Annotated in this window: 80 protein-coding genes and 1 pseudogene (1 of these 81 cut by a window edge); 45 read left to right on the top strand and 36 right to left on the bottom strand. The window is 68.4% G+C overall.

Going from position 1 to position 82,310, the window contains the following annotated elements; genetic code table 11:
* Both OQ789_RS05795 and OQ789_RS05800 read right to left on the bottom strand, forming a co-directional pair.
* Window positions 1-529: the 5' portion of a hypothetical protein gene (locus OQ789_RS05795; RefSeq protein WP_324684102.1), read on the bottom strand. 416 nt of this gene lie to the left of the window's left edge; only the first 529 of its 945 coding nucleotides appear in the window; the start codon lies at window positions 527-529; the stop codon falls past the left edge of the window.
* Between the two features lie 23 nt (window positions 530-552).
* Window positions 553-1,347 (bottom strand): hypothetical protein, encoded by a 795-nt coding sequence (locus OQ789_RS05800; protein WP_324684103.1) that lies wholly within the window; start codon window positions 1,345-1,347, stop codon window positions 553-555.
* A 119-nt stretch (window positions 1,348-1,466) separates the two neighbouring features.
* Here OQ789_RS05800 and OQ789_RS05805 point away from each other — a divergent pair, with 119 nt between their 5' ends.
* From OQ789_RS05805 to OQ789_RS05845, 9 genes are all read left to right on the top strand, one after another.
* On the top strand, window positions 1,467-2,483 hold the full coding sequence (locus tag OQ789_RS05805) for a Ppx/GppA phosphatase family protein (protein ID WP_324684104.1): 1,017 nt from the start codon (window positions 1,467-1,469) through the stop codon (window positions 2,481-2,483).
* Window positions 2,480-3,466, top strand: coding sequence for a hypothetical protein (locus OQ789_RS05810; protein ID WP_324684106.1), 987 nt, complete (start codon window positions 2,480-2,482; stop codon window positions 3,464-3,466). The genes OQ789_RS05805 and OQ789_RS05810 overlap by 4 nt, the downstream gene beginning before the upstream one ends.
* A gap of 15 nt (window positions 3,467-3,481) precedes the next feature.
* On the top strand, window positions 3,482-4,324 hold the full coding sequence (locus OQ789_RS05815; RefSeq protein WP_324684108.1) for a sugar phosphate isomerase/epimerase: 843 nt from the start codon (window positions 3,482-3,484) through the stop codon (window positions 4,322-4,324).
* 24 nt (window positions 4,325-4,348) lie between these two features.
* Entirely contained in the window at window positions 4,349-5,188 is an 840-nt protein-coding gene (locus OQ789_RS05820; protein WP_324684110.1) for a thioesterase family protein, read from the top strand.
* A gap of 27 nt (window positions 5,189-5,215) precedes the next feature.
* On the top strand, window positions 5,216-6,088 hold the full coding sequence (proC, locus tag OQ789_RS05825) for a pyrroline-5-carboxylate reductase (RefSeq protein ID WP_324684112.1): 873 nt from the start codon (window positions 5,216-5,218) through the stop codon (window positions 6,086-6,088).
* 138 nt (window positions 6,089-6,226) lie between these two features.
* Window positions 6,227-6,484, top strand: a complete 258-nt coding sequence (locus OQ789_RS05830) for a cell division/environmental response transcriptional regulator (protein WP_065028101.1) — start codon at window positions 6,227-6,229, stop codon at window positions 6,482-6,484.
* Between the two features lie 148 nt (window positions 6,485-6,632).
* Window positions 6,633-6,734 carry a 30S ribosomal protein bS22 gene (locus tag OQ789_RS05835; protein ID WP_003402602.1) on the top strand — a complete coding sequence of 34 codons (102 nt, stop codon included), beginning with the start codon at window positions 6,633-6,635 and terminating at the stop codon, window positions 6,732-6,734.
* 51 nt (window positions 6,735-6,785) lie between these two features.
* The gene (locus tag OQ789_RS05840) at window positions 6,786-7,913 is read left to right on the top strand and encodes an SDR family oxidoreductase (RefSeq protein ID WP_324684114.1); all 1,128 of its coding nucleotides are present in this window, start codon (window positions 6,786-6,788) and stop codon (window positions 7,911-7,913) included.
* Window positions 7,895-8,983, top strand: a complete 1,089-nt coding sequence (locus tag OQ789_RS05845; RefSeq protein WP_324684115.1) for a lysophospholipid acyltransferase family protein — start codon at window positions 7,895-7,897, stop codon at window positions 8,981-8,983. Before OQ789_RS05840 ends, OQ789_RS05845 begins: the two co-directional genes overlap by 19 nt.
* 99 nt (window positions 8,984-9,082) lie before the next feature.
* On the opposite strand, the gene OQ789_RS05850 is transcribed toward OQ789_RS05845, so the two are convergent.
* From OQ789_RS05850 to OQ789_RS05880, 7 genes are all read right to left on the bottom strand, one after another.
* Window positions 9,083-10,012 carry a cyclopropane mycolic acid synthase family methyltransferase gene (locus OQ789_RS05850; protein WP_324684117.1) on the bottom strand — a complete coding sequence of 310 codons (930 nt, stop codon included), beginning with the start codon at window positions 10,010-10,012 and terminating at the stop codon, window positions 9,083-9,085.
* Window positions 10,013-10,534: an FAS1-like dehydratase domain-containing protein gene (locus tag OQ789_RS05855; protein ID WP_324684118.1), complete on the bottom strand. Its 522-nt coding sequence runs from the start codon at window positions 10,532-10,534 to the stop codon at window positions 10,013-10,015.
* Window positions 10,535-10,578: 44 nt separating this feature from the next.
* Window positions 10,579-11,487 carry an HAD-IB family hydrolase gene (locus tag OQ789_RS05860; protein WP_324684120.1) on the bottom strand — a complete coding sequence of 303 codons (909 nt, stop codon included), beginning with the start codon at window positions 11,485-11,487 and terminating at the stop codon, window positions 10,579-10,581.
* A gap of 173 nt (window positions 11,488-11,660) precedes the next feature.
* Window positions 11,661-12,443, bottom strand: coding sequence for a hypothetical protein (locus OQ789_RS05865; RefSeq protein ID WP_324684250.1), 783 nt, complete (start codon window positions 12,441-12,443; stop codon window positions 11,661-11,663).
* A 2-nt stretch (window positions 12,444-12,445) separates the two neighbouring features.
* Window positions 12,446-14,905, bottom strand: a complete 2,460-nt coding sequence (locus tag OQ789_RS05870; RefSeq protein WP_324684122.1) for a putative adhesin — start codon at window positions 14,903-14,905, stop codon at window positions 12,446-12,448.
* A gap of 4 nt (window positions 14,906-14,909) precedes the next feature.
* Window positions 14,910-15,200 carry a WXG100 family type VII secretion target gene (locus OQ789_RS05875; protein WP_324684124.1) on the bottom strand — a complete coding sequence of 97 codons (291 nt, stop codon included), beginning with the start codon at window positions 15,198-15,200 and terminating at the stop codon, window positions 14,910-14,912.
* Window positions 15,193-15,501, bottom strand: a complete 309-nt coding sequence (locus OQ789_RS05880) for a WXG100 family type VII secretion target (protein ID WP_324684126.1) — start codon at window positions 15,499-15,501, stop codon at window positions 15,193-15,195. Before OQ789_RS05880 ends, OQ789_RS05875 begins: the two co-directional genes overlap by 8 nt.
* Window positions 15,502-15,561: 60 nt before the next feature.
* On the opposite strand from OQ789_RS05880, the gene OQ789_RS05885 reads away from it, so the two are divergent.
* From OQ789_RS05885 to OQ789_RS05915, 7 genes are all read left to right on the top strand, one after another.
* Window positions 15,562-15,831, top strand: coding sequence for a glutaredoxin family protein (locus OQ789_RS05885; protein ID WP_324684127.1), 270 nt, complete (start codon window positions 15,562-15,564; stop codon window positions 15,829-15,831).
* A gap of 125 nt (window positions 15,832-15,956) precedes the next feature.
* Window positions 15,957-17,327: a glutamyl-tRNA reductase gene (locus tag OQ789_RS05890; RefSeq protein ID WP_324684128.1), complete on the top strand. Its 1,371-nt coding sequence runs from the start codon at window positions 15,957-15,959 to the stop codon at window positions 17,325-17,327.
* A 13-nt stretch (window positions 17,328-17,340) separates the two neighbouring features.
* Window positions 17,341-18,288 carry a hydroxymethylbilane synthase gene (gene hemC, locus OQ789_RS05895; protein ID WP_324684253.1) on the top strand — a complete coding sequence of 316 codons (948 nt, stop codon included), beginning with the start codon at window positions 17,341-17,343 and terminating at the stop codon, window positions 18,286-18,288.
* A 23-nt stretch (window positions 18,289-18,311) separates the two neighbouring features.
* Window positions 18,312-19,973 carry a uroporphyrinogen-III synthase gene (locus tag OQ789_RS05900; protein ID WP_324684130.1) on the top strand — a complete coding sequence of 554 codons (1,662 nt, stop codon included), beginning with the start codon at window positions 18,312-18,314 and terminating at the stop codon, window positions 19,971-19,973.
* 68 nt (window positions 19,974-20,041) lie between these two features.
* Window positions 20,042-21,031: a porphobilinogen synthase gene (gene hemB, locus OQ789_RS05905; protein WP_324684132.1), complete on the top strand. Its 990-nt coding sequence runs from the start codon at window positions 20,042-20,044 to the stop codon at window positions 21,029-21,031.
* A 13-nt stretch (window positions 21,032-21,044) separates the two neighbouring features.
* Complete coding sequence (locus OQ789_RS05910) at window positions 21,045-21,596, top strand: DUF3093 family protein (RefSeq protein WP_324684133.1); 552 nt, start codon at window positions 21,045-21,047, stop codon at window positions 21,594-21,596.
* Window positions 21,593-21,853, top strand: a complete 261-nt coding sequence (locus OQ789_RS05915; protein WP_324684135.1) for a hypothetical protein — start codon at window positions 21,593-21,595, stop codon at window positions 21,851-21,853. Before OQ789_RS05910 ends, OQ789_RS05915 begins: the two co-directional genes overlap by 4 nt.
* On the opposite strand, the gene OQ789_RS05920 is transcribed toward OQ789_RS05915, so the two are convergent.
* Entirely contained in the window at window positions 21,847-22,290 is a 444-nt protein-coding gene (locus OQ789_RS05920; protein ID WP_324684137.1) for an STAS domain-containing protein, read from the bottom strand. The genes OQ789_RS05915 and OQ789_RS05920 overlap by 7 nt on opposite strands.
* Before the next feature lie 395 nt (window positions 22,291-22,685).
* Here OQ789_RS05920 and OQ789_RS05925 point away from each other — a divergent pair, with 395 nt between their 5' ends.
* Together OQ789_RS05925 and OQ789_RS05930 are read left to right on the top strand one after the other, a co-directional pair.
* Window positions 22,686-23,912 carry an acyltransferase gene (locus tag OQ789_RS05925; protein ID WP_324684140.1) on the top strand — a complete coding sequence of 409 codons (1,227 nt, stop codon included), beginning with the start codon at window positions 22,686-22,688 and terminating at the stop codon, window positions 23,910-23,912.
* A 90-nt stretch (window positions 23,913-24,002) separates the two neighbouring features.
* A complete protein-coding gene (locus OQ789_RS05930) occupies window positions 24,003-24,689 on the top strand; it encodes an Rv0518 family GDSL lipase (RefSeq protein ID WP_324684142.1) in 687 nt (228 codons plus the stop codon).
* Window positions 24,690-24,901: 212 nt separating this feature from the next.
* Here OQ789_RS05930 and OQ789_RS05935 read toward each other — a convergent pair whose 3' ends face one another.
* Complete coding sequence (locus tag OQ789_RS05935) at window positions 24,902-27,013, bottom strand: acyltransferase family protein (protein WP_324684144.1); 2,112 nt, start codon at window positions 27,011-27,013, stop codon at window positions 24,902-24,904.
* A gap of 51 nt (window positions 27,014-27,064) precedes the next feature.
* Window positions 27,065-27,928 (bottom strand): alpha/beta hydrolase, encoded by an 864-nt coding sequence (locus OQ789_RS05940; RefSeq protein WP_324684146.1) that lies wholly within the window; start codon window positions 27,926-27,928, stop codon window positions 27,065-27,067.
* A gap of 434 nt (window positions 27,929-28,362) precedes the next feature.
* On the opposite strand from OQ789_RS05940, the gene OQ789_RS05945 reads away from it, so the two are divergent.
* The 3 genes from OQ789_RS05945 (at window position 28,363) to OQ789_RS05955 (ending at window position 32,309) form a co-directional block, all read left to right on the top strand.
* Entirely contained in the window at window positions 28,363-29,508 is a 1,146-nt protein-coding gene (locus OQ789_RS05945) for an LLM class flavin-dependent oxidoreductase (protein WP_324684148.1), read from the top strand.
* Between the two features lie 5 nt (window positions 29,509-29,513).
* Window positions 29,514-30,860 carry an MFS transporter gene (locus OQ789_RS05950; protein WP_324684150.1) on the top strand — a complete coding sequence of 449 codons (1,347 nt, stop codon included), beginning with the start codon at window positions 29,514-29,516 and terminating at the stop codon, window positions 30,858-30,860.
* 81 nt (window positions 30,861-30,941) lie between these two features.
* Entirely contained in the window at window positions 30,942-32,309 is a 1,368-nt protein-coding gene (locus OQ789_RS05955; RefSeq protein ID WP_324684152.1) for an amino acid permease, read from the top strand.
* 7 nt (window positions 32,310-32,316) lie between these two features.
* On the opposite strand, the gene car is transcribed toward OQ789_RS05955, so the two are convergent.
* From car to OQ789_RS05970, 3 genes are read right to left on the bottom strand one after another with little or no spacing between them, the layout of a single operon-like run.
* Window positions 32,317-35,877, bottom strand: a complete 3,561-nt coding sequence (gene car, locus OQ789_RS05960; protein WP_324684154.1) for a carboxylic acid reductase — start codon at window positions 35,875-35,877, stop codon at window positions 32,317-32,319.
* A 60-nt stretch (window positions 35,878-35,937) separates the two neighbouring features.
* Window positions 35,938-36,855 (bottom strand): 2-dehydropantoate 2-reductase, encoded by a 918-nt coding sequence (locus OQ789_RS05965; protein ID WP_324684156.1) that lies wholly within the window; start codon window positions 36,853-36,855, stop codon window positions 35,938-35,940.
* Window positions 36,852-38,039, bottom strand: coding sequence for an enolase C-terminal domain-like protein (locus tag OQ789_RS05970; RefSeq protein WP_324684158.1), 1,188 nt, complete (start codon window positions 38,037-38,039; stop codon window positions 36,852-36,854). The genes OQ789_RS05965 and OQ789_RS05970 overlap by 4 nt, the downstream gene beginning before the upstream one ends.
* A 116-nt stretch (window positions 38,040-38,155) precedes the next feature.
* Here OQ789_RS05970 and OQ789_RS05975 point away from each other — a divergent pair, with 116 nt between their 5' ends.
* The 8 genes from OQ789_RS05975 to OQ789_RS06010 all read left to right on the top strand — a co-directional run bounded on the left by OQ789_RS05975 (window position 38,156) and on the right by OQ789_RS06010 (window position 46,043).
* Window positions 38,156-38,497 (top strand): hypothetical protein, encoded by a 342-nt coding sequence (locus OQ789_RS05975; RefSeq protein WP_324684159.1) that lies wholly within the window; start codon window positions 38,156-38,158, stop codon window positions 38,495-38,497.
* Window positions 38,498-38,566: 69 nt separating this feature from the next.
* Window positions 38,567-39,907: a glutamate-1-semialdehyde 2,1-aminomutase gene (gene hemL, locus OQ789_RS05980; RefSeq protein ID WP_324684161.1), complete on the top strand. Its 1,341-nt coding sequence runs from the start codon at window positions 38,567-38,569 to the stop codon at window positions 39,905-39,907.
* Window positions 39,907-40,515 carry a histidine phosphatase family protein gene (locus OQ789_RS05985; RefSeq protein WP_324684163.1) on the top strand — a complete coding sequence of 203 codons (609 nt, stop codon included), beginning with the start codon at window positions 39,907-39,909 and terminating at the stop codon, window positions 40,513-40,515. Before hemL ends, OQ789_RS05985 begins: the two co-directional genes overlap by 1 nt.
* 70 nt (window positions 40,516-40,585) lie before the next feature.
* Window positions 40,586-41,173, top strand: coding sequence for a TlpA disulfide reductase family protein (locus OQ789_RS05990; RefSeq protein WP_324684255.1), 588 nt, complete (start codon window positions 40,586-40,588; stop codon window positions 41,171-41,173).
* The gene (locus tag OQ789_RS05995) at window positions 41,170-41,949 is read left to right on the top strand and encodes a cytochrome c biogenesis CcdA family protein (RefSeq protein ID WP_324684164.1); all 780 of its coding nucleotides are present in this window, start codon (window positions 41,170-41,172) and stop codon (window positions 41,947-41,949) included. Before OQ789_RS05990 ends, OQ789_RS05995 begins: the two co-directional genes overlap by 4 nt.
* 47 nt (window positions 41,950-41,996) lie before the next feature.
* Window positions 41,997-43,628: a cytochrome c biogenesis protein ResB gene (locus tag OQ789_RS06000; protein WP_324684257.1), complete on the top strand. Its 1,632-nt coding sequence runs from the start codon at window positions 41,997-41,999 to the stop codon at window positions 43,626-43,628.
* Complete coding sequence (gene ccsB / locus OQ789_RS06005; protein WP_324684166.1) at window positions 43,625-44,608, top strand: c-type cytochrome biogenesis protein CcsB; 984 nt, start codon at window positions 43,625-43,627, stop codon at window positions 44,606-44,608. Before OQ789_RS06000 ends, ccsB begins: the two co-directional genes overlap by 4 nt.
* Window positions 44,609-44,672: 64 nt before the next feature.
* A complete protein-coding gene (locus OQ789_RS06010; RefSeq protein WP_324684167.1) occupies window positions 44,673-46,043 on the top strand; it encodes a MinD/ParA family protein in 1,371 nt (456 codons plus the stop codon).
* A 36-nt stretch (window positions 46,044-46,079) separates the two neighbouring features.
* Here OQ789_RS06010 and OQ789_RS06015 read toward each other — a convergent pair whose 3' ends face one another.
* A complete protein-coding gene (locus OQ789_RS06015; RefSeq protein ID WP_324684169.1) occupies window positions 46,080-46,241 on the bottom strand; it encodes a hypothetical protein in 162 nt (53 codons plus the stop codon).
* Window positions 46,242-46,287: 46 nt separating this feature from the next.
* Between OQ789_RS06015 and OQ789_RS06020 the strand changes: the two genes are divergently transcribed.
* Complete coding sequence (locus tag OQ789_RS06020) at window positions 46,288-46,677, top strand: DUF4229 domain-containing protein (RefSeq protein WP_420716045.1); 390 nt, start codon at window positions 46,288-46,290, stop codon at window positions 46,675-46,677.
* Here the strand turns inward: OQ789_RS06020 and OQ789_RS06025 are convergent.
* Window positions 46,674-47,681 carry a beta-ketoacyl-ACP synthase III gene (locus tag OQ789_RS06025; RefSeq protein WP_324684171.1) on the bottom strand — a complete coding sequence of 336 codons (1,008 nt, stop codon included), beginning with the start codon at window positions 47,679-47,681 and terminating at the stop codon, window positions 46,674-46,676. The genes OQ789_RS06020 and OQ789_RS06025 overlap by 4 nt on opposite strands.
* Window positions 47,682-47,745: 64 nt before the next feature.
* The gene (locus OQ789_RS06030) at window positions 47,746-48,618 is read right to left on the bottom strand and encodes a 1,4-dihydroxy-2-naphthoate polyprenyltransferase (RefSeq protein ID WP_324684172.1); all 873 of its coding nucleotides are present in this window, start codon (window positions 48,616-48,618) and stop codon (window positions 47,746-47,748) included.
* A gap of 84 nt (window positions 48,619-48,702) precedes the next feature.
* On the opposite strand from OQ789_RS06030, the gene OQ789_RS06035 reads away from it, so the two are divergent.
* Both OQ789_RS06035 and OQ789_RS06040 read left to right on the top strand, forming a co-directional pair.
* Complete coding sequence (locus tag OQ789_RS06035; RefSeq protein WP_324684173.1) at window positions 48,703-49,479, top strand: S-methyl-5'-thioadenosine phosphorylase; 777 nt, start codon at window positions 48,703-48,705, stop codon at window positions 49,477-49,479.
* Complete coding sequence (locus tag OQ789_RS06040; protein WP_324684175.1) at window positions 49,476-50,504, top strand: NAD-dependent epimerase/dehydratase family protein; 1,029 nt, start codon at window positions 49,476-49,478, stop codon at window positions 50,502-50,504. Before OQ789_RS06035 ends, OQ789_RS06040 begins: the two co-directional genes overlap by 4 nt.
* Before the next feature lie 3 nt (window positions 50,505-50,507).
* Here the strand turns inward: OQ789_RS06040 and OQ789_RS06045 are convergent, their stop codons facing one another.
* Window positions 50,508-52,130: a hypothetical protein gene (locus OQ789_RS06045; RefSeq protein ID WP_324684177.1), complete on the bottom strand. Its 1,623-nt coding sequence runs from the start codon at window positions 52,128-52,130 to the stop codon at window positions 50,508-50,510.
* A gap of 311 nt (window positions 52,131-52,441) precedes the next feature.
* Between OQ789_RS06045 and OQ789_RS06050 the strand changes: the two genes are divergently transcribed.
* Genes OQ789_RS06050 through OQ789_RS06060 form a run of 3 tightly spaced genes read left to right on the top strand, consistent with a single transcriptional unit; the run spans window position 52,442 to window position 55,445 of the window.
* The gene (locus tag OQ789_RS06050; protein ID WP_324684178.1) at window positions 52,442-54,121 is read left to right on the top strand and encodes a hypothetical protein; all 1,680 of its coding nucleotides are present in this window, start codon (window positions 52,442-52,444) and stop codon (window positions 54,119-54,121) included.
* Between the two features lie 2 nt (window positions 54,122-54,123).
* Window positions 54,124-54,786, top strand: coding sequence for a glycosyltransferase family 2 protein (locus tag OQ789_RS06055; protein ID WP_324684179.1), 663 nt, complete (start codon window positions 54,124-54,126; stop codon window positions 54,784-54,786).
* Window positions 54,783-55,445 (top strand): TIGR04282 family arsenosugar biosynthesis glycosyltransferase, encoded by a 663-nt coding sequence (locus OQ789_RS06060; protein WP_324684180.1) that lies wholly within the window; start codon window positions 54,783-54,785, stop codon window positions 55,443-55,445. The genes OQ789_RS06055 and OQ789_RS06060 overlap by 4 nt, the downstream gene beginning before the upstream one ends.
* Before the next feature lie 12 nt (window positions 55,446-55,457).
* On the opposite strand, the gene OQ789_RS06065 is transcribed toward OQ789_RS06060, so the two are convergent.
* The 10 genes from OQ789_RS06065 to fadD8 all read right to left on the bottom strand — a co-directional run bounded on the left by OQ789_RS06065 (window position 55,458) and on the right by fadD8 (window position 64,575).
* Entirely contained in the window at window positions 55,458-56,837 is a 1,380-nt protein-coding gene (locus OQ789_RS06065; protein WP_420716052.1) for a hypothetical protein, read from the bottom strand.
* A gap of 17 nt (window positions 56,838-56,854) precedes the next feature.
* Window positions 56,855-57,946, bottom strand: coding sequence for an o-succinylbenzoate--CoA ligase (gene menE / locus OQ789_RS06070; RefSeq protein ID WP_324684182.1), 1,092 nt, complete (start codon window positions 57,944-57,946; stop codon window positions 56,855-56,857).
* A gap of 68 nt (window positions 57,947-58,014) precedes the next feature.
* Window positions 58,015-58,311 carry a DUF3349 domain-containing protein gene (locus OQ789_RS06075; protein ID WP_324684183.1) on the bottom strand — a complete coding sequence of 99 codons (297 nt, stop codon included), beginning with the start codon at window positions 58,309-58,311 and terminating at the stop codon, window positions 58,015-58,017.
* Between the two features lie 56 nt (window positions 58,312-58,367).
* Window positions 58,368-58,667, bottom strand: a complete 300-nt coding sequence (locus OQ789_RS06080) for a hypothetical protein (RefSeq protein ID WP_324684185.1) — start codon at window positions 58,665-58,667, stop codon at window positions 58,368-58,370.
* Window positions 58,664-59,905 (bottom strand): inorganic phosphate transporter, encoded by a 1,242-nt coding sequence (locus OQ789_RS06085; protein ID WP_324684187.1) that lies wholly within the window; start codon window positions 59,903-59,905, stop codon window positions 58,664-58,666. The genes OQ789_RS06080 and OQ789_RS06085 overlap by 4 nt, the downstream gene beginning before the upstream one ends.
* Window positions 59,906-60,002: 97 nt before the next feature.
* The gene (locus tag OQ789_RS06090) at window positions 60,003-60,410 is read right to left on the bottom strand and encodes a VOC family protein (protein WP_324684189.1); all 408 of its coding nucleotides are present in this window, start codon (window positions 60,408-60,410) and stop codon (window positions 60,003-60,005) included.
* A gap of 40 nt (window positions 60,411-60,450) precedes the next feature.
* Window positions 60,451-61,347, bottom strand: a complete 897-nt coding sequence (locus tag OQ789_RS06095; protein ID WP_324684190.1) for an SDR family oxidoreductase — start codon at window positions 61,345-61,347, stop codon at window positions 60,451-60,453.
* 120 nt (window positions 61,348-61,467) lie between these two features.
* Window positions 61,468-62,370: a 1,4-dihydroxy-2-naphthoyl-CoA synthase gene (locus OQ789_RS06100; protein ID WP_324684192.1), complete on the bottom strand. Its 903-nt coding sequence runs from the start codon at window positions 62,368-62,370 to the stop codon at window positions 61,468-61,470.
* A gap of 13 nt (window positions 62,371-62,383) precedes the next feature.
* Window positions 62,384-62,839 (bottom strand): nitroreductase family deazaflavin-dependent oxidoreductase, encoded by a 456-nt coding sequence (locus OQ789_RS06105; protein WP_324684194.1) that lies wholly within the window; start codon window positions 62,837-62,839, stop codon window positions 62,384-62,386.
* A 101-nt stretch (window positions 62,840-62,940) separates the two neighbouring features.
* A complete protein-coding gene (gene fadD8, locus OQ789_RS06110; RefSeq protein ID WP_420716046.1) occupies window positions 62,941-64,575 on the bottom strand; it encodes a fatty-acid--CoA ligase FadD8 in 1,635 nt (544 codons plus the stop codon).
* Between the two features lie 111 nt (window positions 64,576-64,686).
* Between fadD8 and OQ789_RS06115 the strand changes: the two genes are divergently transcribed.
* The 6 genes from OQ789_RS06115 (at window position 64,687) to OQ789_RS06140 (ending at window position 71,600) form a co-directional block, all read left to right on the top strand.
* Window positions 64,687-66,291, top strand: a complete 1,605-nt coding sequence (locus OQ789_RS06115; protein WP_324684259.1) for an amidohydrolase — start codon at window positions 64,687-64,689, stop codon at window positions 66,289-66,291.
* Entirely contained in the window at window positions 66,291-67,280 is a 990-nt protein-coding gene (locus tag OQ789_RS06120; protein WP_324684261.1) for an o-succinylbenzoate synthase, read from the top strand. Before OQ789_RS06115 ends, OQ789_RS06120 begins: the two co-directional genes overlap by 1 nt.
* Window positions 67,277-68,065 carry an alpha/beta fold hydrolase gene (locus tag OQ789_RS06125; RefSeq protein WP_324684197.1) on the top strand — a complete coding sequence of 263 codons (789 nt, stop codon included), beginning with the start codon at window positions 67,277-67,279 and terminating at the stop codon, window positions 68,063-68,065. Before OQ789_RS06120 ends, OQ789_RS06125 begins: the two co-directional genes overlap by 4 nt.
* A gap of 110 nt (window positions 68,066-68,175) precedes the next feature.
* Complete coding sequence (gene menD, locus OQ789_RS06130; RefSeq protein WP_324684198.1) at window positions 68,176-69,825, top strand: 2-succinyl-5-enolpyruvyl-6-hydroxy-3-cyclohexene-1-carboxylic-acid synthase; 1,650 nt, start codon at window positions 68,176-68,178, stop codon at window positions 69,823-69,825.
* Between the two features lie 11 nt (window positions 69,826-69,836).
* Window positions 69,837-70,394, top strand: a complete 558-nt coding sequence (locus OQ789_RS06135) for a DUF3592 domain-containing protein (RefSeq protein WP_324684200.1) — start codon at window positions 69,837-69,839, stop codon at window positions 70,392-70,394.
* A 51-nt stretch (window positions 70,395-70,445) separates the two neighbouring features.
* The gene (locus OQ789_RS06140; RefSeq protein ID WP_324684203.1) at window positions 70,446-71,600 is read left to right on the top strand and encodes a glycosyltransferase family 1 protein; all 1,155 of its coding nucleotides are present in this window, start codon (window positions 70,446-70,448) and stop codon (window positions 71,598-71,600) included.
* A gap of 7 nt (window positions 71,601-71,607) precedes the next feature.
* Here the strand turns inward: OQ789_RS06140 and OQ789_RS06145 are convergent, their stop codons facing one another.
* Window positions 71,608-72,846, bottom strand: coding sequence for a cytochrome P450 (locus OQ789_RS06145; protein WP_324684205.1), 1,239 nt, complete (start codon window positions 72,844-72,846; stop codon window positions 71,608-71,610).
* Window positions 72,847-73,023: 177 nt separating this feature from the next.
* On the opposite strand from OQ789_RS06145, the gene OQ789_RS06150 reads away from it, so the two are divergent.
* Window positions 73,024-73,584, top strand: a complete 561-nt coding sequence (locus tag OQ789_RS06150) for a nuclear transport factor 2 family protein (RefSeq protein ID WP_324684207.1) — start codon at window positions 73,024-73,026, stop codon at window positions 73,582-73,584.
* A gap of 148 nt (window positions 73,585-73,732) precedes the next feature.
* On the opposite strand, the gene OQ789_RS06155 is transcribed toward OQ789_RS06150, so the two are convergent.
* Genes OQ789_RS06155 through OQ789_RS06170 form a run of 4 tightly spaced genes read right to left on the bottom strand, consistent with a single transcriptional unit; the run spans window position 73,733 to window position 78,193 of the window.
* Window positions 73,733-75,469, bottom strand: a complete 1,737-nt coding sequence (locus OQ789_RS06155) for an N-acyl-D-amino-acid deacylase family protein (RefSeq protein WP_324684209.1) — start codon at window positions 75,467-75,469, stop codon at window positions 73,733-73,735.
* Window positions 75,462-76,991 (bottom strand): NAD(P)/FAD-dependent oxidoreductase, encoded by a 1,530-nt coding sequence (locus tag OQ789_RS06160; RefSeq protein ID WP_324684211.1) that lies wholly within the window; start codon window positions 76,989-76,991, stop codon window positions 75,462-75,464. The genes OQ789_RS06155 and OQ789_RS06160 overlap by 8 nt, the downstream gene beginning before the upstream one ends.
* A complete protein-coding gene (locus OQ789_RS06165; RefSeq protein WP_324684213.1) occupies window positions 76,984-77,571 on the bottom strand; it encodes a TetR/AcrR family transcriptional regulator in 588 nt (195 codons plus the stop codon). The genes OQ789_RS06160 and OQ789_RS06165 overlap by 8 nt, the downstream gene beginning before the upstream one ends.
* Window positions 77,572-77,614: 43 nt before the next feature.
* Entirely contained in the window at window positions 77,615-78,193 is a 579-nt protein-coding gene (locus OQ789_RS06170; RefSeq protein ID WP_324684215.1) for a helix-turn-helix domain-containing protein, read from the bottom strand.
* Between the two features lie 195 nt (window positions 78,194-78,388).
* On the opposite strand from OQ789_RS06170, the gene OQ789_RS06175 reads away from it, so the two are divergent.
* From OQ789_RS06175 to OQ789_RS06185, 3 genes are all read left to right on the top strand, one after another.
* Complete coding sequence (locus OQ789_RS06175) at window positions 78,389-79,318, top strand: SDR family NAD(P)-dependent oxidoreductase (RefSeq protein WP_324684263.1); 930 nt, start codon at window positions 78,389-78,391, stop codon at window positions 79,316-79,318.
* Window positions 79,319-79,323: 5 nt separating this feature from the next.
* Window positions 79,324-80,214 carry an alpha/beta hydrolase gene (locus OQ789_RS06180; RefSeq protein WP_324684264.1) on the top strand — a complete coding sequence of 297 codons (891 nt, stop codon included), beginning with the start codon at window positions 79,324-79,326 and terminating at the stop codon, window positions 80,212-80,214.
* Window positions 80,215-80,413: 199 nt separating this feature from the next.
* Window positions 80,414-81,628 (top strand): cytochrome P450, encoded by a 1,215-nt coding sequence (locus OQ789_RS06185; protein ID WP_324684217.1) that lies wholly within the window; start codon window positions 80,414-80,416, stop codon window positions 81,626-81,628.
* 10 nt (window positions 81,629-81,638) lie between these two features.
* Here OQ789_RS06185 and OQ789_RS06190 read toward each other — a convergent pair whose 3' ends face one another.
* Together OQ789_RS06190 and OQ789_RS06195 are read right to left on the bottom strand one after the other, a co-directional pair.
* Window positions 81,639-82,052 carry a TetR/AcrR family transcriptional regulator C-terminal ligand-binding domain-containing protein gene (locus tag OQ789_RS06190; protein WP_324684266.1) on the bottom strand — a complete coding sequence of 138 codons (414 nt, stop codon included), beginning with the start codon at window positions 82,050-82,052 and terminating at the stop codon, window positions 81,639-81,641.
* A pseudogene (locus tag OQ789_RS06195) lies at window positions 82,053-82,232 on the bottom strand (TetR/AcrR family transcriptional regulator); the annotation flags it as partial.
* Window positions 82,233-82,310 lie beyond the last annotated feature (78 nt).

An 82,310-nucleotide genomic window follows, 5' to 3' on the forward strand; every position in this document is an offset into this window, starting at 1 on the left:
TCCATCCCCAGCGTCTGGCGTTGCCGTGTCCGTAGATGTGTGCGACGCCGCCGCGCCATCCCGCGATGGGCGTGGCGGTGCCTTCGTCGGTCAATGAGCCGGTGAAGTCGGCGGTGGGGGCGAGGACGACTTGCGCGCCGGGCAACAGCTCGCGCTCCCACGCCAGGCGGGGGAACGTCCACAGCGGACGGGCGGTGTCCGTCCAGGACAAATCCCAGGCCAGCGACCGCGCCTCGCCGGCCAGCCGCCCCTCGGTCACCCGAACGCCGGCGGCGTTGAACCAGTCGTCGCCGGCCGCGGGCTGGACGGGCTCGGGGCCGAACCGTTCGGTATGGGGTAACCCGTCGGGCGGAAACCGGGTGAGCCAGCCGTGCGCGTAAGGGGCGCCCTGCACCGGAGCCACTGTCTCGCAATGGATCCACAACCCCGCTCGTGTGCGTGGGTCGGACAGGGTGGCATACCAGACCTCGAGCCGCCCCGGCTTGCCGCGCCATCGTGGAGCCGCGGCCGATCGCCTTTCCTGGTCCACTGCCCGCGGCCCGAAGTGTGCGGCTACTCGGCTAACCGAGTCGCCGGATGCACCGCGATGAGCCCTAACTTGCTGCGGCGCTTGCACATTGCGGCCAGCTCCGAGTAGGCCTTCGCCCCCAGCAGCTCGGTGAGTTCGTCGGCCAGGCTTTCCCACACCTGCTTGGCGCCGACATGGGCGGCCGGATCGCCGGTGCAGTACCAGTGCAGGTCCGCGCCGCCGGAACCCCAACCGCGGCGGTCGTATTCGGTGACCCAGGTCTTGAGGATCTCGGTGCCGTCGGGCCGCGTCACCCACTCCTGGCTGCGACGGATCGGCAGCTGCCAGCAGACATCGGGCTTCATGGTCAGCGGCGGCACGCCCAGTTTGAGGGCCTTGCTGTGCAGCGCGCAGCCGACACCGCCCGCGAAACCCGGCCGGTTCAAGAAGATGCACGCGTCTTTGTGCTTGCGGGTGCGGTACTGGGGCTGGCCGTCGTGCTCGTCGAGCTCGAGATAACCCTTGCGGCCCAACCCTTTTTCGCGGAATTGCCAGTCGGCACCGGTCAGCTTCTGCACCGCGTCGTCCAGGCGGGCGCGGTCGTCGTCGTCGGACAGGAACGCACCGTGCGAGCAGCACCCGTCGTCGGGTCGGTCTTCGACCGTGCCGCGGCACGCCGGAGTGCCGAACACGCAGGTCCATCGGGAGAGCAGCCAGGTGAGGTCCGCGGCGATCAGGTGCTCGGCGTTGTCGGGGTCGTAGAACTCCACCCATTCGCGGGCGAAATCCAGCTCGACCTCTTGTCCCGGTTCCGGGTGCGAATTCGCCACGCAGTCCACGTTAGACCACTATTCGGCCCATCCGAGCCGCTGACACTCGAGGCCGGTATGGCCACCGTCACGGCGGGTTTACCGGGTCGCGCAAGGCGCCGCCCCCGGGGCTTCGTTAGTTTGTTCAGGTGCGATTGGGCGTTCTCGACGTGGGCAGCAACACGGTGCATCTGTTGGTGGTCGATGCCCACCGGGGCGGCCATCCGACGCCGATGAGTTCGACGAAAGCCACGCTGCGTCTCGCCGAGGCCACCGACAGCGCCGGCAAGATCACCAAGCGCGGTGCCGAGAAGCTGATCTCCACGATCGACGAATTCGCCAAGATCGCCGACAGTTCGGGGTGCAAGGAACTGATGGCCTTCGCCACGTCGGCGGTCCGGGACGCCGGCAACTCCGACGACGTGCTGGGCCGGGTGCGTAAAGAGACCGGCGTCGAGTTGCGGGTGCTGACCGGGGTCGACGAGTCGCGGCTGACGTTCCTGGCGGTGCGCCGGTGGTACGGGTGGAGCGCGGGCCGCATCATCAACCTCGACATCGGCGGCGGTTCGCTGGAGATGTCCAGTGGCGTGGACGAGGAGCCCGATGTGGCGTTGTCGCTGCCGCTGGGCGCCGGACGGCTGACCCGCGAGTGGTTGCCCGACGACCCCCCCGGCCGGCGCCGGGTGGCGATGCTGCGGGACTGGCTGGACGCCGAGCTCTCCGAAGCGAGTGTGACCATCCTCGACGCGGGTAGTCCCGACCTTGCGGTGGCGACTTCGAAGACGTTTCGCTCGCTGGCGCGGCTCACCGGAGCGGCGCCCTCGGGCGCCGGACCGCGGGTCAAGAGGACGCTGACAGCAAACGGCCTCAGGCAACTCATATCTTTCATCTCTAGGATGACGACCGCTGACCGGGCAGAACTGGAAGGAGTGAGCGCCGAGCGGGCACCGCAGATCGTTGCGGGTGCTCTGGTGGCGGAGGCAAGCATGCGAGCGCTGTCGATCGAATCGGTGGATATTTGCCCGTGGGCATTACGGGAAGGTCTCATCTTGCGCAAACTCGACAGCGAAGCCGACGGATCGGCCCTTATGGAGCCTTCGGTGCGCAATGCTGGAGGTCAGGTAGTTGATCGGAATCAGAACCGATCGAGAGGCGACAAACCATGACCGGACCGGACTCCGAGACCGAGAGCCCCGGCACTCGGCCCATATCGGTTGCCGAACTGCTGGCTAAAAACGGAACCATCGGCGCCCCGGCCGTCACCCGCCGTCGGCGACGCCGGCGCGGCGACAGCGACGCGGTCACCGTCGCCGAATTGACCGGCGACCTCCCGGTGATCGACGATGACGACGACGAACCCGCAAGCAACGCCGCCGAAGCCCCCGAGGCGACCGCCGCGGCGGCACCTGCCCCGCCCGGCGGACCCGCCGCCCAGGACGTCGCCGAACAGGTCACCACGGACGAGCTCAAGGCTCCCTACTGGTCGGAGCCCGAACCCCGCTGGCCCAAGTCGGCGCCGCAGCCCGTGCGGGCGTCGGGGCCCGAGCGCAGCGAATATCCCCGGCCGCTGCCCGAAGCCGGGCCCGAGCGCTCGCCCGTCGATGGGGGCGGGCAGCCGGGCTCCGGGGCTGAGGACATGAGCTTCGACCCCATGGACCACTACGCCGACGTCCCGGTGGACGTCATGGACTCCGAAGTGCGCGAGGCCGAACCGGCGCTGGAGGACTCCGCGTACGTGCGCTCCTTCCTGCGGTCGTCGGATTCGGACGATGACGAGGACGGATCCGGACCGCTGCCCGCCGGCGTGCTCGGCGACGAGCACCTCGATCACGGGGACGGGCACGCCGACCCGGACCAGGATGCCCACCTCGAGCAGGGCAGGTTCGACGCGTTGTGGCGCGGCGGTGTGGTGGTGCTGCAGTCGATGTTGGCCGTCGCGTTCGGCGGCGGGTTGTTCGTGGCCTTCGACCAGTTGTGGCGCTGGAACAGCCTGGTGGCGCTGGTGCTGTCGGTGCTGGTCATTCTGGGCCTGGTGGCCGGGGTCCGGGTGGTTCGCAAGACGGAGGACATCGCCAGCACGTTGATCGCGGTCGCGGTGGGTGCGCTGATCACCCTGGGGCCCTTGGCGCTGTCGTTGCAGTCGGGCTAGCGGCGCCGTAGGACAGTGCGCCCAGCCATCAAAGTCGGCCTTTCCACGGCTTCGGTGTACCCGTTGCGGGCCGAGGCCGCCTTCGAGTACGCGGCCCGGCTCGGCTACGACGGCGTCGAGCTGATGGTGTGGGCGGAGTCGGTGAGCCAGGACGTCGCCGCCGTGCAGAAGCTGTCGCGGCACTACCGCGTCCCGGTGTTGTCCGTGCACGCGCCCTGCCTGCTCATCTCGCAGCGGGTGTGGGGCGCAAACCCGGTGCCCAAGCTCGATCGCAGCGTGCGTGTCGCCGAAGAGCTGGGCGCGCAGACCGTGGTCGTGCACCCGCCGTTTCGCTGGCAGCGGCGCTACGCCGAGGGCTTCACCGAGCAGGTGGCGACGCTGGAGGCGTCGAGCGACGTGATGATCGCCGTGGAGAACATGTTCCCGTTCCGGGCGGACCGGTTGTTCGGGGCAGGCCAGTCGCTGGAGCGGATGCGCAAGCGCGGCGGCGGGCCCGGCGCGGCGATTTCGGCGTTTTCGCCCTCCTACGACCCGCTCGACGGCGACCACGCGCACTACACGCTGGACCTGTCGCACACCGCGACCGCCGGCACCGACTCGCTGGACATGGCCCGGCGGATGGGGGCGGGGCTGGTGCACCTGCATCTGTGCGACGGCAACGGTCTGCCCGCCGACGAGCACCTGGTGCCCGGGCGCGGCACGCAACCCACCGCGGAGGTGTGCCAGATGCTGGCCGCCGGCCATTTCGCCGGGCACGTCATCCTGGAGGTGTCGACGTCGAGCGCCCGTTCGGCCACCGAGCGCGAGGCCATGCTCGCCGAATCGCTGCAGTTCGCCCGCACGCATCTGCTGCGCTGACCAAGCCGGAGAAAACCCAGACACATGAGTGCGTTGTTCACCACCGCCATGACGCTGCGGGAGGTCGGTTCAGGCGTCTTCGACGGCGAGCTCGACAAGCGCTGGACAATCGGCCCCAAGGTGCACGGCGGCGCGATGCTGGCGCTGTGCGCCAACGCCGCCCGCTCCGCCTGCGGCGCGCAGCCCGAAGGGCTCGGATCGATGCAGCCGGTCGCGGTGTCGGCGAGCTTCCTGTGGGCGCCCGATCCCGGCCCCGTGCAGCTGGTGACCTCGATTCGCAAGCGGGGCCGGCGGATCAGCGTGGTCGACGTCGAGCTCAACCAGGGCGACCGCACGGCGGTGCACGCGGTGGTCAACCTCGGCGAGCCCGAGCACTTTCCGCCGGACGGTGCGGCCGCACCCCTGCTGTCGGCCAACCCGGTGCTGGACCTGATGGCGCCCGAGCCCCCCGACGACATCGAGCCGATCGGGCCGGGGCATCCGCTGGCGGGCCTGGTGCACCTGGGCGAGGGCTGCGACGTGCGGCCGGCGCTCTCGACGATGGCGCCCCGCGGCGACGGGCGCCCGCCGGTGATCCAGATGTGGGCGCGTCCCCGCGGTGTGGCCCCGGACGCGCTGTTTGCGCTCATGTGTGGCGACCTGTCGGCGCCGGTGACGTTCGCGGTGGACCGCACCGGCTGGGCGCCCACGATCCAGCTCACGGCGTTCTTGCGGGGTCTGCCGGCCGATGGCTGGCTGCGCATCATCGCGACCTGCACCGAAATCGGGCACGACTGGTTCGACGAGGACCACACCGTCGTCGACAGCCTGGGCCGCCTGGTGGTTCAGGCCCGTCAGCTGGCTTTGGTCCCTGCCGCTCGCTAGTGCGCGGTGTCTGCGATGCTGTCCGGCATGGCAAGAATCGCGATCATCGGTGGCGGCAGCATCGGGGAGGCACTGCTGTCGGGCCTGCTGCGGGCGGGCCGGCAGGTCAAGGACCTGGTGGTGGTCGAGCGAGTCCCCGAGCGCGCCGACTACCTGGCCGACACCTACTCGGTGCGGATCGGCACGGTGCCCGACGCCGTGGAGAACGCGTCGTTCGTCGTGGTCGCGGTCAAGCCCGCCGATGTCGAGTCGGTGATGGCCGAGATCGCCCGCGCGGCGGGCGCCGCGGAAAGCGATACCGCCGAGCAGGTCTTCGTCACGGTCGCGGCCGGGATCACCATCGGTTATTTCGAATCGAAGCTTCCGGCCGGGACGCCGGTGGTGCGGGCGATGCCGAACGCGGCGGCCCTGGTCGGCGCCGGCGTCACGGCGCTGGCCAAGGGGAGGTTTGTCACCGCGCCGCAGCTCGAGGGCGTCTCGGCCCTGTTCGACTCCGTCGGGGGCGTGCTGAGCGTTCCGGAAGGCCAGATGGACGCCGTCACCGCACTCTCGGGCTCCGGGCCGGCATACTTCTTCCTGCTGGTCGAAGCGCTGGTGGACGCCGGCGTCGGCGCGGGTCTCAGCCGTGAGGTGGCCACCGATTTGACCGCGCAGACCATGGCCGGCTCGGCCGCCATGCTGCTCGAGCGTATGGACAACGACCGGGAGCCGGGCGAGGCCGAGGCGCCCGGGCGGGTGGACGCCACGGCGACGCAGCTGAGGGCGACGGTGACCTCGCCCGGCGGTACCACCGCGGCCGCGCTTCGTGAGCTGGAGCGAGGCGGATTGCGAGCGGCGGTCGATGCGGCCGTCCAGGCCGCAAAAAGGCGCTCTGAGCAGCTAAGAATTACATCAGAGTAATCCAAGTTTTTTGAACTGATTGTCCCCCACCAGTACCAGTAACCCCACTAGTCCCGCTATTCTCCTCTTGTAAGCACGTGTGGGTGCCAGCGGAGGGGAAGCCGCTGGCATGCGCGTGCCTGACACGATTGGGTTGCGATGACGTCTAGTAACGGGCCATCAGCGCGGGATGCTGCAGGTAAGCCACGGGACGCCGGTTCCGTCGACAGCCAGCAGGGCAGGACGCAGTTTCTCACTGTCGCCGAGGTCGCGGCGTTGATGCGCGTCTCGAAGATGACGGTGTACCGGTTGGTGCACAACGGCGAGCTGCCCGCGGTCCGGGTGGGCCGGTCCTTCCGGGTGCACGCCAAGGCCGTCCACGACATGCTCGAGACGTCCTACTTCGACGCCGGCTGACCCCTGCCCGGTGCCGCCTGCGCGCGGCACCCAGGCTCTCCGCGGTGACGCGGCGATCGATCGATGCCGGTTTGGTGTTCGATGCGTTGCGCCGGGTAAAGTGTCCGGGTCCAAGCTTTGAAGCAGTCACGGTCAGATAGCGGAGTTCATGGGTTCTGTAATCAAGAAGCGGCGCAAGCGTATGTCGAAGAAGAAGCACCGCAAGCTGCTGCGTCGCACCCGGGTGCAGCGCAGAAAACTCGGCAAGTAACCCGCCCCGCGGCACTGTGCCGCGGTCTCTTTTGACCGCTAGGCTGTTCGGGTGGATGCGTCGAATGGGGACAGCGCCGGGCCCGGTGACACCTCAGACAACACAGTGCATTACCCCAAGATTGTGCTGGTCACCGGCGCGTGCCGGTTTCTGGGCGGCTACCTGACGGCCCGGCTCGCGCAGAACCCGATGATCAACGGGGTCATCGCGGTGGATGCGACCGCCCCGAGCAAGGACATGCTGCGCCGCATGGGGCGCGCGGAATTCGTCCGCGCCGACATTCGTAACCCCTTCATAGCCAAGGTGATTCGCAACGGCGACGTCGACACGGTGGTGCACGCGGCGGCGGCGTCGTACGCGCCGCGATCAGGCGGCACCGCGGCGCTCAAAGAAATCAACGTGATGGGCGCGATGCAGCTGTTCGCGGCCTGCCAGAAGGCGCCGTCCGTGCGCCGGGTGGTGCTCAAGTCGACGTCCGAGGTGTACGGCTCGAGCGCGCACGATCCGGTGATGTTCACCGAGGACAGCACCAGCCGTCGACCGTTCCGCGGCGGTTTCGCCAAGGACAGCCTCGACATCGAGGCCTACGCGCGCGGATTGGGACGGCGCAGGCCCGACATCGCCGTGACGATCCTGCGGCTGGCCAACATGATCGGCCCGGCGATGGACACGACGCTGTCGCGTTATCTGGCCGGGCCTTTGGTGCCGACCATGTTCGGCCGCGACGCGCGCCTGCAGCTGCTGCACGAGCAGGATGCCCTCGGTGCGCTGGAGCGTGCGGCGATGGCCGGTAAGGCGGGAACGTTCAACATTGGCGCCGAAGGCATCATCATGCTGTCGCAGGCGATCCGGCGCGCGGGCCGGATTCCCTTGCCAGTACCGGGATTCGGCGTCTGGGCGCTGGACTCGTTGCGCCGCGCCAACCGCTACAACGAGATCAGTCGCGATCAGTTCGATTATTTGAGCTACGGCCGCGTCATGGACACCACCCGGATGCGTACGGAGCTCGGCTACCAGCCGAAATGGTCGACGGCGGAAGCGTTTGACGCCTACGTCAGAGGTCGCAGCTTAACTCCCATTATCGACCCGCTTCGGGTACGCTCCTTGGAAAGTCGCGCCATATCCCTGGCTCAGCGCTGGGGTAGCCGCAATCCAATTCCGTGGGGTGGGGTCAGGTAGGAATCGTGGCGGGTGAAACCAGAGCGAATGTCATTCCACTGCACACGAATCGGGGTCGGGTAGCGGCGCGCCGGAGAGCCGATCAGCGTGCGGATGCTTCTCGCCAGCACCCTTCATTGCTGTCCGATCCGAACGACCGCGCGTCGGCCGAGCAGATCGCCGCGGTGGTCCGCGAAATCGACGAGCACCGCCGCGCCGCGGGGGCGCCGTCCGCCGATACGCCGCTCAATGACCTGGCGCAGCGCGTCGCCTCGGTTGCCGGTTTCCTGCGCCAGCGGATCACCGGCGATTACAGCGTCGACGAGTTCGGCTTCGACCCGCACTTCAACAGCGCGATCGTTCTTCCGGTGTTGCGGACGCTTTTCCGGTCCTGGTTCCGGGTCGAGGTGAGCGGCATCGAGAACCTGCCGGACGACGGCGCCGCGCTGGTGGTCGCCAACCACGCCGGTGTGTTGCCGCTCGACGGGCTGATGCTGTCGGTGGCCGTGCACGACGAGCACCCCGCGCATCGCGAACTGCGACTGCTGGCCGCCGACATGGTGTTCGACCTGCCGGTGGTGGGCGAGGCGGCCCGCAAGGCCGGGCACACCATGGCCTGCACGACGGACGCACACCGGTTGCTCGCCAGCGGCGAGCTCACCGCCGTGTTCCCGGAGGGCTATAAGGGCCTGGGCAAGCGATTCGAGGACCGTTACCGGCTGCAGCGGTTCGGTCGCGGTGGATTCGTAACGGCGGCGCTGCGGACCAAGGCGCCGATCGTTCCCTGTTCGATCATCGGGTCCGAAGAGATCTATCCGATGCTGACCGACGTCAAGCTGCTCGCGCGGCTGTTCGGGCTGCCGTACTTCCCGATCACGCCGCTGTTCCCGCTGGCCGGTCCCATGGGGCTGATGCCGCTGCCGTCGAAGTGGCACATCGCGTTCGGTGAGCCGATCTACACCGACGACTACGCCGCCTCCGACGCCGAAGACCCGATGGTCACCTTCGAGCTGACCGACCAGGTGCGCGAGACCATCCAGCAGACGCTGTACCGGCTGCTCGCCGGCCGCCGCAACATCTTCTTCGGCTGAGCGTTTTCCGGAGTCGACCCGCGCACATAACGCGGTGGCGATCCCGGACCCGGTTTCCCGCCATGGCGTTACGCCCGCGAGCCGTATCGCGCGAGGGCGCTACTTGACCATCGTGAACTGGCAGACGTTGGTGTAGCCGTCGCGGAACAGATCCGAGCAGCCCCGCAGGTACTTCAGGTAGATGTCGTAGGTCTCCTGCCCCTTCAGGGCAATCGCCTCATTCTTATGCGCCTCGAGGGCATCCCCCCACGCGGTCAGCGTCGGTACGTAGTTCTTGCCGATGAAGTGATGGCGGTCGATCTTGAAGCCGGCCTCGGTCGAGTACTTGTCGACCAGGTTGACCTGGGGCAGCTTTCCGCCGGGGTAGATCTCCTTCAGGATGAAACTGATGAACCGCAGCAGGGTCATGTTCACCTTCAACCCCATCGCGTTGCCCTCTTCGCGGGTGGGCACCACGATCGAGTGCAGCAGCATGCGGCCGTCGTCGGGCAGCAAGTCGTAGTACTTCTTGAAGAACGTCGCGTAGCGCTCGTACCCGGCATCACCCGCGCCGTCGGCGAAGTGCTCGAAGGCGCCCAGCGACACGATGCGGTCGATCGGTTCGTCGCTGGGGAATTCCTCCCAGCCCTGGATGCGCACGTCTTTGCGGCGCGGGCTGTCCATCTTGTCGAACTCCGCCACGCAGTGGGCGTACTGGTTCTCGCTCAGCGTGAGGCCGATGACGTTGACGTCGTATTCGGCCACCGCGTGACGCATCGTCGAGCCCCAGCCGCTGCCGATGTCCAGCAGCGTCATGCCGGGCTCGAGGTTGAGCTTGTCGAGAGCGAGCTTGCGCTTGGCGTACTGCGCCTCTTCGAGCGTCTTGGTCAGGTGCTGCGGGTCCGGATTTTCGTCGAAGTAACCGCAGCTGTACGTCATTGACGGGTCAAGCCAGAGCTTGAAGAACTCGTTCGATTTGTCGTAGTGCGACCGGACTTTCTCGACCGGCGGCTTGAGCTGTGTGTTTCCCACTTCCCCCTGTGCAGACATTTACAACGCCCCTGACTTTCCCGCGGATATGGCTGCCACTGCCGCGGCTGTGGCTTCGACGTCCTCCTGGTTTGAAGACTCTCCCAGCATCGTGACGACACTGGTCACAATTGCGTTTCCCTCGCCATCGGTCACTTCGCTGCGGATCTCAACAAGCACAGTGCCGTGGGACTGGATCACCGAGTCGAGATAGGTGTCGAAGTACAGCCTATCGTGCGCCAGGATCGGGCGATGGAACTTGAACTTCTGGTCCCGGTGGATCACCCGGGCGATGTTGATCGGGATGCTGAACTTGGTGAAGATCTCCAGCTGAACACGGCGCCCGGCGATCGCGAGGAACGTCAGCGGCGCCACCATCGCGGGGTACCCGGCTCTCGCTGATTCACTTTCGTCGAAGTGCGCCGGATGGTCGTCTTTGATGGCCATCGCAAACTCGCGGATCTTCTCGCGACCGACCTCGAAGTAATCCGGTGCGCGGTAATGGCTGCCGATGAGTCCTTCGGCTTCCTTGGGGACCGTCATGGCGCTATGCCCTCCGCTCGATTTTCTCTGCGCGGCGCAGCCTATCAGCGCGATTGCCGTCGGGAGGCCAGCGCGGCCAGCGCACCACCGGCTGCACCCAACGCCAGCGCCGACGGCACCCCGATCCGGGCCGCCTTGCGAGCGGTACGGAAATCACGAATCTCCCAGCCGCGCTCGCGGGCCAGGGCGCGCAGGCGGGCGTCGGGATTGATCGCGACCGCGGTGCCCACCAGCGATAGCATGGGCACGTCGTTGAAGCTGTCCGAGTAGGCCGTGCACCGCTTCAGGTTCAGGCCCTCGCGAATTGCCAGGGACCGCACGGCGTGGGCCTTGCCGGTGCCGTGCAGGATGTCACCGACCAGGCGGCCGGTGAAGACGCCGTCGACGGATTCCGCGACCGTGCCCAGAGCGCCGGTCAGGCCGAGCCGTCGCGCGATGGTTGCGGCGAGTTCGTATGGCGTGGCCGTGATCAGCCACACCTGCTGACCGGCGTCCAGGTGCATCTGGGTGAGCTCTCGGGTGCCGGGCCAGATCTTGTCGGCGATGATCTCGTCGTAGATGTCCTCGCCCAAAGTGATCAACTCTTCGACCGATCGGCCCTCGATGAAGGCGAGCGCCTTGCGCCGGCCGGCGGCGACGTCGTTGCTGTTTTCGGTCCCGAGGATCTGGAACTTGGCCTGCGCGTAGACGAATCCGAGCACATCGCGGTAGGTGAAGTAGTTACGCGTCGCCAGCCCGCGGCCGAAATGCACCGCGGAGGAGCCCTGCACGAGCGTGTTGTCCACGTCGAAGAACGCGGCGGCGGTCAGGTCGATCGGGGGCTGGGGACTGTGCTGTGAGGCGGCGACTTCCTGCATGCCCTCGATCGCGCGGGCGGCGCTGGCGTCCGCGGCCAGCGATTCCGCGTCAACGTGGCCGGGGCGGTCCGCGTCGACCGGGTCAAAGGAAGTCATCGCCAAACCTCCTAGATCGCTGTATTGCCTGGCGACCCAGCGGGTGCCCGGTCTCCAACCCTATCGGGCGGATGGCGTGAGGGCGTTGGACGCGTCCCGGGCTGCCGGTGATGCTCGCGGCCGACCACTCTTTGGTGGATGCCCTGCCCTGAAGCCGGGCCGCTTCTTCGCGCTTAGGAATCGCCGGTTCCGCCGGTAATCAGTGATTCACGATCGAAGATCACCCAGTCGTCCGCGTCGTTGACGATCTGCACTCCGTCCAGTTGCGTTGTCGTTCTGATCATATTTTTGAGCGCCTGCCACTGCATCCCGCCGTATCTGATCCCCTGACGCCTTCGCGTGGTGTAGGCGCGTATCACGCGGTGCATATTTTGGACCGTGAAAGTCTTCATGACCGGTTGCTCATCTTCACGCTGGCCTTCCGCCAGCTCGATGAATATTTGACGTCCACGCAGCACAGATCCGATCGGCGGCGAAAGTTCCTCGGGTGGCGTGTTGACGGCACGGGTTATCAATTCCTCGAGAATATTTCCGTCATTCTCGGGTGTCTGAGCGGAGGAATCCATGTGATCATCTCGAGGCTGCGGATCGTTGAGAACAACAGGTATGTTTCGCTTGTTGATTGCGACCCACTGTGATCCCCTGTTGCACACAATCACCCAATCGAGCTCTGGCATGGAGAGGGCGGCGGTAAGCGCATCTTCGAAAGCGCCACCGGCGAAGGTGTCCGGCAGATCTGGATGATCCTTGGACGTGTAGAGCATCATGGCGTTCGTTCCGTCAGACAAGCGGAGCAACGGCGTTGCATTCACCTGTCCTCCCTCGTGCTCAACCTTTGTCCGAGGAAAGAACAATTCGACACCGCGAAGCGCCGCAAAAAGCCGTCGATTCGTCTCCGTCGACTTCGTTTCTGAGGCGAGGCTGATGAGTTTGTCGATTTCAGAATAGTCGGGCACGGTCAATGTCTTGACCTCTCGTAGGCTGTAAATTTATCACTATATTTATCATAAATTCCACTCACGTGGTATACCTTGCCCGTCGGAGCAGTCGGATCAAATGTGCATACCGCGAGGTCGACCAAGCCCATATTCTCGTGAATAATTGCACTGATAAGAGTGGGGCTTGTTACCGTCAGGGGTGAACCTAGAATGTTCAAACCATCGGGAGGGTGAATTGTATAATTGGGGATAAGATCATCCGGTTTAAATGTTTTCGAATAAACCCCAGACGTGTCACCACCGGTTTCGATAAGGTTGCCAAGTGAGTCGGTAATAGTCGAGCCGTGCTCGGCAAAGGTCGTGATGCTGGAGCCGCTCGGCACGGTAAGGAAGCCATCGCTGGGGTCGTAGCTCCCGTGTCCGCTTATGGCGTGCCTCTTGCTGTGCGGGATTTCGTCCTCTGGTTCCGCCTCGCCGGTCGATTGTCCCTGGTTGTGGTCGCCGGGGTTGGATCGGGAGTCGTCTGGCGGCGGTGGCTCCTCTCGAGGGGTTTCGTTGCGGACGGATACCGAGGGCGGCGCGCCGTCGCCGTTGCCGAGCGGATGCGCCGCGCCTCCGTCGCCGGCCGGGTGGGGGCCCCCGCCGTGCGGCTCGCCGGGTGGGACGGGAGGTTGTCCGTCGTGGGGCACATCACCCAAGCCGGGAGGTACTTCGACAGGAGCGCCGCCGCCCATCGGGACTGAACGTGGCGGCAGATGCGGCGGCGAAGGAGCTGCGGCGGCGGGCGCCGACGGAAGTCCGGTGTTCGCAGACCCCGCAGCAGGCACCGCGGGCGCGGGCGGGGGGACCGGCTCCACAGGTTTCGGATGGGGTAGCAGCGCTTGCTCGGCCGGCACCGATACCGGCGGCTTTCCGCCGGGCGCGGCAGGCACCGCGGGCGGTTTCGGCTCGCCGGTGTGAGGCGGCGTCCCGCCAGCGGGCGGCTTGGATTCCGTCGGGCTGTGCGGCAGCGGATCTTCGCCCGGCGCCGGCTTGCCCGGGGACGCCGGCGGGCGCGGTTCCGCCGGCTTCGGTTGGCTCGGCCCCGGCGGCGTGGGTGCCGTCGGTGCCGGCTCCCGGGGCTCAAGCGAGGGGACCCTGGGGAATTCTGGCGGCTTCTCGAAGGCTTTCAGCGCGTCCGCTGCGGTGTGCCCTACTTTGCCCACCTTGGAAAGCGGTCCACCGGGCAAGACCAGAGTTGCCACGTCGAAGAGGCTCTTGCCGAGTGCTTCGGCGGGGTTGGAACTCCACTCGTCCCAATGAGTTACGTCCTTACCCAACGCTTTCCATGATTCGGCGACCCCGGGGCCACCGTCGGGCCCCAAGCCGACGAGCGTCCCAACGCCGGTAGCCATGCCCTTCAGGGTGTCGGCGTAACCCTCGGGGTCGAACATCGCGTGGAATTGGCTGATGTCGTACAGGCCTTTGACGAAATCCCAGCCCTCGACGCCGAAGCCTGTGAATGTCTGGCCCACCTGATTGAGCGCCCTGCCGACCGGCGTCCCGTGCAGGAAGTGGTCCCACTCTTTATCCGCCCACTGGGCCATATACTTTGCGGCGGTCGCGGCGTCGGCCATGGTGGCCTTGATTTGGCCGCGCAGCGTTTCGGCCTCCTGGGCGAAGTTGTCGAGCACCCTGCGGATGTCGTCGGCGATTCTCTTGATCTCGTCTTCGTCTTTGTCGGTCAGCAGATCCCAGACCTCTTTGATTCCGGTCATTGGATCGCAGATGCGCGACAGCAGATCCAAGATCGCCGCGTGGACCTTGTCGATCTTGGTCGCGTAGCTGTTGAGTAGCGCCGCGATCGGTTGGCATTGCCGCGCAACGCTGGCGGTGGCGTCCGACGCATCGGCCAACGCTTTGTTGATGGCCGCGCCCTCGGGAATCCGCTGCGCGGCAATGGCGGCCATCGTCGCACCGCCAGCCGCGATCTCCGTCGTCATGAAGGTGACGCCCGCAGTCGTCCACGCCGTCGCGGCGGCGCGCAACTTCGCCGAATCGCCTGTGGGCCAGATCATTCCGATATACGGCGCGACCCAGTCCCAGCCCGCGGGGGCGCTGCTGCCAGCGCCGACGGCCGACGGCGGCGACGTCCCGATGGGCAACGGCGCCGTCACGGGCGGTGTCGGCAGACCCCCGGCGCGGCCCGTGACATCCGACATCGCCTCGGCGAGCGCATAGTTGTGCGCCGACATCCGCGCGCCGTCCCCGATGCTGCACAGTCCATTGCGGGTGCTGGTCATCGCATCGATCACCGTAGTCGCCGCGCCGTTGTACGCGTGGCCCACCGCCGCGCCTACCGGATCGTTACCGGCCATGCCCGCGCTGCCCGCCAGCGCCGTGGTCAATGTCGAGATGACCGACCCCAGCGAAACGCCGGTGGCCACTACCGTGGCACCGGCGCGGTCTAGAGCAGTCGGGTCACACGCCAGTGGCGCCATGTCGTCACGACCACATACCGAGATTCGTCGATATCGCGCCGGTGTAGTTGTGATGCGCCATGCCGGCCACCTGCCCCAGCTGCGTCAGCGCTTCGCGCATCATCGCCTCGCCACGGACCCAGTGCTGATGCGCCTGGGCGTGAGCGGCCGCGGCACGGCCCGTCCACGATATGTGCAAACGCGTTACACGAGAATCGATTTCGGCAATGCTGTCTTCAACGTGGCGCTGAAATGCTGCCATTCGTTGCACCGCGTCCGTCAACGCCTGGGGATCAACCCGAAACGCCTCAGCCACCGCGCACCGCCAGTTCCGCCTGGGCGGACAAGGCCTCGTTGTCCTGATACGCCCTGCAGGCCTGGCCCACCAGCTGCGCCAGCATCGACAACCCGAGCTCTACCTCGCGGGCGCCCTTGTGCCACAGCTCCCACGCGGATCCGTACGCCGTGCCCGCCGCACCGTGCCAACCGGCGAGCAGCTGACCCACCTGATCGTCGAGATCGGCTAGCTGAGCCGAGAGATGCTCGGCCGCACCGCTGAGCGAGGCGGCAGTGCCTTGCATCACGACGGGATCGACCCGCAGCGTCTCGTCAGCCATGGCCGGGAACATAACGACTGGTGGGGAGCGTCACAAGTCAGCGATGCCAGACTGGTCCGCATGACGCACGCCCTCGGCCGCCCGCAGGTGGAGCTGCTGACCCGCGACGGGTGCGCCATCTGCGAGCGCGTTCATGCGCGGTTGGCCGAACTGGCCGATGAGCTGGGCTTCGACTTGTCGATGACCGACGTCGACACCGCGGCCGCGGCGGGCAACACCGCGCTGCGGGCCGAGTTCGGCGATCGGCTGCCGGTGATCCTGCTCGACGGCCGCGAGCACAGCTACTGGGAGATCGACGAACCCCGGCTGCGGGCCGATCTCGGCCGCTGACCCGCGCGCCCCTGTCCGGCCGGCCGGCGCCTGGCAATTATTTGGTAGCCCAGCTGATAAACGATTACCGTGGACAGCAGTTCATTTACTGGAGGAAGCAAGGGAGCTGGCCAGGTGATGCTGCCGTGAGCGTCTTGCTCTTCGGGGTTTCGCACCGCAGTGCGCCGGTCTCCGTCCTGGAACAACTCAGCATCGACGAGTCCGATCAGGGCAAGATTGTCGACCGGGTGTTGCAGTCACCGCTGGTGACCGAGGCGATGGTGCTGTCGACCTGTAACCGGGTCGAGGTCTACGCGGTGGTGGACGCGTTTCACGGCGGGTTAGCGGTGATCGGGCAGGTGCTGTCGGAGCAGTCCGGGATGTCGATGGCCGACCTCACCAAGTATGCGTACGTCCGCTACAGCGAGGCCGCCGTCGAGCATCTGTTCGCGGTGGCCAGCGGCCTGGATTCCGCGGTGATCGGCGAGCAGCAGGTGCTCGGCCAGGTCCGTCGGGCCTATGCCAGCGCCGAGACCAACCGCACCGTCGGCCGCGTCCTGCACGAGCTGGCCCAGCGGGCGTTGTCGGTGGGCAAGCGGGTGCATTCCGAAACCGCCATCGACGCCGCGGGTGCCTCGGTGGTATCCGTCGCGCTCAGCATGGCCGAACGCCGCCTGGGCGGGCTGTCGGGCAAGACCGCGGTCCTGGTCGGCGCCGGAGCGATGGGCGCGCTGGCCGCGGGCCACCTTTCTCGTGCCGGCATCGGGCAGGTTCACGTCGTCAACCGGTCGTTGTCCCGGGGTCAGCGCCTGGTCCGCAAGATCTGCGACGCCGGTGTGCGGGCCGACGCCCTGCCCTTGGAGCGCCTGGCCGACACCTTGGCGTGCGCCGACGTGGTCGTGAGCTGCACCGGGGCCGTGACCCCGGTGGTCTCGCTGGCCGACGTGCACCACGCGCTGGCCGCCGCGCGCCGCAACGAAGAGTTCAGGCCGCTGGTGATCTGCGACCTGGGCATGCCGCGTGACGTCGATCCGGCGGTGGCCGGGCTGCCCGGCGTCTGGGTGGTCGATGTGGACCGCGTGCAGCGCGAGCCGACGGCCCACGCCGCCGCGGCGGACGTCGACGCCGCCCGCACCATCGTCGCCACCGAAGTTGCTGCCTACCTGGCCGGGCAGCGAATGGCGGAGGTGACGCCGACCGTGACGGCGCTGCGCCAGCGCGCCGCCGATGTGGTCGAAGCGGAGCTGCTGCGCCTCGACAACCGGCTGCCCGGGCTCGAGAGCGGCGAGCGTGAAGAGGTGGCCCGCACCGTGCGACGGGTGGTGGACAAGCTGCTGCACGCGCCGACCGTGCGGATCAAACAGCTCGCCAGCGCGCCCGGCGGTGACAGCTACGCCGAGGCGCTACGCGAACTCTTCGAACTCGACCAGACTGCCGTCGATGCCGTGGCCGCGGGCGAATTGCCGGTCGTGGCAAACGGATTCGATGCGGGCACTCCTCCGCAAACCGCCGAGTAGGCAATTGGCGAACGTGATCCGGATAGGCACCCGGGGCAGCCTGCTGGCCACCACCCAGGCCGGGGTCGTCAGAGACGCTTTGATCGCGCTGGGCCACCCGGCGGAACTGGTCACGATCAGCACGGCCGGGGACCGCTCGTCGGCGCCCATCGAGTCGCTCGGGGTGGGTGTCTTCACCACCGCGCTGCGCGAGGCCATGGAGGAGGGCGGTGTCGACGCCGCGGTGCACTCCCATAAAGACCTGCCGACGGCCGACGATCCGAGGTTTGCTGTGGCGGCCATACCGGTGCGCAACGACCCGCGCGATGCGGTGGTGGCGCGGGATGGCCTGGTGCTCGCCGAGTTGCCTTCGGGTTCGCTGGTGGGCACCTCGTCGCCGCGGCGGGCCGCGCAGCTTAGAGCATTGGGTCTCGGTTTGGAAATCCGCCCCCTACGAGGCAACCTAGATACCAGGTTGAACAGGGTAAGCAGTGGTGATCTGGATGCGATCGTGGTAGCCCGGGCGGGACTGGCCCGGATCGGTCGCCTCGACGATGTCACCGAAACGCTAGAGCCGGTGCAGATGTTGCCCGCACCGGCTCAAGGTGCGCTCGCCGTCGAATGCCGTGCCGGTGACAGCCGGCTGGCGGCGGTGCTGGCGGAACTGGACGATGCCGACACGCGCGCGTCGGTCACCGCGGAGCGAGCCCTGCTGGCCGAACTGGAGGCCGGTTGCTCCGCACCGGTGGGCGCGATCGCCGAGGTGGTCGAGTCCATCGATGAGGACGGCCGGATCTTCGAAGAGCTGTCGCTGCGCGGTTGCGTGGCGGCGCTGGACGGGTCCGACGTGATCCGCGCGTCCGGTATCGGAAGTCCCGATCGGGCACGGGAGCTGGGGCTTTCGGTGGCCGCGGAGCTGTTCGAGCTGGGCGCCCGAGAGTTGATGAACGAAGCCCGGCAAGACCCGGCGCGAGGAAATTAAATGCGAGTTACGTGGGAGCGACAATGACGACGCGAGGCCGTAAGCCGACACCCGGCCGCATCACGTACGTGGGCTCCGGCCCGGGTGACCCGGGATTGCTGACGACCCGGGCCGCCGCGGTGCTGGCGAACGCCGCCCTGGTGTTCACAGACCCTGACGTGCCTGAGCCGGTGCTGGCCCTGATCGGCAAAGACCTGCCGCCGGTTTCGGGCCCGGCCCCGGCCGACCCGGCCGCCGGCAATGGCGGCAGCGGTTCCGAGCAGGGCAAGGCGCAGCCGGCGGTGATATCCGGTGGCCCCGATATCCGTCCGGCGCTGGGTGACCCCGCCGAGGTGGCCAAGACGCTGACCGCCGAGGCGCGCACGGGCGTCGACGTGGTGCGGCTGGTGGCCGGCGACCCGCTGACGGTCGACGCGGTCATCACCGAGGTCAACGCCATCGCGCGGAGCCATCTGCACATCGAGATCGTGCCCGGGCTGGCCCCCAGCGACGCGGTTCCGACGTACGCGGGGTTGCCGCTGGGCTCTTCGCACACGGTCGCCGACGTGCGCGACCCCCATGTGGACTGGGAGGCGCTGGCCGCGGCGCCCGGCCCGCTGATCCTGCAGGCCACGTCGTCGCATCTGGCGGACGCGGCGCGCACCCTGATCGAGCACGAGCTCGCCGAGAACACCCCGTGCGTGGTGACCGCGCACGGCACCACCTGTCAGCAGCGTTCCATCGAAACCACGCTGCACGGGTTGACCGACTCCGCCGTGCTGGGCGGTACCGACCCCGCCGGCCCGCTGACCGGCCCGCTGGTGGTGACGATCGGCAAGACGGTGGCCAGCCGGGCGAAGCTGAACTGGTGGGAAAGCCGTGCGCTGTACGGCTGGACCGTGTTGGTGCCGCGCACCAAAGACCAGGCCGGCGAGATGAGCGAGCGGCTGACGTCCTACGGCGCGCTGCCCATCGAGGTGCCGACCATCGCGGTCGAGCCGCCGCGAAGCCCGGCTCAAATGGAAAGGGCCGTCAAGGGATTGGTCGACGGCCGCTTCCAGTGGGTGGTGTTCACCTCGACAAACGCGGTGCGTGCGGTGTGGGAGAAGTTCGGTGAGTTCGGTCTGGACGCCCGCGCGTTCTCCGGAGTGAAGATCGCGTGTGTGGGCGAGTCGACCGCCGACCGGGTCCGCGCGTTCGGGATCAGCCCCGAACTGGTGCCAGCCGGTGAGCAGTCCTCGTTGGGTCTGCTCGACGACTTCCCGCCCTACGACAGCATTTTCGACCCGGTCAATCGGGTCCTGCTGCCGCGCGCCGACATTGCCACCGAGACGCTGGCCGAGGGTCTGCGCGAACGTGGCTGGGAGATCGAGGATGTCACCGCCTACCGGACCGTGCGGGCCGCCCCGCCGCCGGCCGAAACGCGGGAGATGATCAAGACCGGCGGCTTCGATGCGGTGTGCTTCACGTCCAGTTCCACGGTGCGCAACCTGGTCGGCATCGCCGGCAAGCCGCACGCACGGACGATCATCGCCTGCATCGGCCCCAAGACCGCCGAGACCGCCGCCGAATTCGGCCTGCGGGTTGATGTCCAGCCCGAGACCGCCGCCGTCGGTCCACTGGTCGACGCGCTCGCCGAACACGCCGCGCGGTTGCGCGCCGAGGGTGCGCTGCCGCCGCCGCGCAAGAAGAGCCGCAGGCGTTAGTGGCGATCGCCAGCGCGGCGGAGCCGGGCGCAGCGGGTCGCCACCATGGGCGTTAGCGGGTCGCCACCATGAGCGGTAGCGCCTACCCGCGGCACCGCCCGCGCCGGCTTCGCACCACCCCGGCGTTGCGTCGTCTGGTAGCGCAAACATCTTTGGAGCCAAGGCATTTGGTGCTGCCGATGTTCGTCGCCGACGGCATCGACGAACCACGGCCGATCAGTTCGATGCCCGGCGTGGTGCAGCACACCCGTGATTCGTTGCGCCACGCGGCCGCCGGCGCCGTCGCCGCGGGGGTGGGCGGGTTGATGCTGTTCGGTGTGCCCCGTGCGGAGGACAAGGATTCGATCGGGTCGGCCGGAACCGACCCCGACGGCATCCTGAATGTCGCGTTGCGGGACCTGGCCAAGGACCTCGGCGACGCGACCGTGTTGATGGCCGACACCTGTCTGGACGAGTTCACCGACCACGGGCACTGCGGCGTTCTCGACGACAGGGGCCGGGTCGACAACGACGCCACGGTGGCCCGGTACGTGGAACTCGCTGTGGCGCAAGCAGAATCGGGCGCTCAGGTGGTGGGGCCGAGCGGCATGATGGATGGTCAAGTGGGGGCGATTCGCGACGGCATGGACGCCGCGGCCTTCACCGATGTGGCGATTCTGGCCTACGCCGCCAAGTTCGCCTCGGTGTTCTACGGTCCCTTTCGCGAGGCGGTCGGTTCCAGCCTGTCCGGCGACCGGCGCACCTACCAGCAGGAGGCGGGTAACGCCCGGGAGGCGCTGCGCGAGGTCGCGCTCGACATCGACGAGGGCGCCGACATCGTGATGATCAAGCCGGCCCTGGGTTATCTCGACGTGGTCGCGGCCGCGGCGGACGTTTCGCCCGTTCCCGTCGCCGCCTATCAAGTGTCAGGGGAGTACGCGATGATCTGCGCTGCCGCCGCGAACAATTGGATCGACGAGCGCGCAGCGGCGCTGGAGTCACTGACCAGCATCCGGCGCGCCGGAGCGGATATCGTTCTCACGTATTGGGCCGCGAATGCGGCAGGCTGGCTCTCGTGAGACGGAGCTTGCGATGACGACCTACGGCGACACCGCACCCAAGCCGTTGTTCTACGAACCCGGCGCCAGCTGGTGGTGGCTGGCGTGCGGCCCGGCCGCGGCGGCGGCCATGGTCGCGATCGAAATCTGGAGCGGCGCCCCGGTATCGCTGGTGGTGCCCGCGATCTTCCTCGTGCTCGTGTCGGCGTTCCTGGGGCTGCAGGTGAAGGCCGCGCGTATCCACGTCTCTGTCGAGCTCACCCAAGACGCACTGCGCCAGGGCACCGAGACGATTCTGGTCCGCGAAATCCTGAAGGTGTATCCGGAGGCCGAGAACCACGAAGCCTCCGGCAAAGACCTGGCGAGGTGGCAGTCGGCCCGGGCGCTCGGCGAACTGGTCGGAGTGCCCCGCGGCCGCGTCGGCATCGGTCTCAAGCTCACCGGCGGACGCACGGCCCAGGCCTGGGCGCGTCGCCATCGCCAGCTACGGGCCGCGCTGACCCCGCTGGTCCAAGAGCGGGTGGACCCCCCCGGCTCCGACGTGGTTGAAAAGGACTGGGACGACGACGCGGGAGCGGCGCAGTGAACGCCCGCAACCGCGCGGTGCTCGAGCTCGCCCTGGCCTGCGCCGGGCTCGTGTGCGCGGGACTGAGCTGGTTGCACTCGCGTCATACCGTGACCGTGGCACCGATCGCGGACGGGCAGCCCTCCACGTCGTCGCTGGTTTACGACCCGCAGCTGCTTCTGCTGACGCTGGTGCTGTTGACCTGCGCCGGGGTGCTGGCGGTGGTCGGAATCGGTCGGCTGCGGCGCGCGCGCCCGGCAGCCAAACGGTCTTACTGAAGGGTCTTGCTGACCAGGGGTAACGCCATCCGGCGGCGGAGCACGATGGCGTCCGCCCGGTCCTTGAGCGCCTCGTGAACCGTGCGCATGATCGGGAAGCTGGCGTGGTGACCGGTGTCGTCCAGCACCTGGGTGACCGCTGAGCTGGCGACCAGGGTCCAATCCACCCCGGCTGCGCGACAATCGGCATCGAACGCGTACAGCAACGAAATGCCGGCTCCAGCAAATTCGCTGACGTCGGCGACGTCGAGCACCACGGGGTTTTCTCCGAGTGTGAAACGCGCAATATGACCACGAATCCGGTCAACGTTCTCATCGTTGATTTCGCCGCGGATGTGGACCACGGTGGCCAGGTGGCGATAGTGCGCCCGAACCTGTGCGCCTGCGCAATCAAACACGCAGTTGTCGTGGCCAGTCTGGCTGCCTGCGATCGTCATGCAGACCCCTCACTCTCCGTGGCGTTCGCGCTGTGACCGGGGGGCGCTTCCGCGCTCACCAAGCAACGCCTAGAACGCTAGTTCCCAAGCATAAGGGGACCGGAAGCCGCGTCTAACGCTTTGCTAAGAAACATTGGCGGGCCCGCTGCGATACTCCGCTGAGCAAACGTCCAGCGGAATATCAGGCGATCGGAATACCCCGGAACGTTCTGTGCCACACCCGTCACCGTCCACGCATCGCGACGGTTGCACTGCTAGGCTGCCAAGGCTGCCGGTTATTGGTCGGGGCGTTTGTGACGTGGCGAGATGTCCACCCTTTCGCGATAGTGGGGCCCGAAGTAGCACGGGCCGACCTAGCAGGACAACGAACAGCAGGATTCGACGGGAAGAGCAGCGTGCGGGGCGGAGAAATCCGAGGCGAGATCACGGCCCTGACGGGGCTCCGGATCGTCGCGGCGCTCTGGGTGGTGCTGTTCCACTTCCGGCCGATGCTCGGCGATCTGTCGCCCGATTTTCGTGACGCCCTGGCGCCGGTGCTCAATTGTGGCGCTCAGGGCGTCGACCTTTTCTTCATCCTCAGCGGGTTCGTGCTGACGTACAACTACCTCGACCGCATGGGCCGGTCCTGGTCGACCCGCGCGACCCTGCATTTCCTGTGGCTGCGACTGGCGCGGGTGTGGCCGGTCTACCTGGTCACCCTGCATCTGGCCGCCCTGTGGGTGATCTTCACCTTGCACGTCGGTCATGTGCCGTCGCCGGATGCCGCCCAGCTCACCGCGATCAGCTACGTGCGCCAAGTCCTGTTGGTGCAGTTATGGTTCGTGCCGTTCTTCGACGACTCGAGTTGGGACGGGCCGGCCTGGTCGATCAGCGCGGAATGGCTCGCCTATGTGCTCTTCGCTGTCGTGGTGCTGGTCCTGCTACGGATGAAACAAACCACCAGGGCGCGCAGCCTGATGGTGCTGGCGTTCGCGGCATCGCTGCCCCCCGTGCTGATGTTGCTCGCCAGCGGCCACTTCTACACGCCGTGGAGTTGGCTGCCGCGAATCGTCACGCAATTCACGGCGGGCGCATTGGCCTGTGTCGCGGTACGCAGGCTGCGGCTGGGCGACCGGGGCCGCCGCGTTGCCGGATACGTCTCCCTGCTTCTGCTGGCCGCCATGGTGGGCGTGCTGTATTGGTTTGGCGCGCACCCGATATCGGGCGTGGTGGAGAACGACAGTGGCGGCGTCGTCGACGTGTTGTTCGTGCCGCTGGTGATCTCGCTGTCCATCGGGCTCGGGAGCCTGCCGAGGGTCTTGTCGGCCCGCGTGATGGTCTACGGCGGCAAGATCTCGTTCTGCCTGTACATGGTGCACGAGCTGGTGCACACCGCCTGGGGCTGGGCCGTAGAGCAATTCGAGCTCGACACCCTGGACAACCCCTGGAAATGGAACGTCATCGGGCTGCTTGCGATCGCCCTGGTCGCCTCGGTGCTGCTGTATCACGGTGTCGAAGAGCCGGCCCGCCGTTGGATGCGCAAGATGGTCGACGTCAGAGCCGTGGACGCGAGAAGCGATTCGAACGGTAAGCTGCATCCGATAGACCGTCCGCTGGAAGCGGTTTCGGCCCGCGCGGTGTGATCACCGCCTCAACGGCCGGCCGCGATTCACCGGGAATACTTGATGAGGACGCGGTGGCACTTGACGATGCCCTAGACACAGGAGGTGAGAGTGAGTCGTCTGACCTCCTTTCTCATCGGGTTGAGTTTTCTGATCGGCGTCGGCTTGGTGTATCCGGCCCAATTGCGCACCTACGAGACGCTGACGCTGGACTTTCGCATGAATCACGTTGCAGTGGTGGGGGATTCGTATACCACCGGCACGGGCGAGGGCGGTGTGGGGCCGAGATCGTGGACGTCGCGCGCGTTCGGGGTTCTCAGGTCGCGGGGTTCGCGGATCTCGAGCAATGTGGCGGCGGAAGGCAGGGCCGGTTATGCCGCGCCGGGTGACCACGGCAGCATCTTCGAGGATCTGACCGCCCGGGCGGTCCAGCCCGACGACGCGCTGGTGGTGTTCTTCGGCTCCCGCAACGACCAGGGGATCGATCCCGCGACGCTGACCGTAAAGACCAACGCCGCTTTGGATTTGGCGCGCCGCACGGCACCGGCGGCGCGGCTGCTGGTGATCGGGCCGCCCTGGCCGACCGCCGACGTCCCGCCGTCGATGTTTCTGATCCGCGACGTCCTCGGTGGCGCGGCCCGGGCGGTAGGTGCGACGTTCATCGATCCGATCGCCGAACACTGGTTCGTCGGCCGGCCCGACCTGATCGGCGCCGATGGGGTGCATCCGAATGACGCGGGCCATCAGTACATGGCCGACAAGATCGCCCCGCTCATCGGCACGCAGCTGTCCATCTGACTCAGGTGTGACGGGCGGTAGCGGGGGTCAGTCGTCCGCGTGCCGCTGGTAGTCCCAGCGCTCCAGGCGGTCTTGCACGTGCAGGAAGGCGATTCCGGCGAACGGCGCGGTTACTGCGATGCAGACCAGCAACAGCGCGGACATGATGCTAGAACCTCCAAGAGCCTTTTACTGATCCGACGTTGGCCGGCCGCGAAAAGTTCATTCGCTACTCACCCCTTCGCCAGCACGCGGTCGGTGAGCGCACCCAGCAACGGTGCCACCAACTGCGCGTACTGGGTTGTCACGTGGTTGTCGTCGCGGAACACCAGGGTGTTGCCGACGATGACCGGGCAGCGCTCGGGGGTGCAGAACATGTCGGTCAGGTCGGCGTAGTGGCCGCCGCTACGGGCCGTCACCGCCTGCTCGGCGGCGATCCCGCCGCCATCGACTGCCTCGGGTTTTGTTGGCGTACAAGAACTTACATCGTCAAGATGACCGGACAGGCACGTCGGCACGGACGACTGCGGGTCCGGGGCCGGTCCCAGGACCAGCACGCTCGCGCCCGTGGCGCGCAACTGGGCCACCGTGTTACCGAGGGTGTCGATCCACGCCGGGTCATAGGAGGTGAAGCCGAAGTCGCCCCCGTAGCGCCGGCTCATGTCCAGCACGATCAGCCGGGGGTGCTCGGCGTTCATCCGGGCCATGATCTGGGCGCGCCACTGTTCGCATTCGATGTATTCGCGGCCCAGATACGGGCTGGTGATGTGCAGGTCCTGCAGCGGGCAGGTCACCTTGGCCAGCGTCTCCAGCCGCCAGTGCCGCTGCTCGGCGAGCCGCTCGAAGGAGGGGTTCCACATGGCGGCGTGCGAGTCGCCGATCAGGGCGACGGTGGTCGTCGAGGCGGTGTCGCCCGTCGCGCACTCGCTTTGTCCCACGTCGCGCCAGGAGCGGACGCAGCCGTTGACGAACACGGCGGCCTTGTCGGCGGGCGCCTTGGCCAGCGGCGGGTCCAGGTTCGACGGGACGGCCCGCAGGCCCACGGCCGCCGCGAGAGCGTCGCGCGCCTGACCGAACGCCTGACGAACCGCGGCTTCCTGGGGGCTGACGGCGGCGACGTTGGCCGGCGGTGTCGCGATGATGTTGGCGCGCGGAGCCGCCACCCCGTGGCCCACCGGCGCCGGAATCACGTTGAGCAGCACCATGCATGCGCACGCGGTGGCGGCACTCGCGCCACCGGTCACCACCAGGCTGACCTTCGCCGACCGGCGCAGCGCCGCGGCGAAACGTCCCGGATTCTCCACCAGGTGCAGGGTGATGACGGCGAGCCCGGCGGACACACCCGTCGCGCTCAGCCTGGCCGGCAACCCCGCGGGCTCGTCGAGCAGCGCGGGCAACAGCAGCAGCACCGGCCAGTGCCACAGGTACCACGAATAGGAGATCCGGCCGATCGCGCGCATCGACGGGCGAGACAGCAGGCGGCCGGGCCCGAGACCGCCGGTGACGGCGCCGCCGCCGACGATCAGCGCGGTACCCAGCACCGGCAGCAGCGCCTCGATACCGGGATAGGGGGTGTGGGAATTGAGTTGGGTGCAGGTCAACAGGATCAACGCCAGACCGCCCCACCCGGCGATCGACGCGGTCCGCAGCGACAGCCCGCGCCACTGCGGGATCGTCAGGGCCACCAGGCCACCTGCGGCCAACTCCCAGGCGCGGGTGGGCAGCGAGAAGAACGCCCACGACGGCGAGGTGCGGGTCCAGATAGTGCCCGCCGTCAACGATGCCCCCACGATCACCGCGAGGACCGCCGCGTATGGGGTCGCACCGCGAAGCCGCGGAATGCGCCGGACCGACCAGGCGACGGCGATGATCAGCACCGGCCATAGCAGATAGAACTGCTCTTCCACGCCCAGCGACCAGTAGTGCTGAAAGGGCGAGGGCGCCTCGGAGGCCAGGTAGTCGGTGCCACGCGCCGCGAACCGGTAGTTGCCGACGTACAAGGCGCTGGCGATGCCGTCGAGAAACACGCTGCGCGCCTGCAGGGGAGGTAACACCGCGGCCGCGCCGATTGCGGTGATGGCGCCGACGATGGCCGCCGCCGGCAGCAGCCGTCGCGCGCGCGCTCCGTAAAACCGGCCCAGCCGAACGGTATTGGTGGTGCTCGCCTCGCGGAAGAGCAGCCCGGTGATCAGGAAGCCGGAGATCACGAAGAAGACGTCCACGCCGACGTAGCCGCCGGTGAGCCCCGGGATGCCCGCGTGATAGAGCACGACCGCGATCACCGCGACGGCGCGCAGTCCCTCGATGTCGGGCCGGAATCCGCTTCGGGAAGTCTGCCTTCCCACGGAATGTGGGTTGCCTGCGACTGATTGCTCCCGAAGTGTCATCTGCGTGGGCTAGGTCGCCATCCAGGCCAGCTCGGCGGGCAGTTGGCTGCGCCAGTAGGCGACGTCGTGTCCGCCGAGGGAGAAACTGCCCGCGGGCGGAGTCTTCAGCTGATAGACGAATTGTTTTGTGGCGAAATAGAAACGGTCGAAATTGCCGCAGTCCACGCGCAGCGGGATCGAATTCAGCGCCGGCAGGCCCAGCACGCTGTTCTGCACGAAGTCATCGTTGCTGTCGAATGCCCCGGGCGCACTCAGCGGATACGAGGTGTACAAAGCGGGGCTGATCGCGCAGATGCCTGCGGTCCGCGCCGGGCCCAGCTTGGCGCCCAGCCGAAGCGCCCCGTAGCCGCCCATCGACCACCCCATGAAACCGACGCGGGAGGTGTCGAAGCCCATCGTGGACAGCATCGGCAGCAGCTCGTCGAGCACCATGGCGCCCGAGTCCTCGCCGGATTCCCTTTTGTGCCAGTAGCCGTTGCCGCCGTCGACGCCGACCACCGCGAACGGCGGCCTGCCCTCCTTGGCCAGCTGGGCCAGCCCGTCCGGGACGCCCATGTCGACCATCTGGTTGGCATCGCCGTCCACGCCGTGCAGGGCGATCACGGGCCGCAGCGACCCGGTCTGCCCCGGCGGCATGGCGATCACGTAGTTGGTCTTGATCCCCCCGCGGGCCGCCGACACGAACGACCCGGTGAGCCGGGTCGGCAGGGCCTTGCCCGCCGTCGGCGGCTCGAACGGCGCGGGAGCCTGCGGCAGTGTCGCGGCGCGCGACGCGGCCGGAGCCAGCAGGGAGCTGAAGGTGAGCACGCCGGTGGCCCCGAGTCCGGCACCGGCGCCCATCCGGAGCACCGCTCGGCGTGTGAGGTCAGGCATGATCGCAATAATGCCGCGCGAAGCGGGGATCACCCGCCGAGCCACGCCGTATTGGAAGCATTGTGTGATCTGGCGTGACTGATCGGTCACGGATCGGTGATCTTTGCGCCGTCGCCGCGGACATCCGGCGCGGGCAAACGAGCGCCGGGTTGCGCCGCCGTGCCGGACCGTAGTCATCGTAGCGGCGAATCCGCCGATCGGCGCCGGCGAAATCATTGCGATCGTATTGCCTTCTGGGACAGCGCTAGACGCGGCGCCGCCGGCGTGACGGCGGCGCCCCGCCGTGGACGGTTCGGGGTGCGCGGGCCGCGGCCGCCGCGGCGCGGCCGGTGGTGCGCCGGGGATGCAATCTCGCAGGTTTCAACCCTCGCCCGCCGACGCTGTCGTCAACAAGGATGAAGCCCGGCGTATGCGGAGTGAAAGAGGATTGTGACTTGAGTCTCGCGTTTCATTGGTTTCTGCCGACCTACGGCGATTCGCGGAATCTGGTTGCGGGTGGACACGGCACGGCGATGTCGGGCGACCGGCCTGCCACGCTGAAGTATCTGCGCCAGATCTGCACGGCCGCCGAAGACAACGGGTTCGAAGCCGTCCTGACGCCCACCGGATTGTGGTGTGAGGACGCGTGGTTGACGACGGCGATGCTGGTCGAATCGACCGAGACCCTGAAATTTCTGGTGGCGTTTCGCCCGGGGATGCTGAGTCCGACCCTGGCCACGCAGATGGCCGGCACCTTCCAGCGACACTCGCAGGGACGGCTGCTGCTCAACGTCGTCACCGGCGGCGAACCGCACGAGCAACGGGCCTACGGCGACTTCCTGGACAAGGAGGCGCGGTACGCGCGCACCGCAGAGTTCCTGCATGTGGTGCGTCGGCTGTGGACCGCCAAAGAGCCGGTGACCTTTACCGGGGAACACATCCGGGTCGAGGACGCACAGCTGAACAACGCGCCCGACCCGATACCGGCCGTGTTTTTCGGCGGGTCTTCGGCAGCCGCCGGGCCGGTGGCGGCCGAACACTCCGACGTGTATCTCACCTGGGGCGAGCCGCGGGCCGCGGTGGCCAAAAAGCTCGACTGGATTCGCGGCCTGGCGGTCGATGCCGGCCGAATCCTACGCTACGGCTTGCGAATTCACGTGATCAGCCGCGACACGTCCGCCCAGGCATGGGCCGAGGCCGACCGGTTGCTCGCCGCGATCGACCCGGCCGACGTCGCACGAGTGCAGGCCAGCCTGGCGCGCAGCGAATCCGAAGGCCAGCGCCGCATGCTGGATCTGCACGGCGGCGACAGCGGCAGATTGCTGATCGCGCCCAACCTGTGGGCCGGGGTGGGCCTGGTCCGCGGGGGAGCCGGCACCGCACTGGTCGGGTCGCACGCCGAGGTCGCCGAGCGACTGGCCGAATACGCCAAATTGGGTATCTCCCACTTCATCTTGTCCGGGTATCCGCATCTGGAAGAGGCCTACTGGTTCGGCGAAGGCGTGCTGCCGCTGCTCGAGCGGATGGGTTTGTGGCGACATCCCAACCGCAAGTCGCACCCGGCAACGGCGACGCCGTTCGCGGTCGCCTCGGCGCACTAGCGGCCATGGCGGCCACCCTGCCGGCGCCGGCACCCGACGCCGGAGTCGTCACCCCGGCACCCGAATCCTCCGAACAACAGCGCCGGCGGCTGCGCATCGTCGTCGCGGCCAGCCTGCTGGGCACCACCGTCGAGTGGTACGACTTCTTCCTGTATGCCACCGCGGCCGGCCTGGTGTTCAACAAGGTGTTTTTTCCCAGCGAAAGCTCTTTGGTGGGAACACTATTGGCGTTCGCAACCTTCGCCGTCGGGTTCGTCATGCGGCCCATCGGGGGCCTGGTGTTCGGCCACATCGGCGACCGGATCGGCCGCAAGCGCAGCCTGGCGCTCACCATGCTCATCATGGGCGCCGCCACGGCTCTGATCGGGGTGTTGCCGACGGCCGCGCAGATCGGCGCCTGGGCGCCGGTGCTGCTGCTGATCCTGCGCGTGCTACAGGGTTTCGCGCTCGGCGGCGAGTGGGGCGGGGCGGTGCTGCTGGCCGTCGAACACAGCCCCGGCGACCGGCGCGGCCGCTTCGGGGCGATCCCGCAGATCGGATTGGCGCTGGGCCTGGCCTTGGGCACCGGGATATTCGCTTTCCTGCAAGTCGCTTTGGGGCCCGCCCGGTTCCTCTCCTACGGCTGGCGCATCGGATTCCTGCTCAGCCTGCTGCTCGTCGTGATCGGTATCGTGGTCCGGTTACGGGTCGACGAGACACCGGAATTCCGTGCGCTGCAAGACCTGCGGGCCGCCTCCACCGTGCCGATCCGCGACATCATCCGCGAGCCGCGTTCGCGGCGCAACACCGTGCTGGGCCTGTTGTCGCGGTGGGGCGAGGGCTCGGCGTTCAACACGTGGGGCGTTTTCGCCATCAGCTACGCCACCGGCGCCCTGGGCCTGAATCGGGTGTCGGTGTTGGTGGTGGTGACCGTTGCCGCCCTGGTGATGGCGGTGCTGCTGCCGGTATCGGGGCGATTGACCGAGCGCTTCGGCGCGCGGCGGGTGTACCTGGCCGGCGTCGCCTGCTACGGGCTGGTGGCCTTTCCGGCCTTCGCCCTGTTCGGCACGAGGGACCTGGTGTGGTTCGGGCTGGCGATGATCGTCGTGTTCGGCGTGGTGCATGCGTTGTTCTACGGCGCGCAGGGCACCCTGTACTCCGCGCTGTATCCGACCGGCACGCGCTACACCGGGTTGTCGTTCGTCTACCAGGTCTCGGGCATCTACGCCTCGGGTGTCACCCCGATGATCCTGACCGCGCTGATCGCCGCGCTCGGCGGTGCGCCGTGGCTGGCGTGCGGGTATCTGGTTGCGACAGCGGTCATCAGCGTGGTCGCCACCGCGCTGATCCGCGATCGCGACCTGTATCTCTGACGGCCGCGACGAGGCGTTCGCCCCGGCTTGAATGCCGCCGAACCCCGCCCGGTTCCGCGGCCACCGGATATGTTGTGCTGCATGGCCGGCACGCCACGACTGCGTCAGGGGCTCTCGCAGCGCCAGCTCAGCATGATCGCGCTCGGCGGGGTGATCGGCGCGGGGTTGTTCGTCGGGTCCGGGGTGGTGATCAAAGACACCGGCCCGGCCGCGTTCCTCACCTATGCCCTGTGTGGTCTGCTCGTCGTTCTGGTGATGCGCATGCTCGGTGAGATGGCCGCGGCCAACCCGTCGACCGGATCGTTCGCCGACTACGCCGCCACCGCTCTGGGCGGCTGGGCGGGATTCTCGGTCGCCTGGCTGTATTGGTACTTCTGGGTGATCGTGGTCGGCTTCGAGGCGGTCGCCGGGGGCAAGGTCCTCAACTACTGGTTCCATGCGCCGCTCTGGCTGCTGTCGCTGTGCCTGATGGTGTTGATGACCGCGACCAACCTGTTCTCGGTGTCATCCTTCGGCGAATTCGAATTCTGGTTTGCCGGAATCAAAGTCGCGACCATCGTGGTCTTCCTGGTGGTGGGCACGGTGTACGTGCTGGGATTGGTGCCGCGCCATCCCGGCGGCCTGGCCAATCTGCACGCCCACGGCGGGTTCTTCCCACACGGCGTGGGGGCGGTGTTCGCCGCCGTCGTGGTGGTGATCTTCTCCATGGTGGGCGCCGAGATCGTCACCGTCGCTGCGGCGGAGAGCCGCGACCCCGAGCTCGCGGTGCGACGGGCGACGAGATCGGTCGTGGCCCGCATCGGAATCTTCTTCATCGGTTCGGTTTTCCTGCTGGTGGCGCTGTTGCCCTGGGATTCGGTGGAACTCGGCGCCTCACCGTATGTGGCAGCGCTCACACACATGGGGCTCTCGGGTGCGGATCAGGTGATGAACGCCGTGGTGCTGACCGCGGTGCTGTCCTGTCTGAACTCCGGTCTGTACACGGCGTCGCGCATGCTGTTCGTTCTCGCCGAACGGGGCGAGGCCCCAACGCAACTGGTCAGGCTGAGCGGGCGCGGCGTACCCCACGTCGCGATCTTGTGGTCGTCGGCCGTCGGGTTCGGTTGCGTCATCATGGCGCGGATCGCGCCGAACACGGTCTTCCTCTTCCTGCTCAACTCGTCGGGCGCCATCATCTTGTTCGTCTACTGGCTGATCGCGCTGTCGCAGATCATCCTGCGCCGCCGCGCGCCCGCGGAGAAGCTGACCGTGAAGATGTGGTTCTTTCCGGTGCTCTCGATTCTCACGCTGGCCGGAATCACCGCCGTGCTGGTGCAAATGGCGTTCGATCACACCGCGCGCAGCCAGCTGTGGCTCAGCCTGCTGTCGTGGGCGCTGGTGCTCGGGCTGTACGTCGTCGGGCGGGTCCGCGGCCGCATCGGCGAACCGAGCCCGGCTCGGAACCGCTAGGGCCAGCTCACCCCGCGCGTGCCTCCGTCCGCAGCAGCCCGAGCCGCTGCAGATCGCTTACGTATTTGTCGATCAAGGCCTCGGTCACGTGCGGCACATCCTTTTCGCTGCCGATCCCCGCCGATTGCACTGCGGCACGGAACTTTTCGGCAGGCATGCCGGTACCGTGCGTCGGCTGGCCGGGCTTGGCGTAGGCGTTCATCAGCGGCAGCAGCGAATTCTTGCGCTGGTTGTCGGGCAGCGCCTTCATCGCCTCGGTGAATCTGTCCAGCCACCGCTGGTAGTCGTCGATGCGCTCGATCTTGTGTCCGCCCGCGATCAGCCAGTCGACGAAGGTGTCCAGGGAGACGCCGTCGTCGTGGGTGTTGAGCACGTTGTAGGTGTGGTAGCCCTGCCGGGCGCGCGCGCCGAGGGTGGTGATGGCCCCGGCGGTGAAATCCGCGGGCAGCCCGTCGTAATGGGCGCGCTGCGGGTCGCCCGACGCATCGAGCTGATAGAACGACCGCGGTGCGATCCCGGTCGCCACCACGCTCAAGATCAGGCGGGTGAACATGTCGGGCACGTTGAGCTGGCCGGCGAAATCGCTGTGCGCCAGGATCATGTCGGACCGGAACACCGCGACCGGGACGCCGCACAGATCGTGGGCCTCCCGCAGCAGTACCTCGCCCGCCCACTTGCTGGTCGCGTAGCCGCCGGCGTACGACTCGTCGAGCGACCGCGACGGGCTCGCCGAACGCACATCGACATCCTCGCCGATGAAGCTCCCGTCCGGCAACGTGGTCACCGCCACGGTGGAGATGTAGTTGACCGGCTTGAGCCGCTTGGTGATTGCGAGTTTGATGATCTCCGCGGTGCCCACCACGTTGGGCCCGAAGAGCTGGCTGTAGGGCAGCACGTGGTTGACCAGTGCCGCCGAATGCACGATCAGGTCGACCGACTCGGCGAGCGCCTCGTAGGTGGGCGTGTCCAGGCCGAGATTGGGCGCGCCCACGTCACCGACCAGCACCCGCAACTGCTTGTCGGCCAATTCCCGGAAGCGCCGGGATAATTCGGCGTCGCCGCTGTCGATCGCGGCCTCGATGCGCTGGCGCCCGGCGATCGGGTCGGCGCCGCGGGCCAGGCAGATCACCGTGCCGCCGTCCTGGGCCAGCCGCTCGAGCCAATCCAGACACAGGAAGCGCCCGAGGTAGCCGTTGGCCCCGGTCAGCAGCACCGTGTCCACCGTGCCGGTCGCGGCGGGCAGCCGGGGAGCGGTGGCCAGCGTCTCGGCGTCGATGAAGCGGTCCAGCGTCAGGTCCGCGGCCCGGGCCTCCGTGGCGCCGCGGCCGTGCACCGATGCGAATGTCGGCCGCGTCGAGGCGGAGGTGCGTTCGCCGTCAACGAAATTCGCGACGGTGGTCAGGTTCGCGGTGGGGCTGACGATGGTCTGCACCGGCACGTCGATATTGAAGATCTCCGACAGCAGTGTGGCGAAAGAGAAAGCGGACAGCGAATCACCGCCCAGCTCAATGAATTTCGCATCGGCGCGCAGGGCGGTGTCCGCCGGCAGGCCCAGGGTGGCCGCGCCCGCGCGCCGCACGGTATCGATGGTGGGCAGCTCGCGACTGGCGGCACGCAGCTCGCCGAGCTGGTTGCCACCGCTGGCCTCGATGTCGTCGTACATGGCGTCGAGCCGTTCGCCGTAGTGGGCCTTGAGGGCCGGGCGCAGCAGCTTGCCGACCCCGGACAGCAGCCCGTTGTCCCGGGTGAAACGCTGTGATTCCAGCAGGAAGTCGCGCGGAATCTCATACGGGTGCAGGTGGGCGTCGGCGGCGATGCGTTGTAGCGAGTCGGCGATCAGGGCGCGCGCGTCCCCGTCGCCGACCGCGTCGCTGTTCGGCACGATCACGGCGAGCAGGAACGGCTGCTCACTGCTGCCGTAGAGAAAGATCTGCCGGATGTAGGGGCTGGCCGAGAACGTCGCCTCCAACTGGGACACCGCCACGAATTCGCCCTGCGACAGTTTGATCACGTTGTTGCTGCGATCCAGGTACACCAGGTGGTCGGGTTCCAGCTCGGCCATGATGTCGCCGGTCTTGTAGAAACCCTCGTCGTCGAAGATCTTTGCCGACAGCTCGGGGTGCTTGAAGTAGCCGGGAATCACGTTGCTGGCCTTGAGGTGCAGCTCGCCGCGCGGGTACGGCTGGTCGGAGGTGAGATAGCCCAGCTCGGGAACGTCGACCAGTTTGTAGTCGGTCACCGGTGGCCGCCGGATCCAGCCGCTGCGCATGATCCCGCCGCCGGTCTCGGTGGCCCCGTAGCCGTCGGCCACCGGGATGTCGAGCAGCGACTCCATGAAGGCGTGCATCTGCTTGGACAGCGGCGCGCTGCCGCACATCGCCGAGATCACGCGTCCGCCGAGGAAGTCTTGCCGCAGTTCGGTTTTCACCGCGTCATCGAGCTGCTCGCCGGAGAGCTCGCCGCCCTGGCGCTGGTCGAGCTCCTTGCGGTAGCGGCGAAAGAACATGTCGCACACCCGGGGAACCAGGTTCAGGGCGGTGGGCCGGACCAGGCCGATGTCGTCGAACAGGGTGGACATGTCGCTCCTGGCGGCGAAGTAGCCGATACCGCCGGAGGACAGGGTGGCGATCAGCCACTCCAATCCGTACACGTGCGACAGCGGCATGTACTGCAAGTGGATCGCCGGGATCAGCCGGCCGATGTCCACCGAGGGGCTGTGCGGCCGCTGCCAGATTCGGGTCATCATGTCGGAGGTGTACATGGCGCCCTTCGGGGCGCCGGTGCTACCTGAGGTGTAAATCAGCGTGGTCAACGGGTTTTCACCATCGGCCGGGATGAACGCCGGCGGCGGTGCAAGCCCGCGGCCCGTGTCGAGCTCGGCGGACAGCGACACCACCTCGGCGCGGTGCCCGGCGTCTGCCAGCCGCGCGCGGGCGTGGTCGAAGCGGCCGCGCTGGTCGTCGTCGGCGCCGGTGTAGTCGAACACCACCAGCCGCTGCACCGAGGGCGCGTCGGCCACGACATCTACTGCGGTGTCCAGGGATTCGACGCTCGCGGCGAGGACGCGCGGCTGGGTCTCGGCCACGATCGGGCCGAGCTGGGCCGCGGTGGAACTGGTCTGCAGCGGCACGAACACCGCGCCCAGCCGGATGCACGCCAGGTAATGCACCACGTAGTCGATGCTGGTGAAACCCAAGACGCCGACGAAGTCGCCCGGTCGCAGGCCGGCGGGCAGGCCGGATCGCCACGCGGCGGCCAGCGCCGCCATGCGGTCACCCAGCTCGCGGTAGGTGATGGTCTCGAATCCGGACAGCAGCGTGGTGGTCGCGCGGCCGGTCGCCGCATCGACGACCACCTCGCAGGCGCGCTGACCCAGCGCGGGCCGGTCCGCGTAACCACTCAGATAGGTGTCGACGACCTGGGCCAGTCGCAGTTCCGGGCGGTGCGCCGCGTCGGTCACCGCCGGCAACGCCGCGGCGGCCCGGAATTGGGGGTCGTTGGCGTACAGCTGCTCGACGCGTTCGGCTATCCGCCGGTCGCGGTCCGGGTCGGTGACGGTCTCTCTCATCGGCGGCTTCCTCCTATCGCGGCGTACGCCGGGGCCGTATGCCCTTCTGGTTGCGCCCAGTCAGTGCCAGTGCCTTTCGATCGACTTGACCAGCGCGGTCAGGGTCGAGTTGACCGGCGCCGCGACGCCGACCCGGGCGCCCTGGCGCGGGACCGCGCCGTTGATGACGTCGATCTCGCTGACGCGGTGCGCCTCGTGGTCCAGCAGCGCCGACGGCTTGGCGTCGGGCATCTGCGCGCCGAAGGCACGAACGTGTTCGACCGGATCGTTGACGGCGACCGCGATGCCCGACGCCCGCGCGACCGTCCACGCCTCCGTCGCCGCAGCCCGGCTGACCGGCCCCATCTCCGGGTCGTCCAGCACCTGGCCGACGGTCAAGCCGGTCAGCGCGCACGGCGCGCTGTAGGCGACATTGCAGATGAGCTTCTCCCACTGCATGGCGGCGATGTCGGTGACCGCCGCCGCGTCGAATCCGGCGTCGGCCCACGCCCGCGCGATCGCCTCGACCTCGGCGAGCGGCAGCGACGAGTAGGCGCCGAACCGCATCGCTTTCATCGCGTTGTGCCGGACATGCCCGGGAGCCACGGTCGCCGCGCCGAACCCGCTGGCGATGCCGACCGCGAGGCGGCCGTCGCCGACGATGCCGGCCACGGTATCGGCCGATCCCAGGCCGTTCTGGATGGTCAACACCGGCGTGGCCGGACCCAGCATCGGGAGAGATTGTCGCGCACCGTCTTTCACGTCGTCCGCCTTGACTGCGAGCACGATCAGGTCCATCGGCTCGGCCGGCGCGGCGGTGCTCGCCCGCAGCGGCACCACCTGGTCGTAGTCCGGGCCGGTGACGCGCAGCCCGTGTTCGGCGATCTGATCGATGCCGGCCCGGTAGCGGTCGATCGCCAGCACGTCGTTACCCGCGGCGGCCAATCTGGCCGCATAGATGGAGCCCATGGCACCGCAACCGATTACGGCGATCTTCATCCGCACATCCTCCCGTCGGTCAGCTCGGCGATCAGTTCGGCCAGGCCGGCCTTCTGCTCGAGCCCGAAGCCCGCGGCGTCGCTCGGCGAGATGCGGCCCCCCACCGGAGCGCAGGCGTCGGGATATCCGCCGAACGGACCGAACACCCCGGGGTAGGCCTCACATCCGCCCAGGCCCAGCCCGGCAGCCACGTGCAGGTTGATCAGATGGCCGCCGTGCGGGAACGCGAAACGGCGATCAAAGCCGTGCGCCGCCATCACGTCGAGCATCCGGATGTACTCGGTCAGCCCGTAACTCAGGCCCGGATCCATTTGGAAGACATCATGATCGGGCCGCATGCCGCCGTAGCGAACCAGGTTGGTCACGTCGGGCACCGAGAAGAGGTTTTCCCCGGTGGCCACCGCGCCGTCATGGCACCGCGTCACCGCCCGGTGCAGCGCATAATCCAGGGGATCGCCCGGCTCCTCGTACCAGCGCAGGCCGTAGGGGGCCAACGCGGCCGCCCAGCGGATGGCCTCGTCCCGGTCGAACCGGCCGTTCGCGTCGACCGCGACCCGTCCCGGCGCCCCGACCACGTCGACGACGGCCTCGATCCGTGCGAGGTCCGCACCGAGGGCGCCGCCCCCGATCTTCATCTTGACCGCCTCATAGCCCGCGTCGAGGTATCCGCGCATCTCCGCGCGCAGCCCCTCGACCCCGCCGTCGGCGTAGTAGTAGCCGCCGGCTGCGTACACCGGCACCGACGCTGCGGGCTCTCGTCCGGCGTGGCGGGCGATGGTCACGCAGGCCGGCTCGTCGCGCAGTTTGGCGTTCAGGTCCCAGCAGGCAAGTTCCAGCGCAGCCGCGGCGGCCGCCCGATCGCCGTGCCCGCCGGGCTTCTCGTCGGTGAGCGCACACGCCAAGACCGCCGCGGGATCGAGGTATCCCGACTGATCGAGCAGCGCGTCGGGGGATGCGGCCAGCACTCGCGGGATCATCCGGTCGCGCAGGATGCCGCTCTGCGCGAACCGGCCGATCGAATCGAAGGCCGCGCCCACCACCGGACGTCCGTGCCGGATCACATCGCTGATGACCGCCACCAGCGACACCGTGTGGTGCGAGAAGTCGACCATCGCGTTGGCGGGGCCGCCGTTGCGGCCGCTATCGAGGCCGACCGCCCGCTCGACGATCGCCGTGATCCGCATCACCCGGCGGTCGGGACGTCCGCGTGGGTGCCTGCGAGTCGCATATCGCTATCCAACTCGCAGACGCCGGTCGAGGACAACCGGCAAACTGCGCCCGACGGGTCTACTGTCTTGTCATGGGCGACAAAGCGGGCAAAGAGGCGGCCACCCGCGCCGAGGAGTTGCTGCGCCGGGGGCGCGAACTTGCCGACCGCAAGCCCGTCACCGCGGCCGACGCTCGGCGCGCCAGCGAGCGCGCCGAGCACGCCCACGCCCGCGACCAGGATGCCCGCGACCGGGAGCTGCAGCGCCAGTACGAAGCCGCCGCCGCCCACGAGCGGGCCGCCGAAGTCCACGAGCTCGCGGTCAAAGAGGGGCTCGGTGACGTCGCCGCCCATCGACGCGCCGCGGAGAAGGAGCGGGAATCGGCCCGTCGCGACTACCAGAAGGCGCAGGAAGCCGACCGGCAACAGGCCTGACCCGCTGACCGGCCGGTTCTGCTACACCCTGTAGTGGAATGGCCCGCGCGGGCTGGGACACTAGTCGTCATGGGAAGCAGTGATCAGGCGATCGCGCTCGCCACCGGAGCCAGGGCGGCGTCGGCCCGGCTGTTCGAGGATGCCTGCGCCGTCATTCCCGGCGGCGTGAACTCTCCGGTCCGCGCGTTCAGCGCCGTGGGGGGGACGCCGCCGTTCATCACCGGGGCGCACGGGTGCGAGCTGACCGACGCCGACGGCAACCGCTACGTGGACCTGGTGTGCTCGTGGGGCCCGATGATCCTGGGTCACGCGCACCCCGCCGTCGTCGAGGCCGTCGCCACGGCCGCCGCGTCGGGTTTGTCGTTCGGGGCGCCGACGCCTGCCGAGAGCGAGCTGGCCGCCGAGATGATCGGGCGGGTGGCGCCGGTCGAGCGCATCCGGTTGGTCAACTCCGGCACCGAGGCGACCATGAGCGCGGTGCGGTTGGCCCGCGGCTTCACCGGCCGGCCCAAGGTGGTCAAGTTCTCCGGCTGCTACCACGGCCACGTCGACGCGCTGCTTGCCGACGCGGGCTCCGGGGTGGCGACTCTGGGCCTGCCGTCCTCGCCGGGAGTCACCGGCGCGACGGCCGCCGACACGATCGTGTTGCCCTACAACGACATCGACGCCGTGCGAGAGGCCTTCGCCCGGTTCGGCGAACAGATCGCGGCGGTGATCACCGAGGCCAGCCCCGGCAACATGGGTGTGGTCCCGCCCGCGCCCGGCTACAACGCGGCCTTGCGCGCGATCACCGCCGAGCACGGCGCGCTGCTGATCGTCGACGAGGTGATGACGGGCTTCAGGGTGAGCCGAAGCGGTTGGTACGGAATCGATCCCGTCGAGGCCGACCTGTTCACCTTCGGCAAGGTGATGAGTGGCGGCCTGCCGGCCGCCGCGTTCGGCGGCCGGGCCCAGGTGATGGAACGGCTGGCCCCACTGGGCCCGGTGTATCAGGCCGGCACGCTCTCGGGTAACCCGGTGGCGATGGCCGCCGGGCTGGCCACCCTGCGCAATGCCGACGCCGCCGCCTACGCCGCGCTGGACGCCAACGCCGATCGCCTGGCCGCACTGTTCTCCGAGTCACTCACCAATGCCGGTGTGGCACACCAGATTCCGCGAGCGGGAAACATGCTCAGCTTGTTCTTCTCCGAAAAGCCGGTGACGGACTTCGCGTCCGCGCGGGCCACCCAGACCTGGCGCTACCCGCCGTTCTTCCATGCGCTGCTGGACGCGGGCGTGTACCCGCCGTGCAGCGCGTTCGAGGCGTGGTTCGTCTCAACCGCGTTGGACGACAACGCATTCGACCGGATCGCCGCCGCCCTGCCCGCCGCGGCCCGGGCCGCCGCCGACGCCGAGGAGGGCAAGTCCTGATGGCCGAGCGCACCCGGGTGCACGTCGTGCGCCACGGCGAGGTGTACAACCCGACCGGCATCCTCTACGGCCGGCTGCCCGGATTTCACCTCTCCGACAACGGCCGCGCACAAGCGGCCGCCGTGGCCGAAGCGCTGGCCGGCCGCGACGTCGTCGCGGTGATCGCCTCGCCGTTGCAGCGGGCCCAGGAAACCGCCGCACCGATCGCCGCCGCGCACAAACTGGCCGTGGACACCGACCCGGATCTGATCGAATCGGCCAACTTCTTCGAGGGCAAGCCGATGGGCCCGGGCGACGGCGCCTGGCGCGACCCGCGGTTCTGGTGGCAGCTGCGCAACCCCTTCCGGCCGTCCTGGGGTGAACCGTACGTCCAGATCGCGGCCCGGATGCAGACGGCGGCGGACAAGGCCCGCGCCCGCGCCGCCGGCCACGAGGTGGTGTGCGTCAGCCACCAGTTGCCGGTGTGGACGCTGCGGCTGCACGTGACCGGCCGGCGGCTGTGGCACAACCCCCGCCGCCGCGAATGCGGGCTCGCGTCGGTGACGACACTGGTCTACGACGGCGACAGGCTGCTCGACGTCGAGTACAGCGAACCGGCGGCGCGTTGATCACGCGCCGACGACGATGCAGAGCGCAGCGATGAGGAGGAGTGGCGCTTTGCCCACGCGCCGACGGGCGATGGCCGGGGCGGTGCTGATGGCGCTGCTCCCCGCTGTGCTCGTCGGCTGCTCCTCGGGGCGCGACGCCGTCGCCCAGGGCGGCACCTTCGAATTCGTCTCGCCCGGCGGCAAGACCGACATCTACTACGACCCGCCGTCCAGCCGCGGCCGCCCCGGCCCGCTGGCCGGGCCCGACCTGACCGACGCCGCGCACACGCTGTCGCTGGACGATCCGATCTTCGCGGGCCGGGTGGTGGTCATCAACGTCTGGGGGCAGTGGTGCGGGCCGTGCCGGGCCGAGGTCACCCAGCTGCAGCGGGTATACGACGCCACCCGCGACGCCGGGGTGTCCTTCCTGGGCATCGACGTCCGGGACAACAACCGGCAGGCCGCGCTGGACTTCGTCAACGACCGCCAGGTGACCTACCCGTCCATCTACGACCCGGCGATGCGCACGCTGATCGCGTTCGGCGGCAAGTACCCCACCACCGTGATCCCGTCCACGCTGGTCCTGGACCGCCAGCACCGCGTCGCGGCGGTCTTCCTACGAGAACTGCTGGGGACCGACCTGCAGCCCGTGGTGCAGCGGTTGGCGCGAGAACAGTGACCGGATTCACCCAGATCGCCGCCGCCGGACCGCTTCTGGTGGCCCTCGGCGTCTGCCTGCTGGCAGGCCTGGTGTCGTTCGCCTCGCCGTGCGTGGTGCCGCTGGTGCCCGGCTATCTGTCGTACCTGGCCGCGGTCGTCGGCGTGGACGAACAACCGCCGAACGGGGAGATCGCGGCGCCGCCGGGCGCCCGCTGGCGCGTCGCAGGATCCGCGGCCTTGTTCGTCGCCGGGTTCACCACCGTGTTCGTGCTGGGCACCGTCGCCGTCCTGGGCATGACGACCACACTGATCAGCAACCAACTGCTGCTGCAACGGGCCGGGGGAGTGCTGACCATCGTCATGGGGCTGGTGTTCGTCGGCCTCATCCCGGCCCTGCAGGGCCAGGCCCGGTTCAGCCCACGCCGGCTCACCACGGTCGTCGGGGCGCCGGTGCTGGGCGCGGTGTTCGCCCTGGGCTGGACGCCGTGCCTGGGCCCGACGCTGGCCGGCGTGATCACCGTCGCCTCGGCCACCGACGGTGCCAGCGTGGCGCGCGGGATCGTGTTGGTGATCGCCTACTGCCTGGGCCTGGGCGTCCCGTTCGTGCTGCTGGCATTCGGCTCGGCGGGCGCGGTGGGGGGCCTGGCCTGGCTGCGCCGCCACACCCGGGCCATTCAGATCTTCGGCGGCGTCCTGCTCATCACGGTCGGCGCGCTGCTGGTCACCGGGGTGTGGAACGACTTCATCGCGTGGCTGCGCGACGCGTTCGTCTCCGACGTGAGGTTGCCGATTTGAGGCAGGTACTCGCTTGGGCACGCAACACCTGGCGCGCGCTGACCTCGATGGGCACCGCGCTGGTACTGCTGTTTCTGCTCGCGCTCGGCGCGATACCGGGGGCGCTGCTGCCGCAGCGCAGCCTCAACGCCGGCAAGGTCGACGACTACCTGAAGGCCCACCCGGTGATCGGGCCGTGGCTGGACCGGTTGCAGGCGTTCAACGTGTTCTCCAGCTTCTGGTTCACCGCCGTCTATGTGCTGCTGTTCGTGTCGCTGGTCGGCTGCCTCACCCCGCGGATGATCGAGCACGTCCGCAGCCTGCGGTCCACCCCGGTGGCCGCGCCGCGCAACCTTGCCCGGTTGCCCAAGCACGCCAGTTACCAGGTCGAGGCGGACGCGGACGAACTCAACGCCCTGGCGAACACGCTGGCTCGACGGCTGCGCGGGTGGCGCACCGCCATCCGCCATCAGGACGGCGCCGAACCCGGCGCTGCCGACGTCGTCGAGATCTCCGCCGAGAAGGGCTACCTGCGCGAGTTCGGCAACATCGTCTTCCACTTCTCACTACTCGGACTGCTGGTCGCGGTGGCCGTCGGCAAGCTGTTCGGCTACGAGGGCAACGTCATCGTCATCGCCGACGGGGGCCCCGGCTTCTGTTCGGCGTCACCGGCCGCGTTCGACTCGTTCCGGGCAGGCAACACCGTCGACGGCACCTCGCTGCACCCGATGTGCATCCGGGTCGACGACTTCGCCGCGCACTACCTGCCGTCCGGGCAGGCCACGTCGTTCGCCGCGGACATCGACTACCAGTCCGGGCGGGACCTGACGGCGAACACCTGGCGGCACTACCGGCTGGAGGTCAATCACCCGCTGCGGCTCGGCGGTGACCGGGTCTACCTGCAGGGACACGGCTACGCGCCGACCTTCAGCGTCACCTTCCCGGACGGGCAGATCCGCACGGCGACCGTGCAGTGGCGGCCCGACAACCCGCAGACCCTGCTCTCGTCCGGCGTGGTCCGCATCGATCCGCCCGCCGGCAGCTACCCCAGCGCCGCGCAGCGCCGCGACCACCAGATCGCCATCCAGGGCCTGCTGGCCCCGACCGAGCAGCTCGACGGCGCGCTGTTGTCCTCGCGCTTCCCGGCGCTGGACGCCCCGGCGGTCGCCGTCGACATCTACCGGGGCGACACCGGGCTGGACACCGGGCGGCCGCAGTCGCTGTTCACCCTGGATCCCCGCCTGATCGAGCAGCACCGGCTGACCAGGGAGAAGCGGGTCAACCTGCGGGCGGGCCAGTCGGTCCGGATCGACCAGGGGCCGGCGGCGGGCACCGTGATCCGCTTCGACGGCGCCGTCCCGTTCGTCAACCTGCAGGTCTCGCACGATCCCGGCCAGACCTGGGTGCTCGTCTTCGCCATCACGATGATGGGCGGCCTGGTGGTCTCGTTGCTGGTGCGGCGTCGCCGGGTGTGGGTCCGTCTGGCGCCCGGCGCCGGCGGGTCGCCCGGTACGGTGAACGTCGAACTGGGCGGCCTCGCGCGCACCGACAACTCCGGTTGGGGCGACGAGTTCGAGCGGCTGTCCCAGCGGCTGGTCCTCGGCGAACCCGGCGCCGCCGGCCAAGCGACACCCACCGCGTCGCGCGGCGACGCGACACCCGCAGCGTCCAAGAGGAGTTCTGAGGTGGACGTCAAATGAACACGGTGCACGTCAACATCGAGCTGGCTCGCTATTCCGACTGGGCGTTCACGTCGGCGGTGGTGGCGCTGGTCATCGCGCTGCTCCTGCTGGCCTTCGAGCTGGCCTACGCGGGGTCGCGCCGCGCGGATGAGCGCGCCCGGGTGCCGGCGGGTGCCGTGAGCGCCGACTCCGTTGCCCCCGGCGTGGTGGACGAGGCGGCCGGACGCCCGATCGACGAGCGGGTCGGCCGCGCCGGGCTGTCCGTGGCGTACCTGGGCACCGGGTTGCTGCTGGCCTGCCTGGTGCTGCGCGGCCTGGCGACCCTGCGGGTGCCGTGGGGCAACATGTACGAATTCATCAACCTGACCTGCCTGTGCGGCCTGGTCGCCGGGGCGATCGTGCTGCGCCGCCCGCAATACCGCCCGCTGTGGGTGTTCCTGCTGCTGCCGGTGCTGATCCTGCTCACGGTTTCGGGGCGCTGGCTCTACACCAACGCCGCGCCGGTGATGCCCGCCCTGCAGTCCTACTGGCTGCCCATCCACGTGTCGGTGGTCAGCCTGGGGTCGGGGGTGTTCCTGGTCGCCGGCATCGCCAGCATCCTGTTTCTGTTGCGCACCTCGTCGCTGGCAGACCCCGACCGCGCCGAGCACAGCGCGCTCAGCCGGCTGGTGCAGCGGTTCCCCGATGCGCAGACGCTGGATCGCATCGCCTATCGCACGACGATCTTCGCTTTTCCGGTGTTCGGTTTCGGCGTGATTTTCGGCGCCATCTGGGCCGAGGAAGCCTGGGGCCGGTATTGGGGCTGGGATCCCAAAGAAACTGTGTCTTTTGTCGCCTGGGTGATTTACGCCGCGTATCTGCACGCCAGGTCGACGGCGGGATGGCGGGACAGGAGAGCCGCCTGGATCAACGTCGCCGGGTTTGTGGCCATGGTCTTCAACTTGTTCTTCGTTAACCTGGTCACCGTGGGCCTGCATTCTTATGCGGGCGTCGGGTAGACAGGGCAACGACCGCCCCGAATAACGCACGACACGGGAAATACGCGCAACAAAGGGGAGTGCAGTGACCGAGCATCCAACGGCGGGCGTGGGAGTGCCCGACCAACCGACGACGCAGATACCGCCGCAGGCAGCGTCGGTGGCGGACCCGCAGGAGGGCGTCGACCGGCCGACCGGAACGGCCGGCCCGGGTGGCTCGGCGGGTTCAGGTGGCTCGGCGGGTGCGGGCGGCTCGGTTGGCTCAGGTGGGGACGCCCCGACCCGAGCTTTCGCCGGCTTCCGCACCGAACGCCGCGTTCCCCAACCCGAGGGCCAGCATGCGGCGCCCCCCACCGCGCCCAGGCCGGGTGCAATGCCGCCCTGGGACTCCACGCCGGTGACCGGCATCCCGCGCGTCGACCCGACGGCGTACGGCGCCTACTACGCGGGTCCGGACGCGCCGCCCGCCCAGCCGCCCGCGCCCCCGCAGCGTCCCCAGCACCTGCCCCACACGCCGTACCCGGAACTGTCGACCGGCATGTTGCTGCGGCCGGTCGCCCCACCGCCCTCCGATGGGTGGCGGCTGCTGCTGTTCAAGCTGTCCGGCGGGCTGATCAACCTGGGCGAGAGCCCACGGGCCGCCAAGTACAACAACCTCGTCGCCCAGGTGAACCGGCCGCTGCGGGGTTCCTACCGGGTGGCCTTCCTGTCGTTGAAGGGCGGCGTCGGCAAGACCACGATCGCCGCGACGCTGGGCGCGACCTTCGCCTCCATCCGCGGTGACCGCGTGGTGGCGGTGGACGCCAACCCCGACCGCGGCACGCTGAGCCAGAAGATCCCGCTGGAGACGGCCGCGACGGTGCGCCAGCTGTTGCACGACGCCGGAACCATCGAGCGCTACAGCGATGTACGCCGCTACACGTCCAAGGGTCCGAGCGGCCTGGAGGTGCTGGCGTCCGAAACGGATCCCGGCATGTCAGAAGCGTTCAGCGCCAACGATTACGCGCGGATCCTGGACATCCTGGAACGGTTCTACGGCCTGGTGCTCACCGACTGCGGGCCCGGGCTGCTGCACTCGGTGATGAACTCGGTGCTGGACAAGTCCGACGCCCTCATCGTGGTCAGCTCGGCGTCCATCGACGGCGCGCGCAGCGCCTCGGCGACGCTGGACTGGCTGGACGCCCATGGCCACGAAGACCTGGTCCGCAATTCCATTGCCGTCATCAACGGGGTGAAGCCACGCGCGGGCAAGGTCGACATGAACAAGGTGATCGAGCACTTCTCTCGGCGCTGCCGGGCGGTGCAGCTGGTGCCGTTCGACCCGCACCTGGAAGAGGGCGCCGAGATCGACCTGGACCGGTTGCGGCGCCCGACGCGGGTGGCGCTCACCGAGTTGGCCGCCATCGTCGCCGACGGGTTCCCCGGCGACCAGCACAACCCGGGAGTGCTGGGCTAGCGACCGGCAGGCGGCCGCCGTCGATCTAACGCTGATCTAACGCGGGTTGTTGTCGCCGTGGCCCAACCGCCGCAAGAACTCTGGATCGTCGTCGGGCCCGATGACGCGCGTCTTCGGCCGGTGAGTCTGTGACCGCGCCGCACGCCAGCCGACGTAGACCAGCGTCCCCAGAATCATGACGAGCAGCAGGTAGAGCACGCAACACCTCCTTGGGGCGAATATACCCGCGTCGTAGGCTCTGCCTGTGTCACACGAAGCCGACGACGAAAGCTCCGGGAGCTCCGAGAACCACCCTGTGAGCGAGGACACCGCCCAACGCGGCAAGAACCGCGTCGCCGGCCCCGTGGCGGCGTACATGGCGGCGCGGGTGCTGCTGGCGGTCGTGCTCACCGGCGTGATCTACGGTGTCGCGCGTTTGGCGGGCATCACACAGTTCCCGATCGTGGTGGCCGTGCTGTTCGCCCTCATCATCGCGATGCCGCTGGGCATCTGGGTGTTCGCCCCGCTGCGCCTGCGGGCCACCGCCGCGCTCGCGATTGCCGGGGAACGACGCCGCCGCGAGCGTGAACTGCTGCAGGCCCGGCTGGACGGGGAGGCCCCGCCCGACGAGGGTGGCGAATCCGGGCGCGGTTAGCCGTGCGGTAGCCGCACCACCTGTACGGCATAGCTCAGGCCGGCGCCGTAGCCGAGGAGCAGGGCCAAGTCGCCTGCCTTGGCCGCGCCGGTCGCCAGCAGCTCGGCCATCGCCAGGGGGATCGACGCCGCCGAGGTGTTCCCCGTGTGCTCGATGTCGTTGGCCACCACCGCATCCGGACGCAGCTCGAGGCTCTTGACCAGCACCTCGTTGATCCGGCTGTTGGCCTGGTGCGGCAGAAACACGTCGATCTCCTCGGGCCGGACGCCCGCCGCGTCCATGGCCTGCCGGCCGACTTTGCCCATCTCGAACGCCGCCCACCGAAACACCGCGCTGCCTTCGAGGCGCAGGTATGGGCGCTCGCCCGTCGGGTTCTCGGTGTAGTCGATCCAGTCGATGTCCTGGCGGATGGCGGTGGCCTGTGCGCCGTCGCTACCCCAGATGGTGGGGCCGATGCCCTGCTCCGGCGTCTCGCCCACCACCACTCCGGCGGCACCGTCGGCGAAGATGAAGCAGTTGCTCCGGTCCCGCATGTCCACCGTGGGCGACAGCTTCTCCGAACCCAGCACCAGCACCTTGGCTGCCGTCCCGGCACGGACCATGTCGGCCGCCACGGCCAGCGCGTAGCCGAAGCCGGCGCACCCGGCCGAGATGTCGAAAGCGGGCACGCCGGTGGCGCCCACCTCCGTCGCGACCGCGGGCGCGCACGCGGGGGTCTGTAAGAAATGCGTGCTGGTGGCGACGATGACGCAGTCGATGTCGGACGGCTCGAGGCCGGCCTTGGCGATCGCCTCCCGCCCGGCCGCGACGGCCATGGAGCCCGCCGACTCGTCGCGCCGGGCGAACCGGCGGGTCTTGATTCCGGTTCGTGAGTAGATCCACTCGTCGGACGAGTCGATGTTCCGGCAGATCTCGTCGTTGGTGACCACCCGCTCGGGCCGGTACGACCCCACGCTGAGCAAGCCGACGTTGGTGGGCCCGCTGGTCGCGGCAATCTGCTTCATCGCGGTCCTTCGCTATCGCCCCAGCAAACGCAAAAGTACCCCACCGACAGCCTCGCCCGAACGCTCAGGTCGCCAGCGCCAGCGCCGCGGCCACCGCGATCGCCCACACCACCATCGCCAACCCGGTATCGCGCAGCACCGGGATCAGCTCCGGGCCGCCGCGGCCGGATCGCACCGGGGCCGCCGCGCGCAGGGCCAGCGGCGTCGCCACCAACCCGACGGCGCACCACGGTGTCGCCAGCATGAGCACCAGGGTCAGCATCCCGGCCGTCGCCAGCAGCGCCTGGTACAGGATGCGGGTGCGGGCATCGCCCAGCCGCACCGCCAGGGTGATCTTTCCCGACCGCGCATCCGTCGGGATGTCGCGCAGGTTGTTGGCCACCAGCACCGAGGAGGACAACGCCCCGACCGACACCGCCAGCACGACGCCCACCCAGTCCACCCGCAGCGCCTGGGTGTACTGGGTGCCCAGCACGGCGACGAGCCCGAAAAACAGGAACACCGCGATCTCGCCAAAACCGGCGTAGCCGTAAGGTTTCGACCCGCCGGTGTACAGCCACGCGCCGGCGATGCATGCCGCTCCGACCGCGATCAACCACGGCGCGCTGAACAGTGCCAGCGCAACCCCGGCGAGGGCCCCGACGGTGAGGCTGGCGACCGCGGCGGCCAGCACCGCCCGCGGCGCCGCCAGCCGCGAGCCGACCAGGCGCACCGGTCCGGCCCGGTCGTCATCGGTGCCCCGGATGCCGTCGGAGTAGTCGTTGGCGTAGTTGACGCCGACGGTCAGCGCGAGCGCGACGGCCAGCGCCAGCAGCGCCCTCCACCACACCGCGGAGTGCAGCCACGCCGCCGCGCCGGTTCCGGCGACAACCGGCGCCACCGCGTTGGGCAACGTCCGCGGCCGCGCGCCGGAAATCCACTGTCCCAGATTGGCCACACGAACATCCTGCCAGCATGCGGGCCGTCACTCCGCGGGCCCCGCACCCGCGATCGCTCCGGCGGGATAGACCACAATGGGCGGATGCTCGGAGTCATCGGCGGCAGCGGCTTTTACACCTTCTTCGAATCCGGCTCCCGCGATGTCACCGTCGACACCCCCTACGGCCCGCCCAGCGCCCCGATCACCGTCGGCGCTGTCGGCGAGCACGAGGTTGCGTTCCTGGCGCGCCACGGCGCCAAGCACGAATTCTCCGCGCACACCGTGCCGTACCGGGCCAACATGTGGGCCCTGCGCCGACTCGGCGTGCGCCGGGTGCTCGCGCCGTGCGCGGTCGGCAGCCTCAAACCCGAACTCGGCCCGGGCTCCGTCGTGGTGCCCGACCAGCTGGTCGACCGGACCGGCGGCCGCGCCGACACCTATTTCGACGCGGGCGGCATCCACGTCGACTTCGCCGACCCGTACTGCCCGTCGCTGCGCGACGCGGTGACCGGCCTGCCGGGGGTGACCGACGGCGGCACCATGGTGGTGATCCAGGGGCCGCGCTTTTCCACCCGCGCCGAAAGCCAGTGGTTCGCCTCCGCCGGGTTCTCGCTGGTCAACATGACCGGCTATCCGGAGTCGGTGCTCGCGCGTGAGCTCGAAATATGTTATGCGGCAATCGCTTTGGTGACCGACTTGGATGCCGGTGTGAGCGCCGGCGAGGGCGTGAAGGCCGTCGACGTGTTCGCCGAATTCACGAAGAACATCGAGGTGATCAAGACGCTGGTCCGCCGGGCCATCGGCCGGGTCGCTGCCGACCGCACGTGTACGCATTGCCTGCCGCACGCCGGAGTCACCCTGCCCATCGAGCTGCCGTGAGGGTGCTGCTGACGGGGGCCGCCGGCTTCATCGGTTCGCGGGTGTGGGCCGCGCTGCGGGAAGCGGGCCACGAGGTGGTCGCGCTCGACGCGCTGCTGCCCGCCGCGCACGGCCAAAACCCGGTGCTGCCAAAGGGATGTCACAACGTCGACGTGCGCGACCCCGACGCGCTGGCGCGGCTGCTGGCCGGCGTGGACCTGGTGTGCCATCAGGCGGCGATGGTGGGCGCGGGTGTGGACGCCGCCGACGCCCCGGCCTACGGCGGACACAACGACCTGGCCACCACCGTCCTGCTGGCGCAGATGTTCGCCGCCGGGGTCCGGCGTTTGGTGCTGGCCTCGTCGATGGTGGTGTACGGGCAGGGCAATTACCGCTGCCAACAACACGGACCCGTGGATCCGCTGCCGCGGCGCCGCGCGGACCTCGACGCCGGAATTTTCGAGCACCGTTGCCCGGTCGGCGGCGAGGAACTGCGCTGGCGCCTGGTCGACGAGGGCGCCTGCCTGCGGCCACGGAGCCTGTACGCCGCCAGCAAGACCGCACAGGAGCACTACGCGCTGGCGTGGTCGGAGGCCACGGGCGGTTCGGTGGTGGCGTTGCGCTACCACAATGTCTACGGCCCCGGCATGCCGCGCGACACCCCCTACTCCGGGGTGGCGGCGATCTTCCGGTCGGCTCTGGAAAAGGGCGATGCACCAAAGGTTTTCGAGGACGGTGGGCAGATGCGCGACTTCGTCCACGTCGACGACGTGGCCGCGGCCAACGTCGCCGCGACGCAGCAGCGCGAGGGTTTCACCGCACTCAATGTCTGCTCGGGGCAACCCATTTCGATCCTGGAAGTGGCCGGCGCGCTGTGCGACGCGCGCGGCGGCTCGCTGCCGCCGGTGGTCACCGGGCAGTATCGCAGCGGCGACGTGCGCCACATCGTCGCCGACCCGTCCCGGGCCGCCGAGGTGCTGGGTTTCCGTGCCGCCGTCGCACCGGGTGACGGGCTGCGCGAATTCGCGTTCGCGCCCCTGCGCTGAGGGTCAGACCTGCGGGGGCCGGTAGATCTGCGGCTTCTGCGCCGGCATCTGGCGCGTCGCGGAGTCGTCGCCGCGGAAGATCCGCGGCGCGTTGGCCGGCGACGGTATCCGGGTGGTCGGTGCCGCCGCGTTGGCGGCGGCCGCGCGCCTGCGGGCCGCGCGGCGAGCCAGCCGTCGACCGCTCAGCTGCCCGGTGACGATGGCCGCCCCCAGGATGCCCAGGGCCAGGCCGCACAGCGTCACGTCGAAAGTGCTGGTGATCTGCTGAGCCAGGTTGTTGCCGTAAACCGGGTGCAGCGCAGGCGAACTGGGTGAGTCCGCGAACCGCGGCGCCAGCACGACGCCGACCACGACGCGGGCAACGCTGAGCGTGACCACGAGTCCGCACAGCGATGTGATCGTTCTCGCCGAGAGGGTGGCCAGCCGGCGTCGCAGCCAGATCGTCAGGACCGCGGTGGCCAGATCGAACACGGCCAGCACGATGCTGTCGTAGCGGGAGAACGGGTAGTTCAGGGTCACGCCGACGAGCAGGTCGGTGATCCGCATCGCCATCGAGCCGATGCACCAAATGGCGATGAGCAGCAAGCCATTTCGGGTCACCGCGCGCCAGGCGGATTCTTCTTCGGGTGAAGCGGTCCGGCGACCGGGCAACGCCCGCGGCGCGAACAGTGCCGCGCCGGCCGCCCACGCCAGATAGCCCTCGAATCCGACGCCCGCCGTGGACGTGTTCTGCGCGATGCCGTGGAACGCGTCGATGTCACGACCGGCGGGCAAGAACCACACCAGGATTCCGGCGGCCAGGGCCGAGGCGCCGAGGGCGACCGTCGTGAGCCGGCCCGCCCGGTCGTCGCGCAGCAACCACCTCGAGGCGGCCAGCACCGCCACCAGTGCCACCACTCCGTACACCACCGCGGTCGCGATCACGGCGATGTTCTGCTTGCCGAATTCGGCGGCGCCGCCGGTGCTTTGCAGCGCGTAGCGCACCCGCCAGTACAGGTTGAAGCCGAAACTGAGCGCCGCCGCGAGCATCGACAGCACGCCGATGACCCGCGCCGCCCGGTGCCACCCGGTGGTCTGGTCGCCCGCCGGGACCGGTCCGGCGAGCGCGCCGGCCGGGACCGCCTGCGCGCTCAACAGCGAGCCGGCGACTCCGGCCCATGCCCCGGGCCCGACACCGCCCGGAACGTTGACCGTGCCGCCGAAACGGACGGTCTCGTACGCGTCGAACACCACGAAGGCGAGCACCAGCAACAGGTAGGGGACGTTGAGCGCGAGGCGCAGCCGGGCGGCCCGCACGGGGTTGAATTGCGCGTTTGCCGACCGCCGGGAACCGGCGACCGCGACGGCGCCGAGGGCCGGCACCGTCACCACGATCAGCACCCCGAACAGGGCGGCGCTGCTGCCCGGGATGCCCAGGCCGAAGTAGAGGTTCCACGGCAGGAACACCGCGAGGATCAGCAGTGCCACGGCGGTCAGGTCACCCACGGGCCGCTGCCCCTTCGTCCCCGCGGCTTCTGGCGCGCTGACGCCGGTGGCGTGCGGGCGGATGATGCGCGGCGCGGGCGCTTGCCGGGTCTGACCGCTGATGGGGCCGGTAGGCGTGTCGTCGCTGCTCTGGCTCACCATGCCTCCCGGGATGCTAGGACGGATTTTCGCGGCGCCGTTTCGGGTGTTCGGCGAGGAGTTACCCCGCCGGGCGAAGTGCAGTGCTCGCTTGCGAACATATTCTCCGATCGGATGCCTTGGCAGTGGCTGAGATTGGCTGCTGGAGCGGAGATCATCCTTCGGTGAGGCGTCCTGTCGTTCGAAAAGCTGGTTACGCTGCGCTGGTAGACGAAGCTCGTCGCCTGAACGATTGATACTGCCAACGGTATCGCAAGTGTAATGATGCTTCGACATTGCTGGTCGCGGGGTAGCCGGGGTGAAGGAGAACCGGGATGGACGTGGTTTTGGGGGTTGCGGTCACCGGACCCGTCGCGCGCTTGGCCCTCGTCGGGCCGGGCGCGCAGGGGGCCGACGTGATCGACCAATCCGTCGTCGATCTCGCTGACAATCCGATCGGAACGCTGACCGAAACGGTGGTCGGTACCAATCGGTTGCTGGCCGGCGAGAACCACCGGCTGGTCGGTACCCGGTTGTGCTGGACCGACCATCCCGCCGCCGACCAGCTGCGCCGGGCGCTGGAGGATTCCGGTGTGCACAACGTCGCAGTGCTCTCGGAGTCGCAGGCGGTGAACGCCCTGATGCGCGCCGCCGGCCTGCCGGGCGCCGCACTGGTGATGGATGATGCGACCGCGACGCTGTCGATGGTGGATCCGCCCGGCGGTGATCCGGATGCGCCGCCGACCCTGCTGGCCAGCCAGCCGCTGACGGGCGCCTCGGGCGACGACGCGACGGCCGCGTTGCACACGATGATGGCGAACCTGGGCGCCCACCCCGACGCCCCGCAGGACGTGTATCTGCTCGGCGCGTCGCCCGATCTGAACCGTGTCGCCGAGGAGCTTCGCGACGCGTCGACGATGCGGGTGCGGGTCGCCGAGGACCCTACCTTCGCGCTCGCCCGGGGCGCCGCGATAGCCGCCGCGTCGGCGGCGCCGCCACCCGGGGACGCGACCGCGATGGCGCCGGCGGTCGGCCTGACCGGCGATGCCACGGCGATGGCGCCGGTGGCGGGGCTCACCGGGGATGACACCGCGATGGCGTCGGCAGTCGGGCTCACCGGCGACGAGACAACCGTCATGCCGTCGCCCGAGGTCGCCGACCCGAACGCCGAAGAAAACCAGCTGGCCTATTCGATGGCCGATGAGGGCGAGCAGTACCCGGGCGAATTCGACGAGTACGACCCGGAATTCGACGACTACGAGTACGGGGATTTCGACGAGGACGCACCTGCGAAGCTGTCGCGGCGATCGCTGCTGATCGGCAACGCCGTCGTCGCCTTTGCGGTAGTCGGGTTGGCGTCGCTGGCCACCGCGATCGTGGTGGCCATTCGCCCGACGGCCAGTGCGCAGCCGGTGGTGGGCGTCCAGAATGGCACCCCGGGCAAGTTCATGCCGATCCTGCCGAGCCAGCAGCAGGCCCCGCTGCCGCCGCCCCCGGCCGATGCGCCCAACGCCGGATTCCAGGGCGGCACCGTCCCGGCGCCACAGCATGGCGCACCGCCGGCGGAAGGCGGCGCGCCCGCGGGCCCCGCTCCCGAGGCGCCGGTCAACCCCGGCGTCGTGCCGAATCCCGCACCGGGCTGGGCGCCGCGCCCCAATCCCATTGTGCCGATACCTATTCCGATTCCCATCCCGATTCCGGGATGGGGGCCCTACCACCCCACCTTCACGCCGCCGACCACGACGTATTCGCCTCCTACGACGACGTATTCGCCGCCGACCACCACGCATGAGCCGCCGACGACGACGTATTCGCCACCGACGACCACGCATGAGCCGCCGACGACGACGTATTCGCCTCCTACGACGACGTATTCGCCGCCGAGCACCACGCATGAGCCGCCGAGCACCAGGGCAACCACCCAGGCGCCGCCCACGCACACGCAGCAGACCCAGCCGCCGACGCATTCGCAGCCGCTGTTCCCGCAGGAGCCCCACTCCCACCACGGATTCTGAGCGTGACCGACACCCGCGGCCTGGTGACGGTGGTGCTGCCCTGCCTCGACGAAGAGGAATCGCTGCCCGCGGTGCTGGCCGCCATCCCCGCGGGCTATCGGGCGCTGGTGGTGGACAACAACAGCACCGACGACACCGCCGGGGTCGCGCGGCGGCACGGCGCTCAGGTCGTCGTCGAACCGCGGGCCGGATATGGCTCGGCAGTGCACGCGGGTGTGCTGGCCGCGACGACGCCGATCGTGGCGGTCATCGACGCCGACGGCTCGATGGATGGCGCCGATCTGCCCCGGCTGGTCGCCGAGCTCGAGCGCGGCGCCGACCTGGTGACCGGCCGCCGCCGGCCGGTGCCCGGGCTGCACTGGCCGTGGGTGGCCAGGGTGGGCACCGTGGTCATGAGCTGGCGACTGCGCACCCGCCACGGCCTGCCGGTGCATGACATCGCGCCGATGCGCGTGGCCCGGCGCGAGGCGCTGCTGCGGCTGGGCGTCGTTGATCGGCGCTCGGGTTATCCGCTGGAACTGCTGGTGCGTGCCGCGGCCGCCGGCTGGCGCGTCGTCGAACTCGACGTCAGCTACGGCCCGCGGACGGGCGGCAAGTCGAAGGTCAGCGGTTCGCTGCGAGGCAGCATCACCGCGATCCTCGACTTCTGGAAGGTAATTTCGTGAGCGTGCTTCCGGTGACCCTGCTGGTGGTCGCGAAGGCGCCCGAACCGGGGCGGGCCAAGACGCGGCTCGCGGCGACCGTCGGCGACCGGGTCGCCGCCGAAATCGCCGCCGCCGCACTGCTTGACACGCTCGATGCGGTGGCCGCCGCGCCGGCGGCGGCGCGGGTGGTGGCCCTCACCGGCGACCTGGATGCCGCGGCGAACTCCGCCGAAATCCGCCGGCGGCTCGCGTCGTTCACGGTGATCGGCCAGCGTGGTGCGGATTTCGCGGCCCGGCTCGTCAACGCGCACGCCGACGCGGCCGGCGGGCTTCCGGTGCTGCAGATCGGCATGGACACCCCCCAGGTGAGCGCGGATCTGTTGGCCGGTTGCGCGCGCCGGCTGCTCGAGGCGCCGGCCGTGCTCGGGCCGGCGCGTGACGGCGGTTGGTGGGTGCTCGGCGTCGCGGAGCCCGCGATGGCGCGGTGCCTGCGCACCGTGCCGATGTCCGCACCCGACACCGGGGATCTCACCCTGAAGGCATTGCGCGACAACGGAATCGACGTGGTCACCGTCGAAACGCTGGCCGACGTCGACTTCGTCGACGACGTCGCGGTGGTGCGCGACGCCTGTGGACCCACCAGCCGGTTCGCACGCGTCACCCGGCTGGCCGGCCTTTAGCCGGGCGGTTCGCTACCAGTGCGTCAGGATGATCGTGTTGATCGCCAGCGCACCGATAGCGTTGAGCGCCAACCAGATCCGGTGTGACCGTGCCGGCAGTAGTGCGGGTGCCGCGGTGAGCCACATGCTGAACGGCAGCCAGATGCGCTCCACCTCGGCCTTACTCAGCATGCTCAGGTCTGCGCACACGATCGCGGCCAGCACGCCCAACAACAACAGGTGGAAACCGGAGCGGCGGGTGATGGCGGGCCAGTCGAACACCCGGTTGATGCCGGCGACCCCACCCAATCCGATCGCGCACACGACGCTCGCCAGATTGGCCCAGCTCCAGTACTGAAACGGCCGCTGCTTGGCGATGCCCTGCCAATAGCGTTGCTGCACCAGGGTATAGCCGTCGAACCAATAGAATCCGGCGACCGCGAAGGCCACCGCCACCGCGATCGCGGCCAGCGCGGCCGGGCCCAGGGCCCGCAGGATCGGTCGCCACGCCGCCCAGCCGTTGCCCGGCCGCTGGGCGGAGGCCAGCACCGCCAACGCCGGCAACCCCATCAGCATCAGGCCGTAGTTGCAGAACACACCCCAGCCCAACAGCAGGCCCGCGCCCGCGGCCGTGAGCGCGGGAAAGCGGACCGGGCGGTGCACCGCCACCGCCAACAGCGCGATGCCCCATGCCGCCACCCCGGCGAAGTATCCGTCGGCGGAGACGGCCACCCAGATCGCCGTCGGCGCCAGGGCGACGAACGGCGCCGCGCGCCGCGCGGTCGGCTCGTCGGCCAGCGCGCGCACGGCGATCACCACCGCGGCCGCCGCGCTCGAGCCGGCCAGCAGGCACAGCAGCCCGGCCCAGGCGCCGCCGTGCAGGCCGAGCCGGTCGAGCCACACGAACGTCAGCAGCGCACCGGGCGGATGCCCCGACACGTGCGTCGTCCACGAGTTCGGCTGGTAGTCCAAGATCCGGCCGGCGAACGTGCGCAGCGTCGCCGGGATGTCGGTGATGCCGGGCACCTGCCACAGGTATTCGTCCCGGGTGGTCAACCGGCCGGCGAAACCGCGCTGCCAGCCGTCGATCATCGCCAGCGCGAACGCCCACCCGCACGCGGTGGCCCAACTGCCCAGCGTCACTGCCCGCCACGAAAGGCGTTGCGCCAGTGTTGGTCCCGCCGCGACGACGGCGATCGCGATAGCGATGGCCGGCCCGGTTCCCCAACCGGCGTGGATCAACCATTCGCCGAAGATCGGCGCGGCGTCGGCGTGGGTGGCGAACTTCTCGGCGCCGAGGTCAAGACGCGATCGTACGCCCAGGTTCATCCGCGGCAGCGCGAACGCGGCCGCCACCAGCACCACCCCGACCGTGACCGCCGCCGCTTCGCGTGCTGCCTCCCGCCGAGCGATCCTCACGGAGGAACAGCCTATTGATCGCTCGTGCCGGCGAACCGGCGCACCAACGCCGTCCGGTCGACCTTGCCGATGCCGCGGTGCGGCAGGGCGTCGACGATGTGCAACTCGCGCGGCGCGGCGGTGGCGTCCAGGGTGCGCGTCACCTGTGTGCGCAGCGCGTCCAGGGTCGGCGGGGCGGACCCGTCGCGCACCACGATCGCGGCGACCACCCGCTGGCCCAGCCGGTCGTCGGGCACTCCGAAGACCGCGCAATCGCTCACGGCCGGATGACCGCACAGCGCCGCCTCGACCGGCTGCGGCAGCACCGTCAGCCCGCCCGTGCTGATCGCGTCGTCGGCGCGGCCCACGACGGTCAGCACGCCCGCGGCGCTGAGGGTGCCGAGATCGTCGGTGCGAAACCAACCCGGCTTCGCGAACGGATCCGGGTCCACCGGGTTGCGGTAGCCCTTCGCCAGGGTCGCGCCACCGATGACGATGTGCCCGTCGTCAGTGCGCAGCCGCACTCCGTCCAGCGGGATGCCGTCGTAGACACACCCGCCGGCGGTCTCGCTCATCCCGTAGGTGCGGACCACCGCGATGCCCGCCGTGGCCGCGGCGTCGAGGACCGGTGGCGGCGCGGGTCCGCCGCCGAGCAGCACGGCGTCCAGTTCGGCGAGGGCGCCCGCGGCGGCCGGGTCGCCGAGCGCCTTGGCCAGCTGGGCGGCAACCAGTGAGGTGTAGCGGCGGCCCGGCCCCAACGCGCTTACGGCATCGGGCAATTCGGTGACATCGAATCCAGGGGACACATCCATCTCGACGGGCACCGTGCCCGCGAGCGCACTGCGCACCAGAACCTGCACGCCCGCGATGTGGTGGGGCGGCAGCGCGAGCAGCCAACTGCCCGGCCCGCCGAGGCGGGCATGGGTGGCCGTCGCGCCGGCCTTGAGGGCTTCGGCGGTCAGCAATGCACCCTTGGACGCCCCGGTGGTTCCCGACGTCGCCGCGACCAGGGCCACGTCGTCGTCGATGGCCTCCCCGACACGCAGACCCACCCGCAGCGTCTCCGCCTCGCGGCCGGCGCCGGTGGACAAGGCGACCAGCGCCGGGTCGCGCCCATCCAGCACCCGTTCCAGCGCGGGCAGCAGAGTCGAGGCCGCCGAGCCCGGCGCGACGTGCAGTGCGCGCAGTACGGCTATGCCGGGTCCTCGGCTTCGTCCTCGAATGGCCAGCCCCGGGCGGCCAACCGCACCCGTACCCGCTCGACGTCGGCCGGCGACGGCAGCTCATCGGTGATCTGGGTGATCAGCACGCCGATGTCGACGTCGTCGAAGTCACCGCGGCGAATGAGCTCCTGGGCCACCGCCTTGGCCTCGTCGTTGGACAGCCGGCGGGCCAGTAACGCAAGCACCGGGAAGGTGTCAGTCGCCGGGATGCCGTCGGGATATCCGGCGCGCAGCCAGGAGACGATGGAGTTCAGGAATCCGTTCACGCTGAGACGACTCCCCCCGGTGTCCGGTTCGGTAACTCGGTGGGCATTGACCGATGTTACTTGGCTTTCGCCCCGAGGAACGGGTAGCCGGTGTGATGGGCGATGAAGTCCCGCGAGATGTAGAGCAAAGCGAATGCGATGACCACGAGCACCAGCGCGTAGATCCCGAAGGCGACTGCCAAAAGGGCCGGGTTCTTCTGTGGCGCACCGCCCTCGGTGCCGGCCTGTCCGGCGCCGATCGCGTGGAATCGCAGCCCGAGGGCAAACAGTCCGGGCAGGGCGGCGCCGGCCAGCATCGCGAAGAGCAAAATCTTGAGCGAGGCCCCGTAGTTGAACCAGTCGCTGACGTGACTCATGAAGCGTTCGCCTTCATCGTCGGGTCGTCGGAATCGAATCGGGAAGCCCTGCCGCCGAGGGTGACGCCGCGGTTCGAGGGCGGGAGCTCTGCTTCGGGCTCGTCCAGGCCGGTGGTCAGGTCGCCCTTCCATTCGGCGTTGACGTTGTGGTGGTCGACCTTGACCTTGCGCGACCGGACGTAGATGGTGGCCGACACCGCGATCAGCAGCGCGAAGCCCACGATGGCGCCCGGGTAGCCGCCGATCAGGTGCACGATCCAGTAGGTGAGCGCGCCGACCAGCCCGGCCAGCGGCAGCGTGACCAGCCACGCGACGCCCATGCGACCGGCGACGCCCCAGCGCACCTCGCCGCCGGGCTTGCCCAGCCCGCTGCCCAGCACCGACCCGGTGCAGACCTGGGTGGTCGACAGCGCGTAGCCGAAGTGGGCGGACAGCAGAATGACCGCGGCCGAAGAGGATTCGGCTGCCATGCCCTGCGGCGACTGGATCTCGACCAATCCCTTGCCCAGGGTGCGGATGATCCGCCAGCCGCCAAGATAGGTGCCGAGCGCCATCGACACGGCGCAGCCGACGATGACCCACAGTGGCGGCATGGACGCGGACTTGGAGACCGAACCGTAGGACATCAGCGCCAGGAAGATGATGCCCATCGTCTTCTGCGCGTCATTGGTGCCGTGGGCCAGCGAGACCAGCGACGCCGAGCCCCACTGGCCGTACCGGAAGCCGGCTTCGGTGCGCTTGGTCGGGATGCCGCGGGTGATCCGGTAGACCAGCCAGGTCGCCACCGCCCCGATCACGATGGCCAGGATCGCCGACACGACGGCCGGGATAATCGCCTTGGACACCACGCCCTTCCAGATCACCCCGTGCGCGCCGACGGCCGCGATGGTGGCGCCGACGATGCCGCCGATCAGGGCGTGCGACGAACTCGAGGGGATACCCAGCAGCCAGGTCAGCAGGTTCCAGACGATGCCACCGACGAGGCCGGCGAAAACCAGTTCCAGCGTCACGATGTGCCCGTCGATCAAACCTTTGGCGATCGTCGCGGCGACGGCGGTGGACATGAAAGCACCCGCGAGGTTCAGCACCGCGGACAGCGCGACCGCGGTTTTGGGCTTGAGTGCACCACTGGCGATCGAGGTCGCCATCGCGTTGCCCGTGTCATGGAAGCCGTTGGTGAAATCGAAAGCTAATGCCGTGATTACGACGATGATCAAGAGGAACAATTGGATGTTCACAGCGCCTGATTCTGGTGGTTGGAGGTTTCCATTGTCGAATGCTGAGGCAGTCGAAACGCGGGTATACCTTGACTCGTCGCCAGATGTTACCTTTCAGTTAACCGGCGTTTCCCTGTTGTTCACCTCGGGTGTCACGCCGTAACGGGTGGTCGGGCGGGATTTCGAGGAAGATCAGCGTGATTCCGTCGGGGTCGATCACATGCATTTCGTGCAGGCCCCACGGTTCCCGGCGAGCCTCGCGCGCGATCGACACTCCGCGGCCGCGCAGCTCGGTCTGGGTTGCCTCGATGTTGCGGACCTGTAGCCACAGCGCGCCAGGGAAGGGGCCGCGGGAGTGGTCCGGGGAGCCGTAACCCGCGAGTTCAAGCAGCGACTGCCCCGCGAAAAACACTGTGCCTCCCCCGTATTCGCGGGCGATCGCCAGGCCGATCTGATCCCGGTAGAAGGTCAGCGACTGCTGATAGTCCGCCGGCCGGAGCAGCATCCGACTGGCCAGGATCTCCATAGCGTCGTGTCTATCACAGTGCGCATTCGGCGCGGCCCCGTCAGCCGTCGGTGTTGCGGTTGGGCTGGATGCTCTGGCGCTGCATGACGGCGTTGACCCAGCGCGGGCCCAGGATGTCCAGCGCCCGGCCGGCGATCGCGATCCGCGGTGCGATCCGCACCGGCCGGGTGCGCGCCGCGGTGAGCATCCACTCGCCGGCCTCCTCCGGCGTCAGTGCGGCGACTCCCTCGTAGGCCTTCGTCGGCGCGATCATCGGGGTGGCGACCAGCGGGTAGTACAGCGTGGTCGAATGCACCCCCTTGCTGCCCCATTCGGTTTCGATGACCCGGCTCACCGTCGACAGCGCGGCCTTCGACGCGTTGTACACCGAGAACAGCGGCGAGGCCTCCGACATCACCCCCCAGGTCGACACGTTGATGATGTGGCCGTCGCCACGCTCGAGCATTCCGGGCGCCAGCCCGCGGACCAGCCGCAGCGGCGCGTAGTAGTTGAGCACCATGGTCCGCTCGACGTCGTGCCAGCGTTCCAGCGATTCGGCCAGCGGCCGGCGGATGGACCGGCCGGCGTTGTTGATCAGGATGTCGATTCCGCCGAGACGCTTTTCGACGTCGGCGACCAGCGCGTCGACGGCGTCCATGTCCGAGACGTCGCACGGCAGCGACAGCGCGTCGCCGCCTGCGGCGGTGATCCGCTCGGCCAGCGCATCCAGCAGATCCTGGCGGCGGGCGACCACCGCCACCGTGGCGCCTGCGCGGGCGAACTGTTCGGCCGCGGCCTCGCCGATCCCCGACGATGCCCCGGTGAGCAGGATGCGCTTGCCGGCCAACTCGATCGGCTTGATCAGCGGACGGTTGACCAGTACTTGCGGCGCCATGGGAGGTCGCATGGTCGCCAGCACCAGCTGGTCGGCGATCCGGCGAAGGGGACTCTTGCTCACGTGACGCGAGTCTAGGCGTGGCGTCGACTGCCACGAGCGTCACGCCAGCGCGACGTTGGCCGCTGAGCGTCACGCCAGCGCGACGTTGGCCGCCGAGCGGCGCCCCCGGCGCGCCCGGCGCTAGAAGTAGCGGGGGAACCGGCTCCAGTCAGGATCTCGCTTTTCCAGGAAGGCGTCGCGGCCCTCGACCGCCTCGTCGGTCATATAGGCCAGCCGGGTGGCCTCGCCCGCGAACAGCTGCTGGCCCACCAGGCCGTCGTCGAGCAGGTTGAACGCGAACTTCAGCATGCGTTGTGCCTGCGGCGATTTGGCGTTGATCTCGCGCGCCCACTGGATGCCTTCCGATTCCAGGTCGGCGTGGTCGACGACGGCGTTCACGGCTCCCATGTGGTGCATCTGCTCGGCGGTGTAGGGGCGGCCCAGGAAGAAGATCTCGCGGGCGAATTTCTGGCCGACCTGTCGCGCCAGGTACGCGCTGCCGTAGCCGCCGTCGAAGCTGCCCACGTCGGCATCGGTCTGTTTGAAGCGGGCGTGTTCACGGCTGGCCAGGGTGAGGTCGCAGACCGCGTGCAGGCTGTGCCCCCCGCCGGCCGCCCAACCGTTGACCAGACAGATGACCACCTTGGGCATGAAGCGGATCAGCCGCTGGACCTCGAGGATGTGGAGCCGACCGGCGCGGGCGGTGTCGACGGTGTCGGAGGTGTCGCCGCTCGCGTACTGATAGCCGCTGCGGCCGCGGATGCGCTGATCCCCACCGGAGCAGAACGCCCAGCCGCCGTCCTTGGGCGATGGACCGTTGCCGGTCAGCAGCACCACGCCGACGTCGGGGGACATCCGGGCGTGGTCGAGCACCCGGTAGAGCTCGTCGACGGTGTGCGGGCGGAACGCGTTGCGCACCTCGGGCCGGTCGAACGCCACCCGTACCGTGGCTTCGTCGGCGTGCCGGTGATAGGTGATGTCGGTCAGGTCGCCGAACCCGTCCACGGGCCGCCAGGCCTGCGCATCAAAGGGGTTGTCACTCAATGTTTTCGAACTCCTATGCCGGGTCCAGCCGGAACACCGGACACACGCCGGCCAGCGCCTCGAACTCTTCGGGGCGTCCGTCCTTGACCAACCCCGAGCGTTTCATGAAGCCGACGCCGGTCGGCACCTCGGTTGGAAACGCCCGCAGGAACGGCCGCGCCGCGTCGGGGGGCAACTCCACCATCCGCACTCGCTCGGAGTGCCGGCCGCGGGTCAGGGTCACCTGCTCGGCGGCGCGGACGTTGCGGATCCAGTCCGCGCCCGGAAAGCCGCCCACCACATAGCGTTTGCCGTCCACCGTCATCGGTGTCACCGGCGTCGACCGCGGTGTGCCCGACTTGCGGCCCGGCACCGTCAACACAACCGGGCTCTCACCGCCGAAGCTCAGGCCGAGCCGCGACAGCTGGATGAACACTTTGTTCGCCGGCTTCAGCCACCAGGGCGGCTTGAGCCCGTCAGCATTTGCCATGCCTGCCACAGTAGTCAGGTCGTGGGCGCCGCCGAGCGTCACACCAGAGTGACGCTGGCCGCCGAGCGTCACATCAGAGTGGCGCTCGCGAACGGCAAACCTCAGCCCACCGAGCGGGCCGCACCCTCCCAGAACCGCGCCCGCACCGCCTTCTTGTCCGGCTTGCCCAGCCCGGTCAATGGCAGCGCGTCGACGATCTCGATCCGCTTGGGCGACTGCACGGAACCTTTGCGCTCCTTGACCGCGGCCTGGATCTCGGCGGTCATGGACTCGATCGCGGCGTCGTCACGCGGGGCGTCGGAGCGCAGGACCACCACAGCGGTGACGGCCTCGCCCCACTTGTCGTCCGGGGTGCCCACCACGCACACCTGCGCGACGGCCGCGTGCTCGGCGATGACGTCCTCGACCTCGCGCGGAAATACGTTGAAGCCACCGGTGACGATCATGTCCTTGACCCGGTCGACGATGAAGTAGAAGCCGTCTTCGTCCTCGCGGGCCATGTCTCCGGTGTGCAGCCAGCCGTCTTTAAACGTCTCGGCCGTCGCCTCCGGCAGATTCCAGTAGCCGCCGGCCAGCAGCGGCCCGCTGACGCAGATCTCGCCGGGCTCGCCCTGTGGCACCGGCTTGCCGTCCTCGCCCAGCAGCGCGACCCGCGCGAACAGCGTCGGGCGCCCGCACGAGGTCAACCGCTTCTCGTCGTGGTCGCCCTTCGCCAGGTAGGTGATCGCCATCGGCGCTTCAGACTGGCCGTAGTACTGGGCGAAAATCGGGCCGAAGCGGCGGATCGCCTCGGCCAGCCGCACCGGGTTCATCGCCGAGGCGCCGTAGTAGACGGTCTCCAGCGACGAGAGGTCGCGGGTGTGCGAATCGGGGTGGTCCATCAACGCGTAGAGCATCGACGGCACCAGCATGGTGGCCGTAATACGCTGCTCCTCAATGGTTTTCAGCACCTCGGCGGGGTCGAACTTGCTCAGCACCACCATCTCGCCGCCCTTCACTACCGTCGGCGTGAAGAACGCCGCGCCGGCGTGCGACAGCGGGGTGCACATCAAGAACCGCGGGCTCTCCGGCCACTCCCATTCGGCGAGCTGGATCTGGGTCATCGCAGCGATGTTGCCGGTGGTGCCCATCACGCCTTTGGGCTTGCCGGTGGTGCCGCCCGTGTAGGCCATGCCACCGATGTGGTCCGACGGCAGCTCGGCGACCACCAGCGGCTTGGGCTCGTATTTGGCCGCCTCGGCCGACAGGTCGACCGCCACACCGCGCAACGCCTCGGGCACCGGGCCGATGGTGAGGATCTGCTTGAGCGAGTCGACCTTCTCCAGCAGCCCCAGGGCGCGCTCGACGAACGCCGGGTTGGGGTCGACGATCAGCGAGCTGGCACCGCAGTCGGACAGCACGTAGGCGTGGTCGTCCAGCGAGCCCAGCGGGTGCAGGGCGGTGCGACGGTAGCCCTGCGTCTGGCTGGCCCCCAGGATCATCAGCACCTCGGGCCGGTTCAGCGACAGCAGCCCCACGGTGACGCCGGTGCCGGCGCCCAGCGCCTCGAATGCCTGGGTGTACTGGCTGATCCGTTCGGCAAGCTGACCACCGGTCAGCGTGGTGTCGCCGAGGAAGAGCACGGGCTTGTCCTTGTGGCGCTTGAGCGCGCCTACCAGGAGGTGCCCGTTGTGGGTCGGATGGCGCAGCAACTCGTCACTCATGTGGCCACTTCTCCTCATCTTTTCGCCCTGCATCGTTGCCGGCGTGACTCATCCGGCAAGACTAGAACGTGTTGCAATTCGGCTCGGGCGCGCCCTCGGCCACGGCGCTTATGGTGGCGCCGTTTGACGAGCTTGTAAGTTCGACTGATGGACGCTGCTCTCGTCGTGACCGGAACCGTCCTGACCGTCGACGAGGCCCGGCCCACCGCCGAGGCGCTCGCCGTGGCCGACGGCCGCATCGTCGCCGTCGGAACCCGTGCCGAGGTCGCCGGCTTCATCGGTCCAAAAACCCGGACCATCGACGTTGGTGACGGCTGCGTCATGCCGGGATTCGTTGAGGCGCACGGGCATCCGTTGATGGAGGCCGTCGCGCTGTCGGACCGCCTCGTCGATATCCGGCCGGTCACCATGCGCGGCGCCGACGACGTCGTCGCGGCGATCCACCGGGAGGTCGCCCGGCGGGGATCCGACGGCGCCTACCTCAACGGCTGGGATCCGCTGCTGCAGAACGGCCTTCCGGAACCCACGCTGAGCTGGCTCGACGGCATCGCACCCGACAGCCCGCTGGTGATCATCCACAACTCCGGGCATAAGGCGTACTTCAATTCGTGCGCCGCCACGTTGCATGGTCTGAACCGTGACACCCCGGATCCCAAGGGCGCCAAGTACGGTCGCGACGCCAGCGGTGAGCTCGACGGCACCGCCGAGGAGACCGGCGCGGTGTTTCCGCTGTTGGGTGGTGCCATCGACTTCGCCGATTACCCGCAGATGTTGCTCGCCGAATGCGCCCGGCTCAACCGCGCCGGCCTGACGACCTGCTCGGAAATGGCCTTCGATCCGAACTTCCGGCCGGTGGTCGAGCAACTGCGCGATCAGCTCACGGTCCGGCTGCGCACCTACGAGATCTCCAACCCGCAGATGTCCACCGCCGCCTCACCCGGGCAGGGCGACGACCTCCTGCGGCAGGTCGGCATCAAGATCTGGGTCGACGGTTCGCCCTGGATCGGCAACATCGACCTCTCCTTTCCGTATCTGGACACCGAGGCCACCCGGATCATCGGCGTCGTGCCGGGCTCCTGTGGCTGCGCCAACTACACCGCCGAGCAGCTGCACGAAATCGTCGGCGCGTACTTCCCGCAGGGCTGGCCGATGGCGTGCCACGTGCAGGGCGACGCGGGCGTGGACACCATCCTCGACGTGTACGAGGAGGCCCTGCGGCGCCACCCGCGGCCCGATCATCGCTTGAGGCTCGAGCACGTCGGCGCCATCCGGCCCGAGCAGCTGCGCCGCGCCCACGACCTCGGGGTGACGTGCAGCATCTTCGTCGACCAGATCCACTACTGGGGTGACGTCATCGTCGACGGCCTGTTCGGCGAGGAACGCGGAAGCCGTTGGATGCCGGCAGGTTCCGCCGTCAAGACCGGGATGCGCATCTCGCTGCACAACGACCCGCCCGTCACGCCCGAGGAACCGCTGCGCAACATCAGCGTGGCCGTGACCCGCACGGCGCCGAGCGGCCGGGTGCTCGGACCCGAGGAGCGCCTGACCGTCGAGCAGGCGATCCGCGCGCAGACCCTCGACGCGGCCTGGCAGCTGTTCTCCGACGACGTGGTCGGCTCGCTGGAGGTCGGCAAGTACGCCGACCTGGTGGTGCTCTCCGCCGATCCGCGAACCGTGCCGCCCGAAAAGATCGCCGACCTGCAGGTGCAGGCGACGTATCTGGCGGGCCGCCAGGTGCACGGCGCGTGATGCCGGCGCGCCTACCTCGACTGGAGGACCTGCTGGACCGGCTGTACGTGGTGGCGCTTCCGATGCGGGTGCGGTTCCGCGGCATCACCACCCGCGAGGTCGTGCTGATCGACGGGCCGGCCGGGTGGGGCGAATTCGGGGCCTTCGCCGAATACGGACCGCGCGAGGCGGCGCACTGGCTGGCGTCGGGCATCGAGGCCGCCTACCGGGAGCCACCGCCGGCGCGCCGCGACCGCGTCCCGATCAACGCGACCGTGCCGGCGGTGCCCGCCGCGCAGGTGGGCGAGGTGCTGGCCCGCTTCCCGGGGGCCGGCACGGCCAAGGTGAAGGTGGCCGAGCCGGGGCAGACGCTGGCCGATGACGTCGCACGGGTCAACGCCGTGCGCGAACTGGTTCCGGTCGTGCGCGTGGACGCCAACGGCGGCTGGAGCGTGGCGGAGGCCGTGCGGGCCGCGGCCGCCCTGACCGCCGACGGGCCGCTGGAGTACCTCGAGCAGCCCTGCGCAGGGGTCGACGAGCTCGCGCAGCTACGCCGCCACCCGGGCATGCCCGCCGTGCCGATCGCCGCCGACGAGAGCATCCGCAAGGCCGACGACCCGCTGGCCGTGGTCCGCGCGCGCGCGGCCGATATCGCGGTGCTCAAAGTGGCTCCGCTGGGCGGGATTTCGGCCATGCTCGAGATCGCCGCGCAGATCGACATCCCGGTGGTGGTCTCCAGCGCGCTGGATTCGGCGGTGGGCATCGCCGCCGGACTGACCGCCGCGGCCGCCCTGCCGGTGCTGCGGCACGCCTGCGGCCTGGGCACCGGCGGTCTGTTCCTGGAGGATGTGGCCGACGTCGCCGCGCCCGTCGACGGCGCCCTGGCGGTGGGACCGGTCACGCCCGACCCGGAGCGGCTGCACTCGCTGCGCGCCGCGCCGGAGCGGCGACAGTGGTGGATCGACCGGGTCAAGGCCTGTCATCGGTTGCTTGTACCGTCGTCCGGGTGATCAACCTGGCTTACGACGACCGCGGCTCCGGTGAGCCCGTGGTATTTATCGCCGGCCACGGCGGCGCGGGACGAACCTGGCACCCTTATCAAGTCCCCGCGTTCATGGCGGCCGGATACCGCGTCATCACCTTCGACAACCGGGGCATCGGTGCGACGGAGAACGCCGGGGGATTCTCGACGCAGACCATGGTCGCCGACACCGCGGCGCTGATCGAGGGCCTGGATGCGGCCCCGGCCCGCGTCGTCGGGATGTCGATGGGCGCGTTCATCGCCCAGGAACTGATGCTCGCCCGGCCCGAGCTGGTCAGCTCGGCGGTGCTGATGGGCACGCGGGGCAGGATGGACCGGGCGCGGGAGTTCTTCCGCGACGCCGAGGCCGAAATTGCCGACGCCGGCATCGTGCTGCCGGCCGCGTACGACGCCAAAATTCGCCTGCTGGAGAACTTTTCCCGCAAGACGCTCAACGATGACTCCGCGGTTGCCGACTGGATCGCGATGTTTTCCACCTGGCCGGTCAAGCCCACCCCGGGCATGCGCACGCAGCTCGATATCGCGCCCTACACAAGCCGGCTGACCGCCTACCGCAGCATCGCGACCCCCGTCCTGGTGCTCGGCTTCTCCGACGACGTGCTCACCCCGCCGCACTTGGGCCGCGAGGTTGCCGACGCGTTGCCCAATGGCCGTTACATGCAGATACCCGACGCCGGCCACCTCGGCTTCTTCGAACGACCAGACGCCGTCAACGCCGCCATGCTCAAGTTCTTCGCCGAGACCAAGGGCTGAGGGTCGCCGCTGCGCGGCGGGCATCGTCAGCGGGCTTGGCCGGATTGCCCGCTTCCTCCTCCCGCCGCTGCGCGGCGGGCATCGTCAGCGGGCTGTGACACCCTGTAGGAGTGAACCCCTCGACGACCCAGGCCCGCGTCGTCGTTGACGAGCTGATTCGCGGCGGCGTGCGCGACGTGGTGCTTTGCCCCGGTTCGCGGAACGCCCCGCTGGCCTTCGCCCTGCACGACGCCGACCGGACCGGCTGCATCCGCCTGCACGTTCGCATCGACGAGCGTACCGCCGGCTATCTGGCCATCGGCCTGGCCATCGCGGCCGGCGCGCCGGTCTGTGTCGCCATGACGTCGGGCACGGCCGTCGCCAACCTCGGCCCGGCGGTGATCGAGGCCAACTACGCCCGGGTGCCGCTGATCGTGCTGTCGGCGAATCGGCCCTACGAGCTGCTGGGCACCGGGGCCAACCAGACGATGGAGCAATTGGGTTACTTCGGCACGCAGGTGCGGGCCACCATCAGCCTTGGCCTGGCCGAGGACGCCCCCGAGCGGCTGGACTCCCTCAACGCGACCTGGCGATCGGCGACCTGCCGGGTGCTGGTGGCCGCCACCGGATCCCGAACCGCCAACGCCGGTCCCGTGCAATTCGACATCCCGCTGCGCGAACCCCTGGTGCCCGATCCCGAGCCGGACGGCCCGGTGACGCCGCAGGGCCGCGCGGGCGGGCGGCCGTGGACCTACACCCCGCCGGTCAGCTTCGACCAGCCGCTGGACATCGACCTGTCACCCGACACGGTCGTCATCGCGGGGCATGGCGCGGGTGTGCAGCCCAACCTGGCGCAGCTGCCGACCGTCGCCGAGCCGACGGCACCCGCCCCGGCCAATCCGCTGCACCCGCTGGCGCTGCCCATGCTGCGGCCCAATCAGGTGATCATGCTCGGCCGCCCCACCCTGCACCGGCCCGTGTCCGCGTTGCTGGCCGACCCGCAGGTGCCGGTATTCGCGCTCACCACGGGGCCGCGCTGGCCGGACGTTTCGGGCAATTCGCAGGCCACCGGGACCCGCGCGGTCACGACCGGCGCACCGAACCCGGCGTGGCTGCACCGCTGTGCGCAGAGCCACCAGAGTGCCCTCGCCGCCGTCCGCAGCCAGCTCGAGGCCCACCCGCTGACCACCGGCCTGCACGTCGCGGCGGCCGTCGCCGATGCGCTGGCACCCGGCGACCAGCTGGTGCTCGGCGCCTCGAACCCGGTGCGCGACGCGGCGCTGGTCGGCCTGGACACCCGCGCCATCCGGGTGCGGTCCAACCGCGGCGTCGCGGGGATCGACGGGACGGTCTCCACCGCGATCGGGGCGGCTCTCGCACACGAACGCGAGGGCGGGCCCAACGGCCCGGCGCGCACCGTCGCGCTGATCGGTGACCTGACCTTCGTGCACGACAGCTCCGGGTTGCTCATCGGCCCCACCGAACCCACCCCGCGCCGCCTGACGATCGTCGTCTCCAACGACAACGGCGGCGGCATCTTCGAACTGCTCGAACAGGGCGACCCGCGGTTCTCCGACGTGTCGTCCCGAATCTTCGGCACACCGCACGACGTCGACGTCGGCGCGCTGTGCCGCGCCTACCACGTCGAGAGCCGGCAGATCGAGGTGGGCGAATTGCCCACGGCGCTCGACGAACCCGGAGCCGGAATGCGGGTGCTTGAAGTCAAGGCCGACCGGTCGTCGCTGCGGCAGTTGCACGCCGCCATCAGGGCCGCGCTGTGAGGCGCGTGTAGATGGCGATATCTCCAAAAGTTCTGCTGCACATACTGATTCATGGTCGCAGTGACGAGCCGCCGAAGACGCGGGCCAGGATTGTCTTGCGGTGGGCCAGAATTTCGGTGCTGATCGTCGCCGCGCTGGTTACCTTGCAGTCGCTGCTGCTGGTGGCCGGCGCGTGGCGCGACGACATCGCGATCACCCGCAACATGGGGGTCGCGCAGGCGGAGGTGCTCAGCGCCGGACCGCGCCGTTCGACCATCGAATTCGTCACCCCCGAGCGGGTCACCTACCGTCCCGAACTCGGGGTGCTCTATCCGTCCCATTTGGCCACCGGGATGCGGATCTACGTCGAGTACAACAAGAACGATCCGAACCTGGTGCGCGTGCAGCATCGCAATGCCGGGCTGGCAATCATCCCGGCCGGGTCCATCGCGGTGGTGGGCTGGGTGGGCGCGGCGGCGATCCTGATCGCGCTGGCCCTGCTGGACAACTGGCTCGACCGCCGCGACGGACCCCGTGGGGCGCCCGAGAGCCCGGCCGCCGAAAGCGTCGGACCTGCAAATTTCGCGTGACGTATGCCCGTAGGCAACCTTGTCGACAGCCGGTGCTGACACGGTGGTGACGTGCGCGTTGCCATCGTCGCGGAATCTTTCCTCCCCGAGGTCAACGGTGTCAGCAACTCGGTGATCCGGGTGCTCGAGCATCTGCGCCGGACGGGTCATGAGGCATTGGTCATCGCCCCCGACACGCCTCCCGGGCAGCCCCGGGCGGATCGCATCTACGACGAGATCCGCGTGCACCGGGTGCCGTCTCGGATGTTCCCCAAGGTGACTTCCCTGCCGCTCGGGGTGCCCACGCCGCGGCTGGTGAAGGTATTGCGTGGGTTCGATCCCGACGTGGTGCATCTGGCGTCGCCGGCGCTGCTGGGCTACGGCGGGGTGCGGGCGGCCCGCTGGCTGGGGGTGCCGACGGTCGCGGTGTATCAGACCGACGTCCCGGGCTTCGCGGCGAGCTACGGCATCCCGATGACCGCGCGAGCCGCCTGGGCGTGGTTCCGCCATCTGCACGGCCTCGCCGACCGCACCCTCGCGCCGTCCAGTGTGACCATGGAATCACTTGTTGCCCATCACTTTCCGCGAGTACACCGGTGGGCCCGCGGTGTCGACGTGCTGCGGTTCGCGCCGTCCGCCCGCAACGAGGCGCTGCGGCATCAGTGGTCGCCGCTGGGCAAGCCGGTCGTCGGGTTCGTGGGCCGGCTCGCGCCCGAGAAACACGTCGAACGTCTCGTCGGGCTGGCCGACGACGACGCGGTGCAGCTCGTGGTGGTGGGCGACGGCGTCGACCGCAGGCAGCTGCAATCGGCAATGCCGGCAGCGGTTTTCACGGGCGCGCTGTACGGCGACGACCTCGCCGCGGCGTACGCCAGCATGGACGTGTTCGTGCATCCCGGTGAGCACGAGACGTTCTGTCAGGTCGTGCAGGAAGCGCTGGCGTCGGGGTTGCCGGTGATCGCCCCCGACGCCGGCGGCCCACGCGACCTCGTCACACCGTGGCGCACCGGTCTGTTGTTGGCCGTCGACGAGTTCGAGTCCCGGCTGCCCGACGCGGTAGCGCACCTGATCGCCGAACGGTCCCGCTACTCGGCGGCCGCCCGCCGCAGTGTGCTCGGCCGCAGCTGGCCGGTCATCTGCGACGAGTTGCTCGGCCACTACGAGGCGGTGCTGTCGCCGTTCACCCGCAGGCGGATGTTCGCCAAGCGGTACGCGCAGGGCGAGTAGCCCGCGGTCAGTGTCCGGGGTCGAATTCGATCGGCAACGTGCTCGGCCCGCTCAGCCCGGTGAGCGGCTTCCATGGGGCGGGGCCGGCGCGGCGGGCGTTGGGCATCCGCTGCGTCATGACTGCGAGGGCTTCGGCGAGTTCGAGTCTGGCCAGGTTGGCGCCAAGGCAATAGTGCATGCCGGCGCCGAACGTCTGCATCGGCGGGATCCCCGTGCGGGTGATGTCGAGCCGGTCGGGGTCGTCATAGACGTCGGGATCGCGGTTGGCGGCGGCGGTGTTGGCGACGACGAGGGTGCCGGCCGGGATTACCACCCCGGCGATTTCGACGTCTTCGAGTGCGGTGCGCAGCGTCGCCCCGGCGATCGGTGAATGGCGCATCGTCTCTTCGACTGCGTTGCTTGCGAGTTTGGGATGCGCGGCCAGCAACGCCCATTGCTCGGGCCGGTCACACAGCGCGTGCACGGAGGCGGCCAGCTGGCTGCGTGTGGTGTCGGTGCCGGCCATCAGGAGGCCCGCGGCCAGCATCCGGAGCTCGTCGGCGTTGAGGTGATCGCCGTCGTCCTCGGCGCGGATCAGGTCGGAGAGCAGGTCGTCGGTCAGCGTGTGTCGTCGCTGCGCGACCATGTCGTCGATGTAGGCGTCGAGTTCGTCCCACGCGGCCAGGATGGTTCGCTGGTGGGCGGCGACCTCCCAGCTGAAGGCCTTGAAGATGTAGTCCGTCCATTCCGAGAACAGCTTCCAATCCCGCGCCGGGGCGCCCAGCAGAGCGCAGATCACCGGGATGGGGTACTGGCGGGCAATATCGCCGACCACCTCGCAGCGCCCAGTTGTGGTGTGGTGGTTGACCAGTTCGGTGATCACCTCGACGATCGTCGTGCGCAGCCGCGCGGTGGCGCGCGGGGTGAAGGCTTTGGACACCAGGCGGCGCAGCCGGTGGTGTTCGGCCCCGTCGAGACTGATCAGGTTCGTGGCGACGCGCTCCCACAGTGGGCCGACGGTGATGCCCTGGGAGGCCAGGAACATGCCCTGGGGTACGCGGAATCGCGTGTCGCGCAGCACCGTTCGCACCAGCTCATAGGTCAGCAGCTCCGGCCCGTGCGGGCCCATGGCGATCGGCGCCTGTCGTCGCGCGTGGCGGATGATCTGGTGGGCTTCCTCGAGGCCTTGGCAGTGCTCGTAGTCGATGAACGGCAGGTCCGCCTCGAAGACGCTCTGGCAGGTCGACGCGTCAACCGTGATGGTCATGGTGTGCCCCGTAGGTCGTCGATGAAGTACTTGCACAACCGAGTGTCAGCGGCGAAACAACCCAGCACATGCGTAGCCGACTACCTCACTTCGGCGGGGCTCTCACCCAGTGGGATGAAAGCCTGAGCTTCTCCCGTAGGCATGGCAACATCGCAGGTCACCGCGGGAAGGACGCACATGACCGAGCTGATCGATCCGACCAAGACGTTCCGGCTTATCGAAGAACGGATCGCGAAGACCACCAATCCGCGGCATCTGCTGATGCTCGAGCGGTTACTGGACCACGCTATGGGCGAGGCGAGGCTCGACCTGGATCTGGTGATGTCGAGCCTGACCGCAAACCCGCGATACGTGGCTTGGGGAGCGCCCGCGGACATGAGTCCGGTTGGACGGCAAGCGGTTCGGAGCTTCTACGAAGAGACGATCGTCAAAGGCGGCCAGTGGTGCCTGGAGTTCGACATGGACCGCATCGTCGTCGATGACGACGCGATCGTCACCGAAGGCTATTTCCGTTCGCTCTACTACGGTGCGGACGCGGCGTCGAGGGGTTTTCCCGTCGACGACGAAGACGGCTTCTACCTGCTGACGCTGCGCATGCTGATCGTCTGGCCGTTCGATGCCGACGGTTTCATCATCGGCGAGGAAACTTACAGCGCCGCGATCACGCCCGACTTCTTGACGAAGGTCGCAACAAACGATGTTCCGCAGGACTTCCGCGACTTCGTCGGCGCGCGATGAAAGGGCGAGCATTCCCTTCGTCGTGAGTCGCGCGGAACTGAATCCGCCGGGATGTTGCGTCGATGTTCGATGACGTCGCCCGCCGGTAGTACCTGACCAACACCGTGATCTCTCCGCTCGACTTCGGTTGCACGTTGCGGCGAAGGAGCTAGCGGCCCGAGCGGATCAATCGCCCCGGACGGGCGTCGGTCAGCTCGCCGCCCTCCACGACGATGTCGCCTGCCACCAGGGTGGCGATGTAACCGTTGGACCTCTGAACCAGTCGGCCCGCGCCGCCGGGCAGGTCGGTGACCCTTTCGGGATGCACGAGTGCCAGGTTTTGGTAGTCGATGACGTTGAGGTCGGCGCGCAGGCCGGCACGAATGCGGCCGCGGTCGTGCAGACCGTAGAGATCTGCTCCGTCGCTCGTCAGCCTTCGCACAGCGTATTCGAGCGGCAGTCGCGGCCCACGAGATCGGTCGCGTGTCCAGTACGTCAGCAAGTACGTTGTCATGCTGGCGTCGCAAACGATCGATGAGTGCGCCCCGCCGTCGCCGAGGCCCTGCACCGTCAGCGGGTCGCTCATCATGTCGTAAAGCCCGTCGTACGAGCCCTTTCCGTAATTGAGCAACGGAAACAGCAGGAAGTCACGTCCTTCGCTGCCGAGCATGAGATCGTAGGTGACGTGCCAGGGGTCGCGATCGTTCTGGCGTGCGATCGCGGCTACGCTCTTGTCGGCGGTCGGCTCGTAGTCAAGAGTGTCGCCAAGGGGAAAGAGGCGCTCGAAGACCTGGCGTGACATCCGATCCAGCGAGGTCGACGCTTTGTTGGCCTGTGGGGCCTGGCTGAGGATGGCCTCGCGGATCTGTGGCTGACGCAGTTGCACGATCAGCTCGGAAAGCGGTAGGTGCGAGATCCGTTGGTAGGCCTCTGTGTACTTGAACGGATTCAGTCGCGATTGGTGACCGACCAGCGCGCTGAAGCATCGGCTGCCGATCTGCGGGCGGATGTTGGCGCCGTTGGCGTTCGCCTCATGGGTGGCCTTGAGGTGAGGCCGCCAGGAATCCGGTTGGAAGGTCGGTTGCATGATCAGAAATGTGAGTGGCACGGGTGCCGACTGGCCAAGCCGCACAATCCATTCGAGCTCACCGTCCAAAGCGCCCTCGGGATCGAGGCCTTCGACGCCACCGACGCCGGCTGGAACCACTTCGAAGACGCCTCGTCCGGCCGCGGCCATTGTGGCGTACAGCGCCTCGAGTTCCTCCTCGGCCGCGAAGGTCCCGGGGACAGGATTGCCGTGTACGTCGCGATGTCCCTGGGTCCGGCCGGTCGAGAAGCCCACCGCGCCGGCCGCGAGGGATTCGGCCACGATTCTGGTCATTGCGTCGATGTCGTCAGGGGTCGCATCCTCGAGCGCGCGTTCGCCCATCACGTAGGCACGGACGGCGGCGTGTGGCACCTGTGCACCGATATCCAGGGCGTGTGGCGCGCGTTCGAGCGCGTCCAGGTATTCGGGGAAAGACTCCCAATCCCACTGAATTCCTTCGTAGAGAGCCGTTCCCGGGATGTCTTCGACACCCTCCATGAGCTCGACGAGTCGTTGCCGATCCGGTGCTGCAACCGGCGCGAAGCCGACGCCGCAGTTGCCCAGGATTGCGGTCGTGACGCCGTGCCAGCACGACGGCGTCAGATGCGGGTCCCACGTGGCCTGGCCGTCGTAATGAGTGTGGATGTCGACAAAGCCCGGTGTGACGAGCAGGCCGTCGGCGTCGATGGTGCGCCGCGCCGAACCGCTGACTCGTCCGACTTCGACGATGCGACCGTCCGTCACGGCGACGTCGGCGGTGTACGCGGCCTCGCCGGTGCCGTCTGCCACCTTTCCTCCGCGAATCACAACGTCATGCATGGGTCTGCCCTACCTCTCGCGTACTCACTGACTCCAATCGGCTGGGGATTGGCGCTGAGCGCCGGATCACCCTTTCCGAGGGCCGTCGCAGCAGCTTGGTCACCGTTCGGTAAATGACTGCACCGTAAGGCCATTGGGTGACGACCCGTCCGGACGGTGACTTGTAGTAGTTGTTCGACCGCACCCACGCCGTCTTGGACATCGAACTCTGGATCCATTGGTTATATCGTCGGTAGAACGAGGGCCGGACTTCGATGTGTGCCACAGTTTCGTCGCGCAAACGCTTGATGGATTGCACTGCGAACTCGGCTTGCCGCTGCAAAGCGGAGACGATTTCGCCACCGTTGGTGTTGGGGCCGTAAAGGATGTAGAAGTTTGGAAACTCGGGGACCATGATGCCGGCAAACGCTTGTGGTTCACCGTCCCAAAACTCGTGCAGCGTCCTACCGGTGCGCCCGATCACGCGGTAGGACGCGAGATAATTGGCTGGTTGAAAACCGGTCGCCATGACCAGTACGTCGGCAGGATGCTCGACGCCCCGCGCATCGACAACGCCACCGGCGGTGACGGATTGAACGGCGTACGGCACCAGCTCGACGTCTTCACGCAGCAGCGCGGGGTAGAAATCCTTGGTCAGCACCGGGCGTTTGCCCGGGAAAGGGTATTTGGGAGTGACCGCCTCAGCCAAGTCGGGACGATCCGCGAAGACTTTTGAAATATAAGCGCGGCAGCGATTTTCGGCGGCCGTATTGATCTTGGTGCCGGGGCGGTGCAACGAGCCGAACATTTGGCCGATCTCGATGAGCCAGAACTGACGCAGCCGCTCGCGGCGCCGAGCCCTCGGCCGCCGCAGCCGCGCACGTTCGTCCTCGGAAAGGTCTCGATCGGGCTTTGGCACGATCCAGCCGGGCTCTCGCTGAAAGAGCTTCACTCGCTGGGCGACTCCGGCGATCGCCGGAACGACCTGAACTGCGCTGGACCCGGTTCCCACCACCGCCACTTTCTTGCCGGCGATGTCGATCGGTTGCCATCGAGCTGTGTGAAGCTTGGGTCCCGCAAATTCGTCCAGTCCCGGCCAGGTGGGGTAGTTCGGGATGTTGAGCATGCCGACCGCGCTGATCACTGCGCGAAAGGTATACATTGCACCGTCTTTGGTCCTCAGCTGGTAGCTGCTGGCGGTGCTGTCCCAGGAGATTTCGTCGACGGCGGTGTCGAATCGGAAATGGGATCGGAGTCCGTATTCGGAGACTACGTCTTCCAGGTACTGCTGAAGTTCGGCCTGGCGTGCGTGGGTTCGCGTCCAGTCATGAGGCCGGAAGGAGTACGAGTAGAGCTGGGAGTGGACGTCGACTTCGGCGCCGGGGTAGGTATTGTCCCGCCACGTGCCGCCGAGACCGGCGGACTTCTCGAAGATGGTGAAATCGTGCAGCCCGGCCTTGGTCAGGTAGACACCGGCGGCGATTCCGGCGAAGCCACCTCCGATGATCGCTACAGATGGGTCGGCGTTCTTGCGGTTAACCACGATGCGCTGCCTGCAAACCGGTCAACGCGACCGATGCCACGGTGTCGGCTACTTCGTCGAGCGATGCGGGTTCGACCGCTATGACGTGGATCGCGGCCGTCGTGGTGGCTCCAAACACGGTCAGCGCAGCCAGATATGGGTCGGGCACCGCGCGGAAGGCGCCGGCGCCGACGCCCTCTGCGATGAGAGCGCTAACCGGTTCCAGGTAGGCCGCCCGGTTGCGGACGGCCAGATCGGGACGACGCGTCGCGCGACCAATGTCGAAATGCAGTGCCTGGCACGCGCTGGGGTAGCGCTTGAAAACGTCGACGTGGTTGATGACGACCTGGCGCAGCCGGTGAGCGGGATCGCCCGCAGCTGCCAGCCCGTCACGGACAGCGACGTCGAGTGCGTCCAGGACGACACCGAATATGTGGGAAAGGATCCCTTCTTTGCCCTCGAAGTAGTAGTAGAGCGTTGCTTTGGGCACCCCGGTCACCGCGGCGAGCTCTTCGATCTTGGTGCCGTCGAGGCCACGATCGGCGATGACGTCGGCGGCCAGGAGCACCTTTGCGGCGATGGGCTCAGGAATCGTGCGCACGCCGTCATAGTCCCAGAGTTTGTACTGGAAGTCTAGAACATCGTTACAAAGGCGCATCGCACGCAAGCGCCCGGTCTTGGCCGATGGGTGGCCCGAGGAATCGCTGGACCACCGCGCGTTGAGCCGCCCCGTCTTTGAGGGGCCAGCACCACAGGGCAAGGAAGCCACGGATCAGCCATTGCGCGGCGAGAGGGTCGTCGTTGTCGGGGCCGAGCATTTCGGCGGCAAAGCTGGTGACTACGGGAGAGTTGGTAAGCCATTCGCTGCCGGGAGCCAATTGCATCGACGGCATGAGCGCAATCAGTGGATCGGACTGCATCCGTTCCAAGGCGACAACCGTGGCAGTCACGACGCGATCTGTGCCGGTGAGGCTTTTGATGGCGTCGCGCACCGTGTCCAAGATCCGGGTGGCCTGGATGGCTACCACGGCGTCGCGGATGGCGGCTTTACCGCCGGCGCGCCGGTAAATCGTCGCCGGCGAGCAGTGGACTTTCGCGGCCAGCGCCTCGATGGTGAAGGATTCGTATCCGAGCTCAGCGATGAGGTCGGCGGCGGCGCTGTAGATCTTATCGGTGGCTGCGCTGTGTCTGTCTTGTCCGACCAGCCAATCGTTGCGCGGCATGTGCCAATGCTGCCGCGCGACGCATCAGAATGAAAGGATCCTCTCACCATGAGAATGTGCACGTGCGCATCCTCAACCAAAAGCGCAGGTGAGCGCCATTGAAGGTTTGATAGATGTCGAGCACGTCACCTTCGCGTTTATCAACTTTGGCATCCACCATTGACCGTGCCCGTCATGGCATTTCAGCCTGAAGGCATGACGGCGGCGCCACGAAGGAAATGGACCGAGGCTGACATACCCGACCAGAGCGGGCGGGTGGCCATCGTCACCGGTGCGAACACCGGCTTGGGCTACGACACGGCCCGCGCGCTGGCCGAGCACGGCGCCTCGGTAGTCCTGGGGGTGCGCGACACCGACAAGGGAAAGGCCGCCAGGGCCCGCATCCTCGGGACCGTGCCCGGTGCCGACGTCACTGTCCAGGCGCTCGATCTCGGCTCGCTGCAATCAGTGCGCGCCGCCGCCGACGCACTGAAAAGCGACCACCCGCGAATCGATCTGCTGGTCAATAACGCCGGAGTGATGATCCCGCCCAAGCAGGTCACCGCTGATGGATTCGAATTGCAGTTCGGCACGAATTATCTCGGTCACTTCGCCCTGACCGGGTTGTTGCTCGACAACATGCTGTCGCTCGAAGGCTCACGTGTAGTCGTGGTGAGCAGCAATGCGCACAAGATGGGCGGTGCGATCCATTTCGACGATCTGCAGTGGCAGCGCCGTTATAGTCGGGCCGCTGCCTACGCGCAGTCCAAGCTGGCCAACGTGATGTTCTGCTACGACCTGCAGCGCCGACTCGACGCTGCACACAAGCCGACGATCGCCGTAGCGGCGCACCCCGGTTTCACCGACTCCGAATTGACACGCCATGTATGGAAACCGCTGGCACCGCTGATGAGGGTCGCCGGCCCGGTGATCGGCCAAGATCCCGCGATGGGGGCTTTGCCGCAGTTGCTGGCCGCCACTGACCCGGAGGTGCGGGGTGGGCAGTACTGGGGACCCCGCGGTCCCTTCGAGCTGAGAGGGTATCCGAAATTGGTGAAGTCCAGCGCAAAGTCCTACGACGAGGCGGTGCAGACGCGATTGTGGTCAATCGCAGAGGAACTAACCGGTGTTAGCTTTCCGGTGTGATCCCGATGACCGAAGACTTTCACCCCGACCTCCGCCGGATCGCCCGGGTGTTGCCGCGCGGGGTGTTCAGTCGGTACACGATGCCGATCGTGCGCCGAGCGACCAGATTGCAACCGCGGCGCACTCCGGAGGGCGTCGAGGTGTTGACGTTGCCAAGCGGCGCGGGCGTCCGGCTGCACCGCCCGACTGGGTTGAACACCACGTCAGGTGCGCTGTTGTGGATTCACGGCGGCGGATACGTCATCGGATCGCCGGCGCAGGACGACAGGCTGTGCCGGCGTTTCGTGCAACGACTCAACGTTCCGGTCGCCGCCGTCGGGTATCGGCTCGCTCCGGAGCATCCCTACCCGGCCGCGCTCGACGACTGCTATGACGTCCTACGGTGGCTGGCCCGCTTGCCGGACGTCGACCCGTCGAGAATCGCGATCGGCGGAGCCAGCGCCGGCGGCGGCTTGACCGCGGCCCTGGCTCTGCGTGCGCGCGATCGCGGCGAGGTCAGCCCGTTGTTTCAGCTGCTGGTGTATCCGATGGTTGACGACCGTTCGTGTGATCGACCAGGCATGGAGAACCCGAATTACCGACTGTGGAATCCCAAGGCCAATCGGCTGGGGTGGGCCGCCTACTTGCGCGGGGCCGACCCCGACGTCGCGGTGCCGGCTCGGCAAGTCGACCTGACCGGCCTGGCGCCAGCCTGGCTTGGCGTGGGAACACTCGATCCGTTGCACGACGAAGGCGTGGCGTACGCCCACCGGCTCACGGCTGCCGGTGTGCCGTGCGAGATCGATACGGTGACGGGAGCGTTTCACGGCTTCGACCTCGTCGCTCCGGCTGCAGGCGTCTCCCGCGCGTTTTTCGACCGTCAATGCTCGGTGTTACGAAAGGCGTTTGCGGGCTAAAGCTTTCGGATCCCGCCACCAGGGCGTCCTCCCATGCGGTGTCTTCTTTCATCCTGAGAATTTTTCGCGGCTTTTCTCAGCCTTCGGTGCTGGTGATAGGCGAGCAGGTGAATGCGCGCGTGCCCGATGGACAACCTGCGCCTCATCATCTTTGCGCCGCAGTATTGACCCGGCATGCCCGCGCATCCAACCTGTAGCTATGAGCGCCTTGGCCGACCCGACGAGCTTCTTTCGCGCCGAGACCCTGCAGGATCCCTATCCGCTGTATGAGCGAATGCGAGCCGAGGCGCCGGTACACCGCATCGGTGATTCGGAGTTCTATGCCGTGTGCGGATGGGACGCTCTGGTCGACGCGGTGAACCGGGTCGAGGACTTTTCCTCCAACCTCACCGCGACGATGGTCTTTCACGAGGACGGAAGCGTGACGCCGTTCCCGATGATCGAGGCCGGCAGCCCCAACCACGCCTTGGCCACCGCCGACGATCCGACGCATGCGATCCACCGCAAGATTCTTTTGCCGCACCTGTCCGCCAAGCGTGTGCGCGTCATCGAGGAGTTCGCCGGTGACGTCGCGCGACAACTCTGGGACGACAACCTGCGCGACGGCAAGATCGAGTGGATGGCCGCGATGGCGAACCGGCTTCCCATGATGGTGGTCGCTAAGCTACTCGGTCTGCCCGATGCCGATGTCGACAATCTCATCCGACTTGGCTTCGCCACCACGACATTGCTCGACGGTGTCGTCACCCAGGCGCAGTTGGAGAATGCCGGGATTGCCGCGTTCGAACTGTCGAGCTACGTTATGGAGCACTTCGAGAAGTCAAGCGGCACAGTAGAAGACGGTCTGATACCGGACATGGCCGCACGCTACGCATCCGGCGAGGTTGACCAAGCAGTGGCGATGGGCATCATGCTGACGCTCTTCAGCGCGGCCGGTGAATCCACCGCGTCGTTGCTGGGCAGCGCCGCGTGGATTCTTACCGAGCGCCCGGAGATCCAGAAGCGACTGCGGGAGAATCCGGACCTGTTGAATGCATTTGTCGAAGAGGCGTTGCGCTACGAGCCTCCGTTCCGCGGCCACTACCGCCATGTATGGCGCGACACCACACTCGGCGGAGTCGAAGTGCCGGCCAACTCCCACTTGCTGCTGCTGTGGGGAGCGGCCAATCGTGACCCCGCACATTTCGAGGCGCCAGACGAATTCCGTCTCGACCGCGCGGGCGCCAAGGGACATGTGACGTTCGGCAAGGGGGTCCACTTCTGCATCGGGGCGGCGCTGGCACGCCTGGAGGCCCAGATCGTGTTCCGCACACTGCTGGAACGGACCAGCTGGATCGAGGCCACCGACGTCGGAGAATGGCTGCCCAGCATCTTGGTCAGGCGACTCGAGCACCTGCAACTCACCGTCAGCTGAATTATCGCCGTCAATGACTGGACAGCCCGTTTGTCAGGATGTCAAGCAATCCGTCGTAGCGGCCGATCGTTTCGTGTACGGATGTCGTGACGCTGAGCATGCGGTACAACGTGGCCCCGAGCAACGCATCGGCGGCGGCCTCGATGTCGGCGTCGGCACGAATCTGTCCGCGCGAAACCCCGGTCCGTAGTCGCTGACACAGCGCGTCGTGGAACCGACCGGTCAGTTGCCCGTACAAGGTGTCGCGATCGCGAAGGTCCTCGGCGGCCGCAGCCGCCAGGGCGCGAACCAATGCGACATTTTCGTTTGCGGCATTCATTACGGCGTAGTTGTGCATCCAGGCTCGCAAGTCTTCGACCGTGTCGCCTGAATCAGGCAGCGTGAAGTCCGCTCGCGCGTAGGCCTGCATGACCGCTTCGGCCACCAGTGGAGCTTTCGACGGCCATCGGCGATATACCGTCTGTGTCCCGACGCCGGCGCCGGTGGCGACTTTGTCCATGGACACGCCCGCATAACCACTCTTGACGAGTAGGGCGCGGGTGGCGTTCAGGATCGCATCGTGTACCGCAGTACTGCGTGGTCGCCCTGGCCGAGATCGGCTCACACGTTTCTCCTATGTCAAGCCGCTGCCGATGGGCAAGGCTTTGTTCGGGTGTCGTGGTCGGTGTGGAGGTGATGAAAG

The organism is Mycobacterium sp. 94-17, from assembly GCF_035617725.1.
Taxonomy (GTDB): Bacteria; Actinomycetota; Actinomycetes; order Mycobacteriales; family Mycobacteriaceae; genus Mycobacterium.

Bases quoted from the DNA above. Each gene is read 5' to 3' on its own strand.
- OQ789_RS05810 (WP_324684106.1), top strand. From the start codon at position 2,480: ATGACCGGACCGGACTCCGAGACCGAGAGCCCCGGCACTCGGCCCATA.
- OQ789_RS05820 (WP_324684110.1), top strand. From the start codon at position 4,349: ATGAGTGCGTTGTTCACCACCGCCATGACGCTGCGGGAGGTCGGTTCA.
- proC (WP_324684112.1), top strand. From the start codon at position 5,216: ATGGCAAGAATCGCGATCATCGGTGGCGGCAGCATCGGGGAGGCACTG.
- OQ789_RS05830 (WP_065028101.1), top strand. From the start codon at position 6,227: ATGACGTCTAGTAACGGGCCATCAGCGCGGGATGCTGCAGGTAAGCCA.
- OQ789_RS05835 (WP_003402602.1), top strand. From the start codon at position 6,633: ATGGGTTCTGTAATCAAGAAGCGGCGCAAGCGTATGTCGAAGAAGAAG.
- OQ789_RS05850 (WP_324684117.1), bottom strand. From the start codon at position 10,012: ATGTCTGCACAGGGGGAAGTGGGAAACACACAGCTCAAGCCGCCGGTC.
- OQ789_RS05855 (WP_324684118.1), bottom strand. From the start codon at position 10,534: ATGACGGTCCCCAAGGAAGCCGAAGGACTCATCGGCAGCCATTACCGC.
- OQ789_RS05860 (WP_324684120.1), bottom strand. From the start codon at position 11,487: ATGACTTCCTTTGACCCGGTCGACGCGGACCGCCCCGGCCACGTTGAC.
- OQ789_RS05870 (WP_324684122.1), bottom strand. From the start codon at position 14,905: ATGGCGCCACTGGCGTGTGACCCGACTGCTCTAGACCGCGCCGGTGCC.
- OQ789_RS05880 (WP_324684126.1), bottom strand. From the start codon at position 15,501: ATGGCTGACGAGACGCTGCGGGTCGATCCCGTCGTGATGCAAGGCACT.
- OQ789_RS05885 (WP_324684127.1), top strand. From the start codon at position 15,562: ATGACGCACGCCCTCGGCCGCCCGCAGGTGGAGCTGCTGACCCGCGAC.
- OQ789_RS05900 (WP_324684130.1), top strand. From the start codon at position 18,312: ATGACGACGCGAGGCCGTAAGCCGACACCCGGCCGCATCACGTACGTG.
- hemB (WP_324684132.1), top strand. From the start codon at position 20,042: ATGAGCGGTAGCGCCTACCCGCGGCACCGCCCGCGCCGGCTTCGCACC.
- OQ789_RS05910 (WP_324684133.1), top strand. From the start codon at position 21,045: ATGACGACCTACGGCGACACCGCACCCAAGCCGTTGTTCTACGAACCC.
- OQ789_RS05920 (WP_324684137.1), bottom strand. From the start codon at position 22,290: ATGACGATCGCAGGCAGCCAGACTGGCCACGACAACTGCGTGTTTGAT.
- OQ789_RS05940 (WP_324684146.1), bottom strand. From the start codon at position 27,928: ATGCCTGACCTCACACGCCGAGCGGTGCTCCGGATGGGCGCCGGTGCC.
- OQ789_RS05950 (WP_324684150.1), top strand. From the start codon at position 29,514: ATGGCGGCCACCCTGCCGGCGCCGGCACCCGACGCCGGAGTCGTCACC.
- OQ789_RS05955 (WP_324684152.1), top strand. From the start codon at position 30,942: ATGGCCGGCACGCCACGACTGCGTCAGGGGCTCTCGCAGCGCCAGCTC.
- car (WP_324684154.1), bottom strand. From the start codon at position 35,877: ATGAGAGAGACCGTCACCGACCCGGACCGCGACCGGCGGATAGCCGAA.
- OQ789_RS05965 (WP_324684156.1), bottom strand. From the start codon at position 36,855: ATGAAGATCGCCGTAATCGGTTGCGGTGCCATGGGCTCCATCTATGCG.
- OQ789_RS05970 (WP_324684158.1), bottom strand. From the start codon at position 38,039: ATGCGGATCACGGCGATCGTCGAGCGGGCGGTCGGCCTCGATAGCGGC.
- OQ789_RS05975 (WP_324684159.1), top strand. From the start codon at position 38,156: ATGGGCGACAAAGCGGGCAAAGAGGCGGCCACCCGCGCCGAGGAGTTG.
- hemL (WP_324684161.1), top strand. From the start codon at position 38,567: ATGGGAAGCAGTGATCAGGCGATCGCGCTCGCCACCGGAGCCAGGGCG.
- OQ789_RS05985 (WP_324684163.1), top strand. From the start codon at position 39,907: ATGGCCGAGCGCACCCGGGTGCACGTCGTGCGCCACGGCGAGGTGTAC.
- OQ789_RS05990 (WP_324684255.1), top strand. From the start codon at position 40,586: ATGGCCGGGGCGGTGCTGATGGCGCTGCTCCCCGCTGTGCTCGTCGGC.
- OQ789_RS06000 (WP_324684257.1), top strand. From the start codon at position 41,997: ATGGGCACCGCGCTGGTACTGCTGTTTCTGCTCGCGCTCGGCGCGATA.
- ccsB (WP_324684166.1), top strand. From the start codon at position 43,625: ATGAACACGGTGCACGTCAACATCGAGCTGGCTCGCTATTCCGACTGG.
- OQ789_RS06025 (WP_324684171.1), bottom strand. From the start codon at position 47,681: ATGAAGCAGATTGCCGCGACCAGCGGGCCCACCAACGTCGGCTTGCTC.
- OQ789_RS06035 (WP_324684173.1), top strand. From the start codon at position 48,703: ATGCTCGGAGTCATCGGCGGCAGCGGCTTTTACACCTTCTTCGAATCC.
- OQ789_RS06045 (WP_324684177.1), bottom strand. From the start codon at position 52,130: ATGGTGAGCCAGAGCAGCGACGACACGCCTACCGGCCCCATCAGCGGT.
- OQ789_RS06050 (WP_324684178.1), top strand. From the start codon at position 52,442: ATGGACGTGGTTTTGGGGGTTGCGGTCACCGGACCCGTCGCGCGCTTG.
- OQ789_RS06080 (WP_324684185.1), bottom strand. From the start codon at position 58,667: ATGAGTCACGTCAGCGACTGGTTCAACTACGGGGCCTCGCTCAAGATT.
- OQ789_RS06090 (WP_324684189.1), bottom strand. From the start codon at position 60,410: ATGGAGATCCTGGCCAGTCGGATGCTGCTCCGGCCGGCGGACTATCAG.
- OQ789_RS06105 (WP_324684194.1), bottom strand. From the start codon at position 62,839: ATGGCAAATGCTGACGGGCTCAAGCCGCCCTGGTGGCTGAAGCCGGCG.
- fadD8 (WP_420716046.1), bottom strand. From the start codon at position 64,575: ATGCAGGGCGAAAAGATGAGGAGAAGTGGCCACATGAGTGACGAGTTG.
- OQ789_RS06120 (WP_324684261.1), top strand. From the start codon at position 66,291: ATGCCGGCGCGCCTACCTCGACTGGAGGACCTGCTGGACCGGCTGTAC.
- OQ789_RS06135 (WP_324684200.1), top strand. From the start codon at position 69,837: ATGGCGATATCTCCAAAAGTTCTGCTGCACATACTGATTCATGGTCGC.
- OQ789_RS06145 (WP_324684205.1), bottom strand. From the start codon at position 72,846: ATGACCATCACGGTTGACGCGTCGACCTGCCAGAGCGTCTTCGAGGCG.
- OQ789_RS06150 (WP_324684207.1), top strand. From the start codon at position 73,024: ATGACCGAGCTGATCGATCCGACCAAGACGTTCCGGCTTATCGAAGAA.
- OQ789_RS06155 (WP_324684209.1), bottom strand. From the start codon at position 75,469: ATGCATGACGTTGTGATTCGCGGAGGAAAGGTGGCAGACGGCACCGGC.
- OQ789_RS06170 (WP_324684215.1), bottom strand. From the start codon at position 78,193: ATGCCGCGCAACGATTGGCTGGTCGGACAAGACAGACACAGCGCAGCC.
- OQ789_RS06175 (WP_324684263.1), top strand. From the start codon at position 78,389: ATGACGGCGGCGCCACGAAGGAAATGGACCGAGGCTGACATACCCGAC.
- OQ789_RS06180 (WP_324684264.1), top strand. From the start codon at position 79,324: ATGACCGAAGACTTTCACCCCGACCTCCGCCGGATCGCCCGGGTGTTG.
- OQ789_RS06185 (WP_324684217.1), top strand. From the start codon at position 80,414: ATGAGCGCCTTGGCCGACCCGACGAGCTTCTTTCGCGCCGAGACCCTG.